Here is a 115,343-nt window from a genome sequence, read left to right on the forward strand (position 1 = left end):
AAGACTTTCACTGTCTTTTAAGATGGGCGGTTCCTATAATACGAACAACCTGTTCAACCCCGATGCAGATTATTATACGAACCGCCCGAACATCAGCGCTTTTAACCCCGATGGCACCTTTGCCCTGTACGATTCTGTAACCGGCTACCGTTTTTTTAACAAGCTGGCGGAGGCTGCGCAGAATGATTATATCCAGCACACGTTTGCCGTAAACGGTAACGTGTCGGCCACCCTGCAACTGTTCGAAGGGTTACAATTCAATAGCACCAACGGACTGGATTTTTATAACATCCGCGAAGATGAGTACCAGTCAAGGAAGAACTGGTCGGGTATCGACCTCGATGGCACACCGAAAGGTTACGCCCGTCGCGCACAAACGAACTACCTGCGCTGGATTTCTATCAACCGGTTAAATTACACGAAGGCATTCGGGCAACATTTGATAGAAGCCCTGGCGGGTACCGAGGCGATGGACGGTCGGCGCAATTCCCTGTGGGCATCCGGCTCCAACTTTGCGAACGACGATATCCGCGAGGTGTCTGCCGCGCCGGAGGAAACACAACGGGCAGGAAGCAGTGTGGAAGAAGAAAGTGCCCTGTCCTTTTTTGGCAGGGTGAACTACACCTTCGACAAAAGATTTTCTGCGCAGGTGAACTTTCGCCGCGATGGCAACTCCCGGTTCGGCAAGGATGTGGCCTGGGGTAACTTCGGGTCTGTAGGCGCCGCCTGGACCGTAAGCAACGAAGCCTGGTGGCGCAGCGGCGTTATCGACTTTGCCAAACTGAAAGCCAGCTACGGCACCAATGGTAATTCCCGGGTAGGCAACTATGCTTCCAAAGGCCTGTACACGTTCGACGAGCAGTATTCGTATAACGGGCAGCCCGGTGCCGTGATGATCACCGGGGCCAATCCCACCTTCAGCTGGGAAATATCCCGTATGCTCAGCACCGGTGTCAACCTGAGCTTGTGGAAACGCATTTCGGTGGAACTGGAAGGTTACCGCAACACCACCTCGCGATTGATCGATAACGTAGACGTGTCGCGCACGACCGGCGAAACCAAGATCTTCCAGAACATGGGCCGCGTGCGCAATACCGGGGTAGAGTTAACCGTGATCAGCACTAACGTGGCCAACAAAAATTTCCACTGGGTCACCAACTTTAATATCACGCATAACAGGAACCGCATCATATCATTATACAACAACAACGATAAAGTATTAGGAACGGAAACCATCAGGCGTGTTGGCGAAGATGCCAACACGCTCTATCTTGTGCGTTGGGCGGGGGTGGATCCGAGAGATGGCGCGCCTATGTGGTACGACCTCCGGGGAAATATCACGAAGGTATTCGACCTGGATAACCGCGTCGCTATCGGATCTACCAACCCTGACTTTTTTGGCGGAATAACCAATAACTTTACGTACCGCCAGTTTACGCTTTCGGCACTGCTGTATTATTCGGTTGGAGGCCACGGGTTTAGCGGCCTGCGGCGTAATTCTGAAAGCGACGGACTTTATATCCTGGACAAGAATCAATCGCGCAACCAGCTGGATCGCTGGCAGGAGGAGGGCGACCTGGCACTTACGCCGAGGTTGCTTTATGGCATCAGCACCTCTTCCAGCCGCACCTCCACCAGGTTCGTGCATAAGAAGACCAACCTTCGGTTACAGAACGTGAGCCTGAACTACCGGCTGCCCGATAAAACAGCCGGCAAGTTACACCTGCAGAACTTTAGCGCATACCTGCAGGCCGACAACGTAGGGTTTTGGACGCCTTACCAGTCGCGAAAAGACAGGAATACGTACAAAAATTCATTTTCACCCTATCCTATGGAAAGGGTGATTTCTTTTGGACTGGTGGCCGGAATTTGAACTTAAAAGACCTATGACTAAGAGATATATGCAGCACCTTTATCAATCTATGCTACTGGCAGCGCTTTGCTGCCTGTTGGGTGGCTGCACCAAAGGTTTCCTGGAAAAAGAGCCGGTCGGCAGGATCAGTAAGGACCAGGTATTCAGGGAAATGGACGGCGTACGGGCGGCTATGAACGGAACGTATAACCGCATGGCGTTTTACTATACCGGCGAATTTATGATGTACCCCGACATTGCCGGGGATGACGTGCACCTGAATACGACGGGCGGCTCCAGCGATATTGGTCTGGCGCTGTTCGACGAACATAACTTTCAAAGTTTGCCCGAAAGCGAAGAATTGGCCGTGGGGCACATCTGGCTGCACATCTTCGCCGCCATGAACAATGCGAACAACATCATCAACAGTATTGCCGGTTTAAAAACCATGTACCCCGACCGCCGGGGTGAGCTGGACTCCCTGCACGGCCAGTCCCTCGTACTGCGTGCTTTATGCCACTTCGACCTTAGCCGTGCTTACGCGCAGCATTACACTTACACCGCCGATGCCTCGCACTGGGGAGTACCGGTGCTGCTGAAAACACCAGGCCCGGGGGAGCAGGTGCCACGTAAAACCATGCGGCAAACCTACGACCAGGTGATCAAAGACCTGGAAGATGCGGTCGCATTACTGAAACAACATACGTCCCGCAGTGCTTTTGCGGCCAATCATATTGCAGCGTGGGGATTGCTTTCCAGGGTGTATCTTTATAAAGAAGATTGGGATAAGGCCATTTTGTGTGCCGATAGTGTGATCAGGTTGGGCGGTTATGCGCTGACGCCTGCTTCATCTTATGGCGACATGTACATGTCCGGTACGCCAGGCCGGGAAGTGATTTTCCAGTTGTATGCCCGCAAAGGCGCGGCGCAGAGTATTGCGGGATCACTTTCGGCGATTTATTCGAGCAACGCTTTCCAGGCTTATGCAGCCAGCCAGCTGTATAACCTGTACGATGCCGGCGACGTGCGTAAAACCATGTTCCGCAACAGCGGTGGCAAACAGTATACACTGAAGTATGCCCGCCGCGACGGCGCTAACCTCGACTGGCCGATGGACCCGAAGATCTGTCGCCTTTCGGAAGTATACCTGAACCGCGCCGAAGCCTTGTGGCGGAAAGGCCGGTACGCCGAAGCCGCGTTGGACCTGCAGGAAATCGCGCAAAGAGCGCACCCAGAAAGTACGATCACGATCGTGTACAACGATGCCGCCGACCTGTTAGGGCAGATCGAAGCGGAAAGAAGAAGAGAACTGTGTTTTGAAGGCCATCGGTTGTTCGATATTTCCCGCCGCAAGCAAAGTGTGCAGCGTGGCGGCGATTGTACGGCTGTGAAGTGTGGGCTGAGTTATCCTAATCCAAGATTTATTTTACCTATTCCGTCGAAAGAACTGGATGCAAACAAAGCGATGCAGCCCAACCCGATAATTAACTAATGAAGATACTTGCGAGGATATTTTTGCCGGTCGCGCTGCTGATCACAGCCGCCTGCAGTAAAGATGAAACAAAGCCGTACGATCACCCGTTCTTCCACATTCATGTGTCGAATGAGGATACCGTGTTCGTAAGGTTTAACCGGAAAGACACCGTAAACTACAACGTGTATTACAGCGGAAAACTACAGTTCGAACCGATGGATGTAAAGTATGAAGTAGTGGCTGGTAATGGCTTGCAGCAGGGACGCGACTACCAGCTGATCAACACCAGCGATACCCTTCGTTTCGTACAGGGCATGTTCGAACGGCCCGTGCGCATCGCCTGGAAGGAAAGTCCGCTGGACCCGTCGAAGAACAACAGCCTAACGATCAGGATACTACGAAATTCAAAGAACTATACCATCGGATTACCGGGGCCCGATAAGTTGCAGAGCAGCCTCGTGATCATCAAGAACTAACCGGCGTTATGCAGCGCGCCTGTGAAAGCCAGTAAATAAACGTCAAAAACCAAAGGGATTAATGAAGCCTGTACTACTGGTTATAATGCTAATCGTACTATTCCTTGCCACACTAATGATAGGGTGCAGGGACCATAATACGCTTACGTATACCAAAGACTTTAAATCCTTCTATTTATCCGCCGCCCGTAATAATGGTCTTACACAAGACGTGCAGGGCGAGATCAACGATACCATGATCATTCTTCGTGTACCTAACATGGTAGACGTATCTAAACTGATTCCCGCATTCGACCTGGTAAATCCGCGTACCATCATTAAAGTAAATGGTGTGGTACAGGAGAGCGGCGTAACCGTAGTCGATTTTACCGAACCCGTGATATACAGCGTGAAGGCAGAAGACCGCACGGTGAAAACCTGGAAAGTGAAAGTGGAAAAAAGTGCTGCCATCACCAAATTCGGCTTCTATGAAAATGATAACCCCGGCGTGATTTTCAAGGACTATGTGGCGGTGATCACAGGCGTAAACATCAATGTATATGTGCCCAGGGAAACCGACCTTACAAACCTGGCGCCGCGCTTCGAGTTCAGCAGTGGCGCTACGGTGAAGGTGAACGGCGTGTTGCAGGAGAGCCGCAGGAACCAGCATAACTTTACGAACCCCGTAGCGTACGAAGTGCTGGAAGCCGGCGCGGTAACGGGCGATCAGTTTATCGTGAAAGTAAATTACCTCACCGATCCACTTTGGGTAAAGATTGGCGAAAACATAATCGGCCCGCGTACAGACGGGTTAGTGATGGGTATTAACCCCGTCACCGATAAACCTTTACTGGCCTACCAGCGCGATGGCTCAGAAAACGGGGTGGCAATAGATGGAGCAGAAGAAAAGGTAGCGGTGATTGCCTATACCGGCACGGGCTGGGAATATTACGGCGGTGCTGCTGGTTTTTCGGAAGATAAGGCAGAAGATTTTGCCCTGGCATTTGATGATGCCGGTACGCCATTTGTGAGCTTCAAAGACTTTAAGAACAGCGAGCAGCGGGCTACTGTGATGAAATACGTCAACAACAACTGGAGTACCGTTGGCGTAGCGCGTTTCTCCGTGCCGCGACCTGATTATTTAAGTATGACAATAGGAGCGGGTAATGTACCGTTTATAAGCATGAGTGCCCGTGGAGGCACGGTCGTAGCAGAACGCGGCCTGTATCCCATGAGCTTCGACGGCGCCGCCTGGAACGCTGCCAATCCACCGGCAGGCATCACCTGCGGCACCACGCACATGACTACCCGAAACGGTAAAGTGTACATGGGCATATTGGAACGCACCGGCGGTGCCAGCAAACCTTCGGTATATACCTGGGACAATGGTACCTGGCGCAACATTGGCAATCCGCAGTTCAGCGCTAACGGCAACAACGGCTTCCTGAAAGTAGAACTGGCGGTCGATCCCGCGGGAGAAGTATATGCAGCCTACCAGGAACCCGCCACCGTAGGCCGGTTGAACCATGTGATGCATTACACCGGGTCTGCCTGGGAACTGCTTGGTACCTCGGTGAACGTAGCGGGTGAGCGTGATAACTTCAACATAGCGGTGCATCCCAACGGAAAGTTGTACCTGGCTTATTCTGATGGGAATGCGTTATTCGTAAAAACGTTCAATAAACAAATCAATAACTGGGACCCGGCCGTACGGGTGATCAATACAAGGGTAAGTGAATTTGATATGCAAGTGGCCAACGATGGCGTCGTGTACCTGGCAGCAGCCCTTTATGCAACAGAAAAAACGGAAGTCTGGAAACTCGATATTCCATAAATAAAGCGAAGATGGTAGTGGCGGCATTACTGCCTGCACCGCTATTCTAACACGCCGGCCCGGCCGGATGGCAGGAAGAGGTACATTGTATAACTGGAGAACGGACATGTATATGCATCTCTATGCGTAATACCAATTACCACAGTAGTGAATGTTGGTGAATGCACCTATGTTACTGTTAGCAGGGTAGTATATATCCTGTACTGCAGTCTAACCTTGATCACCCTTTCTGGTTTAAAAACTCAATGCCGGCGTAACTGCCGGCATTTGCCATTTAATGCCTACTTTTAGGCCCCAAAAGCGTGTGCATGTTGAACGACATCCTGGCCTTCCTGAAGCTGCATTGGGAAGCGATAGGCCTTACTATCCTTTACTTTTTTACCGCCATGGCCGCCTATAAGGCGCTGATGGAAACCCGCTCCTCCGGCAAAACGCTGGCTTACCTTCTGCTCCTTTTCTTCCTGCCTGGCCTGGGTTTGATCGTATACATGACCGTAGGGGTGAATCGCCGCATTAATCGCATTTACAGCCGCAAGTGGGTGAGCAATATACGTTTGTCGCAACGTTTACAGGAGTACCTGCAGCAGGAGTCGCGGGCCGTGTTGCTCGAACATGCCGACCTGGTTGCCAATAAAAACAGTATCGCACACCTGTTATTTAAAGACACTCTGTCGCCCGTTACCGATAACAATTACGCTGAATTACTGCTCAACGGGGAACAGAAGTTCCCGCTGATGTTACAGGTGTTAAGGTCAGCCGAGCATCACATCCACCTGGAGTATTACATCTTTGAAGAAGATACTATCGGCCGCGAGATTATGGAGGTGTTGAAGGATAAGGCGCGTAACGGGGTGAATGTCCGCTTTATCTATGATGACTTTGGCAGCAGCGACATCAACCGCCGCTTTCTCAAGGAGATGCGTGAAGCAGGGGTGGAGGTGTTTCCTTTTTACCGCGTGCGCATCCTGGCAAATCGTCTCAATTACCGCAATCACCGTAAAATAGTGGTGGTAGACGGGCATACCGGTTTTATCGGCGGTATTAATGTGGCCGATAAATACATCAACGACCCGCGTTACAATCCCACGAAAAAGACGGCCATGTACTGGCGCGATACGCACCTCATGATAAAAGGCCATGCCGTGCATTCGCTGCAATTCATCTTTATGTCGGACTGGAATTTTTGTGCGGAAGCCAACCTGCCAATTACGCACCAGTTTTTCCCGGATTGCGCACAACCTGGCGATTCGCTCGTGCAAATAGCCTCCAGTGGTCCGGATTCGAATCGTTCGGCGATTATGCTGTCGTACCTGGCTGCTATTAACCAGGCGGAACGGGCGGTGTACATTACCACGCCGTACTTCATTCCCAACGATTCGATTTTCGACGCCCTTCGACAGGCCGCGCTTTCCGGTAAAGACGTGCGGCTGCTGTTGCCGGGCGATAAAACGGATAGCCGCCTGGTCGCCATGGCGAGTGAGTCCTACTTCGAAGACCTGCTCAGCTGCGGCGTACGCATCTTCCGTTACCAGAAAGGCTTTGTGCATGCCAAAACGATGGTGGTAGACGAAAACTTGTCTGTCGTAGGAACCGCCAACATGGACATTCGCAGTTTCGATTTCAACTTCGAGGTGAACGCCTTTGTGTATAGTCGGGAAGTAAACCACGAATTAACTCAGTCTTTTTTGTTCGACCAGGTGAACAGCGTGGAGGTGGAGCTGCAAGCATGGCTGTTACGGAGTAAGTGGCGGAAGGTATTCGAGGCGTTGGTAAGGCTGGTGTCCCCACTGCTGTAAGGGTTAACATCGGATCAACTACCAATTAACTATGAATTACGATCGAATTACAGGTATTTAAACGACAAAAACGCCAATTGGTTTTGCCAGTAAAGGGGAAGCGTTTAACTTTCAAACAAAAGGCATCTTAATGTTTATCAGCAACAGTTACGCGGGTCGCTGCCGTTGCGTTGCACACTTCTACTTTATCCATCTATCGGCTAAAAAATATTTGCACATTTCCCAAATCTGTCCTTTCTTTGCATCATTAACCAAATGGTTAAAACTATTAGTTAACATATGGAGTCCGTCAGCAATACCGAACAGCAAATCATTGCCGCCGCTAAGAAGATCTTCTTCCAGCGCGGGATGAGCGGTGCGCGTATGCAGGATATTGCGGACGAGGCAGGGATCAATAAGGCTTTGCTGCATTACTATTTCCGCAGTAAAGACAAGTTGTTCGATATGGTTTTTGAAGATGCGATTGGCGAGATGTTCAGCAACATCAAAGCCAGTCAGCAGCAGGACCTGCCCCTGGACCAAAAGATAGCGGTGCTGGTAAACAGTTACATCAACGTGATCAGTAAAAATCCCTATCTGCCCCAGTTTATTCTGCATGAAGTGAACCAGCAGCCCGAGCGGATGGTGAAGCGGATGACGGGCGGCCCCAATTTCCCCGAAATCAAATCGTTTTTTAAAGATATTCAGGCAGGTGCGAAGAAAGGCTTTATCAGGAAAGTAGATCCCTTGCAACTGGTGATCAGTGTTTTGTCTATGTGTATATTCCCCTTTGTGGCCCGGCCCATGATACAGGGTATATTCGAGATGGACAATAAACAGTTTAACAGGTTTATAGAAGAAAGGCGTACGTTTATCGTCGATTTTGTGAAAGCGGCATTACGGCCGTAGTTTTTTTTGCCCCTGAATTAACCATTTAGTTAAATCAATCAGTTAAAAATGAAAAAGATGTTGAGTCTGTTCGTACTGTTGTACGCGCATACCCTGTGTGCGCAGGATACGGTACTCACCCTGGCCACCTGCCAGCAGCGGGCGCGTGATCATTATCCCTTACTACGCCAGCAGCAATTGTTGCAGGACATTGCCACGCTACAGGTCAAAAATGATCGCACGGCCTGGTTACCGCAGGCGGAGCTGAACGCGCAGGCTACCTATCAGTCAGAAGTAACGAAGGTGCCTATTTCGTTACCCAACATCAAACTGCCACAGGTGGCGAAGGATCAGTACCGGGCTACACTGGATATTAAGCAGCAGCTATACGACGGTGGTGCCACAGCGGCCAAACAACAACTACATGGTGCGCAGCAGCAGGCAGAAACGCAAAAGGTGGAAGTGGAGTTGTACAAATTGAAACAACAGGTAACACAGGTATACTTCAATGCCCTCATCTGGGAAGAACGGGCGAATGCCACCGCGGTCATGATCAGCGACCTGCAACAGCGGCTCGCCCGTATAAAAGCCGGCATCGCCAATGGTACCACACTCGCCTCACAAGCTGATATGCTGGGTGCGGAAATCCTGAAGGCCGAGCAACAGTTATTCGAAGCGCAAAACGGTAAGGACGCCGCCATGCAGGTGATGTCGCTGCTCACGGGTACACAGTTAGCCGCCAACGTACAACTACAGCTGCCCCCCGCCGGCAAAGGCCAGGGCCTGGATGTGCAACTGCGGCCCGAGGTGGCAATGTATCGTTTGCAGACGGATGTGCTGAAACAACAATCAAGGCTTACCGGCATTGGCAACCAACCGAAGGTGAGCGCCTTTGCACAGGGCGGTTACGGCCGTCCCGGTTTAAATATGCTGGCGACCGACTTCGATTTCTATTACATGGCAGGCATCAGGTTCAACTGGAATATCTGGAACTGGCGCTACCATAAAACAGAACAGCAAACCATTTCCCTGCAACAGCAATCGCTCGCCAAACAATCGGAGGCCTTCGTGATGGGTACACAAACGCAGCTGCTGCAACAGGCCGCCGACATCCGTAACCTGGAAAGTGCGGTGGAGAAAGATGTACGCATCGTAGCGCTTCGCCGTAAAGTACGGGAAGTGTCCGGCGCGCAGGTAGATAATGGAGTGCTCACGGTACACGACTACCTCAGCGACCTGAATGCCGAAACGCAGGCCGTAATCAGCCGGAAAACGCATGAAATACAATTGGTGTACGCGATCATCAACTATAACATCACTAAAGGAAACTAATTATGAAATCGATCATCAACACCATAGTCGCATTGGTACTACTCAGCGCCTGCGGTAATAACGAACGGGAGGCCGATGCTTATGGCAACTTCGAAGCCACCGAAGTAATTGTGTCCGCAGAGGGAACGGGCAAGCTCACCACATTCAACATAGAAGAGGGCAACACGCTGGCGGCCAATGCGCTTGTCGGCAGCATCGACTCCACGCAACTGCATCTGAAACAACAACAGTTGGGCGCCAATATTAAAGCGGTATTAAGCAAACAGCCGGACATAACACCGCAGCTGGAGGTCATCCGCCAGCAGATCGCCACGCAGGAAAAGGAGAAACGCCGGGTAGAAAACCTTTTAAAAGCCAATGCCGCCACGCCCAAACAGCTGGACGATATCAATGCACAGATCGCCGTGTTGCAGAAACAAATGACTTCGATGTCGTCGTCGCTGCAAACGCAGATCGGCGGCCTGCGCAGCGAAACACGCCCCCTGGAATTACAGATTGATCAGTTGCGCGATCAGCTGGACCAAACAAGGATACTGAACCCGGTGAACGGAACGGTGCTTACTAAATACGTGGAGCAGGGCGAGGTGGTGACTTACGGCAAACCGCTGTACCGCATTGCCGATCTGTCGGAGATGACGTTGCGGGTGTATGTAGGCGCTAACCAATTGTCCGCCGTAAAAATAGGTCAGGCGGTGAAAGTGCGTACCGATGCGGCGGACGGGCAGTACCGCTACTGGACGGGCAACGTGTCGTGGATAGCTGCTGAAGCGGAGTTTACGCCGAAAATCATCCAGACGAAAGAAGAACGTACGCAGCTCGTATACGCGGTGAAAGTGCGCGTAAAGAACGACGGCGCGCTGAAGATTGGCATGCCGGGCGAAATTTTACTTAACAACTAACAGCCATGGAAGCGATTGTCATCCATCATATTATCAAACAATTCGGTGATGTAACGGCGCTGAATGATGTATCATTCACCGTCAATGAAGGCGAGTTATTCGGACTTATCGGCCCGGATGGGGCGGGAAAGTCTACGCTGTTTCGCATCCTCACCACCCTGCTCGTGGCAGACAAAGGCAGCGCCAGCGTGATGGGTCTCGATATAGTCAAAGATTACAAAACCATCCGCCGCTCAGTGGGCTACATGCCCGGCCGCTTCTCGCTTTACCCGGACCTGAGCACCGAAGAGAACTTACGGTTCTTCGCCACGATCTTCAATACCACCGTGGAAGCTAATTACGACCTCATCCGCGATATCTATGTACAAATAGAGCCGTTTAAAAAACGGCCCGCGGGTAAATTATCAGGCGGGATGAAGCAGAAGCTCGCACTTTGCTGCGCCCTTATCCACAAACCCGCCGTGCTGTTTCTCGATGAACCTACCACCGGCGTGGATCCCGTATCCCGTAAGGAGTTTTGGGAAATGTTGCAGCGGTTAAAAGAACGTGGCATCGCCATACTCGTTTCTACTCCTTACATGGATGAAGCGGTGCTGTGCAACCGGGTGGCGCTTATGCAAAAAGGGCGACTGATGGATATTGATACGCCCCAGGATATTGTCGATCGTTTTCAGCAGCCGCTCTGGGCAGTAAGCGCCGCCGACCGGTACGCCTTAATGGAGCAACTGCGCCAGTACGACGACGTCGCCAGCAGTTATGCCTTCGGCGAACACCTGCACGTTACCTTAAAAAGTGGCGAAGCAGGAGAGGAGCGGCTGCGCGGGCGATTGTCGGGGTTTAATGACCTGCAACTGTTTCGCACCCGCGCAGGTATTGAAGATTGTTTCATGTTCCTCATGCAGGAGCAACATCAATAATATGGACAAAGTAATTGAAACAGAGGCGCTCACCAAGCGGTTCGGCGACTTTATCGCCACGAACGCCATTACATTCGAAGTGGGGCAGGGTGAGATATTCGGCTTCCTTGGGGCTAATGGTGCCGGCAAAACGACGGCGATGCGCATGTTGTGTGGCCTGCTGAAGCCAACGTCCGGCAGCGCAAAGGTGGCGGGGTACGATGTGGCCAGCCAGACGGAGCTCGTGAAAAAGAACATCGGGTACATGAGCCAGAAGTTTTCATTGTACGAAGACCTCACCGTGAAAGAGAACATCCGCTTCTATGGGGGCATTTATGGTCTTAGCCGGCCACGCATCCGGGAGAAGACCGTGCAGCTGCTGGAAAAACTGCAGATCACGAAAGAAGCCGATCAGCTGGTAAGTTCGTTACCGCTCGGCTGGAAGCAAAAGCTGGCCTTTTCTATCGCGATCCTGCATGATCCGTCAATCGTATTCCTGGATGAACCCACGGGTGGTGTGGATCCCATCACGCGGCGCCAGTTCTGGGACCTGATTTACGACGCCGCGCATCAGCAAACCACCGTATTTGTGACCACCCATTACATGGATGAAGCCGAGTACTGCGACCGCATTTCAATGATGGTGGATGGCCGCATCAAAGCGCTGGACACACCGCGCAGGCTCAAAGCACAATTTGGGGCAGATAATATGAACGACGTGTTCCTGCAACTGGCCCGCCAACAACCTTCAAACGAATAATATGCTACAGTTCCTGGCATTTGTAAAAAAGGAGTTTTACCACATCTTCCGCGACCGGCGCACCTTGCTGATCCTGTTCGGCATGCCCGTGGTACAGATTATCCTGTTCGGTTACGCTATTACCAACGAAATTCGTAATGCAGATATCGCCGTGCTGGACCAGGCCAATGATTATTACAGTCAGCGACTGGTTAATAAGATTTCCGCTTCGGGTTACTTCCGCATCAGCCGCACGTTGACGAACGAAAAGGAGATGGAGTCGGCCTTTAAGGATGGGCAGATTAGAATGGCGATCGTTGTTCCCCGCCACTTCGGGTACGACTTTTTCCATCACCGGCGGGCGGCGTTGCAAGTACTTACAGATGCATCTGACCCCAATTCGGCTACTACGTTATTGAACTATGCCAATGCGATCATCAACAATTACCAGCAGGAATTGCTCGGGCAGCAGTCGTTGCCGCTTACGATCAACGTGCAACCCCGCATGTTGTACAACCCGGCCTTAAAAGGCGTGTTCATGTTTGTTCCGGGCGTAATGACACTGATCCTGATGCTCGTATCCGCCATGATGACGTCCATCACCATCACCCGGGAAAAGGAAACGGGTACAATGGAAATCTTATTAGTATCGCCGCTTGCACCAGGTATGATCATCGTGGGCAAAGTGGTGCCATACATCCTGCTGTCGTTCATTAACGCACTGGTCATACTGGCCCTGGGCGTGTGGTTATTCGGCATGCCGGTAAAGGGCGGACTACTGCTATTGTTGCTGGAATGCGGCCTGTTCGTACTCACCGCGTTGTCACTCGGCATCCTCATTTCGACGATTACCGCCTCTCAACAGGCGGCGATGATGATTTCGATGGTCGGGCTGCTGATGCCTACGATTTTACTGTCTGGGTTTGTGTTTCCGCTGGAAAGTATGCCATATGCGCTGCAGCTGGTAGCCAACATTTTCCCGGCCAAGTGGTTCATTATCATATTAAAAGATGTGATGCTCAAAGGCGCTGGTCTGCTCGCCGTGTGGAAACCCACGCTGGTACTATGCGGCATGACGCTTTTATTCATCACCCTCAGTGTAAAAAACTTCAAAACCCGCCTTGCCTGATGCGTACCATACTCGTTATCCTCCGTAAAGAATTTCTGCAGGTGTTCCGTAACAAGGCCATGCTACCCATCATTTTCGTGATGCCGGTCATACAGCTGCTGGTATTGTCGTTCGCGGCCAATTACGAAGTGCGCAACCTGCGTATCGATATTGTTGACCAGGACCGGTCGGCGTGGTCGCAGCGGCTGCGTAGTAAAATGCTGGCATCGGGCTACTTTCAGCTGAACGGTGCACCAGCACATGTGAAGGCCGCTTACGAAAACCTGGAGCGCGACCGGGCAGATGTGGTGCTCGTGATTCCTCCTCATTTCGAACGTAACCTGGTAAGGCATAACGAAGCCGGCCTGCAGTTATTGGTCAACGCTATTAATGGTAGCAAGGCGGGTTTGGCCAATGGTTATGCCACCAGCATTATCCGCAGTTTTAACCAGGACATACGGCTGGAGTGGCTGGCGTTGGACCAGCGCAACGGGCCCTCACGGATTGACGTGAGCTGGTCCAACTGGTTTAACCCTGGGATGAATTACAAGTACTTTATGGTGCCGGGCATCCTGGTAGTGCTGGTTACCATGATCGGGGCATTCCTCAGCGGTATGAACATCGTGAAGGAAAAAGAAATCGGTACCATCGAGCAGCTGAATGTAACGCCCATCCGCAAACATCATTTCATTATCGGCAAACTGCTGCCGTTCTGGATCATCGCCCTGTTCGAGCTGGCCCTGGGGCTGGGGTTAGGGAAACTGATTTTTCACCTGCCGATGGAGGGTAGCCTGTTGTGGATATTCCTGTTCGCCGCCGTGTATCTCCTCGTGATGCTGGGTATGGGCCTACTCATTTCCACCTTTACCGACACGCAGCAGCAGGCGATGTTTATCACCTGGTTCTTTATTATCATTTTTGTGCTGATGAGTGGCCTGTTTACTCCCATAGAAAGTATGCCGGGGTGGGCGCAGCGTATCACCTGGTTCAACCCCATCACGTATTTCGTAAAAGTAATTCGCATGGTGATGCTGAAGGGCAGCGGCTGGCTAAACATATGGCCGTCACTGTTGGTGATGGGGGCTTTTGCCGTAGTGCTTAATGCCGTAGCCGTGTGGAACTATCGTAAAACAGTATAAGTAACAGTTGTAGGAAAACTAACGCCGGGGTAATCTTGCCCCGGCATTTTTTTTTTGAGATGAAGTTATCAGGAAGAAAAATATTGGGCATACATGATGAAGTTTTGTATTTTGGCGCCGTTGAGGATCCCTGCCATGTGTGTTCGTTAACCAGGAAGAGAATGCAGGCCTCCTATAAAAGCATATCCCGGAAAACCTTTTTCTGTTAACGCAGGTATATAAAATAAAGATACCCGCATTGTTCCCACGGAGAAAGCATACCAAGTATTGAAAACTTAAACATATCCTAACAGCTTAACCACCCCTTTATGGCATTAAGAAAAGTTTTACCCGCGTTTGATAACCTGGACAAACTTAAATCCTTCATTGATAACAAGTCCGGAGGCGCCTTTAACACCAGCATACAAATTGACCAGTGGGTTGACTACATCGTGGACGCTAATAAGCGCTGCCTTGTTATTAAACGCTCCGCCTCCGCCGGGGCTAAGGTGGTGTTTGTAGAACCAAACGTGGTAGATATACAGCCCATTGCACCCGGTCAATTCTTCAGCAGCTTCCGCCGCGGTATTCCGGCGTTCGTGGTACACCTGTTTATCAGTGGCGGCCAGTGGAAAGTGGCGCACCAGGTAGAAGAGTGGATACTCGACATTCAGCAGTAATTTTTTAACCAATCCAATACTATGAAACAAAAATTCAATTACAGGGAGAAGTTCTCCTGGAGTTTCCTTTTCCTCGCAGCCGTAGGCATCGCCGGCATTGTTTACGCTTTTGTGGGCGAACCTTTTAATCTTCGCTACCGCCGCCTTACGCTGCTGGAGTACCCGAACAGCAAATACGCACTCATCGTGGTGGGAATTTTATTTATTGCCTACACGATACACAAATATCTGAAGGTGAAAGCCATTAGCCAGGGTGAACCGATCGTAGTAGACGGCAACAGCATGCAATTCAGCGCAATTAGCTCCTACAAACCGGTTTCTACCACCGTTCACTTCGATAAAGTGAATGAATTATGGAACAAAGAAGATAAAGATGATGGGGAGTCGATGATCATTTATTCAGAGAATAGTAAAAATCGTTACGAATTTTTTGCTGATAATTTTGAAAGCATGTCGGAGTTTACTAACTTTAAAAGAATATTGGAAGCGAAGTGTGTTAATATTACTAACCGCGAGGCTGTTCAATAACGCGAAATACTTACTAACCCATTTATAACAAAGGCCGTTCTGGTACATCCAGAGCGGCTTTTGTCTTTTAAAACAGTGTGTACTGCGCACAAAGTTAGCTCCTCTTCGCCGGTAACACCATCTCGTTCCCGTCATCATCTGTTCGCACGCCTCAGCCCTAATTCGCTCCTTCCGCTTCTTTCAACATACTCGTTACCAATTTACCTACGGTCTTCAACCCATCGTCGATCTTTTTACTCCACGGCATAGCGTAACTGATGCGTAGGCAGTTTGCGTACCGCTCCTGCAAAGTGAAGATGCGGCCCGGTGCAATGCTGATCTTACGTTTAAGTGCCAGTTCGTACAACTCGAACGTATTCACACGCGGGTTCAGTTCCAGCCACAGTACGAAGCCGCCTTGCGGCCTGGTTACACAGGTATCTTCAGGAAAGTATTCGGTGATGGCCTGCGTGTAACGAAGGCATTGCATGTGTAACGCCTTGCGCATTTTACGCAGGTGATGCTCGTACCGCCCATTCTCCAGGAAGTGCGCTACTGCCGCCTGCGGAAGGGTGGCAGAAGAAATAGAGTGATTCAGCTTAAGACGCAGTACTTTCTCTTTGAACCGGCCGGGCACTGTCCATCCCACGCGATAACCGGGGGCCAGTGATTTAGAGAAAGAGTTACAGAGTAACACGTTACCCCGGGTGTCGTATGTCTTACAGGTTGTAGGACGTTGTTTGCCAAAGTAGAGGTCCCCGTAAATATCGTCTTCTATCAGTGCGATATCATATTTATTAATGATGCGCACCAACTCCCGTTTATTCTCATCGGGCATGAGCGACCCTAACGGGTTGTTGAAGTTTGTGACGAACAGGCAGGCTTTGATCTTAAATCGGGGAATGGCCTGTTCAAGGTATTTGAGGTCTACACCGCAAACCGGGTTTGTCGGTACTTCCAATACTTTTAAGCCAAGACTTTCCGCTAATTGGAACGCGCCGCAGTAAGCCGGACTTTCCAGCGCAATCACATCGCCGGGCGAAGTAACCGCAGACAGGCACAACGTAAGCGCATCCATGCAGCCGGTAGTGGTCACTACATCGTCTTCCGACAGGGTGCCGCCCCAGTGAATGCTCGTACGCGCGATCTGCCTGCGCAAATCGATGTTGCCCTGCAGACTTTCGTAATTAAGTCCGGCTGCGGGTAGTGTGCGGATGGCGTGTATCATCGCTTTGCTGAGCCTTGCGCCGGGCAGGATGCTATCCGGCGGTGCCGCCAGTGAAAACCGCAGGATGCGATCGTCGGGCATGTCGTAAAACACCTGGGTAATCATCTCACTCACACTTACATCTGCCACCTTTTTAACCGGTGCGCAAATCTTGGGCATGTCAGGTAATTTACGCGGTGAAAAGCGTGCGTAGTAACCCGATTTGGGACGGGGTTCTATCAGTCCTTTACGCTCCAGGTGATAATACGCCTGGAAGGCGGTACTCAGACTAATACCTTGTTCTTTGCTAAGGGTTCGTACGGATGGCAGCTTGTCGCCTATCTTGATAACTTCTTTTTCGATCAGCTGTTCGATGCGGTCTGCCACCTGCTGGTAAAGATGATCTGCCATAAAAGGAATGCTTTGAACGGAAGCATAAAAGTACACTAATTCTACTTTTATTTTGCGCAACCAGAAAATTGCGCTAATTTCATGCAACTTAAAAGTTGCTTAAATATGGATGAGTTGTTTAAAGGTATAGCAGACCCGGTACGCAGGCAAATGCTCGACCTGCTGGCTCGTCAGCCGCTGAATGTGAACCAGATCAACGAGCACTTTTCCGACATCAGCCGGCAGGCAGTGAGTAAACACCTGAGTGTACTGGAAGACGCGGGATGGATAAAGATTTACCAGGCGGGCCGGGAACGGTACGGTTATCTCAATAAAACAGCTTTTTATGAGCTGAAAGACTGGTTGCAGGAATACCTCGATATGGACCGCGCCTCGCTGCGCAACGATCATGGGGTGTTTCTTGAAAAAACAGGCTACAAAAAAGGTGATCCGCTTACGTACCCCGTGATGTTACAGGCGATGTTGAGCAAAGACCGGGAATTTGACGGCCTGTTTTACAATGCGGTAAAAACGACGGGCATCTTCTGCAAGCCTTCCTGCTCCGCCAACCCGCGGCCGGATAACGTCATTTTTTACCTGCAGCGCGACGATGCGGAAAAGAACGGATTTCGTGCCTGTAAAAGATGTAAGCCATGATCAACATAGCTGTTAACGACGCAGGCAATTTCAACTTCGATGAATGCTTGTTGTTCCTGAACCGCTCGCCCCGGGAATGTATGCACCGCGTGGCAGACGGCCGCCTGTACAAACTGTTTTCCGATGGCGGTGAGCCGGTGTTGCTGACGATCAGTTACAACGCGGAGCAGTCATGCATCCAGGTAAATACATCTGCCCCGGCGAATGAAGCTGCTGTTATCGATCTGGTTACGCGCTGGCTGCATCCCGACGGCGATATGAACGGGTTTTACCGCTTTGCCAGTAAAGACAAGGTATTAAAACCGCTTACCCAACAATATAGAGGTCTTCGTTTGATCGGCATCCCCGATCTGTTCGAAAGCCTTACCTGGACGATCACCGGTCAGCAGATCAACCTGGCCTTTGCTTATACGTTGAAACAGCGGCTGGTACAGGCGTTTGGGTATGAAACGGAAATAGGCGGGATACCTTACTATTTGTACCCGCCACCTGAAGTACTGGCTGCTGTACCGACGGAAAAGCTACTTGAAATGCAGTTTTCAAAAGGTAAAGCGGCATACATCAAACATGTAGCAGAAGAAATGGCGGAAGGCAGATTATCTGCGGATATATTACTGGAGCTTGATTACGAAGCTGCGCTCCAAAAGTTGGTCTGCCTGAAAGGCATCGGCAATTGGTCGGCCAACTATGTATTAATGAAGTACGCCCGCTTTCCGCAGGCGTTACCATTGGAAGATGCGGGGCTGCACAACGCGCTCAAAACGCAACTGCAACTGCCGGTAAAACCTGGCATCCCCGAAGTGAAACAATTTACAAATCACTGGAAAAAACATGCTGCTTATGCAACCTTCTATCTCTGGCGCTCCCTTTACAGAAGCTGAGTGCCTGCTTTATATCGATACGCCGCTTGGCCCGCTGGAAATAAAAGGAAACGGTCAGTTTATCAGCGGGGTTAACTTCCGTGAACAGGCGGGCGTTTCAAGCGAAGATGTGCCGCCGTTGTTACGGGAATGTGCGCGGCAGTTGAGGGAATACTTTGCGGGCGAACGGCTCGACTTCGATTTGCCGCTTTCGCAGAAGGGCACTGACTTCCAGCTGGGCGTGTGGCAGAAGTTATGCGATATTCCATATGCTAATACTATCAGTTACCAGCAATTGGCCAACCGGATCAATAATCCTAAAAGCATCAGGGCGGTAGGTACGACGAACGGACGTAACCAGATCAGCATTATTGTGCCCTGCCACCGGGTTATCGGTAGCAATGGAACGCTTACAGGCTATGCTGGTGGCCTCTGGCGGAAGAAGTGGCTGCTGGAACATGAGAACAAAGTGAAGCACGGGTCGCAAACCCTTTTTTAATCTGATATGGTCAAAGTTTTCAAAACTGAATCTGTTTTAATACTGTTTTTTGTTGGAATTTTGACCTTGTAATCGAACGGTAGTCACATTAGGCCGTTGGCTGATTACAGGTTAAAAAAGATATTAGGTTGATGAAGCCAGGGCGATGGGTCTCCACCCATTGCGCTTTTTTAGAAGCTGGCAAGTGACCCTTTAAAATTCGCTGTTGTTAAGATGAAACAAAGATCTAATGCCACCGCCTATCTCGCGTTGGTACTCGTAAGTGTATTTTGGGGAACAACGTACCTGGCCGCCCGTATCGGCGTACAACACATGCACGGCATATCCCTGGCCGGCATCCGGCAAACCGCAGCGGGACTGCTGCTCACCTGCTTCTTCCTGTTACGCGGTTATAAAATACCGGATAGGTCTACGCTTAACAAACTGTTCGTCATCGGTACGTTAATGCTTTGCGGCAGTAATGGTTTGATGACCTGGGCCATGCGTTATGTGCCCAGCGGACTCGGAGCGATCATCGGCGCCACGGTACCTATCTGGATCACGATCTTCAGTTTTTACCTGGTGGCGCGTAATAAGTTCTCATTGAAGCTGATCCTCGGTATACTACTCGGTTTTGTAGGCGTGGCGGGCATCTTTTACGATTACCTGGCCGAGCTGATGAAGCCGGAGTTCCGGTTCGGTATCATACTGATCATGGTGGCCTGCGTATTCTGGGCGTTAGGTTCGGTGCTCACGGCCAAGTGGGCGCTGGATATCAATCCTTTGTTCGGCGCAGGCTTCCAGATGGTGTTTAGTGGTATTGAAATGTTATTGATCTCTTTGATGATGGGCGAACACTTTGCCGCGGCCAGCTTTACGGCGGAATTGTGGGGAAGCCTGTTGTACCTCATCTTCTTTGGATCGATCATCGGCTATTCGTCGTACATATTTGCATTGAACCGCCTGCCGCCATCACAGGTGTCGGTATACGCATACATTAACCCAGTAGTGGCCCTGCTGCTCGGCTGGGTATGGTTCCGCGAGCGGTTAAACTGGAATATGGCGATCTTCAGCCTGGTGATATTAGTAGGCGTTTACCTGGTCAACAGTTCATTTAATAAAGTTAAATCCCAAAAATTATGAGCGTAAATGATATCCGCGTTCTTTCCTGGCACCCGCAGTACAAATCGTACTTCGAGTCCATCAATCGTCAGTGGATAGAGGAGAATTTTAAAATGGAAGCGGGCGACATCGCCGTTTTACAACACCCTGAAGAACACATTCTTGCCAAAGGTGGCGACATCATCTTTGTAGCAGTAGGCGATAAGATTGCCGGAACAGTAGCATTAAGAAAGCAGAATGACACGACTGTAGAAATGACCAAACTCGGTGTCGATCCCAATTTTCGTGGCCTCGGACTGGGCCGCCTGCTCATGCTCGAAATCGTGGAGCGCGCTCGCCGCCAGGGTTATACGAAGATGGTATTATACTCGAACACTAAACAGGCTGTAGCGATACAGATGTACCGTAACTATGGATTTATCGAAGTGCCGGTAGATCCGGGCGTGTACGAAAGATGTAACATCCAGATGGAAATACCGTTGGCGCCGCCTGCCCTGAAACAGGTGGCCGCGGGTATTCGCGAAGCAGTAGGCGCAGCGGCCGAAAAGATGAAGCGGTACAACGAAAAGGAAGTGACGGAAAAACGTGCACCCGATAAATGGAGCCGTAAAGAAATACTGGGTCATCTGATCGACTCCGGCTTTAATAATCACGCCCGTTTCATCCGTGCGCAACAGGCGAAGGAATTGGAAACGCCTGGCTATCAGCAGGACTTTTGGGTATCGGTGCAACATTACCAGGATGCCGACTGGAGCGTGTTGATCGGTTTGTGGCAGGGCATCAATAATAATATCGCGCGGGTGCTGGAGTTAATTCCGGACGAGCCGCTGGCGCATGTAGTAAGTGTGGGCAGTTACGCCCCGGTAACGTTACAGTTCCTGGCCGAGGATTACCTCGCGCACCTGCAACATCACCTGGAACAGATAACAGTTTAACCAATATAGATTTTGGATGCAAAAAAGAAAGGGCGCTTATTCAGGCGCCTTCCTTTTTTCTTATTTTCGCCGTTCAAACAGTTGATAAGCTAATGGAACCGACGCAAAACCCATGGACCATCCTCTCGCAGGAGTTGAAGTACGACAATAAATGGATCAGTGTAACAGAACACCAGGTGCTGAATCCAGCCGGCGGTCCGGGTATTTACGGGGTAGTGAGCTTTAAGAACCTCGCCATTGGCGTTATTGCCCTCGATGATGACATGAACACCTACCTGGTAGGACAATATCGTTTTCCCCTGGAAGCCTATAGCTGGGAAATTCCCGAAGGCGGCGGGCCCTACGAAGAAGATCCCCTCATCTCCGCCAAACGCGAACTGCTGGAAGAAACCGGCCTCGTCGCCCACAGCTGGAAGCCTATCATCCAAATGCACCTCTCCAATTCCGTAAGTGATGAAGTGGCGCTGGTATTTCTCGCCCGTAACCTGGAGCAGCACAAGGCCACACCAGAAGACACAGAGGACATTACTGTGCGTAAGCTGCCTTTCGAAGAAGCTTACCAGATGGTAAAGGAATACAAAATCACCGACAGCATTTCTGTAGCGGCCATCCAGAAGATACGGCTGATGATGCTGGAAGGGGAGTTGTAGTCCCCATTCCCGCCCGTTTCCCTATCTTTGCGGCAATGAACCAACGAAATTTTAAGCCTTTTAAGGGCGGAAAGAGGGAAGGTGGCGGATTTGCGCGTAAGCCGCATGCGCCCAAGCCAAAACAGTCATCGCTGATTATCGGCCGCCAGCCCGTAATTGAGGCACTTAATGCCGGTACGGCCATCGAACGCATCTTTATGCTGCGCAACGCCGGCGGCGAAATCATGCTCCAGATCCGCAACGAGGCTATGGCAAAGCAGGTGCCTATCAACATGGTGCCCGCCGAAAAGCTGGACAGCCTCACCCAGGCTACCCACCAGGGCGTAATTGCCATTACTGCCAAAGTAAGTTATCTCGATTTACAGGATGTGATCTCTCACGTGATGGAAAGTGGTGAAACGCCCCTGTTCCTCATTTTAGATGGGATTACCGACGTACGTAATATTGGTGCCATCGCCCGCAGCGCAGTGTGTTGCGGTGCCCAGGCCATCATCATTCCCGATAAAGGCATTGCCGCGCTGAACGAAGAAGCGGTAAAATCATCCGCCGGTGCGCTGGAACGTATATCGGTGTGCCGGGTAAACAGCCTGCTGAAGGCCGTTGACACCCTGCACCTGAACGGTATTAAAGTAGTAGCCAGCGAAATGACCGCCGAAACGAAGCTGTACGATATGGAATGGAAAGAGCCACTGGCCATCATCATGGGGTCGGAGGACAAAGGGGTGTATCCCGCGCTGTTGAAGGCGGCGGACGGCATCTTCAACATCCCGATGGCGGGCGGCTTCGAATCGTTTAACGTATCGGTAGCGGCCGGCATTATTATGTACGAGGCCATGAAGCAGCGGTTACTGGCTGCAGAGTAGACAGGATTAGGTTCATCATCAAAAGGTTTTATATCATGACGCAACAGGCTGTAAAACTAATTGAATGCCCCCGCGACGCGATGCAGGGCTGGCATCACCAGGTACCTACGGAACAAAAGATCGCTTACATCAACGCACTGTTGAAGGTAGGCTTCGATACCATCGACTTCGGCAGCTTCGTGTCGCCAAAAGCCATTCCTCAAATGGCCGATACGCGTGAAGTGCTCGAAGGACTGGACCTTTCCTCTACCCAAAGCAACTTGCTGGCCATCGTAGCTAACTTGCGCGGGGCGGAAGATGCGGTGGCGGTGAGTAAGGATCGCATCCGGTACCTGGGATTTCCTTTTTCTATCTCCGAAACGTTTCAACTCCGCAACACCAATAAAACCATCGCCGAGTCGCTGGACGAGGTGCAGGCCATACAGGAATTGTGTATCAAAAATGATATGCAGCTGGTGGTCTATATTTCCATGGGCTTCGGCAATCCGTACGGCGATGCCTATAACCCCGAAGTCGCGCTGCGCTGGGTAGACGAGCTGGCAGGTATGGACATTCAAACGATTTCGCTGGCCGATACCGTAGGCGTGGCGGAGCCGGATACGATCAAATACCTCTTTTCTACCCTGATACCAGCCTACCCTTCGGTCGACTTCGGCGCCCATTTTCATTCTGCTCCGCATAATTGGGAGGAGAAGATCAGTGCTGCCTTTAACCAGGGGTGCCGGCGGTTCGACAGTACCATAAAAGGCATCGGCGGTTGTCCCATGGCGAAAGATGAACTGGTGGGCAATATCGCGACCGAAAACCTGCTGCAATTTTTATCTTTTAAGGTGGATACGGATGCCTTACGCGAGGCGCAACAGTTAGCCAACGCCGTATTCATCTAAAATATCCATTATGGACTTTCACCTGCAATTCCCGGTAATGCCGTTGCCGCAGCCTATACAATACGACCAGAAAATACTCATGGCCGGTTCCTGCTTTGCAGAAGAAGTAGGGGCCATGTTGCAATCTGGCCGGTTCGATGTGATGCTCAATCCCAACGGCATCCTGTTTAACCCACTTAGTATAGTCAAGTCCGTTAACCAATACCTCGACCAGCGTACCTACACCGAAGCTGATTTGTTCCAGCACAACGGTGCCTGGCATAGTTACGATCATCACAGCCGTTTTTCAGGAACAGATAAAGAGGCCGTACTTGCACAGATCAACGCCTCACAGGCCGCTGCAGCGAAACAGTTGAAAGAGGCCGACTGGCTCATCATCACGTTGGGAAGCGCATTTGGTTATACGTTAAAAGAAGGCGGCCAGCTGGTTGGGAATTGCCACAAAATGCCCCAGCAACAGTTTAATAAAAAGCTGCATTCTGCCGAAGAGATCATCACGGCGATCGATAATATGATGCACCGCTTGTTTTTCGCCAACCGCAAAGTGAAGATCATCTTTACCGTAAGCCCTGTGCGTTATGTACGCGATGGGGTAGTGGAGAATAACCTGAGTAAGGCCATCCTGCTACAGGCCGTGCATCACCTGGTGAATAAATTCGACCGGTTATATTATTTCCCCGCTTATGAACTGGTGATTGACGACTTACGCGATTACAGGTTTTATAAGGAAGATATGGTGCATCCTAACGCACAGGCCGTGCAGTATGTGTGGGAGAAGTTTGCCGGGGCGTGTCTGCACCAGCAGGCGCAAGCCACCTTAAAGCTGGTGGAGGACGTGAGCCGGGCCCGCCGGCACCGCCCGATCATCGAAGATTCGGAGCAGCACCGGCAGTTCCTGGCCGGGTATGCACAAAAGGTGCGCACGTTAATGGAGCAGCATCCCTACCTCGATCTGAAGGAGGAGTTGCAATATTTTAGTCGTGGGTAAGATCTTCTACCTTTCTCTCTTTCAAAAAGAACGTACCGACAATTAAACAGATCACAGCAATGGCGATCGGGTAAATCAATCCCGCAAAGTGATTGCCTGTTTGCGCCACCATGATGGCTGCGATCGTGGGCATTAGTCCGCCGAATATACCGTTACCAATGTGGTAAGGCAGCGACATCGACGTGTAACGGATGCGTGTCGGGAACAGTTCTACCAGGAAGGCCGCGATAGGCGCATACGCCATGGTCACGAAAAATACCTGGATAAACACCATCAACACCAGCAGGAACACGTTAAACATACTCACCTTCACCTGTATGTCTTTTATCGGCTTGCCGCTTACGTCGGCCAGTACCACGCCGTCTTTAGCAGTAGTTGTTTCACGTACCTCTGTGCTGTCTGAATACAGGTGAATGCGGGTGGTTTTTTCCACCAGCTGACCTTTATCGTTTTTACTGCTGTGGCTTTCGATATGGAACTTGTTCATCAGTTCCTCTTTTTGCGATACATCTACCGTATGGTCCATTACGCGGTAAATCGGGTAATAGGCCAGCGCGGCCAGCAACATGCCCATCATCATGATCTTTTTACGCCCGATGCGATCGCTGAGTCGGCCGAAGTAAATGAAGAACGGGGTAGCAGCTAAAAGCGCCATGGCGATAATTACGTTCGATTGCACGAACTCCACGTGCATCGTGGTTTGAAGGAAAGAAAGCGCATAAAACTGCCCGGTGTACCATACTACGCCTTGTCCCATCGTAGCGCCGAACAGTGCGAGCAGAACAATACGCAGGTTTTCTTTCTTACCGAAGCTTTCTTTCAGTGGATTCTTGGATGTTTTACCTTCCGCCTTCATCTGCGCGAACAGCGGCGATTCCTCCAGTTTCGTGCGGATATAGTAAGACATGATGACCAGCAATACCGATAACAGGAACGGGATACGCCAGCCCCAATCCTCGAACTGCTCTGCGTTCAGGAGGGTACGCGTGGTGAGGATCACGCCGAGTGAGAGGAATAAACCCAGTGTAGCCGTGGTTTGAATAAAGCTGGTAAAGTAACCGCGCTGGTCCGACGGGGAGTGTTCTGCCACATACGTAGCGGCGCCACCGTATTCGCCGCCGAGGGCCAGGCCCTGTACCAAACGAAGTATCAAGACCACGATCGGTGCAATCACGCCAATACTTTCATAAGAGGGCACCAGGCCGATGGCGAATGTAGAGCCGCCCATGAGCAGCAGGGTAAGGAGGAAAGTGTATTTACGCCCCACCACATCGCCCAGGCGGCCAAATACAATGGCACCAAAGGGCCTCACGATAAAACCTACTGCGAAAGTCGCGAGTGTAGCGATGTATGCGAGCGTTGGATTAGATGCGGGAAAGAATTTTTCGGAGATGATCAGGGAAAGGCTCCCGAAAATGTAAAAATCGTACCATTCTATAAGTGTACCTGCCGATGATGCCAGGATTACCTGCCAGATGTTTTTCGTACCGTGGGTCTTTTGCATGTTGTTTTCTCAGTTATCTCGAAAAGATAGAAAATAACTTTAATAAATTTCATAGGGGAGAAGCAATTTGCGCCGCGTCTTATATTAAACCATTAACTTTATCGGGTAAGCAATATGCGACAGATTTGGCTGATATGGATTTATGTGATTGCGTTACTCCCTATGTCGGCTGATGCACAACAGGTTGTGCAGGAAAATAGTGGTGCAGGGATGAGCGGTACGGGCGCCAGGCGGCCCCGTATAGGCCTCGCACTGAGTGGAGGCGGCGCTAAAGGCCTCGCACATATCGGCATCCTCGAAGCGATTGACAGCGCCGGCCTCAAAATAGATTACATCGCCGGTACCAGTATGGGCAGCATCGTAGGCTCTCTCTACGCGATCGGCTACCCGGCAGATTCCATCGAGGCCATGGCACGCCGTATCGACTGGACCGCCCTCTTCGCCAATCAACCCCCACTCACCGATATCAGTTTTGAGGAAAAAGACGAGTTTAACCGCTACCTGATAGAGGTGCCTTTCGAACATGGCAAGCCGAAACTTACTTCGGGCATGATCACGGGCGAACAACTCTGGCTGGAACTCGCCAAGCTGTACTATCCCGTTAAAGACATCAAAGACTTTTCCTGCTTCAATATTCCTTTTAAATGTATTGCTACCGATGTGGCCACCGGGGAGATGGTGACACTCGACAGTGGCGAACTTGTATCTGCCGTTCGCGCCAGCATTGCCATTCCTTCTGTATTTACAGCCGTGAAGATCGGCGACCGTAAACTGGTGGATGGGGGCGTGGTGCGCAATTTTCCTACGATTACCGCGCAGGATATGGGGGCGGAGTACATCATTGGCTCCAACGTAAGTTCAGGCCTGCGCCCGGCGGAGGAACTCATAACGCCGTTGGATATACTCTATCAGCTGGGTTTTTACAAAGCGGCCGAGGACTTTGGCAAGGCACGTAAGATCACCGACCTGTACATCGATCACCCAGGCAAAAAATTTACGGCTGCCAGCTTCAACAATGCCGAAGCGATCATCGAAGAAGGGAAACGCCGTGGGCGTGAGTACTATCCCGTGTTTAAACGACTGGCAGATTCGCTTAACGCGATCCAGGAAGCGCCGCCCGTCACCGGTCCGCGTTTGCCATATGCGCACGACATAGAGCTCACCACCATCAGTGTAAAGGGTTTGAAGCACTCCGACGAAAACTTCTTCATGGGTCGCCTGGGCCTGGAGAGCGGGGGGTGTTACCGGTCCGAGGACTTGCGTGAAGCGGTGATGAACGTGTTTGGTACCCGCTTTTACAAACAAATTACGTACGACCTGGTACCCGAAGGCATGGGCCGTTACCGTATGCTGATGACGGTGGAGGAAACGCCACTCACTTACGTAAAGGGCTCGCTGCACTATAATACTTACAGCGATATCGCCGCCAATATCAACTTTACCCGCCGCAACTTCCTCATTCCGAACTCAAGGTCGTTCCTCACGATAGGCATCAGTGAAAGTCCACGGTTTAAGGCGGAGTACTTCAAGTACCTGGGCAACAAGCGAAACGTAGGTTTTGGGCTGAACATGCACTACGAAGATAACCCGCTCAACATCTACAGCAACTTCGACCGCGAACAGGTATATCGTAATAAATACTTTGGTGCTGGCGCACTGATGCAGGTAATGCCTACACGAAATATGTCGCTGGGCGGCGGCGTACGCATCGAAAACCTGCGCCTGAAGCCCAAAATCGCGAACTACATACAGATGCGGGGAGATGTGTGGCAGTATAACGCTCATTTTAATTTCGGCGTTAACACCCTCAATCGTAAGATGTACCCCACCAGCGGTATGGACGTACAGCTCGAAACCGGTTATATCTTTGGGCACCGCCCCGACTTTGCCGCCTACGAAGACGGCCGCGAACTGCCGGTGGATACGTTGGAACTGAGCTTTTCGAACTACCAGCGGATAGTGGCGAAGATGAACTATTACATTCCCCTCGGCTACCGCGGCGCCTTGCAGCTCAGTGTAAACGGCGGCGTTAACTTCGATTATAACCAGTCACTGGTGAACGCTTATCTTTTAGGAGGATTAAATCCCTTTACCCGCAACAACGTGCCGTTTGTGGGCATCTATGAAGGAGAGGTGATTTCACCGAGTGTGGTAGCTACGCAGATGGGTGTTCAGTATGAAGTATATAAGAACCTTTTTTTAACCCCCGTGCGGCGGTGGCCTTGTACGACTTCACCTATGGTGCCGAAGCTACCCGTTATCATTATTTAAGTGGATACGGTATGTCTGTCGGTTATTCCTCCCGCTTGGGTCCACTCGACGCCTCCCTCATGTACAGCGACCAATCACGGAAGTTACGCGTGTACGTGAACCTGGGTTTCAACTTCTGATCGCCGCCCGTCCTTATTACACTTTCTGTAACGTAATCTTTGGTTATTTTAGCCACTATGACTACTCTCAAGACTATTCTCCGGACTACTTTCGTAGCCGCGGGCCTGTTATGCAGTGCAACCACGTTTGCCCAGCAGCCCGCCATCTTCCTTGCTGATCCTACCATTTTTACGGACAAGGGCACCTATTACCTTTACGGCACCAGCAGTGAACGCGGCTTCCTGGTGTACACCTCTGCCGATCTTAAAACCTGGAAACAACCGGCCGACAGCGCCCGCCGTTTCGCCTTGAAGCGCGGCGAATCGTTCGGGAAGGGCGGTTTCTGGGCGCCGCAGGTGTTTAAACACAAAGGTGCTTACTACATGGCTTACACGGCGGACGAGCAGCTGGCGATCGCCAAAAGCGCCAGTCCCGCGGGCCCTTTTAAGCAAGATAAACTGATCGCCCTGAGCGGCATTGGACGGCAAATAGATCCATTCGTGTTTTTCGATAATGGCAAAGCGTACCTGTACCATGTTAAGTTGCAAAAAGGCAACCGCATCTTTGTAACAGAAATGAAACCCGATTTATCGGACATCATACCGGGCACGGAGAAAGAGTGCATATCCGCCTCCGAACCCTGGGAGGATACAGAGAAAGTCGAGTGGACGGTGACTGAAGGCCCGACCGTGTTAAAACGTAAAGGCATATACTATCTCGTTTACTCTGCCAACGACTTCCGTAATAAAGATTACGCCGTAGGTTACGCTACTTCCACCTCGCCGGCCGGGCCGTGGAAGAAGTATGCAGGCAACCCGATTATCAGCCGGCACAATGTGCAGCAGAACGGTTCGGGCCATGGGGATGTGTTTACCGATAAGAAAGGTGACATGTTTTATGTGCTGCATACCCACCGTACAGATAGTAGAGTATCGCCGAGAGCGACGGCGGTAGTGGGTTTGCAGTTTAAACAGGAGAAGGGTGGGGAAGAAGTGCTGGAGATGAAACCGGCGACGTTTAAATGGCTGCAATTGGGGAAGTAGGATCAATGCATCCTGTCCCCACGCACGGCCAGATTTTCTATAATATCCGCTTCGATCTTTAGCCACTCCTGCCAGCGGGTGCGTACCACTTCTTCGTCCATATACTCGTTGGCGAGGTCGATGAACAGGCGGTAGTGGCCAGCTTCGGATACCATGAACTTGTAATAAAAATCACGTAAATACGCATCGTCGAGGCCCTCGCTGAGCAGGCGGAAACGCTCGCAGCTGCGGGCTTCGATGAGGGCGAAAATGAGCAGGCGATCGAGGAACTGGAGGTCGGCGTGGCCTCCTTTACGTTCGTGTTTACGCAGTTCGTTCACGTACTCGTCTTTCCGCTGGCGGCCCAGTTTAAAACCCCTCTTCTTCATTTCAGCCAGCACCTGGCGGAAGTGTCCCCATTCTTCCGTAACGATCGGAGCCAGTTCAAATACCAGCTTTTCCCGCTCGGGATAACGCTGGATGAGCGATATGCAGGAAGTAGCCGCCTTTTGCTCGCAGAATGCGTGGTCGGTAAGCACGTCCTCGAGGGAGATAGCCGCGAGGTTCACCCAACGGGGATCGGTGGGCAATTTGAGACCGAGAATGGATACTTTGCTGCTGCTCATGGATATTTGTTTAGAGGGCACAAAGTTACATAGAAGATGGTTAGATTTGATACATGCTTCAAGAGGATTTTCTTTCCCAGGCACTATCGCGGCGGCTGGCCGATGAATCGCTGAGGCGGTTGCAGTTGCCGCCGGCCAGGGTCGACTTTTGTTCTAACGACTACCTTGGGCTGGCGCGCAGCGAGGCTTTGGGAGATGCGGCGCAGGCCATTCTTACCCACGTGCCGCCCTTACACGGCAGCGGCGGTTCGCGCCTGCTGGCCGGCAATTATCCGTTGATCGAAGAAGCCGAGCAACGGATAGCAGCACTGCACGATGCGGGGGCTGGTTTGCTTTTTAATTCCGGGTATGATGCAAATGTCGGACTTTTCGCCAGCGTGCCGCAAAAGGGCGATTTCGTGATCCATGATCAGTTGATACATGCGTCGATATTGGACGGCATCCGGTTGTCGGATGCGCAGCGGCTTTCGTTCCGGCATAACGACCTGGCGCACCTGGAGCAGAAATTGTTTTTTGCAAAGGAGAAAGGTCGCAATGTATTCGTGGCAGTAGAGTCGGTGTATTCAATGGATGGCGATGCGGCGCCCCTGACGCAGATCGCTGCATTGTGTGCGAGAGAAGGCGCGTACCTCATCGTAGATGAAGCCCATGCCACCGGCGTTTGCGGTCCGCGGGGCATGGGCCTTGTGCAGGCGTACGGTTTGGAGCAACAGTGTTTTGCCCGCGTACATACCTTCGGTAAAGCAGTGGGTTGCAATGGGGCGATTGTACTGGGTTCGCCGGTGTTGAAGGAATACCTGGTGAATTTTGCCCGTTCTTTTATTTATACGACTGCCCTGCCGCCGATGGCGATTGCCACTATATTGGCCAGTTACCTTTTGTTTCCTGGTATGGACGGGCAGCGGGCACATTTGCAGTTGCTCATACATCGTTTTCGGGAAGCCTTGCCGGTACGCCTGCTGCTGGCGAGCGATACAGCCATACAAATCGTAAAAACACCCGGCAATCAACGCGCACGCGCACTTGCACATCGGCTGCAACAGGCAGGGTTGGATGTACGGGCGATCTTACATCCGACGGTGGCGAGAGGAGCGGAGCGGTTAAGAGTCGTGTTACATGCGTTTAATACGGTGGAAGAAGTAGACCTGCTGACCAGTATTGTTGCAGATGAAGTGAGTGACACAACGGCGGCTGAGGAGAGAGCTGATGCCGGTAGCATAAATGATTGAAAATTGAAATTTATCATATAACTTTCAATTATGAGAACTATTGCCTTTGTATGCTCCTCCGTACTGACCCTTGTACTGATTTGGGCGCTTAATAAAAGCTGGGGATCGTTGCCTCCGCTGGGTAAGCTCTTAAGTCCGCAGCATGGCTTTTGGCAGAACGCCGAATCCGTGAACCGTGATTTCTCTGCGCAGATTATCCTGCCCGGCCTCGCGAAAAACGTGGAGGTGTGGGAAGATGAACGCCTCGTTCCTCATATTTTCGCGGAAACCGAAAACGACGCCGCTTACGTACTTGGCTACCTGCATGCCCGTGACCGCCTCTGGCAAATGGAAGTGCAGACCATGGCCTCTGCAGGCCGCCTTTGTGAGATACTTGGCCCCGGCCTGTTAGAACGCGATCGGCTGAAACGCAGGCAGGGTATGGTGTACGGCGCGCAAAACAGCCTGAAAGCGATTGAACGCGATCCCGTACAAAAGGCTTACCTCGACGCCTACACGCGCGGCGTAAATACCTACATCAATGGCTTACGCAGCCGCAGTTTGCCTTTAGAATACAAGTTGCTGAACTATCACCCCGAACCCTGGAGCAACCTGAAAACCGCGCTACTCATCAAATACATGGCCGATGATCTGGCCGGCGCCGCTAACGACCTTGAATACACGAATGCGCGCCGTTACTTCTCCGAGCAGGATGTGGAGCAGATGTTCCCCGACTTTACTGATACCCTCGATCCGATCATTCCCGCAGGCACCCCGTATCCTGCGCCCACCAAACGTGCCGTGCGCCCGGCAGATAGCGTGTTGTACCGCGACCAGGAAAACCTGCGCTTCAGGATACAGAAACCCGATCCCGATAACGGCAGTAACAACTGGGCCGTGGCTGGCAGCCGCACCCGCAGCGGCGCGCCGATATTGAGCAATGATCCACACCTGGGACTGAACCTGCCTTCGTTATGGTATGAAGTGCAGTTGCAAACCCCCACCATGAACGTGTATGGCGTGTCGTTACCCGGTGCGCCCGGTGTGCTGATCGGCTTTAACGACGATATTGCCTGGGGCATCACCAATGGTTCTGAAGATGTGAAAGACTATTACCGCATGCAGTTCCGCAACGGTAAGTCGCAATACCTGTTTAATGGTACCTATCGCAACGCTGAATTGCGCGTGGAGGAGATCAAGATCAAAGGGCAGGCTTCTTATTTTGATACCGTGGCCTATACCGTTTGGGGACCCGTAATGTTCGACAACACCTTCCCCGATACGACGACCGGCTCCGGCTTCCTGGCCGTTCGCTGGAAGGCCCATGATGGCACTAATGAACTGGCCACCTTCTACCACCTCAACAGAGCCCGTAATTACGACGAATACCTGGCCGCCCTGCAATACTTTACCTGTCCGGCCCAAAACTTCTTATTTGCCTCTAAAACAGGCGATATTGCCCTTTGGCATAACGGGGAGTACCCGCTGCGCTGGAAAGACCAGGGCAAGTATATTATGCCCGGCTGGGACAGTACCTACGCCTGGCAGGGCTACATTCCGCGTGGCGAAGTGCCGCACATCAGGAATCCCGAACGCGGCTACCTGAACTCAGCGAACCAACATCCGACAGACAGTACCTATCCGTACCACCTGTACGGCATATACGACCTGTACCGCGGCAAACGCATAAACGAAGCCCTGGCGCCAATGCGCGGCATTACCCCCGAACACATGATGGCTTTGCAGAACGATAATAAAAACCTGTTCGCCGCCACCGCTTTGCCCTTCCTGCTGAACAACCTGAATGAATCGTCGCTGCGCCCGAACCTGCGCGAGTGGTACGACACCCTTAGGCGTTGGGATTACGTGCAAAGCCCGGCGAGCAATGCGGCCACTGTATTCAATTTGTGGTGGGAGGAGTTTGAGAAAGAAATATGGAAAGATGATTTCGCGAATAAAGACGGTGCTGTATTAGAACTGCCGCAATCAAAGACCACCCTGTTATGGTTGCTGCGTGATAGCGCTATGCACTTCGTGGACGATCGCACCACGCCGCAAGTAGAAACCCTGCCCGACATTGTGTTGCGCAGCTTCTCCCGCATGGCTATTCCTGCCCGTAAAGCCCTGCGCGAAGGTAAACTTGCTTTCGGTAAGTTTCGCGGAACGAACATCAATCACCTCGCCGGTTTACCTGCATTTAGCCGTGCCGGTTTATACACCGGCGGCGGCACCCATATCGTGAATGCCACGAAACTGCGGCATGGTCCGTCGTGGAAGATGGTGGTGCAATTAGGACAGCGGACCGAGGCATATGGCATCTATCCGGGAGGGCAGAGTGGCAATCCCGGAAGTAAATATTACGACAACAGTGTTGATGACTGGACTGCCGGGAAATACTATCCCATCAAGGTTTTTAGCCGATCAGACAAAGGGAAGTACAAAATTATTTTCCGGAATAGTTAAGAAATATTTGGACTGAATTTAGATTTTCATATCTTTGCAATCCCAAATCAAACGGGGATGATTTCGTAGCTCAGTTGGTAGAGCAATACACTTTTAATGTATGGGCCCTGGGTTCGAGTCCCAGCGAAATCACTGGAAAGGCTTCACAGCAATGTGGAGCCTTTTTTTATGTGCCCTTCTTTTTCAAATTCCTGCATTTGCTCGGAGCGTATCTGTTAACCTTGTAGAGGATATTCAAATTACTTGACAGAGGTTGCCTGGTTTTTCCGGTGATTACCCTATTTGATGGCATGGTCGAAATGGGCTTTTATTGGAGTTACATTGGACTTCCATTGGAGTTACATTGGACTTGTATTGGAGTTGCATTGGACTTCCCCTCTACAACTTTTGGCGAGAAACGACAGTTCGCGACAAAAAACGACAAAAGACGACAAAAAGCGACAATTGCGATATTTTGCGACAATTGCGACACTTTGCGACAATCGCCTTGGTGGCGGATTTTCAAGGTCCTATCTTCGCAACATCGGTTCCGGAAATCCGAAGAAAGGTGAATGGGATGTACCTGGAAAAGCAGCCCGGTTTTAATCATATCCAAAGTAAAAATCATGAAAAACCTAAGAAAACGACATAAGATTGAACAATCTCTCGGTGGCCAAACGCTTCATCGCGTGGCGGACGGCTTTAAGATCAGGCGAAAGACTGGGGTAGATGGCGATCGCATTAAAACAGATCCTAAATTCGGCAACACGCTGCTCAGTACCTACGATTTTACCACAGCGGCCATTGCCGGCAGAGTATTGCGGGAAGCATTAAGTTTCGTTATTGGCAACGCCCGTGATTCGAGGATGACGATCAGGCTTACCACACAGATGCGCCATGTGCTGAAGCGCGATGCGCAGCATGCACGCGGGCAGCGACAGGTACAGAATGGCGATCTTTCGCTGTTGCATGGTTTCCAGTTTAATGCAGACTGTCCTCTTCCGAATTTGTTACTGGCACCTTATACAACAACCGTCGATCGTGAAACCGGGTTGGCGCAGGTTATTATGGACGGCTACAAGCCACGAAAAGTCATCAATAGCCCTAAAAACGCCACCCATTATGTATTGCATATGGCGGCTACTGCGGTTGACTTTGTAACAGGCAAAGCTCAAACAGCGGTGGTTGAAACGCTGCCGCAACCGCTGGACGAGCATCAGGCCCCCGGAATAACGCTATCTGCGCAGCTGGAGGCAAATAGTGATAAGCCTTTATTTGTAGTGTTGGGGATGCATTTCCTGTCGATAGAGAACGGGATCCGTTACGCGGTGGGGGGCAGCGGGTTTAGTGGATTGGCGATAGTAGGAGTGGAATGAAAAAAAGCGTAACCATGCTATTGGTTACGCTTTAATATCTACAACTTTTAATCTTAATATTTTTGAACGCCACTCCTTTGTTCCAGTCCTGTAGCGCAATTTTTCCACTGGTATACTTACCAAATTCCGGGAAGCCTTTGAATCCAGTATTGGCGACGGTATCCCGCCATTGCTGGGTGGTGAAGTCTTCGCGGGCGGTAATTTTACCATTCAGGTAAAATTCGACTTTGCCGTTTTGCTGTTTAATAACGCCGTTATTCCATTGGTCGGGTGGCACTACATCCACTGGTGTAAGTTGGGGTTGAAAGCCGTACAGGCATCCTGCACGTTTCAACTCTTTATCATAATCATGGTGCGCAGCGCCCAGTAACTGGTACTCGGGGCCGGATGCCCAGGCGGTTGGGATATCGGCGCGTTCGAGTACATTCAGGAACACGCCGCTATTGCCATCGGCAGCCATCTTCCAATCGAATTTAAGTTCGAAGTTTTCGAAGCTTTTATCAGTGGCCAGGTCGCCACGCTCCACACCTGGGCGGGGACTGCATACAAGGGCACCATCTTCAACGATCCACACCATGGGTGCCTGCTTAGTGCCGTTATACAGGTGCCATCCATTGGTCGTTTTGCCGTCAAAAAGAAGTTGCCATCCATCCTCTTTTTCTTTCGCGCTAAGAGCGTTGTCGCCCGTTTGCTGGTCGCAGGAAATAAGGGTGATGGTGAGTATCAGCATGAATACGAGGGAGAGGTACTTTATTAGCATCGTGGTCATTTTAGTTACAAAAGTAGGGACTTAGCCTAATGGATGCTTGTTGGATATTTTTAATTCTTGTCTGATATTACTATTTTTGGTTCAAGTGATCTATTTCTGGCGAGAAATATGAAATATTATCCAGGGCTATATCATAACTGGTTTTTTAGGAAGTGGAAGGGGATGACGCCTTCGGGGTATAAGTCGGGAGACATGGGCGCGATGTAGGTCTGGGTTTTGTACTATATTTAGCGTATTATGAGGATGGAATTGCAGATCATACCTACAGGTTTATTGGCAGACTTCAAAGCGGAGGTGGATGAACGAGCATCAACAACAGCGTTTAACGCGCTGGAGGATGCGGAGTTGTCAACCGCCGGATTCAGCTTTTACACTTCTGTCGCATCTGTTTATTCCAGCAAGATAGAAGGGGCTGAAATAGAACTGGATTCCTATATCAAGCATAAACGCTTCGGCATTCAGTTTCAGCCAGATTATACGCGCAAGACAGATGACCTGTATACCGCCTATCAGTATGCGCAGTCCGCCCCATTCGACCGTACAACATTAGTTGAAGCACACAAGCTATTAACCCGGCATATTCTTCCTGTAGCGTCGCAGGGCAAGTTTCGTAATCAGAACATGTACGTGACTACCAACGACGGACGTATCGAATATGTAGCCGCTTCCCCGTTCTCCGTGACGATGGAAATGGAAAAGTTGTACGCAGACATTACTACTTTGCAGGCTATTGATCTTTCAATAGCTGAAGTCTTCTATTTCGCGAGCATGATCCATCTCGTTTTTGTAAAGATCCATCCCTGGGCGGACGGTAACGGACGTAGTGCGAGGTTGCTCGAGAAATGGTTCCTCGCCGTAAAGTTAGGGGAGAAGGCGTGGTTCGTGCAATCAGAGAAGTATTACTACGAGCGTCACCGGTCGTATTATGACAACATTCAGGCGTTGCGTTTGGAGTATGATGAGTTAGACTACGCAAATGCCGGTGCATTTTTACGGATGTTAGTGGCGGCTGTCTTCTAATTAAACGCCTGCCTGAACTCCAACGGCGACATCTCCGTTTTCTTTTTAAACAATTTGCTGAACGACTGCGGATGTTCAAATCCTAACTCGTAGGCAATCTCGCTCACCGATAAATTCGTCGTGCTCAAACGCTCCTTTGCATAATCCACCAGTTTGTTCTGGATGTGTTGCTGTGTGTTCTGTTCTGTATGCATGCGCAGCAATGTACCGAGGTAATTGGGGGAGATGTTCAGTTGTGCGGCAATATCCGTAACCGTCGGGATGCCTTTGGCCAGCAATGTGCCGCTTTCAAAATAATCTGCAAGTATCTTTTCAAATCGTTCCAAGAGTTCGAAGCTCGATTTCTTCCGGGTGAGGAACTGGCGTTCGTAAAAACGTTCCGAATACGTGAAAAGCGTTTGCAATTGGGAGATGATCAGCTTCTGGCTAAACTTATCGATGTTGGCCTGGTATTCTTTCTGTATCTGTTGCAGAATGTCCTCGATCACTTTTTCCTCCTTATCTGACAGGAAGAGGGCCTCATTGGCAGCATATTGGAAGAACTCATAGGTTTTGATTTCCTTCGCCAATGGCGTGTTCCATAGAAAGTCGGGGTGAATGAGTAACAGGTAGCCTGTCGGCTCGATGACGGCGTTCGGGTTGGTTTCGATCTTCAGCAACTGTTGCGGTGCGATGAAGCTCAGTACTCCCGAATCAAAATCATATTGCGTTTGGCCATAATTGAATTTGGCATTAACGTTCCGCTTCAACCCGATGGAGTAAAAGTTTTGGAGCCAGCGGAATTCATTGTCTTCTACCGGATAGGCCACCTTGCTGTAATCTATCAGGCTGATCAACGGGTGTTCAGGCTTGTCCAGGTTACAGAAGTGATGAAACTCAGCGATCGAGTTAAAGCGGAACGTCTTTTCCATGATTCTAATTTACAGCTTAAAAACTTTTTTGCGCAGTAGGACGTACTACAATCTCATTTACATCCACATCAGATGGTTGGGCTACCGCAAACGCTACCGCCCTGGCAATGGCTTCTGCAGGCAACAGGTCCGTCCTGAATTTTTCGATCGCCAACTTCTTTAATTCCGGGTCAGAGATCGTTTCTGCCAGTTCCGATTCTGTAGGTCCGGGGGCCACGAGTGTTACCCTGATATTGGCGCTTACTTCCTGGCGCAAACCTTCTGAAATAGCACGTACGGCAAATTTAGTGGCGCTGTAGACAGTAGATGTTGGTCCCACCCAACGATCGGCTATCGAAGTAACGTTAACGAACTGGCCACTGTCTTTCCCCTCAAAAATGGGCAATGCCGCCGCGATGCCATGTAATACGCCTTTAATGTTCACGTCGATCATCCGGTGCCATTCATCTACCTTGTAGCTGTTGATCATCGAAAGTGGCATCAGTCCTGCGTTGTTCACAAATACATCCAGCGTTCCGTACTGCGCTACGGCAAAGTTGGCGAAGTCGGCCACATCCTGCGTATCGGTTACGTCGAGTTTTTTGAAGGCTGCCGTTCCGCCGGCTGCGGTGATAGCAGCTACGATTGTTTCCAGGTTCTCTGTGCGGCGTGCACCCAATACTACTTTCGCGCCCTGTGCGGCTAAGTGACGGGCGATGGCTTCCCCGATGCCGCTGCTGGCGCCGGTAATGGCTATTACTTTTCCTTTGATGTTTTCCATTGTTTTAACATTTGTGGTTTTGAATGATAACACAAAGGTGGCGCGTTGCGGGTGGACGGATGTAGCTGGATCAACGAATGGTGTAGTCGAATCGTGGGTGGGGCTATTGGGGGGATATAGTTGATAACACTCCAACAACTGAAGAGACTTATTGGTCCTGTTGCTACTAATAACCGCACCGTCTGCAATCGTTTATAGGATTAGGTGATCGCATCTACAAGAAAATAAACCGCCGCCAGTTATATATTTGGTTTTTACATCCCGAAGTGCTATTTTACATAAACGATCGGGAAGTTTTATCGCCCCTTCACACTCCTCTTAGTTAAGCACAAACTTTACGATTCGAACCGATCGACGTCAGATATTAATCTGCCGGTGATGTATTGTGCAAATGCAAGTTTAACCGTTAGCTTGTTTTCTCAGAACTTGCCATTCAAAAGATGTAGTTGACATGGATGATTCTACCTTACTATCGGCACTACAGGCCAAAGACGCTGGTGCCTATGAGTATTTTTTCAAAAAGTATTATCGTTTCCTCGTTCTCTATGCCCTTCAATTCCTGGAAGAAGATGCTGCAAAAGATATTGTGCAGGAGATTTTTATTGATTTTTGGGAACGAAAATTATATAAAAGGGTAGATGGAGATACGCTTCGCGGTTACATAGTTAGGATGACCCGTAACAGGTGTCTTAATTCCCTCAGAAATAAAAGATCAAGGGCGCAGAAAGAAGCGAAATTCATTGATACTGTTTCCGGTAAGGGGGCCGAAAGTGCCCCCGTTTATTGGCATCATACAGAACATCCTTTCCTGGCAGTACTCCCACAATTAGTTCAACAGCTTCCTCAGCGACAGTTGGAAGTGGTTTATCACATGTATTATGATGAGCTAAGCCGTACTCAGACGGCTAACAAGTTGAATATAGCCGCTACTACTGTCGCTTCGCATGCGAAGAATGCGCTTAAACTTCTTAGGAGCAGCCTGAAGTTAAACCCATCGGCGGAACGAAACACCCATAAGGATTTATGCCAGTTGATAGTTCAAGACTAAGAGAGCTGATTATTCTGCAGCTTTCCGATGGCACCCTGAGTGAGGATGAGTGCCTTGAGCTCGAACAGTTGCTGCAATCTCCGGAAGCAAGAATATTGAGGGCTCAGATTTACGAACGGCATCAACAAGTGGCCGCCGCCGTCGATCGCATAGACGTCGACTCTTCCTACCAGTTGTATGAATATGAGCGGCATGACAGGAGGAGCAGACGCCAGAGGGCAGTACTGATGGCGGCTGCGGGGATCAGTTTGCTGATAGCGATCGGTGCTTATCTCTGGTCGGAACGACCAACAAATGCAGCGCCACCAATCCAAGGAATGGGTATTACATTAGCTGATGGCCGGCAGATCCCTATTGTAGGAGACACTAACCTTGTTATTTCTTCCGATCTTTCATTACCCGTATCAAAAAGACAGTTACGATTCGATCTTGTTAAGGAATCGCAAATGCCGGAGGGCTTAAATAGCTTTACCACCCCCGTAGCCATGGACTACCAGGTGTTGCTACATGATGGAACTCAAGTATGGCTCAATTCCTCCACAACCATCCGTTTTCCTTTTGTTTTTAAAGGAGATGTAAGAGAGATTTATGTGGACGGGGAAGCCTACATCAAAGTTGCCAAAAACGCAACGATGCCTTTTGTCGTGCACATGCCCGAGGGAAGTGTGCAGGTTTTAGGTACTACCTTCAACGTGAATTGTTATAAGCACGATAGGCCCGCCGTTGCCTTGGTTGAAGGGAAGGTAAGACTCCAGGTACAAGGCTTATCAACGGATTTGCAACCTGGTGAGCGCGCAGTCGTTAATGCCGGGATCATTAATGTTGATCAGTTTGATCCGGGCGAGTTATCCTGGATAAACGGAGTTTATGTGTTCGAAAATGCTAACCTGGAAGACGTACTAGAAGTGCTGCCGCACTGGTACGGTGTAACCGTAACGCTGGATAGCCCTGCGATCGCTAAAAAGAAGTTCTCCGGCGCGATTTACAAAGATCGTTCAGTTGAGGAGTTCCTCGATCTGATCGAGGCAACAGCAGAGGCTGAGTATTATTATCGTGGAACGGAGGTTCATCTTCGATAGGCAAGTGGGTATTAATCGATTGTTAACCGATTGTTAATGGAAGCAGTTGTATCCTCCAACTCTTTCCCTTTTTGTGTTCCCTAGTAGCTTAAGGCATGCAAATGTTATCAACCAATCCACATTATTTATGAAAGTAAGATTTGAACATTGCACCATTGCCTTGCTGCTATGCTTGTTATTGTACCCGTTTCATCAACTGTTTTCACAAAGTCAGACAGGTGAACGCATTACCTATGAAGCAAGTAACATCAAGGTGAAGACGCTCTTCGCGGAAATCACGCGGCAAACGGGCGTGCGTATCAGTTATGCTAACAGTCAGATCAATGCAGATGAGCGAGTGACTATCAAGGTAGCGAATGCAACCATCCAGGAAGTGCTGAAGCAAGCCTATCCTAACAGGCGTATAGAAATGACCAGGACGGGGCCCAAAGTACTAGTATTAAAGGAAATAAAGCAACCGGTAAAATCCGATGCCTCCATCGTGACTTCGTCCCAGTCAAAAATCACCGGTTCTATTTCTTCCCACGAAGGTGAACCCTTAATTGGCGCTTCAGTAATAGTGAAAGGCAGCTCCAAAGGCACCGTCACCGACGACAAAGGAACGTTTTCATTAGCAGGCGTTGCAGAAGGTGCGCAACTGATCGCCAGCTACACCGGTTTCATGCCGGAAGAATTTGTTGCCAATTCACAGAACCCTGCTACTATTACACTTAAAAGAGGCCAAAACCGCCTGGACGAGACCATTGTTATCGGCTATGGTTCTACCTCCAAACGCTATAACACTGGTTCTGTATCAAAAATAGGCAGCGAGGACATTGCCCGTCAGCCAGTATCCAACCCGCTTGCGGCCATACAGGGTCGGGCGTCCGGTGTGTTTGTGGCTACACAGAACGGCATGCCCGGAGGTAATATCAAAGTGCAGATCAGGGGGCAGGGTTCGATAGCAGCGGGTACTACGCCGTTGTATATTGTGGACGGGGTGCCGTTTAATAATACTTCGTTGAATACGTTTAACGGACAGCTTGTCAACGTTGCGGGGCCTATAAGCCCCTTAGCCATTATACCTACATCTGATATTGCATCGATAGAGATTTTAAAGGATGCCGATGCCACGGCGATTTATGGCAGTCGCGGGGCGAATGGCGTAGTGTTAATTACGACGAAACGCGCGGAGTCCGGAAAAATGTCTGTGGACGTTAATTTCTATACTGGAGTGAGTAGAGTAGCAAATTTCACGAACTACCTCGGTTTAAAAGAATATCTAACGTTACGCAGAGAGGGGTTTGCCAATGATCAAACGGTGCCGACCGAAGCTGATGCACCTGATCTGCTGGTTTGGGACACCACTAAGGAAACGGATTGGCAGGATTTTATGATTGGCGGTTCTGCCCCTGTCAGTAATATAAATGCTACCTTATCGGGGGGAATAAGAATACCAAATTTTACCTTGGCTTAAATCATCGTCATGAGGGTACCGTCTTTCCCACAGATATGGCTTATAAGCGCACAGGAGGCCGGCTGAATGTAGAACATACGGATAGTGATAACAAGTTTCATGTGAATATTGGTGTTGTTTACACGAAGGATGAGAATAATTTGATTACGGGTGTGGATGCGGTAAGCGTCGCCACGTTAGCCCCTAATTACCCTGCTTATAATCCGGACGGTAGTCTTAACTGGATATTGCCATCTAACCCATATGGCTGGTTAAAACAAAAGGCGCTCACAAAAACCAGTAATTTAAATCTTAATGGTGTTCTTCGTTATTCTATCGTGCCGGGCTTAAATGCCCGCGTAAACCTGGGATATTCGGAAGTGGGCATGGATATGCTGTCAACTATGCCAGCGTCTTCACAGTGGCCATTATTACAGCCCATGAGTTCTGCTACTTTTGGTGCGAATAAGGCTATCAATCAATTAGTGGAACCACAGATTGAATATTCAAATCAGTTTGGTCTCCACAATTTGAAGGTCCTTTTTGGGGGTACCTACCAGGTAAACAAACAAAATGGCCATTCCATAACCGGGATCAACTATCCTAATGAATCACTCCTCCAAACGCTTACTTATGCCGGCGCCATCGAAAGCAAACGTACAGAGTCTGCCGAGTACAAATATGCGTCTTTTTTTTCACGCGTTAATTACATAGCCGCTAACAGATACCTGCTAAGTGCCAACTATCGGCGCGATGGTTCAACAAAGTTCGGCCCTGGTAAGAGGTATGGGGATTTCTGGGCGGTTGCAGGCGGGTGGATACTGAGCGAGGAAAAGTTTTTCGCGCCCGTACTCAGAGCCATATCACACGCGAAGATACGGGCCAGTTACGGCGTAACGGGAAATGATCAGATACCAGACTACCTATACCTAGCCACCTACGCATCGGGGCAGGATTACAACAACTCCGTGTCATTGCAGCCATCCTTAATAGCAAATCCTGATTACAGCTGGGAGACGAATAAAAAACTGGAGATAGCGCTGGAATTGAGCCTTGTACAAAAACGGATCGATGCTACTATTGCGTGGTATAGAAACAGGAGTGGGAATCAGCTTGTTCAATATGCGATACCGTTTGTCAGCGGCTTTGGAAGTTACCAGGCGAACCTACCCGCAGTAATTGAAAATAAAGGGTTGGAGGTAGATGTATTCTCTACAAATATCAAGGGGAAATCATTTACGTGGACTAGCAGCTTCAACCTGAGCATACCGAGAAACAAGCTTGTTGAATATCCTGATATTGAGAAATCGTCTTATGCGAATACTTACATAGTGGGTAAGGACCTTAGCTCCATCAGACGTTTGCAGTACTTGGGAGTAGATCCGCAAACGGGCTTGTATAAATTTGAAGATCAGGACAGAGATGGTAAGCTTACTTTCCCTAACGACTATATCGTTGCAGGCCGTACGTCTCCTTACTATTTTGGAGGGCTTGCAAACATGCTGATCTGGCGCAACTGGCAATTAGATGTTCACTTCCATTACATCAAACAGTTTAGCCTCGATAACTTGTCAATAGGCGACGCAGCCCCCGACATCTATCTCAACAAGAGAGACAATGTTTTTGACAGGTGGACGACGCCCGGACAAACCGCAGCGTATCAAAAGCCTACAGCATCTCCCTTTAGCGATGCTGGTCGTTTAATTCCTACGCTGTCCATGTCGGACCGTCAGCTTATCAACTCGTCTTTTATCCGTCTCAAAAACGTGTCACTGAGTTATCGGTTGCCACAACGTTGGCTAACCAAAATGAAATTTACTAATGTGAGGTTGTTTATAGAGGGCCAAAACCTATGGACATATGCTACTACTAAGGGGGTTGATCCGGAGACTATCAACGGTTTTGCATCAACAGTACCGGTATTAAAAACATTCGCTGGCGGAATTAATGTATCACTTTAAAGACTTCACTCATGAAACGATATTTAATCGCAATACTACTTTGCTCATGTATGTTTTCTGCCTGCGATAAGCTTCTTGAGGTTGATCAGCCAGCAGAAAGATTAGTGAATGCCTCCGTATTCAGCAGCGACAATACGATGAATGCTGCCAGTCTCGGCCTGTATAGCCTGCTTCGAAACCTGGAGCCGCCGCATGTTGGTAACGCCTCAATGTATGCAGATGAATTTGTTTACAATGGTCCAAATGCAGATATGAGGCTTTTTGCGTCAAACTCACTTAATAGCAAAAGTAATTTTAATTATGTACTATGGAGGGCCTTGTACTTCGCCGTGTACCAGTCCAACCAGATACTGGAAGCCTTACCTAATTCAAAAAACGTGTCGGATGCGGTAAAACAAAGGGCAAGAGGCGAAGCGCTGTTCTTTCGGGCGTTTGCATATTTCCATCTTACAAATATCTGGGGCGACGTTCCGCTCGTAACGACCACCAGGGTAGCCACTACGTCAAAAGCAGTACGCGTTGACATGGACGAGGTGTTGGCACTTGCTGAAAAGGATCTGATAGAGGCTAAGAGTGTACTGTTAACTGATTATGAGGGAGACGAGCCCTACCGTGTAAACCGTCAGGGAGCAACAGCCATGCTGGCGAGACTTTATTTGTGTCAAAAGAAGTGGTCTGACGCTGAAAAAGAATCGACGGAGATAATTGATTCGAAACGCTACGCTTTACCGGCACCTGATTCGGTATTTCTCGGCGGCAGCAAGGAGGTCATACTGGCGGCCTGGAACCAAACCGGTTTTCCTGCTATTGGAAGTGTGTACATTCCTACCAATTTTACGGCGGCGCCAGCCTATCAATTATCACCTAACCTGGTTGGCTCATTTTCGCAAGACGATAAACGTTATGCCAGCTGGACTAAATCGTATGTCGCTAATGGCGTTACATACAGTTATCTGACAAAATATAAGACAAGGACTGCAGCATCAGGTGCGGCATCTGAATACGCTGTAATACTAAGGCTGGGCGAGCAGTTTTTAATACGGAGTGAAGCCCGTGCCAATCTTAACCATTTTGCCGGTGCTTATAAGGACCTGGATACGCTTCGCAGGCGAGCTGGTATCGCATTATTACCTATAGGTTTAAATAAAGAGCAGTTGCTTCAGCAAATAGAGACGGCACGTTGGCAAGAGCTTTTTGTGGAAGGGTTTCATCGCTTCTTTGACCTGAAACGAACTGGCCGGATAGATGTTGTGCTGGATCCCGTAAAGGCTGGATGGGAAAGTGTTTGGGCCGTGTGGCCCATCCCGTTTGATGAAATTTCGCGTAATCCGCTTATCATCCAGAATGAAGATTATCAATAAACGAGAAACGGATATGAAGTGTAAAATATTTATCGGGTTAACCATTCTGACGTTGTTCGGCTTGCAGGTTTTAGGACAGTCCGCACAACTGAAGTTGGGCGATATTGTGCCAGATTTGGTACTCAACCATCGTTTAACTGACAAAACAGTTGAAAAACTATCTCAGACAAGGGGAAAGATACTGTTGATCGATTTTTGGGCTACCTGGTGCAGCCCATGTATTGATGCGATGCCGAAGATGATTAAATTGGTAGAGGTCCACTCAAACGATTTGGATGTTATCATGGTAACGAACCAATCTCCGGAGGTCGTCGAGGCTTTTCGGAAACGCCGGCCAGATCTGGACTTTTCCAAAGTGCAGTTAGTAGCCGGAGACAGCGTTTTAAACCGGTGGTTCCCCAGCCATGGCATTCCTCATGTCGCCTGGATCGGCCGGGATGGTAAGTTGTTGGCTACTACGGGGTCTGATCAGGTGATGTCGCCCTTCGTAGAAGACGCAATTGCCGGACGCCGGCTGACGCTGAAGCAAACCAGGTATCGTGCAGACTATAATGTTCACTTTCCGCTACCGATTGATACGGGAGACGTAAAAGTCAGGTCGACTTTGTTGAAAGGATTCTACGGTCGGCCTTCTACTGGCTACTCTTTTCCTATTTCGCTCGCATTCGATTTGTATACCCCCGTGCAGAGGATAGCGGCAATAAATTTTCCCGTAGTTCCACTTTTCATAATTGCTGCGAATGGTTGGCGAGTGGTGCCAACAAATTTGAACTGGGCAGTGTTAGAGATGAAAAATAAAGCTTCATATGTAGACGAAATGAAGGCAGGTGCCGATATGAAAACAGGAGGTCAGGTAGCGCTGTCCACTTCGTTAGTGGAACGTTACGAAAACCGCATATTTGGGTATGAGTTGGTTTTGCCCGAACAGGTAAGCCAGGAAGTGGGGTATGGATACATGTTGCAGGATCTGAACCGTGCATTTAATGTTTATGGAGTGGTGGAAAAGCGGAGCGTGCCTGCCTTTGTCATTAAGGTTATTAAACCGGAAAAAATAAAAAAGGGCCAGGGTGAAGGTAATCAGCCGGAGTTCCTGAATGCAAAAAAAGCTGGTAATTTTGGCACTATCCGAAATGTAAAAATGGATTACCTCGTCGCCTTTTTAAACCGGTTTAATACAGAAAAACCATTAGTAGATCAGACGGGTATTAATCAGGCATTAAGCATAGAATTGGAAATAAGTACCGACAGATTCTCAATAGCTGAATTGAAGAAAGCGCTTGAGTTACAGGGAATGACGATAGAAGAGAAGGAAGCAGTCATACCAATTGTTGTCATTAGGGACAAAGAAGGCCGAACAGGTGTCGGAAATTAATGGGAAGCTTATTTCTCACAACTACATTTGGAAATTAGAAATTAAGGGGGAGGAGTTTCCTCCCCCTTGATAAATATCAAACTATTGTTTGAAGATGTTTTCTGCTGGAACCGCAAAAGCAGCTTGGTTTGCGCGGCCAGCTACGTATGCACGGGCACAAAGAATAGACGCAGGTGTGCCGCATCCTGTTGCAGCCTGAGCAGTTGCTTCATCAGTGTTCGGAATGATAGTACCGTCAGAAACCAGCACGTAGTCATAATTAACCAGTGTAGATTTGGCTTCAGTGCTTACAAAAGATGCACCAACAGCAACCATAACAGCGAGGGCAGACATGCCAAATTTGATAGCTTTCATAAAATGTACTTTTTGATTTGGAGAAATGTTTAACTGTAGTTAAGGTCACAGATTTAACCTATTTGCGCGCGAATTTTTTTATCAATCCATTGAATTTATAAGCATTATTTATCTGTCATCCCATGTTTAGGGATGAATATACTTGGTCACAAGCGTTAAAATGATCGGGTAAGTGTATCGTACGCTATTGAATTGTTACCGATAGATATCTGATGCAGGTACTCTGTACTCGACCTTTCCTAAATACCCTGCTTTATATGCACGGGCATATGGCCTCAGGTGTGAATTGTTTGGTATTCCCGCAGCCTCATCGTCCTGATAGGTGTAATCATATTCAAGTTTGTTCGTCTTGTCATGGTTCCGGTTGTCCGGTGTTGCTACTGATGATATTGTTGTAGCGATCAATAAAGTCCAATACATGGTTTGTTTCTTTTTAGTTGTTGTTTTTGAGGATATCCATCGCCGGCACACGAAACGCAGCATGATTTGCGCGACCCTCCACATACGCCCTCGCGCACAAATGGACCTGGCCGTCGCATCCCAAAACCACCTTCGCACATTCCTCAGTTCCAGTATAAACAATATTTATCGTACCCGAATCCACTAATACATAATCAAATATCATCTCTTCACCATCCGGCTCACACGGCTCCTCTTGCCTCAACCCGGCAAGGGCTGCTGATAAGATTACATATATGTATTTAGTGGAAAAATTCATAACACTCAGTTGTTAAGTCAGTACGCTTGTCGCACTGGTGAAACGCTGTTGTCGCTTAAGCATGATGTAGACGGTAATGCCGATCAACAGGTAAATAATATTAAAGATCAGGTGCGTCGACCAGTTCATGTTTGATAGTACGCCTCCGCAACTACATGGTAAATCAAGGCCCGAAACAAGCATGGCAGCAATGTATATCGTGAAGGCCGACATCAGGCTTATGAATAGGACCGCTGCAATTTTCCTTGTTCGATTGAATAAAAACAGTGCGGCAATGATCAACTCAATAGAGGGTACGGCGACTGCGAAGAAGGTACTATATTGTCCCAATAATTTGAATGGAGATACCTGCAGTTGTAATGTGAATATTTTAAAAATAGTCAACTTGTTCAGCGCGGCATAAACCATTAACAAAATGATGAGCGCAATAAGAAACTCCAGAACAACAGGCCGTTTCAGGCTTATACGTGTCATATTTTACAAACGTTTTTGTGGAGCTGTCTAAGCTAATTGTGTTAATAATGCATTTCAAGGGGAGTGGGTTAAAAAGGATACATGGTTTGTTTCTCGGTTACAATTACAAAGCTAGTACATGCCACTGCGGAATAATTTCCAACGCTTAAATATTTTTTGTTTTTTTTCGACGACGACATTTTTTTGATCGATGAGATAGCGAAAAGTGAAACGATATTGTCGAAGAACTTCCACGGTCTATATCACAACCACCGCTTCACCGCTTCCCCCGTATTGTTCGGCAGCGAATTAAATATAATCTTCGACTCCGGCGCAAAAGTGTGAATCAGGTTGATCAGCTGCTCGAACAACAAAAAGTTGTATGCCAACCCGCGGATGCCATTGCCCACTACCACACCGCTGTATTGTCAGTCTTTTAACTGTTGCGCGAGGGCACTGAGGTCGGTGGTGTTGCTGTCTATAAAATAACCTTCCGCCTTGTAACCTATGGCGTTCAATTGTTCGAGTGTGGCCTTCGTGCCTTTTTCTACCACTTCGCGTGTAAGTCCTTTCGGTAACTCCGGACTGTTGTAATCGATGGTCGCTGGACTCATGCCGATGATTAAAACTGTTTCATTTTTTTAACTTGATAAATTTGCTGTGCTTTGTAGTGTGTGAATAATGATAGCACGATCAGCATGACTGCTGTTAGGGTCGCAGTAGCGGTTTGAGGAGCGTCATAACAACTGATTTTTGTTAAATAAATTATCTTTGGTTGACAAAGAAACTAATAAGGGTTGTAAGATGTTCTTTGTTACGTTTTGGTAGGCGCCGGTATTTAATGCCTTGTCGACGTGCGTAAGACGTATGTGCTGAATAAATAGCGCCGGGCATTCGATAGCGTGAAATGGGGCTGGTTTTTCCGCAAGTCAGCTGCTGCAGGTGTCGTTAATGGGTTAACAGTAATGCCAAACGCCGCAGATCCACATCGCCATCCATCTTAACAAAGTATAACACCTGCCACTCCTGCGATTTAACCGCTTGCCGGTTAGGCGCCGCGTCCCATGGAGGATACACCCTAAAGCCTCGTTTACCTTCACTGTCCTCATGGGTTATGATGCCCTTCTCTGCCAATATCTTTTTTGGAAAGATGAATTGCCCGAAGTGATCGTCTTTTCGTACGGCGATAATAAAAAAGTCGATCGCATCTTTACTATCAAAAGGAATGGTGATCCCGTTTTCGTCACGCTTCCAGGTGGTGACGAACTGGCCTGCTTTGGTAGGAGTGATCTTCGCTTCGCGGTATTGAACGTGCTGGCAATTGAGGGTGAAGCTACAGGCTGCATAGTCCTGGCTTTCGGTATGAAGCGATACTTCTTCCACACGCCATCCGGATGGATCATATGCACTTTTTATTGCGCGCTGAAGAGCATCAGAGAGGTGTTTTTCCTGCGCCGGCTTATGTTGATCAATTACCTCTAAATGGCTGTGGTCGCTCATAAAAGAAACTCTTAAGTTAGTCAAATACTTTAATTTGCAAACAATCGAAACGAGAGACGAACGGACGGAGACATGACGGAAATGTGAATGCCTTACTACTGCACTGTCGGCCATCATAAAAATTGATGGGCCATTTAACCAGAAAACCCCCTAACGGTATGCAAAAAATTTTAATCCTCGATGACAATCGCGATATTCTCGATGCTATGTCTGCTGTACTTGGCAGAAAACAGATGGAAGTCGTGACCCTGTGCGAACCGCGCAAGCTGAATGATTACCTCGCAACGTATAAGCCGGACATATTGTTGATGGACATTGCCCTTGGTACTTATGACGGTCGCGATCTGTGTAAGCGGATCAAAGAAGATGCGGCAACTGATCTTCCCGTTGTGCTGTTCACCGCACAAAATTACACGCCGGAATCTATTTACGAATGCCATGCGGATGCCGTGCTGGATAAGCCTTTTCCACTGCCGGCACTGTATGCCACATTGAAACGGTTTTTAGATTGATACTGATGGTTCTTCGCGATAGGGGATCGTCACATAAAACGCAGTGCCTTTGCCCTCTTCACTTTCCACATCGATTTTGCCACCATGCCGACGCACGATGCCAGCTGTAATATACAATCCGATCGAGGGCACTTCTGCATCTTCCGGTGACTGTACAATGGCCATTCCCCCGCGTTCCTTAATGGTCCACAGGCCAGCCGTACGATCGTCCAGCGCGCCGGTAAGCACGATACCGATCACGGCGGGGCCGTGGCTGTAGGCGGCAGAGCGAAATAATGGATCCACCGCTGGCCGGAAACGATGCTCCTTCGGGCCTTTTGTTACGCGCAAATGATGTCCGTCGATCAGCAGGTGATGGTCGGGGGGCGCGATGTAAATCCGCCCCGGAACAAAGGTTTCGCCATCTACAGCGTGGGCCGCATACAGCGCGCTGTTTGTTGAGCGCTTCGGGCAAAATGCCCCGGATATCCGGCGACATATGCCATACGATAAGCACGGCGGCGTCCAGTTCGGCCGGGAGGCCATTTACCAGCCGCTTCAGTGCTTCGAAACCGCCGGCGGAAGTCCCGATTACGATAATGTTTCTTTTTGCCATAACTGAGTATATCAACTATTATTCCGCTATGGCGGGGGCTTTGCTGGTGCGGATTGCAGATTAAAGCGAACGCGCAAGAAAGGAAACAGTTGGGGCTGTTGATAAGGGCTTTTATAACCAGGGGATTTGCTGTAACTTATCGAAAATACTTTCCATGGAAGCGCCTAAAAAGAGCAAGTTTGATATCTCCCTCGAAAATGGCCGGCACCGGGAGTTGGCAAAAATGACGGGTAATTGGAAGGGCATCGCCAAAACCTGGTTCGAACCCGATAAACTGGCAGATGAGTCGCCTGTTACGGCATCTATCGCGCCCGCATTAGGCGGCCGTTTCCTCTTGTATCAATACCAGGGAACAATGATGGGCAAACCGCTCGAAGGCCTTGCCATTATCGGTTATACTTTCGAAAAGAACAGCTACCAGGTAGCCTGGATCGATAGCTTCCATATGGGGACAGGCATCCTGTTCTCTGAATCGCAGCCGGGAGACGATCAGCTGTCCGTACTGGGCAGCTACGGCGGTCCCGACATCCCGGTGCCCTGGGGCTGGCGCACAGAAGTACTGTTAGTGAATGATGACGAGCTGGTGATGACGGCTTACAATATCACGCCGGAAGGCGAGGAAGCGAAAGCCACAGAGGTGGTGTATACGCGGATAAAGTAAATCAGAAAGGGGCTGTCTCAAAAGTAATTTATACCCGTTTTCATTCGGGTACCTGATGGAGCATTTTTCGTTTACGCGATCCTGATGACCATCAAACTACTTTTGAGACAGCCCCTTCGTTTATTGTTTAGTTTGAATTGCCAGGCTACCGTCGTCATTGGTGGCAGGCAGCGTTACCTGCAGCATCCCTTTTTCCATTTGTTTTACCTTGATCGGTTTGCCTTTAAACGTGGCTTTGTAGGTGAACGCAGGGTTCATCACCAGCAATATGGCGCGTTGATGTGCAGGCGTTGCCTTGTCGAACGAAAGGCTTGCTTTATATGCACTATGATCTGCGTTAAATGATTGCTGATTGATCCACGTTTCGAAGCCCGGTGTTACGGTGCCAACCCGGTAATACGCCGCAAACCAGGCTAAAACAGGGGTTGATAAACCCGAGAACTGGTGCCAGCCGGCACCTCTGCCGGACGCCGACAGAAAGTGTTCGAAGGTGTAATACGATGCATCGGTTTCCCTTTTGTAAACATCCAGTGCTTTCGATGCCAGCTGATGCGCAAGTGCCGTACTGTCCAGGTCCAGCATGGTTTTCCATACGAACCACTGATGCGGCATCCACACAGAGCCGTTCCAGTAACCGTCGGTGCGGTAGTAGGGGGCGGATTGGTCCACCACACCTATGCCGGACGGGCTCCACATATGTTCTGGAGAAAATATCTTGTTTACCAGTATTTGCTGTTGTGCCGGTGTACAGATGCCGGATACCAGTGGGTAGGCACCATCCAGCCCCATATTGAAATTAGCGCCGGATTTAGAGTGTTTGAAATGGCCTTTCGGTTGGCCGGCCTCGTCGTGTACAACGTAGGAGAAGTAACCACTTTCGGCGTCCCAGGCGTGTTGTTGCAGTGCTACGCTAAAATGTTTAATGTCGTTGTCGTATGTTTTAATATCGGCGGATTTGCTGAGGGCCTGCGCCGCCATACGTAATATCTTCGCGAAGCGGATCGCATGCGCCGTGGTGATTACGGGTGTTACCGTACTTTCCAAACGCTGCTCGTGCACGCCGGACTGTGGCGGATAGTCATCCCATCCACCGGAGTTGTAAAAGTAATCCCAGGTTTTTAATAGGGCGGATGATAAGGTGTTGGTGGCAGAACTGCCATATCGACCCACGAGGAAGCTGTAGTATTGCTTCAGCCTCGGGTAAAAATAAGCCAGCAATGCTTTGGACTGCGTTTGGTTCCACAGTTCCAGGAAGGCATACGCCTGTACCGGAACGGGAGAGCCATGATGCACAAAAGCGGATTGACTACCGGCCGGTGTCAGGTAAGCATTGATCGCATCAGCGGCCAGGTCCGGACTCACTTTCGTCAATCCCAGTGCAATGAAGCCAAGGTCCCAGGTGTACAGGCTGTTCCACCATTTGCCAGGTGTAAAGTGGCGGATGTATTGGTTTTGCGTGTACACAGGATACACCACGTTCGAGAGCAGGGTACTTTTTAACAGCTGCTGGCTGAACAGGTAAGGTTGCCCGCCTGATAGTATATCATCTTGCTGTGACTGCGTTTCGTGTACAGTAGGTGCAGCTTTTAGCGCTGCCAGTACTTTTTCCCGCGCCCCGTAACTCAATACCGCCGTATAGGTTTGCGATGAGTTGGGCGCCAGTTCCAGCGGGCGGATAAACACGTTCGCATAATCGCCCCGCATATTGCCATTGATGGTCTTCGCCACGTGATTATGCGTTTCATTCCGGAAGAAGATGTCGAGTTCATCGTTCTTCAGGCTGCGTATTTTAAAGGGTTCTTTATCCCAGGTGATGCCGTATTGCAAGGGCACGTCGGGGTACTTCAACAGCAGGGTGCGTGCTGCCAGATTTTCTTCGGTAGCAGGTGTTTTCTGCATTGGCACATTTACAACGGATAAGGGTGCAGCAGTAGTAGGGGAGATGGTAAGCCCGTTTAACAGGATATCACCGCCACCCAGTGTCGTAAGGGTTAAGGTGTTACTATTGTTTTCAATGGGTACTTCCAGCACTGTCAACGTATCTGCCTGATGAAAAATAACTTTTTTATTCACCATACCAGATAACTGCACGGCAGATGGTGTTCCGCTTTTCATCATGTATAAAAAGCGCAGCGTGCCTCGCTGTGGTCCTAACTTATACGTCAGCTGATCACCTGCGCGACGGCCAAACTCACGGCCAATGCCACGGCCGTTCACCAGGCTGGCGTTGCGTACTTCACCGCGCATCCATCCATCATATACCAGGTCGTTGTCGGGGCGCTTTACCGCGTAAGACAGCTGTTCGTAATCCACCGCATTCCGCCAGGTCGTGCCCGCATCCATCCGCAACTGTTTCTCCCCGTAGTGCTCAGGGTATTCTATCGACGCAATTAAATTCAGCGAAAGATTCTGCGGCAGTGTGGTATTGTTTACGCAATGCATCTTTACTAACACTGATGCTGTATCCAGCACGGTATAAGTCACGTCTGTATACACCTGGTCTTTCCACTCCAGCTCATAACGATAGGTAATCGTGCGCAGGTCGTTCGTTACCTTCCAGGGGAAGTAAGACGATTCGAAGCGAACGTTTGGTACCAGTAACTTGTTACGGTAATAGCCCGGCAGCACGGAGAAGTCGAACCGCATGCCACTTTGCATATCGGCGATGTGTGAAATGCCCGCGTACTTTTTGGAGTACGGCCCCCAGGCTTGCAGGCGCAGGTCGTGGCTGCCATCGAGTTTGGTGGTGTCGAAGTGTTTGCGCTGGGCCTGAACGTTCGTCGAGAGTAATAAAACCAGGCAATAACTGATCCGTGCTATGAGCTTCATAAAGTTGGGTTGAAAGGAAGCCTGCCTTTTCGTGGCAGGCTTCCTGTTTATTTAGTTTGACCCCTCGTTCGGAGTGATCTTCGTCCTGTTAATATCCACCTGACTTTGCGGTATCGGGAACACCAGGTTCTGCGGCGTTACCGGGTTTACCAGGTTGATCTGGGCAGCCTTACCATTGATTACCGGGATAGCACGATCGGTGCGTACCAGGTCGTACCAGCGGAGGTTCTCGAAAGCAAATTCTACGCGTCTTTCTTTTTCCATCGCTAACCTGAACGCTTCCTGGCTGGGTACTTCCACCGAAGTAAGCGGTCCCAGGTCGGCACGGTCACGTATCTCATTCAGGTAGTCAAATGCGTCGCCGTCTGGCACATAAGCGGCTTCGTTCAGGCACTCGGCGTACATCAGTAACACATCTGCATAACGAATGATGGGAATGTTGTTCGCATTGTCGTTGGCCAGTGCAGGCACGTCATGGTACTTTTTTACAAAGTTGCCCGGAATGGTGGTGCCGCCGGCATTTACATAAGAGGTGGCCACTGTGGCTGCTTTGCGCAGATCGCCAGGTTCGTAGGCATTCACCAGGTCGTCGCTGGGCGTATTATTACCGCCGCCACCAAACATGATTACCGCGTTACCGGAGTTCTGTGGCGCGAATGAATTAGGCCATCCGTTGCCTTGCCCAACCCCGCCGCTTTTGTACTGCACGTCAAAGATAGCTTCTACATTGTTTTTATTTTTCACTTTGAAGAAATCGGCATACACCGGTACGAGGTCGTACTTATTCAGGTCGATCACTGCTTTCAGTTGCACGGCTGCTGGTGCAAATTTCTTCTGAGTGAGTAACACGCGCCCTAATATCGCTCTTGCTGCACCTTCTGTCGCGCGGCCGATATCCGCAGTGGCAGTGTAATTAACAGGTAATTCGTCTGCAGCTTCGGTCAGGTCTTTCTCAATCTGGGCATATACATCGGCCTTAGGCGCCCTGCCGTATTCATAGCCTTCGTCCGGGTTGGTGATTTCTTTTAACACCAGTGGCACATCACCGAAGGTGCGTACAAGATTAAAGTAGTACAACGCGCGCAGGAATTTGGCCTCCGCAGTATACCTGTCTTTCAAAGTCGCGTTCATAGTGATGCCGCCGATCCGGTCGAGGATGGCGTTGCAGCGGGCAATGGCCGAGTAGCTGTTGCTCCAGCGGGCATTGATGTACGGATTAGTGGTGCGGATGTAGAACCTGTCAAATTCATCCTGGTCGGTCACGGAACCGGATGACACGGGGATGGAATTATCCGACCGTACTTCGCCAAATACATAACTGTCGCCGCCATAATTGCCGCCACTGCGTAATGCTGCGTAAGCGCCGTTGATCGCATTCTTAAAATCTTCTTCCGTCTGGTAAAAGTTACCGGTGGTAATGGAAGAAATGGGCTTTAGGTCTACAAACCCTTTGCCGCAGGACGATAGCGCCATCATGATGAACGCTGCCTTGTATATCGTGAGATGATTGAATTTCATGTGCATCAATTTTAGAAACCAACGTTAATACCGAATGTTACTGTTTTGGCCAGCGGGTAGCTGCCATAGTCAACGCCACCTGTCAGCGGTCCTTCATAGTTACTCACCTCGGGGTTGAAGTTGAGGTATTTGCTCCAGGTGTGCAGGTTTTGCGCGGAGGCGTAAATCCTCACAGACTGCAGTTTCAGGCGGTTCACTACGGCTCCTGGCAGTTTGTAGCCCAGGCTGATGTTCTGGATGCGCAGGTAGGAGCCATCTTCTACCCAACGGGAGGAAACTGCGTTGTTATTACCAGTCGTGCGTGCATTGGCGCGCGGCACTTTACCGTTACCCGGATTTTCAGGCGAACGCCAGCGGTCTTTTACAATCGCCAGGTTGTTACCACCGCCCTCGAGGTTGTCGAAGAAACGACGGCTCAGGTTCAGTATCTGTCCGCCCTGCGTGCCCTGTATAGAGATCGCCAGGTCGATGCCTTTGTAGGAGAACGAGTTGTTTAATCCATAGATGAAATCGGGCTGGTTGTTGCCGATAATAGTCCTGTCTTTCGCATCGAGTATGCCATCGCCGGTTACGTCTTTGTATTTCACGTCGCCAGGGCGGGTGGTGTTGTCGTGTGGACTCGTATGCAGATCGGCTGCATCTTTGAAAATGCCTATTTGCTGGTAACCATAAAAACTACCGATCGGGTGACCAATCATAGTAATGTTGGTTTCACCTACACCACTGCCGTTCAGGATCGGGTCGCCGGTGGGGCCGAGGGCCAGTACTTTATTGCGGTTAAACGACAGGTTGGCACTGGTGTTCCAGGTAAAGTCGCCGGTAAAGTTGTAGCTGTTCACGCCAAATTCAAAACCCCTGTTGTTCATGCGGCCAATGTTCTTAAAGGCAGATCCAAAGCCGGTAAGGGATGGCACATTCACCGACAGCAGCAGGTCTTTGGTAATACGATCATAGTAATCGACAGTTAGCGTAATCCTGTTTTGCCACAACCCGAGATCGATACCCAGGTCCAGCTGCTGGTTACGTTCCCACTTAAGGCCCGAGTTGCCGAGCGAGTTGATCGACAGGCCGGTCACCAGGTTATCGTTGAACGCATAGTTCGTAGTACCGAGGCTACCTACATACGGATAGTAGTTGCTGAATGCGTTATTGCCCGAAAGACCATAACTCGCGCGCAGCTTCAATTCCGACAGAACAGGAATGTCTTTCATGAACGCTTCTTCAGTGGCCCTCCAGCCAACGGACGCTGCAGGGAAAGTACCAAACCTTTCATCCGGACCAAAAATCGAAGAGCCATCGCGGCGTATAGATAATTTAAGGAGATACTTCGCTTTATAGTTGTAGTCGATCCTTGCAAAGTAAGATACCGTAGCGTTTTCTGTGATCTGTGAACTTACAGAAGTAGGTTGCCCCGCGGCATTCAGCGTTTGTACGATGTCGTTAGCAAAGATGCCGCCGTTGCCGTTGGCACTTTGATATTGCAGTTTGTTGGATTCGGTACCGATCAGCACTTCCAGGTTGTGTACGTCGCGGAAAGAAGTGTTGTAGCTCAGGACCTGGTTTACCAGCCAGCTCAGTCCCTGTTCGGAGAACGATGAGCCCACTGCGGCGGTGGGCGGCAGCTGTTGGTTCAACGGCATTTTAGACGTTACGTACGAATTCCTGCGATTGGCGTACAGGTTAGCGTTACCGGACAGGCGGTACTTCAGGTTAGGCAGAAAGCTATACTCCGCCCAGGCGTTCGATAACAGGTTAATCTGGTGGAACTTGCTGTTATATTCTGTAATATTCGCCACCGGGTTCGTGATGCCAGGATAATTGTACGGTGCCGCCAGCGCGGTTTGCGAAGAATAGCCGCCGGCTTCGTTATAGATCGGCGCCATAGGCATGGCGGTGAGGGCAGCGTTGATAATGCTGCCATCGGCCCAGTGACCGTCAGAACGCACTTCGTCTGTAATTTTATAAGAAGGGTTGATGTTTACCCCTAAAGACAGTTTGTTAGTCGGCCGTATATCGATGTTCGCGCGAAGCGTATAGCGGTCCATGGCCGATTTTTTAATAATGCCATCCTGTGACAAGTAACCTGCACTCACGGCGTACTGCACCTTTTCAGATCCTCCCATGGCTGAAAACTGGTAGTTGCTGATGGGGGCAGTGCGGAAGATCAGGTCCTGGTAACGGTGATCGGGTAATGCGGCCACTTTAGCCGGATCATCGTAGTTAAGCCAGTCGAATACCTCGCCACGCGGGTAGCGGTAGCGCAGGTAGTTAGATGGTCTTGCGCTGTTCGGGTCTGTAATCTGCGCGCCTGCCACGTTATCGAGGTAAGCATTGTTCGCAGCTTCTTTCGCAAACTCGGCAAACTCCTGCGAGTTCAGTACCTCCAGCTTTTCTGTAACTTGTTGAAAACCGGTGTATACATTCAGGTTCATACGTGCTTTACCGGCAACGCCTTTTTTGGTGGTCACCAGCACAACGCCGTTGGCACCGCGCGAGCCATAGATCGCTGCGGAAGAGGCGTCTTTCAACACATCTATTTTATCAATTTCTTCTGCATCGAACAAGCCGAAGGTAGCTGAGGATACGATGTTGCCATCCACTACGATCAGCGGACTGGTGCCGGCGGAGATAGAGCCGAAGCCACGCACCTTAATAGCTGGCGTTCTACCCGGGCTGCCTGAGTTCTGCTGCACCACCACTCCCGCAATTTTACCTTGCAGGGCCGTTGCCACGTTGGATACCGGCATGTCGCGGATTTCCTGCATGGATACAGAGGCGATGGCGCCGGTTACGTTTTGTTTCTTTTGCGTACCATAACCTACCACCACCATTTCATTCAGGTTGCTGGAAGATGCGACCAGTGTAATGTTCAGCGTAGACCGGCCCGCCAGTGACAGCGTTTGCGAAGTGAAGCCTATGAACGTAAACGTCAGCGTATCCTGGGTGGATCGGGCATTGAGGGTATAACGGCCTTGGCCATCGGTAACGGTACCAATGGAAGTGCCCTTTACATTTACGGTTACGCCCGGGAGGGGTTGGCCCTTATCGTCGGATACCTGTCCGCTCACCGGTACCTGCGCCTGGAGTGGTTCTTCGGCGCCGGCGGAAATAACGATCATGTTATTGCCCATGTCGCGGTAGCGCAGGCCGGAGTTTTCAAACAATTTGTCGAGCGCATCTGCCAGGCTCGCGTTGGTTACCGTAAAGTTCACTTTCCGGGTGAGCAGGCTGAGGTCGTAGTTGTAGATGAACCTCACTTTCGCCTTTTTTTCGATCGTGTTTAACACCGCACGCATTTCCGCCTTTTCGAAGCTGGCGGTAATGGTTTGGCCTAACACCTTCGCGGCGCTCACCTGGGTAAAGGTAAAAAGGATAATTAACACGGAAAGCTTCATACAAAGAAGGAATTTAAGCAGACGTAGCGTCATCACTCCCCGGGCGGGAGGTGCGTTTTTTTTCATAACTTTGGATTTACGGTTTAAGAAGATAGAAACCCATGATTTTGCCGATCGGGAGGTTTCTGAACATTAGACTTTCCGGGAAATGTTTGCCGCATTTCCCGATTCTTTTTGGTTGCTACTTGTAGATATTTACTTCATTGTGATTGATTTTAAAAGTGAATGGTGACGAGAGCTGCATAGCTGATAATACTTCTGTAATCGTTTCATTTTCAAACTTCGCGTGAAAGCGGTATCTGGCCACAGACGGGTCATGGATCGTAATTGTTACATTGTACCAGCGTTCCATCTCCGCGGTAATCTCCCCGAAATCTTCTCCATCGAACACCAGTTTATTGTACACCCAGGCCGTTTCAACCAGCGAGGTATCTGCAATACTTTTCTTCAGGTGCTGCACGATCAAACGTTGCGTCTCCTGTTTGCTTTCGGTTACATCCTCGTTACTGCTGATGATCACTTTTTCGTGCGGATGCAGCAATACCGGGGCTTCCTGGCTGCCCGCCCGCGACACCTGTACCATGCCGCTGATGAGTGTTGCTTCTGTTTTATGATCGCCCGGGTAACATTTTACATTGAAAGCGGTGCCCAGTACCTGCAGTTGCATATCGCGGGTGCGCACAATGAACGGGCGTTTCGGGTCTTTGGTCACTTCGAAGTAAGCCTCGCCTTCTATTTCCACTTCGCGGCTCGTATCCGAGAAGCTGGAAGGGTAACTGATCCTGCTGCCCGAGTTGAGCCATATAACGGTGCCATCGGGCAGTAACAGCCTTGACTTGGCGCCCGGTTTAGCCACGGTTTCGATCAGCGCGGCACTGGCAGTATCGGGTGGCTGGGAGGAATAACGTGTGTAGAGCCAGCCACCGGCGAGCAGTCCGGTTACGGCGGCCGCAATAGCGATCGCCCGCCGCAGATACCTTACGCGGGGTTGTGGTGCTTCCTCATCGGCACCGGCCATTTCCAGCAGATGCGAAAAACGGGCTTCTGCATCGTCCGCAGCAGGCGGCGGTGTGCGCATAGTCCAGTAGTCGTCCAGGATGGAGAGGAAATACGCATCCTCCGGGTGCGCCCGCAAATGGGCGTCCAGCTCCTGTATTTCCGTGGGAGATGCCTCCCCGGACAGCTTTCTGGCGATTAATCGGGAAATCCTTTCTTTATCCATTGAACCTTGGTTACTGATAAAGACAGGGAAATGAAAGGATGACCTTAAAGGAAATGAAAATTTATTTTTTCACCTCTCTCCGGGGGAAGGCGGAGAAGTGTGATTGCACCTTCTCAGAGATGCGTTTGACGGCGATCACCATCTGGGCATCTACCGTATTGACGGTGAGATTGAGTATCTCGGCCACGTCTTTGTAACGCAGTCCATCTTCCCGTACCAGCTTAAAGATCATTTTACAACGGGGTGGGAGGGATTCCACCGCAGCGGTAATCTTTGCCTGTAATTCGGCGCTGATCATCTGCTGGTCTGGCGACTGGTCAGTAGACAGCTCTACGTCAAAGTGACCGAAAGGCTCGGTAAACTGGCGTTGCGCTTTGGCCGACAGGTAGTTGAGCGAGCCATTTTTGACTGCTACGTAAAGGTATACACGAATATTGCCGATAGCGGCGGCCTTTTCACGTTGCTTCCAAAGGCGGATAAATACATCATCCACGATTTCGGCACTGGCTTCTTTTGTTTTTACGATGGAAAAGGCAAACTGGTTAAGGCGCGGACTGTAAAACAGGAACAACCGGCGAAAAGCCTGCTCGTCGCCGTTCGCGATCTGCTGAAGATTGATGGTCAGCTCTTCAATTGTATGACGTGTGTTGTTTGACAAACCGTCGGGCCTTTTAAGTTGCGATGATTACGTGAAATTTTTCGAGCCGGGGAAAGCCGGGTTACTGGTTGCTTATCTGCGGGTAAAGTACATAAATTTTTGAAATGGGGCGGGGGAAAATAGCAAGAGGGACCGGGCGTCCCTCTTCTTTTATTCGTCTTTGTATTCTAAAATATCGGCCGGCTGGCACTCCAGCACTTTACAGATGGCTTCCAGCGTACTGAATCGGATCGCCTTCGCTTTTCCTGTTTTAAGGATGGAAAGGTTGGACAAGGTGAGCCCGACTTTGTCGGACAGCTCATTCAGCGACATCTTTCGTTTGGCCATCATCACGTCGAGGTTTACAATAATCGGCATTGTGCTATATAGTTAATTCGTTTTCAGTTTGAATTTCAATCCCTCTCTTAAATATCTGTGCGATGATAAATAGCACCACGGCCATGAACAACCAGATGTCTGCACCGCTGAACCTTGCATATTGCAGGTGTGGCAGGGCGATGCCTTTCGTGATCAGCCAGCCGGTATACTTCGCGCCATAGTGAGAAAATGCGGCGATGGCAACCGTGATGTAGGATAACGACAGTATAAACCGCCTGAGGCGTTCACTAAAGGGTTGCGTTAAATCCAGGTCTTTACGCTGCAGGGTGAAAATGATCATATAAAAAAGCGTTGCCTTTAAGCAGGCCACAATGCTCAATATCAGGTGCACCACGAAATAGTTGCCGGGGTCGTGCTCCAGCAGGGGTAAGATGTCTTCCTGTTGCCAAAGATGCGGTACAACGGAAGGGTTGGCGAGCGAAAAAATGGCATGCGTGATGAAGCTACCTGCTTCGATCGACAAGCCGATGAATATGATCCAGGAAAGGACTAACAAAATGATCAGCATATGCCTGAATGTTATCTTTATTTCCATGTTACGTGGGTTTGAATACGCTGTAAAAGTAATAAATATTTATTGATAAACAATAAAAATAAATTGAGGTTTGATAAAATGCAGACAGCAGCGCCCTTCGGTGCTGCTGTCTGCAAATTTGGGTAAGCCTTAAAATTATCCCTGGGAGTGTAAACCTAATTTATTACCCTCGCTGTCGATAAACATTGCGAAATAGCCCATTTCGGGACTGATAGGCGTTTTAGGAACGAGCAGCTGTCCGCCCGACGGTTCGATCTTATCAAGAATGGTCTGCAGGTCATCGCCCGCATCCAGGTAAAGCACGCTGCCTGACGTAGTCGGTTCATAGTCTGGCCCCTGTGCCAGCACCACATTAACCGTTCCTTCCGAAGCCGGGAATACGCCCATCTTTACATCGCCCATCTGTGCTTCTTCGATGTCGACCGCCAGGATGGTCTTATAAAAACGGATAGCTCTTTGCAGGTCCGCTGCCGGTATCTCTATAATCGATACAAAGTTTCGCATATTGTTTCCTGTTAAGTGTGAGACAAAGTAACAGCAAAAGGGCTGCCGTTCATTGTAAAAATGCGACAGTTACTTTTTATGGTAGAGTAGGGAAGATAGGGCCATTTCGTCGGCCGTCAGGAACTCGCCGGGTGTTACGCCGGTAAATTCTTTAAAGTCTTTAATAAAATGCGCCTGGTCGAAATACTCATTTTCGTAAGCGACCGACGTGAAAGAGGCCGTCCGTTGGTCTAGCAGCATTTGCAGCGTGGCTTGCAGCCGTATCACTTTACACAGTTGTTTTGGGCTGATGCCGATGTGTTTCCTGAAATGCCGTTCGAGCTGCCGGCGTTTCGCTTTGTCGTCGTTCATCAATTCGCGTATCGGGGTGCTACCGCCTGATTGTATGATTTTTTCCACCGTACTGGCGACGATCTTGTCTACGGTTGTTTGCTGCTGTAACAAGGCTAGCAGAAAGGTTTCGATGGCGGTAATGCGCGCCTGTGTATCTGTTGCCTGGCTGATTGCCTGAGTGATAGTGTTTGCAGCTGCTTCCCCAAACACGTCCTGCAATGGCGTTTCTGTATTTGCCAGTTCACTGATTGGTTTTTTTATAAAGTTGGCAAAACCGTAGGGATAAAAGCGGATAGCGAAAGTGTGGACCGCGCCCGTAGGTGCGATGTAAAAAGGTTGTGTGATCTGCCCCAGTACCATTTGCCTTGGTTGCAGGAGATAATCGTCCCCGTTTGTGAACCTTTTAATATCATCACCCAGGATGAAAAACATTTCGATGCAGCCATCGGGCAGCACGAGTTGCCTGCCAGCATCCGGCTGCGCTGGTACTTCGAGCGTCCAGTAACATTTAACGATGGATGCCAGATCTGGGTGGGTATTGTATTCCTGGTAGTGCATGCTACCGAAAGATATAACATATCGGCATAAAAAACAGCGCGCCACGGCCGGCGCGGCGCGCTGTATGCTGTTTAAGCTTATATAGTAGGCATACCACCCGTTACGGCAACGGTAGCACCAGACATATAACTTGATTCCTTCGACGCAAGCAGCACATATATAGGTGCCAGCTCTGCCGGCTGGCCTGCGCGCTTCATCGGCGTCTGCGATCCGAATTCGGCGGTTTTATCAGGCGTAAAACTACCGGGAATGAGGGGCGTCCAGATGGGGCCGGGCGCCACGCAGTTTACACGGATGCCTTTCTCGCCCCACAGCTGGGCGAGCGTGGAAGTAAAGTTTTGTATCGCGGCTTTTGTTGCGGTGTAAGGCGCCAGTGTCGGTTTCGGCGTGTAGGCGTTTACCGAAGTGGTATTGATCACTGAGCTGCCCGGCTTCAGATGCGGCTCGGCAGCTTTACAGAGGTAAAACATCGCATAGATGTTTGTTTTAAACGTGTAATCCCATTCTTCGCTGGTCACTTCCTGTAACGAACTATGGTCCATCTGGTAGGCCGCGTTGTTAACGAGTATATCTATCCGCCCAAATTCCTGCACCGCTTTTTCTATAATTTGCTGACAATGCTTTTCGTCGCAGATGTCGCCGGGTAACAAGATGGCTTTTCTGCCCGCCTCTTCCACATACTTTGCTGCTTCCTTTGCATCTTCATGTTCATTCAGATAAGAGATGATCACATTCGCGCCTTCCCGCGCAAAGGCGATCGCCACTGCTTTACCAATACCGGAGTCGCCACCGGTGATGATCGCCGTGCAGCCTTCGAGTTTGCCGGTGCCTTTGTAGGTGGTTTCTCCATGATCGGGTTTAGGATTCATGGCTTGTTCCGTTCCCGGCATCTCCTGCGACTGCTCCGGGTAAGGAGGCTGCGGATATTGAGTGACGGGGTTCTCAGCAGTAGTAGTTGCTCCAAGGTTTTGTGTGTCCATAACATCAACTTTTATAAGTGATCGATATGGCTTGGGGCACCATTATTATGCCATCGGGTTGATGCGAACGCTGCGCTGGCGGAGCTCATCCGCGGGTAGTGGCGGTGTGTGTAAGAAGCGTGGTGTAATGCAGAGGAAGGCACTGCGAATGCAAAGCATCTTTATCGTTATACAAGTGCGGAAATTGTGCCCGCTTTATCGCCTGAACCTGGGGCATATCGTTTGCCGGCGTTCGCTTTGTCGCAGGTTTAATGCGCCGCGCCAGGATAACGTGAGTTCCAGTCCGCCACGATATTGCGACGCAACGGAAAGTTTATTGATGTTAACGTCATAACTTACCCCCATCACAAACTGTCCCATTTCCCATTGCACCACGGGCATAATCGCATCGTTCATCCGGTATACGATGCCGCCTGTCAGCACCTGCGACCCGTCCGCAAAGAAATCGCGGCTCAGCATCGCACCGGCCTGTATAGCGTGAATGCCTACGGGATTAAAGCGATCACCCAACTGCTGGAAGTAGTCACCGTAAAAAACAAACCTATCGTATTCACTTAATGGCGTCGATAGCCCCGTATTGAACGCGAACTTACGGTTGAGTGTGATCACATTGCCATCGAAAAATCCAACCTGCGGACGACGAATATGAAACAATGCAACGCCCACGAAATAATCAGTTCCCTCGCGAATAGCGCCGTTGTAAGTAAGTCCTGTCGACAGATCAAAATAATTCACACTGGTGTTGTTAAACACCTGCTGTGATGCCGGGGCTATGCTGAAAGTACCATTGCTGCCCGCAACAAACTGGTCGTTGAATTGCAGTTTCGTCGGATCGAAACGTTGCTGCATCAATCCACCCATGAAAGCGAGTGACAGGTAGGAGTTCTTTTCGCTGCTCAGCGGCAGACTGTAATTGATAGCCGGTAGTATTTGCGTAGTGCTGTACTCGGAAGTGCCCGCCACATCACGCATTAGTTGCAGACCGATGGTAAAATTGTCGTCCGCAGTAATATTGGCCGGCAGTTTTACTTCCGAGCTGAGCGCGAACGTGCGATAAGGCACCGTTACACTTTGCCATTGATTGCGGTAAGATGCCGTAAAGCGTAAGTCTCCTTCGAAGATGCCTGCCAGCGCTGGGTTACGCAGTAACGGCTGATCATAGAATTGCGAGAACGCTACATCCTGCGCAAAGCCAGTGTTTGCACAAAGACAAGCAACAAGGTAAATAACGGCTTTATAAAAACGTTGCATAATTACTTGTTTAGAATAGTGTAACATTACCCTTGTACGAATATGGTACACCGTTTTCGCATACCACTTCTACCGTATACACATACACACCTACATCCGCTTTGCGACCCTTGATCATGCCGTCCCAGCCAAATTGTGCGCTGTTGGGCGGGAAGTTCGTTCGCTCGTACATCAGTTGTCCCCAGCGGTTAAATACGCGGAACGATTTGATGGCGTTGATACCTGATGCCCGCACCATCAGCACCCGGTTCTCTGGTACATTGCCGTTAGGCGCAAAGGCGTTCGGTATAAACACCTGCGAATTATCACAGAACGTTCTGATGCAGATATCGTCGCTGGCGCTACAGCCGTATACGTTCGTGACCTGTACGTTATAGCACACATTGTTTTTCACCACTGCCACCGGCATAGCGCAAACGGCGTCATTACATTCGAGGTCCTGCATCGGCGTCCATTTGTATTGCGCAATGGGCAACACACCCGGAGCGGCACCATTGGTGATCTGCGGCTCCAGTTGCAGGCGATAACCGGTTGGCAATGTGAGTGTATCCTGCGCAAAAGCCACTACCGGGTAGTCGCCTATCCTGATCGTTGTATCGGTGGAGGTGCTGCAACCCGTTTGTGGCGACGTGACCGTAATCGTATAAATACCTGCATCCTGCAAAGTAACACGGTTGATCACCGCATTGGCCGCCCGCACCGGAAAGCCCGTCGCAGGTCCGCGCCATTCGTACGTGAGCGCCAGGTTACCGGGAATAGAACTGAACGCCTGTAAGGTAAGCGCCTCGCCCACACACAATGGCGATCTGGTTACCACTACCGGTTTAGCAGGCGCCTGGTTAACCGCTACCTGGAAGTTTGCCGGTAAGGAGATGCAGTTGTTCTGCATCGCATATACCACGTAAGTACCGGCATGTGCCAGGGTGGCTTCCGGGAAGATGACGACGGAGTTCCGTACCGTATCGGCATAAGGCCCGAATGCTGGTCCGGCCCACACGTATTCGATAGGCCCTGCCTGTTCGCTGGTAGCGGTAAGCGCGGTTAAACGTAACGGCGCGCCGCTGCACACGGGTGGATTGTAACCCGCTACCGGCGCAGCTGGGGGAGATGGATCGCGTAGGATGAACACATCGGGCAATGGCCGAGAGATACAGCCGCCACTTGTCTCTACCCTAAAGTTGCTGTAAGTGCCGGCGGTAAGAGGGATCACGATCATGCCGGCAGCGTTGGTCGTACCGCTGTAGGAGTATGGCAGCCCGAACTTGTTGTAATGTACGGTCACCGGCAGGTTAGGCGTTAAGTTGTTGCTCAGATCGCGCACATCCAGTGTAATCGTTCCCGATGGTACGCCGCAGGAAGTTGGATTTACATATGCCGAGCCAATGATGTTCAGGGTTGGATGTACTACTGCGTCGATGCGGCTCCTCGCACTTTCACAATTATCGGCGGTCAGATGGCTTACATAGAAAGTACTGGTGCCTGAAATGGCCGTGTTAATTACAGGTGCAGCGGCGAGCGGCGCCTGGTTGCGATCGAACCAGCGTATGTTCATACCTGGTAGCGGCGTTACCTGCAAGGTTTGCGGCGGCACGTCCATACAATAGCTGGCGTTGGTTGTAACCGGTGCGGGTACTACTGGCCGTACGAGCAACGTAATATTAACTGGAGCACCGTTACAGGCGATGGGGGACGGGTTCGTTGGTGTAACCCTTATGGTGATCGTCTGGTTCGCGGTGCCTGTATTCGTGAATGTTAAAGTAGCGGAAGATGTGTTGGCTGTTGCGGCGATCGTTCCGTTCACACCGGCAGGCAATGGTGCCGCCAGCGTCCAGGTGTAAGTGGTGCCGGGCACGGTAGATGTTGGCGTATAAGTCGCGCTGCCGCCTGAACAAATGGCCTGGTCCGGTGACGGGAAGCTGATAACCGGACTTTCCACGATCTGCACAGTAGCCGCTGTTGTAAAGCCAGGACAGGGGGCACTGGCGGCAATATTGTATGTAACGGTGTAAGTGCCCGGTGTACTGGCCGCCGGATTAATTGCGCCGGTAGCCGGATTGATAGATAATCCCGGTGCCGCGGAATAGACTCCGCCCGTTGTGCCCGTAATTGTCACCGCCTGCGGCATAGTAATATTCCCGCAATAAGGTGAACCCGCGTAGTTGATCGTAGCGGTGGGCGCACCGGTAACGGTTACCGTTGCGGTAGCTATATAATTAGCACAACCACCTGTACCTGGCGCCGTATAACGGATCGTGTACGTGCCGGGCGTTGCGCCTGCCGGATTGATCTCTCCGCTGACGGCGTTCACCGGCAGTCCGGTCGCAGGTACCACATCGAAAGTGCCGCCCGGCGTGCCGGTGCGGTTGACGGGTACGGGGGCATTAGGTGTTGCGGGTGTATTGGCCACATTACACAAGGTGGCAGGTGTATAACTAATCGTAGCTGTAGGTGCGGTGGTGATGTTAACTGTCGTTGTGGTCGTTAAACCCGGACAAGGGCCCGCCGCCGCAATATCGTAGGTAACGGTGTAAGTACCCGCAGCACTTGCCGCAGGGTTAATAGCACCGGTAGTAGCATTGATGGATATGCCAGGTGTTGCGCTGAACGTGCCGCCGGCACTGCCTGTCAGCACAACAGGCGTAAGCGGATCATTCGAACAGATGGCCGGATAACTGATCGTAGCCGCAGGCGCGCCGTTCACAGTGATATTGGTCGTGGCCACAACAGGTGCACAGGCCCCGCTGCCGGGAGCCGTGTAACTGATCGTATACACTCCGGCTGTCGCACCTGCAGGTGTAATCTGTCCTGTAGTTGCATCTACTGTAAGACCGGTAGCGGGTGTAACGGAATAGATACCGCCGCCTGTACCGGATTGTGTAACTGCTACCGGCGCACCGCCTGCATTACAAAGTTGGTTCGCGGGATAACTGATCGTCGCAGTCGGCGCGGCCGTAACGGTTAATGTTGCCGTAGCCGTGTAACCAGGACACGGGGCCGCAGCCGCAATATCGTAAGTAACAGTGTACGTGCCCGGCGTACTGCTCGCAGGTGTAATCACACCGGTGACTGCGTTAATGGTAAGTCCAACAGGAGATGCACTAAACGTTCCGCCACCAGACCCTGTACGTGTTACAGCGGTAGGCGTGCCGGATGTGCAAAGGTCAGGATAGCTGATCGTAGCAGTAGGCGTTCCGTTAACCGTAACGGTCGCTGAAGTATTATATACCGGGCAGCCACCTCCCGCAGGTATGCTGTAAGTGATCGTATATGTGCCGGGTGTCGCATTTGCCGGGGTAATTGAACCGGCGGCGGTAATCGCCATACCCCCCGGACTAATACTGAACACGCCGCCGGTAGTGCCGTTGAATGTTACAGGTACAGGCGGATTGGTGCCAGCCGGACTATTATCAACATTACAAAGCAGGTTAGGGGTATAAGCAATACTTGCATTCGGCGCCGGGTTCACTACAACGTCGATGGCCGCACGCGGACTCTCCCCGCAGCCTGTCGCCTGGCTTACATACCAGGTAGTAGTGCCCGGTGTAGCGGTAGAAGGTGTTGGCGCAGTCGTACTACCCGTGCCGCCGACAGCAGTCGTATACCATAGTAAGCCTGCACCCGGCGCGGTTAGGGGCACCGCCGGAGCGAACTGGCAGTAAATAATGGGCGACGTTACCACCGGTGCTACCGGTAAAGGACTAACCGTTACCGTAATCATCCTCCTGGGCCCTTCGCAGCCGTTAACGGTCTGACTAACCCAGTAGTTAGTGCTGCCTGTCGCCGCAGTTGACGGTGTAGGAGCGGTGGCGCTTCCCGTACCACCATTAGCAACATCATACCAGAGCAGGTTGCTTCCCGTCGCTGTTAATGGCGTGGCCGCCTGGTTTAAGCAAAGTAAAACCGGCGTTGTAACGGTAGGCGCCGGAGGCAAAGGATTGACTGTTACGGTTAGTGGTACCCGTACGCTTTCGCATTGATTAGGTAGTGTTTGCGTAACGTAGTAGGTACTGGTGCCTGCAGTATTCGTCCCGGGCGTTGGTGCTACAACGCTGCCTGTACCGCCGCTGGATGAAGTGTACCAACGAAGGTTAATGCCCGTCGCCGTTAGTTGTGCCGGCGTCGCGCCCTGGCAATAAACTAACGGCGTAACGGTTGGCGGTGGTGATTGGGGCAAGACAACGATCTGCCTTGTGATCGCATCAGTACCACAACCCGTATTGCCTGCTGTTAAGGTGACGTTATAAGTACCGGCGGCCGCATAGGTGTGGCAGGGCGGATTCAAAGCATTAGAGGTGGTACCGTCACCAAAATCCCAGGTGTAGGTGGTGGTGCTGTTACAGTTGTTGCCCATGTATCCGGCAACGGTTGTATTGTTGAAACATACCTGGTTCGTGACGCAAGGCTGTGCAGGTGTAAAGGTGAAATTCGCCACCGGTTTCCTGCGTATGATAATTTGGTTTAGCGTATAGGTCGTCGTAAAACACCCGTTGATCGCCCGTAGCGTAGCGGTAAAATCCGCCGCACCCGGACAAGAGGTGGTATTATAAATGTGCGAGAAAATATAGTCCGTATTGGTAGCATTTAACGGATGGTTCAGTACCAGGCGCGGGGTGTTATCTCCAAAGTCGATTTCATACCGCGTACCGGGCGAGTTCAACGTCCAGTTGCCAATTTTGAACTCCACCGGTGCCGGCGCACAAAGACCAGTCGTAGAAGCTGTGGTCGTAAAGCTGGCCAGCGGGTTAGAACCGTTGTAGAACTGAATGTTCCTCGTTACGGTACACCCATTCGCCGGCGTAATGGTCACCCGGATGTTAAAGTACCCCTGCGCATTATAAGTATGCGATTGCTGCGCCCCCGATGCCCAGTCTGTCGCTGTAAACGCCGCCGTACCGTCGCCCCAGTCAATCGTATACTGGTTGCCTGTGCCGGTTACCTGCGACGCGTTGGATACCTGTAATGTATAAGTAGCCGTGCCCGTACAGCTGGAGAAGCCCTGGCCGCTGTTGTCGTTAAGGTTTGGTTTAGGACTGGGAATCACGGTTAGCTGCGTTCCGCTTACCACCGTACCTTGATTCGTGACGATTCTTATCGGACCAGACGTCGCGTTCTCGTTCACCGTAGCCACGATCTCCCCGGCATTGGTTACAGAAAAGCCTGCAGGCAAACCGTTCACTTCCACGCCCGTTACGTTCGTGAAATCAGTTCCGGTAATAGTAACATTCCTTCCCTGGCAAACGGTAGTCGGGGAAAATGAGGTGATGGTTGGAGCCTGGGCAAGGCCTGTAACAGGTGTCAGCCATAAACTGATGATCGACAGCACAACAACAAATCCAGGCAGCCACGGGGAAGCGCTCTTTTGCAAAGACGGCATATGTTATTCGGTTAGGGAATGGAGTTACGACGGGTACAATGATACGATAAATATCGGTAAGGAGTATGCGGGGCGGCGTTAAGGGATGGTTATGTGGGGTGAATCAGTATGCAGGGCCGGCCACAACCAGCCCTGCTCTTAAAAAAACATATTATTTCCTCGCCGGTGCCGCCTGTGCCTTGGTAGTAGGTCCTTCCACAACCAGCTTCCCGTCTTTCTGAATCTTCATACGATCGATAAATACCACACGCTCGTCGCCGGTCGCGGTAGTACGTGCATGGTACACACAAAACATTTCCTTCCCGTTAGGGGAGTAGGTAATGCTGTTATGGCCAGTGCCGGTTACCACGCCGCCCTGCTCTACGTTCTTCTGCAAAACAGGGTTGTTGCTCGCTTTGGTAAAAGGCCCCAGCGGACTCTTGGCAGTTGCATAACCCACCGCATAGTTCTTACCACCAAAGTAGTTGGCGGAATACATCATGTAATAGGTGTTGCCTTTTTTGAAGGCGACAGAACCTTCCGTCCACCTGCGGTTCACTTCTTTCGAGGTAACGGAACGGCTTTCCCATTCGGCTTGTTTGTCATCCATTTTAACGGGCGGACGAAGCAACATCACGGGTTCGCTGATTACGCCGCTAAAGTCGGGTTTCAGTTCTACGCCATATACCCAGCTCTCTTCGATCTTATCGTACCAGCCTTTCTGTTTTGCCCAGGTGGCCACTTCGCTTTCTACGGCATGTTTGTAGCAGCAGCGTGAATAGTAGAGGTAGATCTTGCCGTTGGTGTCAAAAAACACGTTCGCGTCAATGATCGGGTAGCCGGGATCAAAAACGGGACGGGTATACAGGTCGATGAACGGGCCGGTTGGTTTGTCGGCAACAGCCACGCCTACACGGAAATTTTCGAGCTCTTTGGTCGGGTTGTTTTTCCACTGCGCGCTGTAAAACATATAGAATTTGCCTTTATAGGCGTATACTTCCGGTGCCCAGTAAGCGCCGTCCCAGGCAGCGGTGGAATCGCTCCAGCCGTTTTTGTTGGCGGCGTAAAATACCTGGCCTTCGTTTTTCCAGTTGATCATGTCAGTGGAAGAGTAGGCGGAAAAGCCATTTTTGGCGCCGCCGCCGGTGCCGTACATGTAATACTTATCGCCCTTTACATGCATCACATAAGGATCCCCGAACTGTACTTTCAGTGGGTTCTGATAGGTGGCCTGTTGCCCGAATGCATACGTGGAACCGAGGGTCAACATCAAGAGTAGTGTACTTAAACGTTTCATTTGTTACTTCGTTTTGTTCGTGATCTTAAATTCATTAAACACAGCCTGCTGTTTACCATCGCCCTGGTAATGAAGGCCCGGGCGCGGACTGCGATCCCACTGGGGCAGGAAGCCGATGTTTTGTTTATCGCCTACCTGCTGCCAGCTGCCGTTTGCCTGGCGGTAAAAGGCTTCGCCATGATGGTCGTCATACGTGGTTAATTTCAGTTGGATGGGTAAGCCCGCTTTGATGTTCGCAGTGGCCAGTACAGAACGTTTGTTGTCTTTCACCAGCCAGTATTCAATCTTATCATTCACCACACCCACACCAATGGCTGCATTCACATCGCCATAAAAAGCGAGTCCCTTCAAGGCTGCATTGGTATTTGCAACAGTGGTGGTAACATCGAAGTTTGTGCTGACGGGGCGCACTGTCAGTACAAGCCCTGTTTTATTACCTTCCTTCACGCTGCCTGTAAGGTACAGGCTTCCGTTCTTTTGCGTAAACACGGGCTGTGAGTTGCGGAAGTCCCATTGCCAGTAGCCGGCAGGTTTCTTTTCGGCAAAGGAAGTAGTAAGGTCGACCGGTTTGCTTTCGGTATGACGGCTTACGAAAGAAGGCCAGCTGTTGTCTGCCGGCCATACCAGCTCCGCCATCAGGCCTTCGCGGCCGGTAAACACGTTATTGGCTTCGTTATAAGCATGATAGATGTACATGTACTTACCTTCCTTTGTTTGTGCAAAGGTGCCGTGTCCCGGGCATTTCCAGGCTTCATGGGTTTGCAGGATGGGGTTTTGGCTGTACTCTTCATACGGGCCGGCGAATGTAGCCGACCTCGCCACGCGCACGTGGTAGCTGCAACCATTGCCGCAGCAGTTGCCGGCGGAGTAGAACAGGTAATAGTAATTGCCTTTCTTCAAAATACTCTGACCTTCCATACCAATGCCAGGCGTGTCTTTCAGCATGGAAAATGGTTCTCCTTCCAACTTCAGACCGTCGGCGGATAACTTGCTGCCGAGTATTTCGATGGGGCGTTTATCAAGACCATAAGCCTTGAAGGTGATATATAGCTGACCATTATCGTTGTAAATGAAAGCATCGATGGCTTCCTTGCCGAAATCCACCAGCACACCATGATCTTTAAAGCCCTTGTCGGGGTATTTAGAAGTGGCTACGCCGATGCAGGATACGTTGTCGGACTTGCGACGGGCGGTATAATAAAGATAATAGGTGTTGTTGTGGAAGTAATATTCCGGTGCCCAGAATGAGCCGGATGTCCATTCCGGTGCCTTGTCGAACACATAACCTACCTGCTTCCAGGTTTGCAGGTCCTGCGAGCTGTAAATAGGGTAGTGCGGCGCCCATTCGGACGAGGTGGCGGTCGCAAAATAGCCTTGGGGTGTTTTAATGATAGATGGGTCTGCAAAGTCGCCCGCAATCACGGGGCCCGTTTGTGCCTTAGCGGCCGTAAAGGGCATGGCCAGGCAGCCAAGAAGTAAAATCCGGTTCACATTGAGTTTCATATCCGTAGTCAAAAGTTAGTTCATAAACGGCCTGCCGGGCAGGCAAAGCCGTAAACTACAAACGAAATCCGAAGTAAAAAACAAGAAAGATGAGTGGCGGTAATAATAATTTCGCGTGTCTATCATAGCAACCGGTCATCAATAAGTATAGGAGGATTGCCCGGCTATGTATATATTACCATGAAACAGCCAAATCACGTCATTATATTTTTTATTCTAACATGAAACTATTCAGATACCTGGCGCCCGCCATGCTGATAACCGCTTTCCACGTAGCAAAAGCCCAGGATGCCTCCAAACCGGATGAGAACCGTTTTACCAAGGTGGTACTGCAACCCAAACTGGAAGAACCCATGCAGTTCCAGGTGCTGGAAGATGGCAAGGTGCTGTATGCCGAACGCAAAGGTAAAATCAAGTTATACAATCCTGCCACGGCCAAAATGCAGGTGATCGCGGAATTTAATGTAAGCCGCGAATATGTGAGCAAAAAGGGCGAACGCTCCGAGGGCGAGGACGGCCTGCAAGGCGTAATCCTCGACCCGAACTACGCAAAGAACCATTGGATATACGTTTACTATTCTCCCAAAGCGGTGTCAGTCAACCGCCTGTCCCGCTTCACCTGGCTCGGTGGCAAGCTGAATATGGCTACCGAAAAGGTGATACTGGACGTACCGGTGCAGCGTGAGGAGTGCTGCCACGTAGGCGGCGGTATGGTGTTCGACAAAGCCGCTAACCTATACCTGAGCACGGGTGATAATACGTTTTCCCGCTCTTCCGACGGTTTTACGCCGATCGACGAGCGTCCTGGCGAGGGCCCCAGGGATGCACAGAAGTCGTCCAGCAATACGAATGACCTGCGCGGAAAGATTCTGCGCATCCACCCGGAACCAGATGGCAGCTACACGATCCCGGAAGATAACCTGTTCCCGAAGGGCACGGATAAAACGCGTCCTGAGATTTATACCATGGGCAACCGCAACCCATGGCGCCTCACGATCGACAGCAAAACGGGCTGGCTGTTCTGGGGTGAAGTGGGGCCGGACGGTTCAAACCCTTCTGACCTGCGCGGACCACGTTCGTACGATGAGTTTAACATGGCCAAACGGGCAGGTAACTATGGCTGGCCGTACTTTAATGGCAAAGAAGCTTACCGCGATTATGATTTCGCGACGAAACAATCCGGCGAATGGTGGGATGCAAAACAACCCGTGAACAACTCTCCGAATAACACAGGACTGATCAACTTACCACCTGCCGAAAATCCGCTGATCTGGTACCCGTATGCGGCCAGTGAAGAGTTTCCGGACATGGGCAGTGGCGGACGCAGTGCCGTGGGCGGACCAATCTTCTACCGCTCCGATTTTAAGAAGGATGCTAAAAACCTGTTCCCCGCTTATTATGAAGGCAAATGGCTGATTACCGACTGGGTACGCGGCTGGCTGATGGCCGTTACGCTCGACGACGACGGCAAACTGGTTTCCATGGAACGTTTCCTGCCTAACCTTGTACTGCGCGGCCCCATCGACATGAAGTTTGGTCCGGATGGCGCGTTGTACATCCTCGAATACGGTAACGGTTACTTCAAAGACAATCCGGAAGCAGAACTTATCAAAATAGAATATAATGGCGGCAACCGCAAACCCGCGGTGCAGGTGGCTGCGAACATAACTGCCGGTGCTCTGCCATTGAAAATACAGTTATCATCCAACGGTACTACCGACGCCGATGGCGACAGCCTCCGTTACGACTGGAAAATCACGAAGAACGGCGTGGTCGTTCAGTCTTTCAAAACACCCAACCCGGAATTGTCGCTGACAGCCGGCGGTGTATATAAAGCAAATTTGACCGTGACCGATCCTGCTGGTGCCAAAAACAGTAAGTCGGTGGAAATTGCCGCCGGTAACGCATTGCCGCAGGTCGATATCAAACTGACGCAAGGGAATAGCAGCTTCTTTTTCCCGGGCAATATCGTGAAGTACGCAGTAAGTGTGTCCGACAAAGAAGACGGCAGCCTGGTGAATAAACGCATTTTGCCCGCACAGGTATCGGTATCTATTAATTATCTTTCTGAAGGATACGATATGACGGTAGTTGCCCAAAACCAGCAACGGTTCGATGCTTCGGCCGAACATGCTGCCGCAAAGGCAATGCTGAAGAAGACTGACTGTAACGCCTGTCACGCCCTGAACGCCGTTTCCCTCGGCCCCTCTTTCATGCAGATCTCGCAAAAGTATAAAGCAGATAAAGCAGCCGTGGCGAAGCTGACGAAGAAGGTCATCAACGGCGGATCCGGTGTGTGGGGCGATGCGATGATGCCTGCGCACTCTACGATGAGTACCGAACAGGTGAACACACTCGTGAAATACATCCTGAGTGTAAGTGATAAAAAACCGGTACAGAAAAACCTGCCGGTAACAGGCAGTTATACAACTACCGAGAAACCTGGTCAAACGAATAAGGGGTCTTACATTTTCAGGGCTGCTTATAAGGACAGGGGCGCTAACCTCGCTCCGGCGCAATGGGGCGAAAGCATCCTGGTGTTAAGGCACCCGAACCGCCCGGTAGCAGAGGCCGACAGCACCCGTGGACTGGAATACGCGCGTAACAAAACGGTCGCCATCGTAAAAGAGGCTGCTTCCTGGATACTCTTAAAACAGACAGACATCACCGACCTGAAAAGCATTACTGTAAATGGCACCGATTATGCCGGTCCGGGTGCTTTCGAGATCAGGCTTGGGTCGCCGGACGGTAAAGTGATCGGGAACGGGGCAGATGGGGCGAATAATGTAACGGCCACGCTCGAACCGACTACCGGTAAACACGATGTGTACCTGGTGTTCGGGAAACGTGATGCGCGAATTACATCGGTCACCGTCAATAACAAATAAACGTTTTCCTGGCTCAATCCTGGTGCGGCTTACGTTACCGTCAATAACAAATAAACGCTTTACAGAGGGCTGGCCACATCACGGTCAGCCTTCTTTCTTAAAAAATATCCCCGGCCAGTGGCGGTAGGCGGCCGGTTGCGTGTCATTAGGGTATTGTCCATACTAACGCGATCGTACACGTCATGAAGCAGCAACTGATTATCGCCTTATTGCTGGCCGCTTTGCCAGCCTTTGCCCAACAGAAAGACCTCGTAGCCTATGCCAACACACTACAAGGCACCAACTCCGAATACGCCCTGAGTAACGGGAACACGTATCCCACCACTTCACTTCCTTTCGGTATGCATGCCTGGTCGCCACAAACCGGTAAAAACGGCGATGGATGGAAGTACCAGTACAAAGCCACCACGATCCGTGGTTTTCAACAGGCACACCAATGCAGTCCCTGGGTAGGCGATTATGCCGTATTTACACTGATGCCGGTGGCCGGTGAACTTAAAACGCATGAAGATGAACGTGCGGCGGCCTTTAGCCACGACCGCGAAACTGCCCGTCCCGATTACTACAAAGTGACGTTCGATAATCATACGACCACCGAGCTTACTACTACCGAACGAGGTGCACACCTGCGTTTCTCTTTTCCCGCCAGGGTGCCGGCGCATGTTGTGCTCGACGGTTACAATGCGCTCAGCGGCGTGCGTATCTATCCGTCAGAAAGAAAAATTACAGGTTATGTGACCAACGGCCGTTTCATCCCGAAAAACTTTCGCAATTACTTCGTGATCGTTTTCGATCAACCGTTTGAATCGTTCGGTACCTGGGAGAATGTGCATAATCGCCAGCTGAAAGGCAACGACACGCTGGAGGCAGTGGGTGCGGGTGCTTATATTACTTTCCGGCCGGGCTCAAAGGTGTCGGCTAAAGTCGCTTCTTCCTACATCAGTGCTGAACAGGCGGAGACTACACTGCAACAGGAGTTAGGCCGCTACCGCAGTTTCACCGATACCCGTTCTGCCTCTCAGAAAATATGGAATACGCTGTTCCGCAATGTGCTGGTAGAAGGCGGCACGCAGGAAGAATTGGCTACGTTTTACTCCTGCCTGTTCCGCGCGAATCTCTTCTCGCATCAATTCTTCGAATACGATCAAAACGGGAAGCCATATTACTTTAGTCCGTACGATGGTAAGGTGCATAACGGTTACATGTATACGGACAATGGCTTTTGGGACACCTTCCGCGCGCAGTTCCCGCTCAACACGATATTACATCCAACGATGACGGGCCGCTACATGCAGGCTTTGCTTGATGCGCAGCAACAATGCGGCTGGCTGCCTGCCTGGTCGTTCCCCGGTGAAACAGGCGGGATGCTCGGCAACCACGCGATCTCGCTATTGACGGATGCCTGGGTGAAAGGCATCCGCACGTTCGATCCGAAACAGGCACTGGACGCCTACTTTCATGAGGCCATGAACAAAGGTCCCTGGGGCGGCGCCAACGGTCGCGCAGGGTGGAAGGAGTATTACCAGCTCGGCTATGTAGCCTTCCCTGAATCGCACGGCAGTACGTCGCAAACGCTGGAATATGCCTACGATGACTTCTGCGGTTACCAGCTGGCGAAGCTGACCGGACAAACGTTCTACGCACAACTCTTCGCCCGCACGATGTTGAATTACAAAAACCAGTACGATAGCACCACCGGTTTCATGCGCGGCCGAAAACTCAATGGCGACTGGCTGGAAAACTTCGATCCGTACGAATGGGGCGGGCCATATACCGAGGGTAATGCCTGGCACTGGCAATGGTCGGTGTTTCATGATGTACGCGGACTGATCAACCTGATGGGAGGCGAGCAACCTTTTCTGAATAAACTCGACTCCTTATTCACCGCACCGCCAACCGTAAACGTAGGCTACTACAAACAAATGATCCACGAGATGACTGAAATGGTGAATGCGAAGATGGGCCAGTATGCACACGGAAATCAGCCCGTTCAGCATGCCATCTATCTCTATAACTATACTTCCCAACCCTGGAAGGCCCAGGCACTGGCACGCAAGGTAATGGCAAATCAGTACAACGCAGGGGAGAATGGTTTTCCGGGTGATGAAGACCAGGGGCAGATGTCGTCATGGTACGTAATGAGCGCATTAGGTTTTTACAGCGTGTGCCCCGGCACCGATGAATATGTGATCGGCAGCCCGGTGTTCGGAAAGGCTACCATCAAACTGGAAAACGGCAACACCTTCCTGGTGGAGGCGAGAAACAACAATGCACAAAACGTATACATTCAATCGGCTACGCTGAATGGCAAGCCATATACCCATCATTGGATCAGACACAGCGATATCATGGCAGGAGGTACGCTGGTGCTGGAGATGGGAGATAAACCGGCGACAGGCCGCGGACTGGCAGATGCCGATCAGCCTTTTTCACTCAGCCGCCCATAACCGCCAGGTGCCGCCTGCCACGCACCTCGACTCGCTACCGATAAAATTGCGGCCGCGTTTAGGAAATCATGCACAAACGATTAATTTTAGCGGAAGTTTTCAGATTTCCGTAATGCAAAAAGCACTTTCCACGTACGTTGATGAAGCATTGTTCCAGCTGGTAAAGCAGGGCGATAAAGCGGCGTTTGATGAGATTTACAAACGATACTGGCAGGAGTTGCTCGATGCGGCCTATAAACGGGTGAAAGAGCCGGAAACCGCGATGGAGCTGGTGCAGGAACTGTTAGTGCATCTCTACCTGAAACGGGAAACGATCGAACTCACCACCAATTTGCGCGGATACCTGCATACAGCACTTAAAAACCGGGTACTCAATTCGGTGCGTGCACAGTTGGTGCGAAACACTTACCAGCAACATCTTTCCAGGGATGGTAATACTTTTCAGCCGGATGCTGCCAGTACTTTACAACTCAAAGAACTGCAACGCCAGATAGACGTGTCCTGCGCCAGTATGCCCGAGAAATGCCGCGAGGTATTTTTTCTCAGCCGCCGCGAACATCTTTCGTATCAGCACATCGCCGACCGGCTGGGCATATCGGTAAACACAGTAGAAAAACATATGGTGAAGGCGCTTAAAATTCTGCGCACGCATCTCAAAGAATATCATTTCTCGATTTTATGGTGCCTGATCTGGATAGGCCGCTGGCTGCATGGCCGCGGTATTTTTTAGCATGCAATGGCGGTAGCCTTGCATTCAGGTGTCAACCAATAAGAGGGATTCAACAATGGATAATACCCGGTTAAAAGAATTATTAAGCAAATACCAGGAAGGTACCGCGACTGCCGCCGAAATGCGGGAGATCGACGAATGGTACCAGTCCCTGGATGCGCAACCTGCACTCACATCGCAATTAGACGGCGAAGAACGTGTGGCGCTGGAACAACTGTTATTGCTCCGCATCACCCGCAACATTGAAGCGGCTGAGCCGATGCGTGTAGTAAAACGCCCGGCACGTTACTGGTGGGCGGCGGCTGTTGTGTTATTGCTCGGTGCCGGCGGCTGGTGGATGACGCGGGATAAAACTACGTCGCCAACACCCGTACTCGCTACCCTGGAGGCAGGCAAAAACAGTATTAAAAAGATCGTACTGCCTGACAGCACGGCTGTATGGCTCAACTTCGATAGTAAGATTACCTATTCCGCTACCGGCCGTGAAGTATGGCTGGAAGGGGAAGGCTACTTTGATGTAGCATCCGCAAAAGCACAGCCTTTCCTGGTGCATGCGGGCGGCCTCGAGGTGAAGGTGCTGGGCACCAGTTTTAATATCGATGCCTACACGCCGTCAGACAAAGTAACCGTAACAGTCGCTAATGGTAAGGTAGCGATCGGGAATGATAACGTTACTGCCACTGCACTCACTGCCGGCCAACAGGCGATCTACCTGCCGAAAAACGCAAGCCTGGTTACCGTGCTGGTCGATGCAGCAGACTTTGCTGCCTGGCGGCAGGGCCAGCTGGTATTCAGAGAAATGAAATTCCGTGATATCGCGCTTAGACTGGAACGACGCTACGATGCTCACATCCGGTTTGAGGATAATGAAGTGTCGGAAGCTTTGCTAACGGGCAGCTTCGACGATAAGGTGAGCTTATCGAAAGTGATGGACATGTTATGCGACATACACGGTTACAAATACCGCAAAACGCCCGGGAAAAACGAGTACCTGGTGTTCCGCGAACGTAAGAAATAAACCACGGGAACTGATGGTGTGAAATTGCCGGAAATGAAAGATACATTGGCAGAATGGCTGCATGCAACAACCTGGCGGGTTACCTGCCTGGTATTGGTATGTTGTTGCCTGCACTTTCTGCCGGCCTATTCGCAACAAGGTCCGGAAACACCGCTCTGGCACACGATGGTGGACATCCGCATATCTGACGAAACGTTCGAAAAGGTATTCGACCAGGTAGAGGCTGCCACGCCCTTCCGGTTCGTGTACAATCCGAATGAGATCAACGGCAGTGGCCGGGTGACGATCCGCAAACGCCTGTCCGTAGCAGCAGCCTTACAGTTATTACCGCCTGGACTTCAATATGAACTACGTGGCCGTAATATACTCATCACGCGAAAAGAAGATGTCAATACCAGGCAACTGCTCACCGGGCGTGTGGCCGACATCCAGAACAAACCGTTACCGGGTGTAAGTGTGCAGATGAAAGGTGCGCAGCATGGGGTGATCACCGACGAATCCGGGCGATTCAGCCTCGAAGGCGGGGCGGGTGATACATTGCGTTTTGGTTTGATCGGCTACTACGAACAGGAAGTAGCAGTGGGCACCACCGGCTTATTGTACGTAAGGATGTTGCCGAAACAGGCGGCCTTACGCGAAGTGGTAGTGATCGGCTATGGCACATCGAGCAAAGAAAACCTGACCACCACCATTGGCAACGTAAAAGGAGAGGACCTGAAAGAGCGGCCTTCCAACATGAATGTGATGCAAGGTTTGGCCGGCCGGGTGGCAGGCGTAAGTGTGATGATCAACTCCGGTAAACCGGGCGGCAACCCGATCGTGAAGATCCGTGGTACGGGTTCTATCAACGCCTACAACGCACCGTTGTACGTGATCGATGGCATCGTGGGAGCCGATCCGATGATCATCGATCCCAATATTGTGGCGGCTGTGGATGTGTTGAAAGATGCCGCCGCTTCGGCGATTTACGGGGCACGCGGTGCAAATGGTGTCATCGTCATCACCACCAAGAAAGGGAAGAAGAGTAGTCCGGGTTTAACGTTCCGCAATACACTAAGCGTCGGTACCAGGGCGCGAAAGATCAACCTGATGAATGCGGAGGAAGCGCTGGATATGTTCCGCCGGCAATACGAATACCTGCCTGGTCGCACCGCGCCACACCTGGATGCTGCCAACGATTTTCCGCGTAAGCAGGAATTGTTTAATGCAGACGGCACGCCCAGGTATCATACCGATTGGCAGAACGAAGCCAGCAGGGTAGCGGTATCGCACGAACATGCATTGTCTTTTTCTGCCGGGAAAGATGGGATTACGGCGCTCGTAAACTTGTCGTATAACGAGCAGCAGGGCATCTTACTGAACAGTTACTCGCGGCAGGTGAATGGCTTCGTGAACGTAGGCTGGGACGTGAACCGCTGGTTACATGTACAGGCCGTGTTGAACAGTGGCGCCTTCAAACAAAATAATGTGGATATCAATACGCTTGGACTAAATGCCGTACGTCAGATATATGAGTTCTTACCTTTTTTGCCGGTGCGTTATGCAGATGGCAGTCACTCGAGGAAGGGTGATTATCCCGGTGCGGAAGAATCTGAAAACCCCGTTCGGCTAATGAACGAGGTGCAATCCGTGGCAGGCCGCTCGTACACCATGGGCAATCTGCAAGCCACGATGCGGCTCACCAGCCGCCTGCAATTTACCGCAGGCATCAGCGGACAAACGGGCGCTAACTACAGCCTGTACTACGCCGGCCGCGATCTGCGTGGTTTCTCGGATGTACAGCAGGGCGTAGCGACGCGAGGCCATGGCAACTCCGCTTCGTGGACGTCGGAAGACTATCTCACCTGGAATGGCGAAACCGGTAAACACAAGCTGACCGCAGTATTAGGGGCCAGCTGGTATTACTTCGCCACCATGAACACACAGGCGGGAGCAGAAGGCTTCTTCGACGACTTCTTTGCGTACAATAGTCTGCAAACCGGATTGGTGCCGCAAAGGCCTGTATCTGGTTCTGGTCGCAGTACGATGAATGCGTATTATACGCGGGTCAACTATAACTACGATCACCGTTACCTGCTGGGTTTTTCTTTCAGGATGGATGGGGCCTCCCGTTTCGGCGCACGTAACGTGTACGGTTACTTTCCGAGCTTTTCCGGTGCCTGGCGCGTTTCTTCGGAACCTTTCTTCCAGGATGTGCAGTTGGTATCTGACCTGAAGCTGCGGGGCAGTTATGGCATCGTAGGCAATGCGGATATTGCAGACTACGTAACGCAGGATCGCCTGAACAGCAGTCAGGTGGTGTTTAACGGGCAGCTTGCACCGTCAGTTACACTCGCAGCGCTTGGTAACAAAAACCTGAAATGGGAAAAGGCGCATCAGCTGAACGTAGGTATCGATGCATCGCTGCTCGAAGGGCGCATACAGTTTACAGGCGATGTGTACAACCGCGTTACGAAGGATTTGCTGTACTACAAGTTATTGCCGGCTACTACAGGTTACGTAGGCGCGTACGATAACATCGGCGCGATCCGTAACAGGGGCATAGAGATTTCTGTGACAGGGGGACTGATCCGCCACCGCGATTTTTCCTGGAACACTTCTCTGATCTACGCCATGAACCGCTCGCGTGTACTATCGCTAAACGGGGATATTATTTATCCATGGGGCGGACGTATTATGGCAGGTCGGCCGCTGAATGAATTTTACGGCTATAAACGCCTGGGCACCTGGGGTACACACGAAGCGGCAGAAGCTGCGGTGTACGGTAAAAAGCCCGGTGACGTGAAGTATGCCGATCTGAATAACAACAAGGCCAAAGATGCGAATGACCGCACGGTGTTAGGTAATGGCATGCCAAAGTTTGATGCCGCGTTATCGCAGATGCTGACGTATAAAAACATTTCCCTCGGGATTGATCTGCAGGTGATTTACGGTCACAGTCTGGCCAACCTGACGCGACTGATCATGGAAACCGCCGCCCCGGCCACGAACAGCTACAAAGAAGTGCTGAATGCCTGGACGCCGGATCGACAACAAACCATGCAGCCCGCGTTTCGTTTGCCTGCGGATGGATATGACAGTGAGATCGATAGTTACAATATAGAAAGAGGTACTTTCCTGCGGTTGCGGAATGTGGTACTCTACTATCGGCTGTCTGACGCATGGCTGAAACGCGTCCGCATGCAGGCAGCTACGATCACGCTCAGTGCGGAAAACTTTTTCTTACTGACGAATTATAAAGGCTACGATCCGGAGGCCTCGTCGTTCGACGGCGACTTTAACCAGGGTGTAGACTTGTACCAATACCCGAAACCGAAAACATTATCGCTTTCATTAAACATTGCATTTTGAACCGATTGGTGCTGATCATATTACTGCTGACAGGTGTTGCCTGTAATAAGTTCCTGGAGGAAACGCCGACTGGCGCGCTAAATCCGGGCAACTATTACAAGACGCCCGAGCAGGTGCTGGCCGCCGTAAACGGTACATATGACGGTCTGGCAAGGCCTTTCGAAATTAATATCGGTATCGCCGTAAGTCCTGTGTATGCACTGGAATACATCACCGGTTACAGCCGCAGGCCAAGGCCCTCCGGCGCGGAAGACGATCAGTTCCTGCAACTGCAACGGCTCGATCCGGCTAATTCACGGTTGCAAAACTGGTGGAACGCTACGTACTACCCGGTAGAGAACTGTAACAGTGTCATCGAAAACATCCTCACAACTAAAGTGGTGGATTCGGTTATCCGTCAACGTTACCTGGGCGAAGTGTACTTCCTGCGTGCGTGGTACTACTTCCAGGCGGTGCGGTTGTTCGGCGACGTGCCTCTGAAACTTACTTCCACCAAAGATTTTAACAATGTAAAGATCAGGCGTTCGCCCACGGCGGCGGTGTATGACCAGATCGTGAAAGATTTGCAGGCGGCGGAACAAAGTGGCCTGCCGTGGACAGATATTTCGGGCCGCGTTACGCAGGGCGCGGTGAAGTCACTACTGTCAAAAGTATATATCACGATGGCGGGTTATCCTTTGCAGAAGGGAGCCCCGTACTACCAGCTGGCTTATGAAAAGTCGGCGGAAGTGATCAACAGTAAAAGTTTTACACTATTTACGAATTACACCGATCTGCGCAATGTGGCGAATCAGAATAAGGCAGAACATATCCTGATGTTGCAGCGGCATACCACCGCTGCTCCGAGTAACATACACGGTGCGTACCTGCCATACCCGGTATTGGCCATCTCGATTCAACCAGGCTATGGCGGCGCGATGGCACCAGTAACGGCTTTTTACAATAGTTATGCAGATACCGATGCCCGTAAGCAGGAGCGTGCCTTTTTTTACACCCGTTACCCGCGCTACGGCAAACCGACCGATACCATCGTTTTCCCGTCGCCGTACGTGTACAAGTTCTGGGACGATGCAGCGGAAGTATCCGGTCGCTCGGGGGCAAATTTTCCCTTGCTGCGTTATGCGGATGTGCTGCTTATTTGCGCGGAGGCTAAAGCCCGTGCAGATGGCGGTGTGACGAACGATGCGGTTGCGGTGGATGCTTATTACGCAGTGCGCCACCGGGCATTTCCGGCGGAGGCGCGTCCGGCCACAGTATCGGCGGAGGCAGCATTGAAGGAGCGGTATTGGGAGCTTTGTTTCGAGTTTCAGACCTGGTACGATATGCTGCGTACCCGGCAGGCGTTCGATGTAACGAATGGTGCGTTCGTGCCGCTGAAAGGATACAAGGCGCCTAATCATTTGAGAGCATTTGAAGACGCAGATCTTCTATTTCCATTACCATTAGCAGAAGTTCAGAAAAACCCGGACTTAGCACTATAACGACGATATGAAACGTGTGACTTTTTGGCTGGCGGTGTTAAGCACCCTGCTGGCCGGGGCTTCCCATGCCCAGCAACATTACTTTGTAGATGGTTATCATGGAGGGATCTATGGTCACTACCCACCGGGCTACACGCAGTTCATGGTGCGGCAGTTGCAGGAACATCCCGACTGGAAGATCGCTTTGGAAATTGAACCGGAAACCTGGGATACCGTGCGCCTTCGCGAACCGGCGGCATACGAGGCTTTCAGGAAACTTTTCGCCGATCAGTCAGCGAAGGGGCGTATTGAGTATGTGAACCCCGCGTATGGACAAGCCTACATGTTCAACATTTCCGGCGAAAGTATGATCCGGCAACTGAGCTACGGGATGAAGAAACTGGAAACCCATTTTCCGGGAATACGGTTTGATACTTATTCCTCGGAGGAGCCTTGCTTTACGAGCGGCCTGCCGCAGGTGTTACTCTCCTTCGGATTCCGTTATGCCTCGCTCAAAAATCCTAATACCTGTTGGGGCGGATACACCCGCGCGTTCGGCGGTGAACTTGTGCATTGGCAGGGGCCGGATGGCAGCCGTATACTTACCGTTCCGCGATACGCAACCGAAGGGCTGGTAAACAATTCAACCTGGCAGACTACTGCCTGGAATAATAGTCCCGCTTATATCACCTCCGCAAAGGCCGCAGGTATTACCAACCCCGTTGGCATGTGTTTGCAGGATGCCGGCTGGCGTAATGGTCCCTGGTTACAGCAGCGCGCCAACTACGTTACCTGGCGCGAATACATGGGCATCGCCAACCGGAAGAAGGCGACTGTTTGGCCATTGTCACAGGAAGATATACAGGTAAGTCTCGTATGGGGCGCACAGGTGCTGCAACGTCTCGCCCAACAAGTGCGCCGGGCGGAGAATAACATCGTTTCGGCCGAAAAATATGCCGCTTTGCAATACCTGTTGGAAGGTACGCCCTGGCCGCAGCAGGCGCTCGATACCGCCTGGACGGCCCTGTTACTCGCCCAACACCACGATTGCTGGATTGTTCCCTACAACCACGTCGCCCGCAAAGCCACGTGGGCGGAGAAAGTAGCACAGTGGACTGGTTTAACAGACAGCGTGGCCAATAGCATCACGGCCGGTACGCCAAAACCTTTCCTGCGTGTCGTGAATACCGCCGCATTCCCCCGTAACGAATGGGTGCCCTTCGTAACACGGAAGCCCGTGCGCATAAAAGACGCTAATGGCCAGGAAGTGCAGACTTCGCGCGGCGCGTGCGGTACACTTTGGTTTAGGGCCGCCGTGCCTGCGATGGGCTTTCAGACTTATCACCTGGAAGATGCGCCGGCTAAACAGCTATCAACCGCCACACGATATAAAGTACGCACCGATCTGTATGAATTGGAAGTCGATCCGAAACGCGGCGGGGTCATCACCAGTTTGATTGTCCGCGAAAGGCAACTGGTCGATACGCGCAATGCGCGAGGCTTCAATGAACTGCGTGGGTTCGATTACGAACGCGGAATGTGGTGTTCGAGCATGGATTCCACCGCTACCGTAAAAGTGGAAGAGGACGGCGGTCGCATCAGCCTGGAAATAAAAGGTCATTTCGCGCAGCATCCTTTTACGCAGCGGATCACCCTCGCCAACGGAGAGCCGCGCATCGATATGCAGGTAGACATTGATTCGCAGGGCCAACCGCGTATCGGCGCTTATTCGCAGGAAACGAACTATGTAGCAGAAGAACGTAATAAGGCGTTCTATAATGATAGCTTCAAACTGCAGGTGCTGTTCCCGTTACAACTGGAAGGTCAGCAGGTAACGAAAGATGCACCCTTCGATGTGACGAAAAGCCGCCTGTCCGGCACGTTCTTCAACCGCTGGGACAGTATCAAAAATAATATCATCCTGCACTGGATAGATATCACCGATGCTGGGAGCAAAGCCGGCATGGCGATTTTCAGCGATCATACCACCAGTTATGTGCACGGTCAGCACTATCCGCCCGGACTCACCCTGCAATATGCCGGCCGCGCCTTGTGGGGCAGGGATTATAAGGTAGAGGGTGCGACGTCGGTGAAGTACGCGCTGGTGCCGCATACGGGCAACTGGCGAATGGCGGGCATCTCGAACGAGGAAGTGCGCTGGTGCGAACCGCTGAAAGTAATTCCTGCTGCGGATGCAGAAGCCTTCAGCCTGCTATCGCTTAAACAACCAGGCTGGCAGGTGACCACGATGCTGATCGATGGCAACGATCTGCTCATCCGCTTATACAATACATCCGCCGGAAAAGATCAGCAGCTCAGCTTCAATGGCTCGATGAGCGCCGCCATGCTGGAAGAACTCGACGGCAAAAGACAACAACCACTGAACGTAACAAAACGCAATGGACTAAGCTCCATCCGTTTCTCCGCGCCACCATTTGGTATTCGCACGCTTCGGCTAAAAAACGTAAAGGTTAAACCATAAATACCACGACATGAAAAAATGGATCTGTTCCCTTAGCCTGTGCGTAGCAGCGTTGCAATCGCAGGCGCAGGTGAAGCCCTTTCAACAAAACGACCGTGTCATCTTTGTCGGCAACAGCATCACCGAAGCCGGCGCTTACGTGTCGTACATCTACCTCTATTACATGACGCACTTCCCCGGCCAGCGCCTGGTGATCATGAATGGTGGCATTGGCGGCGATAAGGCCTCGGATATTTACCGCCGGCTCGACTACGACATCCTCGCCAAAAAGCCCAATGTGATGGTGCTTACGTTTGGTATGAATGATACGGGTTACTTCGAGTTTAACGAAGACAACGCCGCCGAACGCGCCAAACAGCGTATCGCCGCTTCCGAAGCCAGTTACAAACTGGTAGAACAGCGATTGTTGCAGATGCCGGCTTTGCGAAAGATATTAATGTCGTCGCCACCCTACGACGAAACGGCGAAAATCGGTGGTGCGGTGTTCCGTGGTAAACAGGCCGCCCTGGCGGAAGTGGTGAAGTTCCAGGAAGCCGCCGCCCGCAAAAACGGTTGGGATTTCGCTGATCTCTACCGCCCGATGACCGCCCTCAACGTGAAGCTGCAACAGCAAGACTCCACTTTCACACTGATCGGTGGCGATCGCATTCATCCCGGCAATGCAGGCCACCTCGTGATGGCAGCTGAATTTCTAAAGTCGCAGGGACTGGCGGGCAAACCGGTGGCGGTAGTCGCGATCGATGCCAAAAAGAAATCGAGCCGTACGGAAAACTGTAGCGTGCAAGGGTTACAGGCCACACCCACAAACATCCGCCTGCAATACCTCGCGCAGTCACTGCCTTATCCCATCGATACCGTTGCACGTATATGGGGCAATCCGCAGCGGCAGGCAGATGCACTGCAATGGATTCCTTTCACCGAAGACTTTAACCGCGAGATCCTGCGGGTAGCGGGTCTGGAGAAAGGTAATTATGCTTTGAAGATCGATGGTCGCCAGTTGGGCGTATGGCCGGCGGCGGAATGGGAGCAGGGCATCAACCTGGCTTTACTGGAAACGCCGCAGCGCAACCAGGCGATGTCGGTAATGCAGCTGAACCTGCGCAGGGCAGAAGTGGAAGCGCGCCTTCGCCGGTATTTCTGGGTGCAGGGTAATTATTTCGATAAAAAGAAGATGCGCCAGCAGGATGATGCAGCCGCGCTGGACAGTGTACGCCTCGCCGCTAAAACTGACGGGATGTTGCGCTACCACGAAGAAAATTATGAAACGGCGATGTACAAAGAACTGCGCGCCCTCTGGGAGCAGGAGATAGCGACCATCACTGATCTTATCTACAAAGTCAACAAGCCGGTTGCTCACCAACTGGAAATCGTAAAAATATAGTACGTGAAAAAAACATACCTCCTTACCATGGCGGCCGCGCTTTCCGTTGCCCCGGCCGTAGCGCAGGACCCTGCCGGTTATGTAAACCCGTTCATTGGTGCCAGCACCAGCGAAGGTGCGGCCGGCATCTATCACGGTCTTGGTAAAACGTTTCCGGGAGCAGCCACGCCGTTCGGCATGGTGCAGTTAAGTCCGAACACAATTACCGGCGGCGATAATGGCTCGGGTTACAGCTACGAACATACCAGCATTGAAGGATTTGCCTTTACGCAAATGAGCGGCATCGGCTGGTTCGGCGACCTGGGTAATTTCCTGGTGATGCCTTCCGCTGGTCCGCTGCAAACGCATGCCGGCAGCGCTAAACATCCGGAGCAGGGCTACCGCTCCAACTACGATAAGGCGTCCGAAAAAGCATCCGCTGGTTATTACCGGGTAAAGCTTACAGAACATAACATCCTGGGCGAAATGACCGCCGCCCCGCATAGCGGCATCATGCGCTTCACGTTCCCTGCCGGGCAGCAGTCACGTATTCAGATCGACCTGGCCCGCAGGGTAGGAGGCACATCTGTCTGGCAGGAAATAAAGGTACTGGACGATCGCACCATTGCAGGCTACATGAAGTGTACGCCTGATGGCGGCGGCTGGGGCAACGGGGATGGAAAGGCCAACTTTACGGTCTACTTCTACGCTCAATTCAGCAAGCCGTTTACCAAACATGGCGTATGGAGCGCCGATATTCCAGCTGACTGGACGCGCAAACGCGATGAGGTGCAAAGTGATCGCTACCAGCAAAGAGTGGCGTCTGCAAAAGTAATACCCGGCGTAAAAGCTTTCGAAGGTAAACACCTGGGCTTTTACACAGATTTCGCGACCACCGAAAATGAGGCCGTGCTGTTAAAAGCAGGCATCTCATTCGTAAGCATCGACGGCGCCAAAGCCAACCTGGAAAAGGAAATCGCCGACTGGGCATTCGAGCGGGTGAAACAGGAAGCACATACCTCCTGGAACAAAGCCCTGGCGAAAGTGAATATCGAAGGCGGCTCGGAAGAAGAAAAGACGGTCTTCTACACCGCACTCTATCACACCATGATCGATCCCCGCCAGTTTTCGGATATTGATGGCCGTTACATCGGTGGTGATGGCAAAGTGCATCAGCCCACTAACTTTAACAAACGCACGATCTTCAGCGGGTGGGATGTATTCCGCAGCCAGATGCCGTTACAAACAATCATTAATCCTGGACTGGTCAATGATATGATCAATTCACTGGTAACACTGGCGGATGAAACGGGCAACCAATACCTCGAACGCTGGGAGCTGCTAAACGCCTATAGTGGCTGTATGATCGGTAATCCCGCCGTATCGGTAATCGCAGATGCGTACGTAAAAGGGATCCGCAAGTTCGATATAGCCAAAGCATACACGTATGCGAAGAATACGGTGGAGAAATTCGGCAACGGCACAAAAGGTTATACATCCGGCGGACTGAGTGTTTCGCTCACGCTCGAATACGCCTATTTCGACTGGTGTATGGGACAGCTGTCGAAAGCCTTGGGAAAAAGTGCAGATGCAAAGTTATATACCGCCCGCAGTGCCAATTACCGCAACGTGTTCGATGCAGAGAAAGGCTGGTTCCGCCCGCGGGAGGACGATGGCAGCTGGATGGCCTGGCCGGCAGAAGGCCGCATGCGCCAGGGATATGGTACGATTGAAAGTAGTCCTTACCAGCAGGGCTGGTTCGTGCCGCACGATGTGCCGGGCATGACGAAGCTGATCGGCGGTAAGGATAAAGTGTTGCAGGAGCTGACAACCTTCTTCGATAAAACGCCGGAAAATATGATGTGGAACGACTATTACAACCACGCCAATGAACCGGTGCACCATGTGCCGTTCCTGTTCAACCGCCTCGGCGCACCCTGGCTTACGCAGCGTTACACCCGTGAGATCTGCGCCCGGGCCTACCGTAATGCCGTGGAAGGACTGGTAGGCAACGAGGACGTTGGGCAAATGTCTGCCTGGTACGTACTGGCCGCCAGCGGACTGCACCCGGTATGCCCCGGTAGCCCGCGGTACGAAATTACCAGCCCGGTGTTTAACAGCATCACCTTCGGCCTGGATCCTGCCTATGCAAAGGGCAGTCAGTTTACGGTACGCACCCGCCACAACAGCCGCGTAAACGTGTATATACAGCGCGCCTGGCTGAACGGCAAACCGTATGCACACAGTTACATCGACCATGCTGCGATCGCGGCCGGTGGCGAGCTGGAACTGGAAATGGGGCCAACGCCGAATAAGTCCTGGGGAATTAAATAAAAAATCTTTTCCGGCGGATGGCGGTAGCCACTTTTACAGGTGTCATAGCTTATAAGGGTCCGTAAACTGGTCCGCCGGTAAAACAGTTCATTTTATCACCAAAGCGAAAAATTCACCACGTTAATGATATGAAAGTCAGATCCACGGTCGCTATTCCTATATGCCTGTGCGTTGGTATGCTCTTTCTGCATGCCTGCGACAAAAAAAGTTTCCTGGATGAAACGGAAACTACCAACCTGAATGAGAGAACCGTATTCTCCGATAGTGCGCGTACGGTCGCTTTTCTCACCCAGATTTATGTTGATGTCGGTTTTGCAGAACATCCTACCCGTTTCGGGAATGGTGGGCTCGACGCTGCCAGCGACGAAGCAGAAGCACAACGGGCAGCTAACATTACCACCTCTGTGCAGTTCGCCACCGGTACGGTAAACCCGGCGATCATCAGTGCCGATGCCTGGAATACACCGTATTTCAACATCCGGCGGGTAAACCTGCTGCTGAAAAATCTGCATGGCGCCCCCATCCCGACGCACATCCGTAACGTGATGACGGCGGAGGCGCGTTTTCTGCGTGCCTGGTATTATGCCATATTGCTGAAACACTATGGTGGCGTGCCGTTAATCGGCGATGCCATTTTTGACCTGAAAGGTAAGGTCCCCGGGGTACGTAACACCTATGCGGAATGTGTGGATTACATCGTATCGGAGTGTGACGCGGTGGCAGCAGCCTTACCGCTTACGCGTTTGCGCGAGGAGTATGGTCGCGCGAGCGGCGGTGCAGCATTGGCGCTTAAAGCGCGGGTGTTGCTGTACGCAGCCAGCCAGCAGTTTAATGGTGGTAACGTGGAACAGGGCAATCCGCTTACGGGTTACACCGACGCCTCCAACGAACGCTGGAAATTGGCGAAGGATGCGGCTTTTGCGGTGATGGACAGCAAGGCCTATAAGCTGCATGAAAATAATACGACCGCTCCGGGTTACGGCTTTTACGAGTTGTTTACGCTTCGTGTGAACGAAGAGTACATTTTCGCCCGTATGCAGGCCCGTAATATCGAACTGGAAAAAGCCTGGCAGCCACCTTCAAGAGATGGCGCCGAGGGCGGATTTCCTTACCAGGAATTCGTAGATGCGTTCGTAATGGCAAACGGTTTGCCGATCACGGATGCAGCATCAGGATATAACCCTTCGCAACCTTATACGAACCGCGATCCCAGGCTGGCACATTCGGTGATCCGCGATCAGTCGCTGCTCATCCAGAACAACGGTCTGCGCGAACCGGTAAATATTTATCTCGGGCCTGATGGCAGGGGTGTAAGCCAGGATGCTGTTCGCGCCGGTACGCCTACGGGTTACTACACCCGTAAAATGCTCGACGATAACATCTCCGCTAACAATATTCACGGTTCCGACCGTTGCTTTCCGCTGATGCGTTATGCTGAAGTGCTGCTGAACTACGCAGAGGCCACCAACGAATATGATGGCCCTGTTTCAGAAGTATATGCTGCCATGGCGCTGATCAGGAAACGTGCGGGCTTATTTCCATACGAGCTGCCTGCCAATCTCACAAAACCGCAAATGAGGGCCGCCATTCAGGCCGAAAGGAGAGTGGAACTGGCTTTCGAAGGCCACCGCTTCTGGGACGTTAGGCGCTGGAAAATTGCAGACCAGACCGAAAACCGGCAGATGACGGGCATGGAGGTAAAACGTAACGGCGCAACGGTGACTTACACAACGTTCCCGGTACGTAAGCATAATTTCCGCCCGGCCATGTATTTCTGGGCCATCCCGCAAAGCGAAACTGCTAAATCTCCCGAACTGAAACAAAATCCATCCTGGTAAATCTATACGTTATGATCTTTCCTCTACAGAAAGTTGTCCGGACCTGTGCACTATTCCTGGTGCTGCTGATTACCGCCTGCGAACAGCAGGACATACAGGTGCAGGAGTCTGTTAAAGACATTGCCGGTGCCTGGCGCATCACCAAAGCGGTGCGCAATGGCGTCGATATCACTGCCTATGCCGACTTTACGCAATTCAGGATCAATTTCGGCACTAACCAGCAATATACGATCGAGCATCCTATGCCTTTCGTCGTGACGAAAAACGGCGGCTATGAACTGAATGATCCGAAGTACCCGTTCCGCATCCGCTTTAGCGAAAATGGCGCAGCACAGCCGCTCAGCTCCAGCTTTACCTATCCCGTAGTGAACGGTAAAAGGAACCTGGTGTTCACGTTCAGCCCGGGCTGCCAGTCTAACACCTACGTGTATACGCTCGAAAAGGTACATCCCTAACACTACAACCGCATTTACGTTATGAAAAGATATGCTTACGCGCTGCTGCTCTTACTGGCCCTCATGGCCGGTTGCGTGTTCCTGGAGGGGGTAGATGAACCCACCGGGGCACAGGCGGGAACTGACCTTACTTTCACGATGCGCACCCGCATCGACGTGGCCGACGGCGGTCGCTCGAATGTGCGGCTCATCATCGGTTTCCTGGCCCCTAAAAGTTGGGAAGCTACTGCTAATTCAACAATTACTTACACGACTACTTCTTTCGGCAGCGGGAAAATGGTGCCTGTACCTGCATCTGTCATCGCAGACAAAGGCCAGCCCTGGCCAGCCGCGTTAAAAGCGCGCTTCGGCATGGGCGGCAACTACATGGTGGATGATCTGGAGTGGGTGGTGTTCTGGACGGAACAAACTTACAATGTAGCGCAGGGCGTGAAACAGAATATTGATGTGAAGATCGTGACCAAAGCTGGTGCAGATGGCACGCGCTTTAAAACCGGTTACTTCCTCGGTACCAGCTCCGAAAACCTGAGCGATGTATTTGGTACCAACAACGTATACAAATGCCAGTTCAAAAGCTGCTTCGAGGTAAGTGGTCCGGGTGATATCATCGACTTCTGTAACCCGCAGATCGGCGCGGCTATACCAGGACAGGCGACGGATAATGACCTCATCACACTTAGTTTCGATCCGCAGGTGGTACAAACGCCACTGGATGCGGTGTCTGAAATTTACTGTTGTGCGAAAGCCTATACCACCGACGGACAAGTGCTGGACGCCTGTACCGCCAATCCTGCCTCTTTGCTCAGGCCTTTCACCGGCAAACGGTCGGCGGTAACGATCTGGCCACGCGCGTTCTTCAGCGTGCCGGACGGTAAAACGCTCAGCAAAATCGAATACTTCTTTACAGATGCAACGGGTAGCATTAGGGTGGGTTACGCCAATACGGCCAGTCCGTTCGTGTTCACATTCAAATGCCAGTAATTCCCTCGTTATAAAAATTGATACGATGTTTAATCACTACATCAAACGATATATTTTTTCCCTTGCCATCGCCCTGCCCGCGCTATCGGCCTATGCACAGCAACCGGGTGCCTTAACCGGGCGGGTGACCGACCAGTTTGGTCAGCCTGTTACCGGTGCGCAGGTTTACCTTAAAGGCCAGCCTGACACGACGCGGGTAGATGCGGCCGGTGAGTTTAAACTTGCCGCAACGGCCGGCACGGTGGTGGTTATCGCCAAGGGTTACCAAACGATCGAACGCCCTATCCGAGATCAACAGCCATTGCTGCTGCGTATGGAGGATGCGTTTATTCCCGCGCCGGCTACTATCCCGGTGTTGTATGGCGAAGCGGCGACTAAAAGTTTGACGGGTGCCGTTGGTACGGTATACACCAATCAGCTGTCGACCACACCGGCCACGTTATATGCCTACGCACTACCAGGCCGCCTGGCTGGACTTTACACCCAGCAAACCAGCGGCTTTCGCTCGCCGGGTACTGCCGATAATTTCGATATCGACATCTTTGTCGGCAACATTCCCAAATCCGGCGCCGGTGAGCCGAGCGATAATACGGAGATGGGGCTGAGCCTGCGCGGACAAACGCCTGTAGTTATCGTCGACGGCGTACAGCGCGATGTGTTCTCTATCGATCCTGAAAATATCGAATCGATATCGGTGTTAAAGGATGCATTATCTACCGTATTACTCGGCCAGCGCAGCTCCCGTGGCGTGTTGCTGGTAACCACGAAACGCGCCAAAGCAGGCAAACCAAGATTGTCGCTTACGGCGCAAACCGGCATACAGGAATCGCTGAAAATGCCGAAGCCGTTGCCTTCCTGGCAGTATGCTTACTTGCTGAACGAAGCGTTGATGAACGACGGCAAGGAACCGCTTTACAAAGAAGCCGACTTCCTCGCTTTCCGCGATAAAACCAGTCCGTATACGCACCCCGATGTAAACTGGTACGATGAAATCCTGCGCAGCAGCGCGCCTTTATCCCGCTATAACCTCAACATCAATGGTGGTGGTAATGTAGCCCGCTACTCTGTTTCGCTGAACTACACCGACCAGGAAGGTATGTTCCGTTCCTCGCCAGGTGCCAGCTACAACACGAACGCTCGGTTGAAACGTTACCTGATCAACGCCGACCTGGACGTGGATGTGACAGAGAACCTGGGCATCGGCATGCAATTGTTCGGCCGGTTGCAGGAAGGTACACAGCCTGGCGCAGGCATGTCCAATATCCTAAACACCTTACTCACATTGCCTAACAACGCTTACCCGGTCCGTAATATCAACGGCAGCTTGGGCGGTACGAGCAACCTGGATAACAACCTCTTGTCGCAAACGATTAACAGTGGCTATATACAGGATAACAGTAAAGACGTGATGGCGAACATCTCGCTTCGTTATAACCTCGGTAGCTGGATCAAAGGCCTGTCGCTGAAGGGTAGCGGCAACATTGCGATACAGTCGGCCAATGCGATCGATCGTAGTAAACGCGAGCTGGTGTACCGCATGGTGGTAACGCAGGGCGATACGCTGTATGGCAGGGCCGGACAAGCGGTATCGCAACGTAACAATTTCATCTCTGTATTTAATGCACAATACCTGTTTGGCCAGTTGTCGCTCAATTACGACCGGCAGTTTGGTGATCATGGAATTAATGCCATGGTGCTGGCCGATCAGCGTCAAACGATTTACAATTATGACTTGCCTGGCCGATCTACCAATATCTCCGGTAAAGCCGCCTATAACTATGGTGGCCGTTACTTCCTCGAAGGTGCGTTGAACAGGAGCGGGTACAATCGCTACCGCCCTGATCGCCAATGGGGTACTTTCTTTGCGGCCGGCGCTGGTTGGGATATTGCCGCCGAACAATTCATGAAAGGGGCATCCGGCTGGCTGCAGCAGTTGAAATTGAGGGGTACCTACGGTCATACCGGCAATGGTATCGACAACTCCGGATATTACATCTGGCGCCAGGACTTCAGCGAAGACAATGGCGTTGGTGGCGGCATTTACGAACAGGGAACGGTACGTTCACCTGCACCCGGCTTCCGCGAAAATGCGTTGGCGAACCCTAACATCTCCTGGGAGAACGCCCGCAAACTGGACGTGGGGGTAGATGCATCGCTGTTTGGTGGCCGCCTGCAAATTACCGCCGACTATTACCACGACCGCTACGAGGACCTGTTGCAGATCCGTGGCAAGAGCATCGCCTTATCCGGCGCGGCTTATCCCCCTGAAAATATCGGAACCAATTTATATGAAGGCGGAGAGTTAACGCTCACCTACCAGGGACGCATCAACGATTTTAATTACTTCATCACGGCAAACGGTAGCCTGGAGCGCACAGAAGCGATTTATATGGACGAGCAGCGCCGCGATTATGAATGGAACAAACGCACCGGTCAGCCCGTTGGCATGTGGTTCGGTTACATAGCGGACGGATTTTTTCAATCCGCCGAAGAAGCGCGCGGTAGCGCTGTTATCGCAGGTTACAAACCATTACCCGGCGATATCCGCTACAAGGATTTGAACGGCGACGGTGTGATCGATCAGTTTGATGAAGCGCCGATCGGTACCAATAAACCACGTTTTTATTATGGCGCTACGCTCGGCTTTTCCTGGAAGGGTTTAGAAGCCAGCATGCTGTTGCAGGGCGTGGAGAACAGGATGAACTATGTGGCCAACTTCGCTACCGAAGCCGGTTTCCAATTTGTGAACTTCACTTACGGACAGGCCTACGAGCAGATCACCGGTCGCTGGACGCCTGAAACCGCTGCTACAGCCACTTATCCGCGACTTACGGCAGATGCGAATTACAATTATAACAAGGCGATGTCTTCCTTCTGGGTGCGTGACGGCAGCTACTTCCGTCTTAAAAACCTGCACGTGGCTTACAATCTTCCTTACCGGTGGATGCAACGCCTGCACCTCGGCAGCGTGAAAGTATTTGCCAACGCGCAAAACCTGTTTACACACGCCGGGTACGACTTTATTGATCCGGAAGTGGGCATCGGGGCCTATCCGATCCAACGGGTGATCAACACTGGTATTAATCTGAAATTTTAGTCAGCCTTTAAATAACACATCATGAAGAAAATCTCCATATTGATATTATTGGCTGTTACGCTGGCAATGGCCTGTAATAAAGATTATGAAGCAGTTCCCCTGGAAGAAGTAACGATCGAATACGTGTTCGATAAAGACGATTCCCTGGGTACTTATGCGAATAAATTCCTGAACAGCGTCTATCAAAAACTACCTGCGGGTTATAACCGCATCAGCGGCGACCTGCTCGACGCGGCGTCTGACGACGCGGTGTCCGGACTTACAGGCACCTCCGTCGCCAGTCAGCTGGCATCGGGCGCATATACCTCTGCAGCATTGATAGCAGATGAATCGCCCTGGAACAATGCTTACGCAGCCATCCGTGCCGCAAGCCTGTTCGTGTCGAACATCGATGTGTCGCCGGTGAAGGAAACATTGGCCAATGGCAAATCGATCCGTTACGCCTGGAAGGCAGAAGCCCGGTTTATCCGCGCGCTGTTTTACTTCGAACTGTTAAAACGTTACGGCGGCATTCCGCTTATGGGCGACAAAGTGCGGGCCCTGGGTGAGGATGTGGAAGTGCCGCGTGGTACTTTCGAAGCCTGTGTGAACTATATCGTGGCCGAATGTGATGCGATCAAAGACAGTTTGCGTACCAACCCGGTGATGATGCCGGAAGTGCATAGTCACCGTGCTACTCGTGGCGCAGCACAGGCGCTGAAAGCAAGGGTGCTGTTGTATGCGGCAAGCCCACTCTTTAACGGGGAGAATATTGAGCCATCAAATAATCTTACCGGTTACACGACTTTCGATAAAGCGCGCTGGAAACTTGCAGCCGATGCGGCCAGGGAGATTATGACCGAAGGTAAGTTTGGACTTGTATCGAATTTTAAGAACGTATTCATCACCCAGAACAACGGCGAAGTGATCTTCTTCCGCCAGGGTGGCGATAATACCAATATCGAAACCGCTAACAGTCCGATCGGTTTGCCCGTTCTTTCCCGCGGCCGTACTAATCCTACGCAGGAACTGGTTGATGCATTTCCTATGGCGAACGGACTGCCGATTACGGATGCGGCTTCGGGGTACAATGCGAATAATCCCTATACAGGACGGGATCCACGGTTGACAATGAGCATCTTTTACAACGGCGCCCGCTGGCTCAATACTGATATTCAAACCTATGAAGGCGGTGGCAGTAAGCCGGGCGGTGCAGAGCCGGGTAGTAAAACTTCTTACTACATGCGTAAGTTCATGGGCAATTTTGAAAATGCTTCCCAATACGCCAATACCAGCCATGACTGGGTGATGTTCCGTTATGCGGAAGTGCTGCTCAACTTTGCAGAGGCCGAAAACGAGTATAACGGCGCTACCGCGGATGTGTACAAGGCGATACGTGATGTCAGGGCCAGGGCAGGCATCGCCGCCGGGGCCGACGGTTCCTACGGCTTGAGGGCGAATATGAGTCCTGCCGAGATGCGCGCCGTGATCCGGAACGAAAGGCGTATCGAACTGGCGTTTGAAGAACATCGCTATTGGGACATCCGCCGCTGGAAGATCGCGCAAAGCGTATTTCAGCAACCACTGACCGGCATGAGTATCCTGCTCGACGGCATGGGGCTCACTTATACGCGGGTGCCTGTTTCCCGCGTGACTTTCGCAGCACCGAGGATGTACCTGTATCCCATTCCATACGGCGAGGTAGTGAAGAATGACAATATGCGCCAGAACCCAGGCTGGTAATCTTAATGCTATCAATCTTTTTGAGATGAAACATTTTATATTATTTGTATTGCTGCTCACTGGTTTTACCATCGCAACGCAGGCGCAGCAAAAAACGATCAGCGGTACGGTGAAAGACCTGAATGGTGCACTGCCCGGAGCCTCTGTGGCCGAAAAGGGGGTGCCGACCAACGGTGTGATCGCTGATCCGAACGGTCGCTTCAAACTCACGCTAAAAGGGCAGGGGCATACGATCGTCGTAAAACTGATCGGCTTCACGGCGCAGGAAATAGACGTAACGGGCAAAACTTCCGTTGATGTCGTATTACAACCCTCCACGCAGGGCTTGGACGAAGTGGTGGTAGTGGGTTTTAACTCCACCAAACGTATCACCAACACCGGTGCGGTAAGTGCGGTGAGTGGCGCGGAGATCCGTAATGTGCCTACTGCCAATGTGCAGAATGCGCTGATGGGTAAACTGCCCGGCTTCGTATCGCAACAACGTTCCGGTCAGCCAGGGCGCGATGCTTCGGACTTCTTCATCCGTGGCGTCAGCTCGCTGAACTCAGAAGGTAACAAGCCGCTGATCATCGTGGACGATATCGAATATTCGTACGACCAGTTGCAGCAGATCAACGTGAACGAAATCGAAAGTATCTCTATCCTGAAAGATGCTTCTACGACGGCTATCTACGGTATTAAAGGTGCTAACGGTGTACTGGTGGTTACTACCCGGCGCGGTAAAAGTGGTCGCCCACAAGTAAACCTGCGGGTTGAGTCTGGGCAACAGTCTCCGGTGCGTACCCCAAAGTTCCTCGACTCGTACGAAACAGCGATGCTGGTAAACGAGGCTTACCGGAACGACGGATTACAGCCGCAGTTTACGGACGAGGACCTGCGCCTTTTTAAAGATGGCAGCGATCCGTACGGGCATCCGAACGTAAACTGGTATGATGCGGTGTTCAAAAAACATTCCTACCAGGCGAATACGAACGTAGACGTGTCCGGTGGTACAGAGGCGGTGAGGTATTTTATGTCGGGTGGTTTCCTCGCGCAGAACGGTTTGGTGAAAGACTTTTCCGATCCACGCAACGAGGTGAATACGAACTATTTCTTCCGACGTTATAACTTCCGTTCCAACTTAGATATGCGTGTGTCGAAGTCGCTAACGCTTCGACTGGATGTGACGACGCGTTTCGGTAATATCAACCAGCCGCGTTCTGCAAATGTCGTATCAGAGGTATATAATTTTGAAAAGATACACCCGTATTCCGCGCCGTTTATCAACCCGAATGGTTCTTATTCTTTTGCGCGTGATACGAAAGATGCATTGCCTACGATCAACGCCCGTCTTGCGAACGGTGGCTACAGCCGCAGCAATCGTGCAGACTTCAACGTTTTGTTCGGTGGTACGCAGGACCTGAGCTTCCTTACGAAAGGGCTTACACTGACAGGCCGGGTGGCGTATGCAGGCATCGAACAATATTCCCGTAACCTGTTTCGCCCGGAGGAGCCACCGTCCTTTTATTACAACCCGGTCGATAACTCATACCTGCTCGACCCGCGCGGCAACTATCGTTTGCAGGCATACCGCGTTACGGGCAATACGGATAGTTACAGCCGCAACGTGAACGTGCAGGCTTTCCTGAGCTACGATCGCGCGTTCGGTGATCATAACCTGAATGGATTGCTGCTGTTTAACAGGCAGAGTTATTCTTTCAAGTCTGATATCCCTGCCAACTTCCGTGGTTTCTCGTTTAAAGCCGGCTATAATTACCAGCAGAAGTACCTGGTCGATTTCAACGGTGCTTACAACGGTTCCGACAGGTTTAAAGCGAAGGAAAGGAACGGTTTCTTTCCCGCGGTGGGATTGGGTTGGGCCATTTCGCAGGAACCTTTCCTGAAGGAGTCGTCTTTCATCAGATTATTGAAGATCAGGGCGTCTTATGGTGTGGTAGGATCGGATGTAACTGATGGTAATCGTTACCTGTTCCGCCAGGAATACTTTGAAGGTGGCGGCTATTCCTTTGGTGAGAATCATACGAATAATGGCACCATCCTCGAAGGCGACCTGGGTACGCCGGACGTTACCTGGGAAAAGGCACGGAAGGCCGATGTAGGGCTGGATGTGAACCTGTTTAACGACCAGCTTTCCTTTACCTTCGATTATTTCTACGACGTACGTTTCGATCAGCTGGTGCGGAAAGGATCAGTGCCTACGATGATCGGGATCGGATATAGTCCGGCGAACGTAGCGAAGACGAGCAATAAAGGTTTTGACGGGCAGATCAACTACCGTGGCAGTATACGCCGCTTCAACTTTAACACGGGACTCGTGTTCCAGTATTTCAAAAACAAAGTATTGTTCCGCGACGAAGCGCAACCCGCTTATCCCTGGTTACGTGAAACCGGCAGACCGATCGATCAGCCTTTCGGTTATACTTTTGTCGGCTACTACACACCGGACGATATCCAGAAGATACAATCAAACGCCCACGACAAACCTGCTACGCCGTTAAGTGAATACCCAATACAGGCAGGCGATCTGAAATACAAAGACATCAACGGCGATGGCGTGATCGATAACAACGACCGCGGCCCGATCGGCAGGCCTAACCTGGCCAATACGGTATTGGGACTTACCGTTGGCGCCAACTACAAAGGTTTTAGCGCAAACCTGTTATTCCAGGGGGCTTTTGGTTACAGCTTCAGCGTGGTAGGTACTGGCATCGAAACCTTCCAGAGCCAGTTCCAGCCGATACACCAGGAACGTTGGACGCCGGAGAATGCTGCGAATGCGCAGTTCCCGAGACTGACGAGCAACCCGACTACGGTTAACAGTGCACGTACTTATATGTCCGACTTCTGGCTGATCAACGCCCGGTATGTACGATTGAAAACCGTGGACCTGGGCTACCAGATGCCGAGCAACTGGCTGCCGCAGCGTATTAACAATGCCAGGTTATACCTGAGCGCTTATAATCTTTTCACCTGGACCAATTACGACAAGTACCAGCAGGACCCTGAGGTGTCGAGCAATTCTGCCGGCGACGCTTACATCAATCAGCGTGTAATCAACCTTGGTATCCAGATTGGTTTTAAATAACCGCATATGAACAGTATGATGAATTTAGTGCTGGCTGCGCTCGTTTTTTCGTCGTGCAGTGAAAATCCGCTTGATGGCTACCAGAGCCGCGAAAGAGCGATCTTGTCGTTCCGCCTGGCGGAAGGGCAGATTGGGGAAGATACGGTGACTAATCACGTCGATTCCGCCACCGTAACCCTCTGGGCAGCAGAGGACCTCGACCTTAGCGCCATCAGTCCGAAAGTGATGGTATCAAAAGGTGCGAAGGTAATACCTGCACCTGGTGTAAAGGTAGACTTTGCGGCCAACGGCGGACGATACACCTATACCGTTACTTCCGAATCGGGCATCGCGAAAAACTGGTACGTACGCATTCTCAAAAAGAGTGCAGCAGAAGCTGGTCCGCGCCTGCAGCTGCTGCGCAATACCGGTTTGTGGGACGCACGTGTAACAGTATACAGCGACCTGGATTATAACGATTACCTTACCCGTTACCAGCATTGGAACGGCGGCGATGGTTGTTACTCTGTATTACTGCCCGACGGTCGGCTCTTCTGGTCGTTCCAGGACAGCTTTTTCGGGCAGGTAAGTGCAGACCGGAACCGGGCGAACAACGTGATGCTGCGTAACGCCGCTAATGTGCAGTTGAACAAATCGTTGCAGAGCTTTGTGCAACTGAACCCGGGAAGCGGCAATCAAAGCCAGACCTGGATCAAGTACGGCAATGCGCCTGAAGACCAGGACTGGTATTGGCCCGGCGCGGCGCAGGTACACAACGGCGAATTGCAGGTGTTACTCAGCCACGTACGCAAAACCGGCAGCGGTACCTGGGACTTTGTGCACGTAAGCACCGACCTGGCGATATACGAACTGCCTTCGTTAAGACTGAAGGAACTCATCAAGGATAAAGATTTGCTCGCGAATTACAGTGCCGGCAGCATGAAAGGTAATGATGGATATACCTACATGTATGCGACAGAAGGTGGATTTCTCACCTCTTACCTGCACGTGGCCCGCGTGGCCGGCCACGACCTGAAGGGGCAGTGGGAGTACTATGGCGCCAACGGCTGGTCAGCCACCCCGCAGAAGCGCAGCGTGGCAGAAGAAGTTACGCAGCCAAACGTATTCTATGAAGGCGGGAAGTATTACCTCGTATGGCAGCAGCAAATCTTCGGCCGCGATATCTATATCGCTGAAAGCAGCTCACCCGTAGGTCCGTGGACCAACAAACGCACCCTGTACCAGATACCCGAAAAGTATTCGGGCGATATCATCACTTACAATGCGTTTGTGCATCATGCGCTCAGCAGGCAGGGAGAACTCGTAATTTCGTATAACATCAATCCGACAGATTTCAATACTAACTTCAATAAGCCTGGTAGTGCAGACCGATACCGCCCGTTTTTCGTGCGTGTATTCAACTGGAAATAACGTAGCATATCCAACGAGAGCCTATAGCAAAAAAAAGGGCCGTCTCAATTGAAAGAGACGGCCCTTTTTATCTATTTAGCCAGCTGCCATTCGGGGCGAATGAAGTGGCAGGTATATCCGTGAGGATGTTTTTGCAGGTAATCCTGGTGTTCTTCTTCCGCATCCCAGAAGTCGGAGGCAGGCACTACTTCCGTTACGATCGGGTTTTTCCAGATGCCTGCAGCGGACAATTCCTCTATCAGTCCGATCGCCGTGCTACGCTGCTCGTCGTCCAGGTAAAAGATCGCGGAGCGGTAAGAGGTACCAATGTCATTACCCTGCCTGTTACGCGTGGTAGGATCATGTATCTGGAAGAAAAATTCCAGCAGCTTGCGATAGGAGAGTACATCGGAATCGAACGTGATCTTAATGCCCTCTGCATGCGTACCGTGATTGCGGTAAGTAGCATTGGGAACGTTGCCACCGGTATAACCCACACGGGTAGCTGTTACACCGGGCAGCGCGCGAATCAGTTCTTCCACCCCCAGAAGCAGCCGCCGGCAAGTATTGCAGTTTGTATTGACATATGCTTTGATTTATCTGCAGGAATAGCCGCACGTTTTGTGCCAGATGTGGATCGCGACTTATTAGCAGTTAGTTTGACAGAATGGCCTCCTGTATCCGAATTTTACTGCTGTTTTAGCATGTATACCGACCGCCGTGGCGCTGCACCCGCGAAAATACCTGGATAGGGTATGGTCCCCGCGGAGTACTTTTGTCGTTATAGCAATAGAAGACCAGTTTTAGCTTAAGACAAATACCCACAGTCCATAACAAAAAGGCCAGTAGCATTGACAGCGAGTTTTCCTAAATCCCCAATTATGCACAGGCGAAAATTTTTGCAGGATATTTCACTCGGCAGCATCTGCATAGCTACCACATCCGGTTGGCTGCTGCAGGCCTGCGCCGACGATCATACGAACATGACCATTAACCGGTCCGGGTTTATGTCCTTTTCCGGCGATGCCCGTCAGTTCCTGATCATCCGTTCTTATCGTTATGTGAAGGATGATACGCTTGCCCAGCGATTTAAGAGCCGACAGGCGGTAGAGCTGGACGTAGTCGCCAGTTGCAGCAAACTACCCGCGCGGCCGTTGTCCGAAGTCCTGGCGGCTTATCCGCCTACCCACCTGGTTCCGAACATCCATTATCATTATGATGATAAGCGCTTCCATTTCAACTTTTACAATGTGCATGTATACAACCGCACCGTCAGGTTCCCGGTATTTAATACATCGGTTTCGGGAGAACGGCGCCCGCAAACGCCTGTGGTGATGTTGCTCGACCAGGCAAGAAAACATTTCCGCCAGCCATTGTTCGATAACATGTTGTTAACTTAAAACCTACGGAGATGGGCCTCATTCCTCAATACTACGATGCCGGCAAAGCCGTGTTTAAAGTGACCCAGACAGGTCGTATAATGACCGTCGACAGCATTGAATGCATTGTTTGCGGTGAATGCGAGTATACCTGTCCGTACGGGGCCATCAACCTCGTTTCTTCCGGTGTAACGGGAACGGATAATGTTTTTTATGTCACGAACGAAACCCTTTTCTTCTACGCCAATGCCTGCGTAGGCTGCGAATTATGTACTGCACCCGTTTGCCCCACCAATGCCATCTACTTCGAAGATGAAGACCCGCAAGGACCGGGCGGCGATTCATTTCCCGGTTTCCCCGAAATTATAGATGGTGTGCCGGAGGATGAGTGTACCAAACCGGGCGTCTTGAAGGCGCTCACGTTAAGCGAATACACGGTAGGGGCTTTATACAGCCTGTACCAGGAAGTGATCGGGGAACTGGAGGATGTGACGATTACGGTTATAGTGGCGCCGCTGCCGGGCAACCTGGCGGGTAATACCGTGGTGCAAACCACTGGCCCGACAGGGCACACGACCATCACCATCACCATTAGCCCTATACTGGCTTGTTCTTCCCAGGAAGATATCGCATCGACCGTGCTGCATGAATTACTGCATGCCATCTTCCGGATGAAAGATATTTTGGGTGAGCCCGGTTTTCCGACCAATCAGCACCATGAATTGATGGCATCTACCTATTTCGATACCCTTAAAAACGCGTTGATGAATATATTTCCAACCCTGCCGTCGTCCGCCGCGGAGGCGCTCACATGGGAAGGATTGTCTGCGTCCACTTTATGGCAGCAGAAGACCTACCAGGAGCAGCAGGCAATTTTAAGCTTAGGCGATAATTATCAGATGGGCGGTAGCCTCGGTCAACGTTGTCCCACACCGCCAGCTAATTGTTTGTAGATTTTCAACTACCATATCCATGATCAGGACTTACTTATTCTTGCTATGTTTTTTGCTGCCGGTTGCAGCCATGGCACAAGCAAGCCGCTTTACAACCGTACCGCCAGGCCAACGCCCACTGTCGAATGTTATATTTGATGCCCTCACTAAAGATCAGGGGCAGGATACTGCCACCTACCTTTTTTCTGTACGTTTCAGCCTCGATTCGGCAGGGAAGGTGGAGGCGATTACCTTGTCAGAGAACGCACCCATCTCCGGTAAGAAGCTGACAGATAAGGCGCTTTATGCAAAACTCAACTGGCAACGTATACTCGTGCGCGATAAGGTCGGTTCCGAAGTGGTGATCGTACCAATATCTATCTTTAACCCGGAGGCACCGGGGCATACGGTGGAGATGGAGTTGTCTCACAACATCTTCAATTACGAAAAGCCGGCGGCCGTTCGATGTACCGTTTTAACGATGATCACGATCGGGCGGTATCCGCCGGCGCATAAGGTGTCCGCGGTCAGCAAATAAAGCTCATCCGCCAATCCAACGGATTTGTCGTAAATTGCGCCTCTACGACCTATACCGATGCTCAAAAGACTTCTTTTTGTTTTTACCCTCCTTGTATGGTTGAGCCATCATGTGAATGCGCAAGTGCCCCAGGCGGGGTTTACTATGCCTGACACGATCTGTATTAATAACGATCTGCAAATCACTAATACCAGTACGGGCGCCACTAATTATTTCTGGAACTTTTGCGTGGCCGATCTTATCACCACGCCGCTCGCTCAAAATATAGGCAACCCGGGCAATACGTTAAGTTGGCCGGTGTTCATGGACTATACAGAGGTAAACGGCAACTATTACGGCTTTGTCACCAACTACCTCCCCGGCGGGCTGGTACGTCTCGATTTCGGGAACAGCCTCCTGAACAACCCTACCGCTACTTATCTTGGCAATTTCGGCGGCCTGCTGCCTGCACGTTCTTCCACGGAGGGTATACAGCTGGTCTTTAATGAAGGCCGCTGGTACGCTATTATCGTGGCGGGCAACATCAATGAGGGCAGCACGCCCAGGGTCATGAAGATCGATTTCGGGGCCGACATTACGAATAATACGCCGGTCGCTACCAGCTGGGGCGATATCGGCAACATGGCGCAGCCGCTCGACCTGCATGTGTTTAAAGAAGGGAATAACTGGTATGGCCTTACGGTAAACGGGGAGAATAATACCATCACCCGTTTCGATTTTACAAATAGCTTCAACAATACGCCCATTGCACAAAACCTTGGTAACATTGGCGGACTCAGTTATCCGACAGGTATTTTTGCCATTACGGATAACGGCAGCTGGAAAGTGTTTATCACGAATGGGGGCGATAATACGCGCGTCGGTAATAACTCTTCCATTACCCGGCTGGATTTTGGCAGTTCCCTGTTAAACATCCCCACCGGTGTAAATCTTGGTAACCCTGGTGGTGCCTTACGCCATCCGCGCGATTTGACGATCACGCGATCGTGTGGACAAATAGTTGGCTTCGCGGTAAACGGGGAACTGGGCCGGCCGCAGTTGCTGAATATCAACTTTAATAATGATCTGAATGCCGGACCGGTAATACAGCAGTTGGGAAATGTAGGCAACTTTGCCTTCCCGGTATCGATCTCCAAAGTGTTCAGGGTGCGCGATAACTTGTATGCGTTCGTTTGTAACGTCGAGAATAACACCATCAGCCGCCTGCAATTTGCAGGCTGTACGAATGCCAGCCAGGCCAGTTCCACCGATCAAACACCACCGGCTATACGGTACAATACGCCGGGTACTTATAATATCAATCTTACGATAGATGAGGGGCTGGGTTCGCAACAAGCCATCTGTAAACCGGTAACAGTAGTCGCCCCGCCGGTGAAAAGGCCTACGCGGACATTGTCCCTTTGCGTGGGTGGTAACCTGCTATTATCTACGCCCACGCCTAATGCGATCAATACCTGGAATACCGGTGCTACAACGGAATCTATTACCGTCACCACACCGGGTGTGTATTGGGTCGATAAGGAACGTTTCGGCTGCCTGACGCGCGACAGCTTCGTCGTGCAATCGCATGCAGCAGACTTTAGTTTTGAGCAGGATCTCTGTAGTCCGTTCCGTGTGAGATTGACCGACCTCACTACGGACGTTGTGAGCCGCACGTGGGATTTCGGTAATGGTTCAACCGGCAATGCGGGCGTGGCCAACGCGGTTTATCCCGGCAACGGCACCTATACGGTAACCTTAAATGTGCGTACGCAGAACGGCTGTGCTCTACAGGTCATCAAGCCGGTGCCCGTGCAGCAGATCATCGCTAACGTTATAGGGAATGGTGATACGGTTGTTTGTGCAGGTGCGGATGTGACGCTACTTGCCACCGGCGCGGGCGTTGGCTCTTGCTGGTTCCCTGCTGTGGGACTGACGTCCGTCAACCCAGATCGTCTTAACCTGACGATGGGCAACACTACCCGCATTTACTACCGTCATACCCGCTTACCGGGTGTTGGTATACTGCGCGACAGTGTGATCATACGTGTAGATATACCAGCGGTAAGTGCGGGGAATGACGTAATGGTGTGTACAGGCGCTTCGACGATGTTGCAGGCATCCGGCGCGCAAACTTATGCCTGGCAGCCTGATGCCGATTTGAGTGCGGTCGATATTGCGAACCCTTCTGCTAGCCCCACGGTGGGAAAGGAATATGTGGTGACCGGCACGAGTGTGTATGGCTGTACGGCAAACGATACGGTGCTGATTAACTTGTATCCCGTGGCGGCGATCACGTTACAGGGAGATACGGCTATTTGCCCCGGTACACGTGTGGTGTTACCGGTTAGCGGCGGCGCCTCGTATAGCTGGAGCCCTGCGAACACCTTGGATGATGCATCGGGCAATCGCCCTATTGCCGGCCCTACGGAGCAAACGCGTTATGATGTGCTGATAACCGATGCAAATAATTGCCAGTACCAGGAACATGTAACGGTCAGTTTCCGTACCCGTCCGGCGTTCGCTATATCTGATGCGCAGCAGGTTTGCGCAGGTGATGCCGTCACGCTGGAGGCCAGCGGCGGCGATCAATACAACTGGATGCCGGCAGCGTCGCTCAGCGATGCGTCTTCCGGCATGACCGAGGCAAGTCCGGAAGCGAATACGACTTACTTTGTTTCCGCCCGCGAAAGCGTGTGCGGCTTCGATACAACGATGCAGGTAGAGGTGCAGGTGAATCCCATTCCCGAGATACACGCTACTAAATCGAATGATATTGATTGTGCGGCGCATACGGCGCAGTTATCTGCCACCGGCGCACTCGCATTTACCTGGCAGCCCATCACCGGCTTAGATCAGCCGCATAGCCGTCAAACGCGGGTAAGTATCGATACCACGACCACCTACACGGTGTGGGGCAGTAATAGCTACGGCTGCTCGTCCACCGACGTGGTAACGGTATACGTAGTCTCCGCCGGCAAAGTCACTTTCGTGGTGCCGAACGCTTTCTCCCCGAACCACGATGGCCGTAATGATTGCTTCAGTGTAAGACAGTGGGGTGGTGTACAGTTAAAGAACTTATCTGTTTACGACCGCTGGGGCAAACGGGTGTTCTATACAACAAATCCTAATTTCTGCTGGGATGGCACTGTAAACGGTGTGCCGCAGGAAGTAGGCACTTATGTATATTTCATCGAGGCCAGCACGATTTGCGGCGATATCAAACGGAATGGAAGTTTGACGTTGGTGCGTTAACAGGCTCCTTTTTATAAAACAAACATCCCGGGCCAACATGCTGGCACGGGATGTTTGTTTGGTAGTCGACTATTATTTTTTCTGATGCGGATCGGTTCCCCAACCGTCGAACAGGCTATTGTACCGGACGGCCATATCACGCATGCGGGCAGACCACGACATAACAATACTATCCTGCATGAGCATGGGGCTCGTCCAACCGGTTACCACGATTTCTGATGAATTATCGGCGGCTCTACGGTAAGAGGCGGTGTAACCGAGTTGCTTTAGTGAGTCGGTCAGCTGCGCGGCGCTGGATGCACTGCTGGTGTAAAAGAAGTATTCCAGTTTGAGGCTGTCTTCAGGCGTCACACCTAATTTTCTTAACTCTGCGACCAGTAGTTTGTCCGTCTGGTCACTGTCAGTAATAGCCATTCTTTCCACTTCAGCCTTTGGTGAGGCCTGGTCTGATTTTCTGCGCTGTTCTATAAAATAGAATATGCCTACAGCCAAAAATACAGTGCAGAAAAGGAGAAATAGCCGGTTGGGTTTGCTCATATTCAACTTTTATCGTTTAACAAGTAACACCTTATTTTGCAAATCGAACGTCACGGATTGTCCAAGCCAGTTGATCCAGATGATGCCATCATAGATCAATCCCTCTACGAATTGCACCGGGAAGTTGCGCGTATCGACGGAAGGCGCGTTGGTCGAGGCCAGCTTGTCTAACTTCGTCACGTAAATATGGGAGATGTGGTTCTGATCAATCTCGCTGCGTTTCTCGATCTTTCGAACGCGGGTGGTGTCGTTCACATTTACGCCCAGTGCACTTGTAAATCTGGAGCTGAGGCGGAATACGTCTTTACCCGCGCCGCTGTCCAGCGACAATTGCAGGTTAAGGGTATCGTTCACTTTAAAATAAGAAAACAGCGTAAGCGATTTGTCGCGCGATTGTTCCAGCTGTACCGGGATCACTTTCGCAGTTTTACGGATGCCTGCGAGTGCTGCCGGCGATTCTATACGTAATACTTTCTTCGTATAGTCGATCGTAAAAGGCCCGCTTTCCAGTGCTTTGAGGGAAATGATGCCATCGATGCCACCGAGGTTCGCATCTAAATAACTGATTTCTTCTACGGCTTTGCGAATCGGGCCGAAGTGAAAATCACGCACCTTATACAGGTCAATGTCCAGCCGCTCGCCGGTGGCGCGGAAGCCGGTGTAACCGCCATCTTCCTTTATCACATCAGGTAATTTATCAAAATAAGTTTTGACAAATACCGTAAGGCCGGCACCTGTATCAAAAATGAATTTACCTTCTACGCCCGCTACAGAAGCAGATACCAGGAGATGGCCGGAAGGCAGTAATTGGAAGGGGATCTCATTTTTTGCAGTGGGTTGTGCGTATGCTGGCAGCTGGAAGATCACCACCAGGGATAACAACAATAATTGTCTCATTTCCTTTTTTTGCAGGCCAAAATAGGTAATTTTTGAATACAGATGCCAGGCTACCCCGTCTGCTTTAAATGTTTTTAGCTAAATTTGATGCGAATGCAATTAGCTGGCCAACAATGCCATTTTGATCAATCAGCAGCTTTATAACGATCCGGATATCATCACACGCTTCGCCAGGGGTGACGAGCTGGCCTTCAGAACTATCTTCAATGAACAGTTAAGGCCACTCTGCTACTTTGCGCATAAACTTCTCGGCCAAAAGGAGGAAGCCGAAGATGTGGCCAGTACCGCTTTTGCCGCGTTATGGGAGCGGCGGGCGCAGTTTACGAGCTTCGGCGCTATTAAATCATATTTATATATTACCGTCCGTAATGCCTGTTACGATTTACTCAAACACCGGCAGGTAGTGAACAATGCCGAAGATACCATTACAGGAATAGTGAACCAGCCGGACATTTCCGTGGATGCCCGCATATTACAGGCAGAACTGCTGCAACTGATCGTTTCCGAATTAAACAGTCTGCCCGAACGCTCGCGCCAGATACTCGAATGGAGTTTCCTGGAGGAAAAGAAAACTTCCGAGATCGCCTCGTTGCTCGCCCTTTCCGAAGCACATGTGCGCATGGAGAAGTCGCGGGCACTGGTACAGCTCCGGAAACTGCTCTCGAAAAAGCAGCTGCTCGAAGTGGTTTTGCTCCTCCTGGCTATGCTGAAAAAATAATTCTTCTTTTTCTGTTGCACTTTGGCAACTGGGTCGTTTTAGTATTATATGCAGCCAAATTCTGACATCTCTCCTTTATTGATCCGCGTTTTATACAAATCCTGGGCGGGCCTGGACCTGGACGCTTCCGAGCAGCAGGCGCTGAACGATTGGCTGAACGTGCATGCCCGTAACCAGGAAGTATTTAAAGAAATAGTGGCCGGCAACTGGCCGCAGCAGGACTTAAAGGATTATCAACATATATCATTTGACGATAACTGGGCACGTGTGCAACAGAAGATCCAGGCACGTGAGGTACCCGTACGCCGTATGCGTTACCGCTGGGTAGCCGCTGCTGCCGTAGTGGCTTTGCTGGCAGGTGGTACCTGGTACTGGCAGGCGCAACAGGCTCCATTAACCTCCGTTACGCCGCAGCTGGCAGACATTACACCTGCTAAACCAGGCGCCATTCTCACCCTGGCTGATGGCAGCACCGTGGTGCTGGACAGCCTCGGAAACGGAGAAATAGCCAACCAGCAGGGCGTAAAAACCGTACTTAAAAATGGACAACTGGCCTATGAAGGCATGGGAGCGGCCAATAGTTTTAACAGTATTGCCACGCCCAAGGGCCGGCAGTTTAACGTGATATTGCCCGATGGCTCCAAAGTGTGGCTGAACGCAGAGAGCTCCCTGCGTTACCCGACTGCATTCACTGGTAAGGAAAGGCGGGTACAGGTAACCGGGGAAGCTTACTTTGAGATCGGTAAAAATGAGCAGGCGCCGTTTTTTGTAGAGGTGCCGGGCAGGGCAGAGGTAGCGGTATTAGGTACGAGGTTTAACATCAACGCTTATGCAGATGAAGCCGCACTCAATACCACTTTGCTGGAAGGCGCCGTAAAGGTGACGGGGCCTAACCAAAGCACGCTGCTGAAGCCGGGCAACACGGCCGAACTAACGGGCAACCTGCGCGTAGTACTGGCAGATATAGATAAGGTAATGGCCTGGAAAAACGGCGTATTTAACTTCGAAGGCGCTACACTGCCGGAAGTGATGCGGCAATTGTCCAGGTGGTACGATATAGAAGTGGAATATGAACCGGGTTTGGCTAACATCGTATTCGGCGGTAAAATGAGCCGTGATGTAAGTCTTGCCGGGTTACTAAGAGGGTTAGAAGCAACCGGCGTTCACTTCCGGCTGGAGGCGGGCAGGAAGCTGGTCGTACATAAATAAGCAAAACCAAAATCGATATATAATGAATAGGAACAACCAATGATCTGAACTTTAGAGAAACGGCCATAAAAAACAAAACCGGCAGTGCTGCTACACTCCCGGTCGCGCCTGGCCCGTAAAAATTCGCTTTGAACTCCTTTTTAACAACCAAACGATGCAATTTATGCAAAAAACTGCTAATTGGTCGGGGCTTCTCATGTCCCTGCCACAACGACCGCAGCAAAGAACGGCTATCCAACCAAATCTACTTCGGGTAATGAAATTAACAGTGATCCTCTTAACAGCAGTGCTGCTGCAAGTGCAGGCAACCGGGTTCTCGCAAAGCGTGACCATCTCCGGGAAAGATGTGCCGTTAAAGAAAATATTTGATTCCGTAGAAAAGCAAACCGGCTACGTGGTGTTCTATAAACGGGAAGTGTTGCAGGACATTAAACCGGTATCGGTATCGGTACGGGACATGTCGCTGGCACCTTTCCTCGACCTGGTACTGGCCGACGCGCCGCTTAGTTATCTTATAGAAGGAAAAACGATCTATCTCTCCGAAAAGAAACGCGTTGCTTCGTCCATCCTGGATGCTGCCATACCGCCACCAATGGTCGACGTAAGGGGAGTAGTAAAAAATAAGGCCGGCGAATTGCTCGCAGGGGCGACGGTTCGCGTGATTGGCTTAGGTGGTACCACTACCAGCACGCAGGGCACTTTTGAAGTACTCGCCATGCGCGAAGGCATGATCATGCAGGTATCTGTACTAGGCTACAGCCCGATGGAGCTGAAAGTGGTGAAGGCAGGCGAAGGACTGGCGCTGGTTCCCATGAATGCTTCGCAGGCGAAAGGCGTTACGATGTCGCGTGAGGGCAATGCCTACCGCGTAAACATCGTGCTGGAAATTGCGATAAGCAGCCTGGGCGAAGTCGTGGTCAATAAAGGATATTATACGGAATCGCAGCGCCTCTCTACAGGCAGCGTGGCGAGTGTAGATGCTAAAGCCATCGAAAAGCAGCCAATTACGAACGTGCTGCAGGCCTTACAGGGCCGCATGCCGGGGCTTAGCATTGTGCAGGCGAATGGTTTCCCGGGTTCGGCGTTTGCGGTACAGGTGCGTGGTGTAAACTCCATGGCGCGTGCTTCGCTTCCTTTATATGTGATTGATGGAGTGCCATTCCTGTCGGAGGCGATCAATGCACAAACAGGTACAGAGATTATCGGGGCCAATGGTTCTACCAACCCGTTGAACAGCATCAGCCCTTCAGATATAGAAAAGATAGAAGTATTGAAAGATGGCGACGCCACGGCGATC

At 51.0% G+C, this 115,343-nt stretch carries 89 protein-coding genes, 1 tRNA gene and 1 pseudogene (2 of these 91 only partly in view); 62 read left to right on the forward strand and 29 right to left on the reverse strand.

Annotated elements, in window-relative coordinates; genetic code table 11:
- The 14 genes from MKQ68_RS04605 to MKQ68_RS04670 all read left to right on the forward strand — a co-directional run.
- Positions 1–1,873, forward strand: partial view of a SusC/RagA family TonB-linked outer membrane protein gene (locus MKQ68_RS04605; RefSeq protein WP_264282273.1) — the 3' portion only. 1,355 nt of this gene lie to the left of the window's left edge; only the last 1,873 of its 3,228 coding nucleotides appear in the window; its start codon lies beyond the left edge, outside the window; the stop codon is at positions 1,871–1,873.
- Positions 1,874–1,886: 13 nt separating this feature from the next.
- Positions 1,887–3,344: a RagB/SusD family nutrient uptake outer membrane protein gene (locus MKQ68_RS04610; protein ID WP_264282274.1), complete on the forward strand. Its 1,458-nt coding sequence runs from the start codon at positions 1,887–1,889 to the stop codon at positions 3,342–3,344.
- Positions 3,344–3,802 (forward strand): hypothetical protein, encoded by a 459-nt coding sequence (locus MKQ68_RS04615; RefSeq protein ID WP_244841360.1) that lies wholly within the window; start codon positions 3,344–3,346, stop codon positions 3,800–3,802. Before MKQ68_RS04610 ends, MKQ68_RS04615 begins: the two co-directional genes overlap by 1 nt.
- A 61-nt stretch (positions 3,803–3,863) precedes the next feature.
- Positions 3,864–5,615: an SGBP N-terminal domain-containing protein gene (locus MKQ68_RS04620; protein WP_264282275.1), complete on the forward strand. Its 1,752-nt coding sequence runs from the start codon at positions 3,864–3,866 to the stop codon at positions 5,613–5,615.
- Between the two features lie 308 nt (positions 5,616–5,923).
- Positions 5,924–7,411, forward strand: a complete 1,488-nt coding sequence (cls, locus tag MKQ68_RS04625; RefSeq protein WP_264282276.1) for a cardiolipin synthase — start codon at positions 5,924–5,926, stop codon at positions 7,409–7,411.
- 279 nt (positions 7,412–7,690) lie between these two features.
- Entirely contained in the window at positions 7,691–8,299 is a 609-nt protein-coding gene (locus MKQ68_RS04630) for a TetR/AcrR family transcriptional regulator (protein WP_264282277.1), read from the forward strand.
- Positions 8,300–8,347: 48 nt separating this feature from the next.
- A complete protein-coding gene (locus MKQ68_RS04635) occupies positions 8,348–9,610 on the forward strand; it encodes a TolC family protein (protein WP_264282278.1) in 1,263 nt (420 codons plus the stop codon).
- 2 nt (positions 9,611–9,612) lie between these two features.
- Entirely contained in the window at positions 9,613–10,509 is an 897-nt protein-coding gene (locus MKQ68_RS04640; RefSeq protein WP_264282279.1) for an HlyD family secretion protein, read from the forward strand.
- Between the two features lie 5 nt (positions 10,510–10,514).
- On the forward strand, positions 10,515–11,426 hold the full coding sequence (locus MKQ68_RS04645) for an ABC transporter ATP-binding protein (protein ID WP_244841349.1): 912 nt from the start codon (positions 10,515–10,517) through the stop codon (positions 11,424–11,426).
- A 1-nt stretch (position 11,427) separates the two neighbouring features.
- Positions 11,428–12,165: an ABC transporter ATP-binding protein gene (locus MKQ68_RS04650; protein ID WP_264282280.1), complete on the forward strand. Its 738-nt coding sequence runs from the start codon at positions 11,428–11,430 to the stop codon at positions 12,163–12,165.
- 1 nt (position 12,166) lies between these two features.
- On the forward strand, positions 12,167–13,273 hold the full coding sequence (locus MKQ68_RS04655) for an ABC transporter permease (protein ID WP_264282281.1): 1,107 nt from the start codon (positions 12,167–12,169) through the stop codon (positions 13,271–13,273).
- On the forward strand, positions 13,273–14,391 hold the full coding sequence (locus MKQ68_RS04660) for an ABC transporter permease (protein WP_264282282.1): 1,119 nt from the start codon (positions 13,273–13,275) through the stop codon (positions 14,389–14,391). Before MKQ68_RS04655 ends, MKQ68_RS04660 begins: the two co-directional genes overlap by 1 nt.
- A gap of 308 nt (positions 14,392–14,699) precedes the next feature.
- A complete protein-coding gene (locus tag MKQ68_RS04665) occupies positions 14,700–15,050 on the forward strand; it encodes a hypothetical protein (protein WP_244841343.1) in 351 nt (116 codons plus the stop codon).
- A 21-nt stretch (positions 15,051–15,071) separates the two neighbouring features.
- Positions 15,072–15,578, forward strand: coding sequence for a hypothetical protein (locus MKQ68_RS04670; RefSeq protein WP_244841342.1), 507 nt, complete (start codon positions 15,072–15,074; stop codon positions 15,576–15,578).
- A 157-nt stretch (positions 15,579–15,735) separates the two neighbouring features.
- Here the strand turns inward: MKQ68_RS04670 and MKQ68_RS04675 are convergent, their stop codons facing one another.
- Positions 15,736–17,175 carry an aminotransferase-like domain-containing protein gene (locus MKQ68_RS04675; protein WP_255861186.1) on the reverse strand — a complete coding sequence of 480 codons (1,440 nt, stop codon included), beginning with the start codon at positions 17,173–17,175 and terminating at the stop codon, positions 15,736–15,738.
- 105 nt (positions 17,176–17,280) lie between these two features.
- Here MKQ68_RS04675 and MKQ68_RS04680 point away from each other — a divergent pair, with 105 nt between their 5' ends.
- The 9 genes from MKQ68_RS04680 to MKQ68_RS04720 all read left to right on the forward strand — a co-directional run bounded on the left by MKQ68_RS04680 (position 17,281) and on the right by MKQ68_RS04720 (position 24,594).
- A complete protein-coding gene (locus tag MKQ68_RS04680; protein ID WP_244841340.1) occupies positions 17,281–17,811 on the forward strand; it encodes an ArsR/SmtB family transcription factor in 531 nt (176 codons plus the stop codon).
- Complete coding sequence (locus MKQ68_RS04685; protein ID WP_264282283.1) at positions 17,808–18,692, forward strand: DNA-3-methyladenine glycosylase family protein; 885 nt, start codon at positions 17,808–17,810, stop codon at positions 18,690–18,692. The genes MKQ68_RS04680 and MKQ68_RS04685 overlap by 4 nt, the downstream gene beginning before the upstream one ends.
- Positions 18,652–19,170, forward strand: coding sequence for a methylated-DNA--[protein]-cysteine S-methyltransferase (locus tag MKQ68_RS04690; protein ID WP_264282284.1), 519 nt, complete (start codon positions 18,652–18,654; stop codon positions 19,168–19,170). The genes MKQ68_RS04685 and MKQ68_RS04690 overlap by 41 nt, the downstream gene beginning before the upstream one ends.
- 213 nt (positions 19,171–19,383) lie before the next feature.
- The gene (locus MKQ68_RS04695; RefSeq protein ID WP_244841338.1) at positions 19,384–20,292 is read left to right on the forward strand and encodes an EamA family transporter; all 909 of its coding nucleotides are present in this window, start codon (positions 19,384–19,386) and stop codon (positions 20,290–20,292) included.
- Positions 20,289–21,206 carry a DinB family protein gene (locus MKQ68_RS04700; protein ID WP_244841337.1) on the forward strand — a complete coding sequence of 306 codons (918 nt, stop codon included), beginning with the start codon at positions 20,289–20,291 and terminating at the stop codon, positions 21,204–21,206. The genes MKQ68_RS04695 and MKQ68_RS04700 overlap by 4 nt, the downstream gene beginning before the upstream one ends.
- A gap of 92 nt (positions 21,207–21,298) precedes the next feature.
- Positions 21,299–21,856 carry an NUDIX domain-containing protein gene (locus tag MKQ68_RS04705; RefSeq protein WP_264282285.1) on the forward strand — a complete coding sequence of 186 codons (558 nt, stop codon included), beginning with the start codon at positions 21,299–21,301 and terminating at the stop codon, positions 21,854–21,856.
- Positions 21,857–21,891: 35 nt separating this feature from the next.
- Positions 21,892–22,719 (forward strand): 23S rRNA (guanosine(2251)-2'-O)-methyltransferase RlmB, encoded by an 828-nt coding sequence (gene rlmB / locus MKQ68_RS04710; protein ID WP_264282286.1) that lies wholly within the window; start codon positions 21,892–21,894, stop codon positions 22,717–22,719.
- A 35-nt stretch (positions 22,720–22,754) separates the two neighbouring features.
- Positions 22,755–23,606, forward strand: a complete 852-nt coding sequence (locus tag MKQ68_RS04715) for a hydroxymethylglutaryl-CoA lyase (RefSeq protein WP_264282287.1) — start codon at positions 22,755–22,757, stop codon at positions 23,604–23,606.
- 10 nt (positions 23,607–23,616) lie between these two features.
- Complete coding sequence (locus MKQ68_RS04720) at positions 23,617–24,594, forward strand: GSCFA domain-containing protein (protein ID WP_244841332.1); 978 nt, start codon at positions 23,617–23,619, stop codon at positions 24,592–24,594.
- Here MKQ68_RS04720 and MKQ68_RS04725 read toward each other — a convergent pair.
- On the reverse strand, positions 24,581–26,098 hold the full coding sequence (locus MKQ68_RS04725) for an MFS transporter (RefSeq protein ID WP_264282288.1): 1,518 nt from the start codon (positions 26,096–26,098) through the stop codon (positions 24,581–24,583). The two genes, MKQ68_RS04720 and MKQ68_RS04725, sit on opposite strands and share 14 nt — an antisense overlap.
- Positions 26,099–26,212: 114 nt before the next feature.
- Here MKQ68_RS04725 and MKQ68_RS04730 point away from each other — a divergent pair, with 114 nt between their 5' ends.
- From MKQ68_RS04730 to MKQ68_RS04735, 3 genes are read left to right on the forward strand one after another with little or no spacing between them, the layout of a single operon-like run.
- The gene (locus tag MKQ68_RS04730; protein ID WP_264282289.1) at positions 26,213–28,369 is read left to right on the forward strand and encodes a patatin-like phospholipase family protein; all 2,157 of its coding nucleotides are present in this window, start codon (positions 26,213–26,215) and stop codon (positions 28,367–28,369) included.
- A gap of 11 nt (positions 28,370–28,380) precedes the next feature.
- Positions 28,381–28,488, forward strand: a complete 108-nt coding sequence (locus tag MKQ68_RS25865; RefSeq protein ID WP_432803733.1) for a hypothetical protein — start codon at positions 28,381–28,383, stop codon at positions 28,486–28,488.
- Positions 28,489–28,545: 57 nt separating this feature from the next.
- Positions 28,546–29,511 (forward strand): glycoside hydrolase family 43 protein, encoded by a 966-nt coding sequence (locus tag MKQ68_RS04735; protein WP_264282290.1) that lies wholly within the window; start codon positions 28,546–28,548, stop codon positions 29,509–29,511.
- A gap of 2 nt (positions 29,512–29,513) precedes the next feature.
- Here the strand turns inward: MKQ68_RS04735 and MKQ68_RS04740 are convergent, their stop codons facing one another.
- The gene (locus MKQ68_RS04740) at positions 29,514–30,116 is read right to left on the reverse strand and encodes a MiaE family protein (RefSeq protein ID WP_264282291.1); all 603 of its coding nucleotides are present in this window, start codon (positions 30,114–30,116) and stop codon (positions 29,514–29,516) included.
- Positions 30,117–30,169: 53 nt separating this feature from the next.
- Between MKQ68_RS04740 and MKQ68_RS04745 the strand changes: the two genes are divergently transcribed.
- The 4 genes from MKQ68_RS04745 to MKQ68_RS04760 all read left to right on the forward strand — a co-directional run bounded on the left by MKQ68_RS04745 (position 30,170) and on the right by MKQ68_RS04760 (position 35,142).
- On the forward strand, positions 30,170–31,345 hold the full coding sequence (locus MKQ68_RS04745; protein WP_264282292.1) for an aminotransferase class I/II-fold pyridoxal phosphate-dependent enzyme: 1,176 nt from the start codon (positions 30,170–30,172) through the stop codon (positions 31,343–31,345).
- 30 nt (positions 31,346–31,375) lie between these two features.
- Positions 31,376–33,787 carry a penicillin acylase family protein gene (locus MKQ68_RS04750; RefSeq protein WP_264282293.1) on the forward strand — a complete coding sequence of 804 codons (2,412 nt, stop codon included), beginning with the start codon at positions 31,376–31,378 and terminating at the stop codon, positions 33,785–33,787.
- A gap of 59 nt (positions 33,788–33,846) precedes the next feature.
- Positions 33,847–33,919 (forward strand) — tRNA-Lys (locus tag MKQ68_RS04755).
- Between the two features lie 473 nt (positions 33,920–34,392).
- Complete coding sequence (locus tag MKQ68_RS04760; protein WP_264282294.1) at positions 34,393–35,142, forward strand: hypothetical protein; 750 nt, start codon at positions 34,393–34,395, stop codon at positions 35,140–35,142.
- 31 nt (positions 35,143–35,173) lie between these two features.
- Here the strand turns inward: MKQ68_RS04760 and MKQ68_RS04765 are convergent, their stop codons facing one another.
- Positions 35,174–35,902 (reverse strand): 3-keto-disaccharide hydrolase, encoded by a 729-nt coding sequence (locus tag MKQ68_RS04765; RefSeq protein WP_244841322.1) that lies wholly within the window; start codon positions 35,900–35,902, stop codon positions 35,174–35,176.
- Positions 35,903–36,148: 246 nt separating this feature from the next.
- Here MKQ68_RS04765 and MKQ68_RS04770 point away from each other — a divergent pair, with 246 nt between their 5' ends.
- Positions 36,149–36,931: a Fic family protein gene (locus MKQ68_RS04770; RefSeq protein ID WP_244841321.1), complete on the forward strand. Its 783-nt coding sequence runs from the start codon at positions 36,149–36,151 to the stop codon at positions 36,929–36,931.
- Here the strand turns inward: MKQ68_RS04770 and MKQ68_RS04775 are convergent.
- Both MKQ68_RS04775 and MKQ68_RS04780 read right to left on the reverse strand, forming a co-directional pair.
- Entirely contained in the window at positions 36,928–37,842 is a 915-nt protein-coding gene (locus MKQ68_RS04775; protein ID WP_264282295.1) for a helix-turn-helix domain-containing protein, read from the reverse strand. The two genes, MKQ68_RS04770 and MKQ68_RS04775, sit on opposite strands and share 4 nt — an antisense overlap.
- A 16-nt stretch (positions 37,843–37,858) precedes the next feature.
- Positions 37,859–38,602 (reverse strand): SDR family oxidoreductase, encoded by a 744-nt coding sequence (locus MKQ68_RS04780; protein WP_264282296.1) that lies wholly within the window; start codon positions 38,600–38,602, stop codon positions 37,859–37,861.
- Positions 38,603–39,053: 451 nt separating this feature from the next.
- Between MKQ68_RS04780 and MKQ68_RS04785 the strand changes: the two genes are divergently transcribed.
- From MKQ68_RS04785 to MKQ68_RS04810, 6 genes are all read left to right on the forward strand, one after another.
- Positions 39,054–39,650, forward strand: coding sequence for an RNA polymerase sigma factor (locus tag MKQ68_RS04785; RefSeq protein ID WP_264282297.1), 597 nt, complete (start codon positions 39,054–39,056; stop codon positions 39,648–39,650).
- Positions 39,626–40,729: a FecR family protein gene (locus tag MKQ68_RS04790; protein WP_264282298.1), complete on the forward strand. Its 1,104-nt coding sequence runs from the start codon at positions 39,626–39,628 to the stop codon at positions 40,727–40,729. Before MKQ68_RS04785 ends, MKQ68_RS04790 begins: the two co-directional genes overlap by 25 nt.
- A gap of 127 nt (positions 40,730–40,856) precedes the next feature.
- Complete coding sequence (locus tag MKQ68_RS04795) at positions 40,857–42,185, forward strand: TonB-dependent receptor plug domain-containing protein (RefSeq protein WP_264282299.1); 1,329 nt, start codon at positions 40,857–40,859, stop codon at positions 42,183–42,185.
- Positions 42,146–44,125 carry a SusC/RagA family TonB-linked outer membrane protein gene (locus MKQ68_RS04800; RefSeq protein ID WP_264283634.1) on the forward strand — a complete coding sequence of 660 codons (1,980 nt, stop codon included), beginning with the start codon at positions 42,146–42,148 and terminating at the stop codon, positions 44,123–44,125. The genes MKQ68_RS04795 and MKQ68_RS04800 overlap by 40 nt, the downstream gene beginning before the upstream one ends.
- Positions 44,126–44,136: 11 nt before the next feature.
- A complete protein-coding gene (locus MKQ68_RS04805; protein ID WP_264282300.1) occupies positions 44,137–45,486 on the forward strand; it encodes a RagB/SusD family nutrient uptake outer membrane protein in 1,350 nt (449 codons plus the stop codon).
- On the forward strand, positions 45,470–46,858 hold the full coding sequence (locus MKQ68_RS04810) for a redoxin family protein (RefSeq protein ID WP_264282301.1): 1,389 nt from the start codon (positions 45,470–45,472) through the stop codon (positions 46,856–46,858). The genes MKQ68_RS04805 and MKQ68_RS04810 overlap by 17 nt, the downstream gene beginning before the upstream one ends.
- Positions 46,859–46,939: 81 nt before the next feature.
- On the opposite strand, the gene MKQ68_RS04815 is transcribed toward MKQ68_RS04810, so the two are convergent.
- The 4 genes from MKQ68_RS04815 to MKQ68_RS04830 form a co-directional block, all read right to left on the reverse strand.
- Positions 46,940–47,212 carry a DUF6520 family protein gene (locus MKQ68_RS04815; RefSeq protein ID WP_244841307.1) on the reverse strand — a complete coding sequence of 91 codons (273 nt, stop codon included), beginning with the start codon at positions 47,210–47,212 and terminating at the stop codon, positions 46,940–46,942.
- A 730-nt stretch (positions 47,213–47,942) separates the two neighbouring features.
- Positions 47,943–48,404 (reverse strand): MauE/DoxX family redox-associated membrane protein, encoded by a 462-nt coding sequence (locus tag MKQ68_RS04820; RefSeq protein WP_244841306.1) that lies wholly within the window; start codon positions 48,402–48,404, stop codon positions 47,943–47,945.
- 407 nt (positions 48,405–48,811) lie between these two features.
- Positions 48,812–48,997, reverse strand: coding sequence for a hypothetical protein (locus MKQ68_RS04825; RefSeq protein WP_244841304.1), 186 nt, complete (start codon positions 48,995–48,997; stop codon positions 48,812–48,814).
- Positions 48,998–49,331: 334 nt separating this feature from the next.
- A complete protein-coding gene (locus MKQ68_RS04830; protein WP_264282302.1) occupies positions 49,332–49,883 on the reverse strand; it encodes a MepB family protein in 552 nt (183 codons plus the stop codon).
- 158 nt (positions 49,884–50,041) lie between these two features.
- Here MKQ68_RS04830 and MKQ68_RS04835 point away from each other — a divergent pair, with 158 nt between their 5' ends.
- A complete protein-coding gene (locus tag MKQ68_RS04835; protein ID WP_264282303.1) occupies positions 50,042–50,395 on the forward strand; it encodes a response regulator in 354 nt (117 codons plus the stop codon).
- Here the strand turns inward: MKQ68_RS04835 and MKQ68_RS25870 are convergent.
- A complete protein-coding gene (locus MKQ68_RS25870) occupies positions 50,387–50,560 on the reverse strand; it encodes an ATP-binding protein (RefSeq protein WP_432803739.1) in 174 nt (57 codons plus the stop codon). The two genes, MKQ68_RS04835 and MKQ68_RS25870, sit on opposite strands and share 9 nt — an antisense overlap.
- An 18-nt stretch (positions 50,561–50,578) precedes the next feature.
- Positions 50,579–50,990: pseudogene (locus MKQ68_RS25875) on the reverse strand (chemotaxis protein CheB); the annotation flags it as partial.
- 154 nt (positions 50,991–51,144) lie between these two features.
- Here MKQ68_RS25875 and MKQ68_RS04845 point away from each other — a divergent pair.
- The gene (locus tag MKQ68_RS04845; protein WP_244841301.1) at positions 51,145–51,651 is read left to right on the forward strand and encodes a DUF1579 domain-containing protein; all 507 of its coding nucleotides are present in this window, start codon (positions 51,145–51,147) and stop codon (positions 51,649–51,651) included.
- 120 nt (positions 51,652–51,771) lie between these two features.
- Here the strand turns inward: MKQ68_RS04845 and MKQ68_RS04850 are convergent, their stop codons facing one another.
- The 14 genes from MKQ68_RS04850 to MKQ68_RS04915 form a co-directional block, all read right to left on the reverse strand.
- The gene (locus MKQ68_RS04850) at positions 51,772–54,480 is read right to left on the reverse strand and encodes an MGH1-like glycoside hydrolase domain-containing protein (RefSeq protein ID WP_264282305.1); all 2,709 of its coding nucleotides are present in this window, start codon (positions 54,478–54,480) and stop codon (positions 51,772–51,774) included.
- 51 nt (positions 54,481–54,531) lie between these two features.
- Positions 54,532–55,998: a RagB/SusD family nutrient uptake outer membrane protein gene (locus MKQ68_RS04855; RefSeq protein ID WP_264282306.1), complete on the reverse strand. Its 1,467-nt coding sequence runs from the start codon at positions 55,996–55,998 to the stop codon at positions 54,532–54,534.
- Positions 55,999–56,009: 11 nt separating this feature from the next.
- Positions 56,010–59,393 (reverse strand): TonB-dependent receptor, encoded by a 3,384-nt coding sequence (locus MKQ68_RS04860; protein WP_264282307.1) that lies wholly within the window; start codon positions 59,391–59,393, stop codon positions 56,010–56,012.
- A gap of 181 nt (positions 59,394–59,574) precedes the next feature.
- A complete protein-coding gene (locus MKQ68_RS04865; RefSeq protein ID WP_264282308.1) occupies positions 59,575–60,615 on the reverse strand; it encodes a FecR family protein in 1,041 nt (346 codons plus the stop codon).
- Positions 60,616–60,676: 61 nt separating this feature from the next.
- Positions 60,677–61,273 (reverse strand): RNA polymerase sigma-70 factor, encoded by a 597-nt coding sequence (locus tag MKQ68_RS04870; RefSeq protein ID WP_264282309.1) that lies wholly within the window; start codon positions 61,271–61,273, stop codon positions 60,677–60,679.
- Between the two features lie 150 nt (positions 61,274–61,423).
- Positions 61,424–61,630, reverse strand: a complete 207-nt coding sequence (locus tag MKQ68_RS04875) for a helix-turn-helix domain-containing protein (RefSeq protein WP_244841295.1) — start codon at positions 61,628–61,630, stop codon at positions 61,424–61,426.
- 4 nt (positions 61,631–61,634) lie between these two features.
- A complete protein-coding gene (locus tag MKQ68_RS04880; protein WP_264282310.1) occupies positions 61,635–62,186 on the reverse strand; it encodes a DUF2975 domain-containing protein in 552 nt (183 codons plus the stop codon).
- Between the two features lie 135 nt (positions 62,187–62,321).
- Positions 62,322–62,690, reverse strand: a complete 369-nt coding sequence (locus MKQ68_RS04885) for a VOC family protein (RefSeq protein WP_264282311.1) — start codon at positions 62,688–62,690, stop codon at positions 62,322–62,324.
- Positions 62,691–62,759: 69 nt separating this feature from the next.
- Positions 62,760–63,581 carry an AraC family transcriptional regulator gene (locus MKQ68_RS04890; RefSeq protein ID WP_264282312.1) on the reverse strand — a complete coding sequence of 274 codons (822 nt, stop codon included), beginning with the start codon at positions 63,579–63,581 and terminating at the stop codon, positions 62,760–62,762.
- Positions 63,582–63,658: 77 nt separating this feature from the next.
- The gene (locus tag MKQ68_RS04895) at positions 63,659–64,561 is read right to left on the reverse strand and encodes an SDR family oxidoreductase (RefSeq protein ID WP_244841289.1); all 903 of its coding nucleotides are present in this window, start codon (positions 64,559–64,561) and stop codon (positions 63,659–63,661) included.
- Positions 64,562–64,756: 195 nt separating this feature from the next.
- On the reverse strand, positions 64,757–65,812 hold the full coding sequence (locus tag MKQ68_RS04900) for a PorP/SprF family type IX secretion system membrane protein (RefSeq protein WP_244841288.1): 1,056 nt from the start codon (positions 65,810–65,812) through the stop codon (positions 64,757–64,759).
- A gap of 10 nt (positions 65,813–65,822) precedes the next feature.
- On the reverse strand, positions 65,823–71,186 hold the full coding sequence (locus MKQ68_RS04905; RefSeq protein ID WP_264282313.1) for an Ig-like domain-containing protein: 5,364 nt from the start codon (positions 71,184–71,186) through the stop codon (positions 65,823–65,825).
- Positions 71,187–71,337: 151 nt separating this feature from the next.
- On the reverse strand, positions 71,338–72,462 hold the full coding sequence (locus MKQ68_RS04910; RefSeq protein ID WP_264282314.1) for a glycoside hydrolase family 43 protein: 1,125 nt from the start codon (positions 72,460–72,462) through the stop codon (positions 71,338–71,340).
- A 3-nt stretch (positions 72,463–72,465) separates the two neighbouring features.
- Positions 72,466–73,965, reverse strand: coding sequence for a glycoside hydrolase family 43 protein (locus MKQ68_RS04915; protein ID WP_244841282.1), 1,500 nt, complete (start codon positions 73,963–73,965; stop codon positions 72,466–72,468).
- 221 nt (positions 73,966–74,186) lie between these two features.
- Between MKQ68_RS04915 and MKQ68_RS04920 the strand changes: the two genes are divergently transcribed.
- The 16 genes from MKQ68_RS04920 (at position 74,187) to MKQ68_RS04995 (ending at position 104,623) form a co-directional block, all read left to right on the forward strand.
- Complete coding sequence (locus MKQ68_RS04920) at positions 74,187–76,853, forward strand: PQQ-dependent sugar dehydrogenase (protein WP_264282315.1); 2,667 nt, start codon at positions 74,187–74,189, stop codon at positions 76,851–76,853.
- Between the two features lie 182 nt (positions 76,854–77,035).
- A complete protein-coding gene (locus MKQ68_RS04925) occupies positions 77,036–79,300 on the forward strand; it encodes a GH92 family glycosyl hydrolase (RefSeq protein ID WP_264282316.1) in 2,265 nt (754 codons plus the stop codon).
- 112 nt (positions 79,301–79,412) lie between these two features.
- Entirely contained in the window at positions 79,413–80,030 is a 618-nt protein-coding gene (locus MKQ68_RS04930) for an RNA polymerase sigma-70 factor (protein ID WP_264282317.1), read from the forward strand.
- A 55-nt stretch (positions 80,031–80,085) separates the two neighbouring features.
- Positions 80,086–81,048, forward strand: coding sequence for a FecR family protein (locus tag MKQ68_RS04935; RefSeq protein WP_264282318.1), 963 nt, complete (start codon positions 80,086–80,088; stop codon positions 81,046–81,048).
- A gap of 33 nt (positions 81,049–81,081) precedes the next feature.
- A complete protein-coding gene (locus MKQ68_RS04940; RefSeq protein WP_264282319.1) occupies positions 81,082–84,399 on the forward strand; it encodes a TonB-dependent receptor in 3,318 nt (1,105 codons plus the stop codon).
- Positions 84,396–85,880 (forward strand): RagB/SusD family nutrient uptake outer membrane protein, encoded by a 1,485-nt coding sequence (locus MKQ68_RS04945; RefSeq protein WP_264282320.1) that lies wholly within the window; start codon positions 84,396–84,398, stop codon positions 85,878–85,880. Before MKQ68_RS04940 ends, MKQ68_RS04945 begins: the two co-directional genes overlap by 4 nt.
- A 7-nt stretch (positions 85,881–85,887) precedes the next feature.
- A complete protein-coding gene (locus MKQ68_RS04950) occupies positions 85,888–88,341 on the forward strand; it encodes a glycoside hydrolase family 38 C-terminal domain-containing protein (RefSeq protein ID WP_264282321.1) in 2,454 nt (817 codons plus the stop codon).
- A gap of 10 nt (positions 88,342–88,351) precedes the next feature.
- The gene (locus tag MKQ68_RS04955; RefSeq protein ID WP_264282322.1) at positions 88,352–89,722 is read left to right on the forward strand and encodes an SGNH/GDSL hydrolase family protein; all 1,371 of its coding nucleotides are present in this window, start codon (positions 88,352–88,354) and stop codon (positions 89,720–89,722) included.
- A 3-nt stretch (positions 89,723–89,725) separates the two neighbouring features.
- On the forward strand, positions 89,726–92,035 hold the full coding sequence (locus MKQ68_RS04960) for a GH92 family glycosyl hydrolase (protein ID WP_264282323.1): 2,310 nt from the start codon (positions 89,726–89,728) through the stop codon (positions 92,033–92,035).
- 128 nt (positions 92,036–92,163) lie between these two features.
- Positions 92,164–93,873 carry a RagB/SusD family nutrient uptake outer membrane protein gene (locus tag MKQ68_RS04965; RefSeq protein ID WP_264282324.1) on the forward strand — a complete coding sequence of 570 codons (1,710 nt, stop codon included), beginning with the start codon at positions 92,164–92,166 and terminating at the stop codon, positions 93,871–93,873.
- A gap of 11 nt (positions 93,874–93,884) precedes the next feature.
- Positions 93,885–94,328, forward strand: a complete 444-nt coding sequence (locus tag MKQ68_RS04970; RefSeq protein WP_264282325.1) for a DUF5004 domain-containing protein — start codon at positions 93,885–93,887, stop codon at positions 94,326–94,328.
- Positions 94,329–94,349: 21 nt separating this feature from the next.
- Positions 94,350–95,309: a DUF4961 domain-containing protein gene (locus MKQ68_RS04975; protein ID WP_244841263.1), complete on the forward strand. Its 960-nt coding sequence runs from the start codon at positions 94,350–94,352 to the stop codon at positions 95,307–95,309.
- A gap of 25 nt (positions 95,310–95,334) precedes the next feature.
- Positions 95,335–98,406, forward strand: coding sequence for a SusC/RagA family TonB-linked outer membrane protein (locus MKQ68_RS04980; RefSeq protein ID WP_264282326.1), 3,072 nt, complete (start codon positions 95,335–95,337; stop codon positions 98,404–98,406).
- A gap of 21 nt (positions 98,407–98,427) precedes the next feature.
- Positions 98,428–100,128 (forward strand): RagB/SusD family nutrient uptake outer membrane protein, encoded by a 1,701-nt coding sequence (locus MKQ68_RS04985; protein ID WP_264282327.1) that lies wholly within the window; start codon positions 98,428–98,430, stop codon positions 100,126–100,128.
- 25 nt (positions 100,129–100,153) lie between these two features.
- On the forward strand, positions 100,154–103,213 hold the full coding sequence (locus MKQ68_RS04990; RefSeq protein ID WP_264282328.1) for a SusC/RagA family TonB-linked outer membrane protein: 3,060 nt from the start codon (positions 100,154–100,156) through the stop codon (positions 103,211–103,213).
- A gap of 15 nt (positions 103,214–103,228) precedes the next feature.
- On the forward strand, positions 103,229–104,623 hold the full coding sequence (locus tag MKQ68_RS04995; RefSeq protein WP_264282329.1) for a DUF5005 domain-containing protein: 1,395 nt from the start codon (positions 103,229–103,231) through the stop codon (positions 104,621–104,623).
- Between the two features lie 71 nt (positions 104,624–104,694).
- On the opposite strand, the gene msrA is transcribed toward MKQ68_RS04995, so the two are convergent.
- Positions 104,695–105,144: a peptide-methionine (S)-S-oxide reductase MsrA gene (msrA, locus tag MKQ68_RS05000; protein WP_264282330.1), complete on the reverse strand. Its 450-nt coding sequence runs from the start codon at positions 105,142–105,144 to the stop codon at positions 104,695–104,697.
- Between the two features lie 339 nt (positions 105,145–105,483).
- Here msrA and MKQ68_RS05005 point away from each other — a divergent pair, with 339 nt between their 5' ends.
- The 4 genes from MKQ68_RS05005 to MKQ68_RS05020 all read left to right on the forward strand — a co-directional run bounded on the left by MKQ68_RS05005 (position 105,484) and on the right by MKQ68_RS05020 (position 110,685).
- Positions 105,484–106,002, forward strand: coding sequence for a hypothetical protein (locus tag MKQ68_RS05005; RefSeq protein WP_264282331.1), 519 nt, complete (start codon positions 105,484–105,486; stop codon positions 106,000–106,002).
- Between the two features lie 11 nt (positions 106,003–106,013).
- Entirely contained in the window at positions 106,014–106,934 is a 921-nt protein-coding gene (locus MKQ68_RS05010) for a 4Fe-4S dicluster domain-containing protein (RefSeq protein ID WP_264282332.1), read from the forward strand.
- Positions 106,935–106,953: 19 nt separating this feature from the next.
- Positions 106,954–107,451: a hypothetical protein gene (locus MKQ68_RS05015; protein WP_264282333.1), complete on the forward strand. Its 498-nt coding sequence runs from the start codon at positions 106,954–106,956 to the stop codon at positions 107,449–107,451.
- Between the two features lie 144 nt (positions 107,452–107,595).
- The gene (locus tag MKQ68_RS05020) at positions 107,596–110,685 is read left to right on the forward strand and encodes a T9SS type B sorting domain-containing protein (RefSeq protein ID WP_264282334.1); all 3,090 of its coding nucleotides are present in this window, start codon (positions 107,596–107,598) and stop codon (positions 110,683–110,685) included.
- Positions 110,686–110,757: 72 nt separating this feature from the next.
- Here the strand turns inward: MKQ68_RS05020 and MKQ68_RS05025 are convergent, their stop codons facing one another.
- Complete coding sequence (locus tag MKQ68_RS05025) at positions 110,758–111,222, reverse strand: ribonuclease E inhibitor RraB (RefSeq protein WP_264282335.1); 465 nt, start codon at positions 111,220–111,222, stop codon at positions 110,758–110,760.
- Positions 111,223–111,231: 9 nt separating this feature from the next.
- On the reverse strand, positions 111,232–112,119 hold the full coding sequence (locus MKQ68_RS05030; protein WP_244845806.1) for a pepsin/retropepsin-like aspartic protease family protein: 888 nt from the start codon (positions 112,117–112,119) through the stop codon (positions 111,232–111,234).
- Between the two features lie 121 nt (positions 112,120–112,240).
- On the opposite strand from MKQ68_RS05030, the gene MKQ68_RS05035 reads away from it, so the two are divergent.
- From MKQ68_RS05035 to MKQ68_RS05045, 3 genes are all read left to right on the forward strand, one after another.
- The gene (locus MKQ68_RS05035) at positions 112,241–112,837 is read left to right on the forward strand and encodes an RNA polymerase sigma factor (RefSeq protein WP_264282336.1); all 597 of its coding nucleotides are present in this window, start codon (positions 112,241–112,243) and stop codon (positions 112,835–112,837) included.
- Between the two features lie 48 nt (positions 112,838–112,885).
- Positions 112,886–114,046 carry a FecR family protein gene (locus tag MKQ68_RS05040; RefSeq protein WP_264282337.1) on the forward strand — a complete coding sequence of 387 codons (1,161 nt, stop codon included), beginning with the start codon at positions 112,886–112,888 and terminating at the stop codon, positions 114,044–114,046.
- A 256-nt stretch (positions 114,047–114,302) separates the two neighbouring features.
- Positions 114,303–115,343, forward strand: the start of a protein-coding gene (locus tag MKQ68_RS05045; RefSeq protein ID WP_264282338.1) for a SusC/RagA family TonB-linked outer membrane protein. It continues 2,277 nt past the right edge of the window; only the first 1,041 of its 3,318 coding nucleotides appear in the window; the start codon lies at positions 114,303–114,305; its stop codon lies beyond the right edge, outside the window.

The sequence above is a fragment of the Chitinophaga horti genome (genome assembly GCF_022867795.2).
Lineage (GTDB): Bacteria > Bacteroidota > Bacteroidia > Chitinophagales > Chitinophagaceae > Chitinophaga > Chitinophaga horti.

Bases quoted from the DNA above. Each gene is read 5' to 3' on its own strand.
- MKQ68_RS04610 (WP_264282274.1), top strand. From the start codon at position 1,887: ATGACTAAGAGATATATGCAGCACCTTTATCAATCTATGCTACTGGCA.
- MKQ68_RS04615 (WP_244841360.1), top strand. From the start codon at position 3,344: ATGAAGATACTTGCGAGGATATTTTTGCCGGTCGCGCTGCTGATCACA.
- MKQ68_RS04620 (WP_264282275.1), top strand. From the start codon at position 3,864: ATGAAGCCTGTACTACTGGTTATAATGCTAATCGTACTATTCCTTGCC.
- cls (WP_264282276.1), top strand. From the start codon at position 5,924: ATGTTGAACGACATCCTGGCCTTCCTGAAGCTGCATTGGGAAGCGATA.
- MKQ68_RS04630 (WP_264282277.1), top strand. From the start codon at position 7,691: ATGGAGTCCGTCAGCAATACCGAACAGCAAATCATTGCCGCCGCTAAG.
- MKQ68_RS04635 (WP_264282278.1), top strand. From the start codon at position 8,348: ATGAAAAAGATGTTGAGTCTGTTCGTACTGTTGTACGCGCATACCCTG.
- MKQ68_RS04640 (WP_264282279.1), top strand. From the start codon at position 9,613: ATGAAATCGATCATCAACACCATAGTCGCATTGGTACTACTCAGCGCC.
- MKQ68_RS04645 (WP_244841349.1), top strand. From the start codon at position 10,515: ATGGAAGCGATTGTCATCCATCATATTATCAAACAATTCGGTGATGTA.
- MKQ68_RS04650 (WP_264282280.1), top strand. From the start codon at position 11,428: ATGGACAAAGTAATTGAAACAGAGGCGCTCACCAAGCGGTTCGGCGAC.
- MKQ68_RS04655 (WP_264282281.1), top strand. From the start codon at position 12,167: ATGCTACAGTTCCTGGCATTTGTAAAAAAGGAGTTTTACCACATCTTC.
- MKQ68_RS04660 (WP_264282282.1), top strand. From the start codon at position 13,273: ATGCGTACCATACTCGTTATCCTCCGTAAAGAATTTCTGCAGGTGTTC.
- MKQ68_RS04665 (WP_244841343.1), top strand. From the start codon at position 14,700: ATGGCATTAAGAAAAGTTTTACCCGCGTTTGATAACCTGGACAAACTT.
- MKQ68_RS04670 (WP_244841342.1), top strand. From the start codon at position 15,072: ATGAAACAAAAATTCAATTACAGGGAGAAGTTCTCCTGGAGTTTCCTT.
- MKQ68_RS04675 (WP_255861186.1), bottom strand. From the start codon at position 17,175: ATGGCAGATCATCTTTACCAGCAGGTGGCAGACCGCATCGAACAGCTG.
- MKQ68_RS04680 (WP_244841340.1), top strand. From the start codon at position 17,281: ATGGATGAGTTGTTTAAAGGTATAGCAGACCCGGTACGCAGGCAAATG.
- MKQ68_RS04685 (WP_264282283.1), top strand. From the start codon at position 17,808: ATGATCAACATAGCTGTTAACGACGCAGGCAATTTCAACTTCGATGAA.
- MKQ68_RS04690 (WP_264282284.1), top strand. From the start codon at position 18,652: ATGCAACCTTCTATCTCTGGCGCTCCCTTTACAGAAGCTGAGTGCCTG.
- MKQ68_RS04695 (WP_244841338.1), top strand. From the start codon at position 19,384: ATGAAACAAAGATCTAATGCCACCGCCTATCTCGCGTTGGTACTCGTA.
- MKQ68_RS04700 (WP_244841337.1), top strand. From the start codon at position 20,289: ATGAGCGTAAATGATATCCGCGTTCTTTCCTGGCACCCGCAGTACAAA.
- MKQ68_RS04705 (WP_264282285.1), top strand. From the start codon at position 21,299: ATGGAACCGACGCAAAACCCATGGACCATCCTCTCGCAGGAGTTGAAG.
- rlmB (WP_264282286.1), top strand. From the start codon at position 21,892: ATGAACCAACGAAATTTTAAGCCTTTTAAGGGCGGAAAGAGGGAAGGT.
- MKQ68_RS04715 (WP_264282287.1), top strand. From the start codon at position 22,755: ATGACGCAACAGGCTGTAAAACTAATTGAATGCCCCCGCGACGCGATG.
- MKQ68_RS04720 (WP_244841332.1), top strand. From the start codon at position 23,617: ATGGACTTTCACCTGCAATTCCCGGTAATGCCGTTGCCGCAGCCTATA.
- MKQ68_RS04725 (WP_264282288.1), bottom strand. From the start codon at position 26,098: ATGCAAAAGACCCACGGTACGAAAAACATCTGGCAGGTAATCCTGGCA.
- MKQ68_RS04730 (WP_264282289.1), top strand. From the start codon at position 26,213: ATGCGACAGATTTGGCTGATATGGATTTATGTGATTGCGTTACTCCCT.
- MKQ68_RS25865 (WP_432803733.1), top strand. From the start codon at position 28,381: ATGTCTGTCGGTTATTCCTCCCGCTTGGGTCCACTCGACGCCTCCCTC.
- MKQ68_RS04735 (WP_264282290.1), top strand. From the start codon at position 28,546: ATGACTACTCTCAAGACTATTCTCCGGACTACTTTCGTAGCCGCGGGC.
- MKQ68_RS04740 (WP_264282291.1), bottom strand. From the start codon at position 30,116: ATGAGCAGCAGCAAAGTATCCATTCTCGGTCTCAAATTGCCCACCGAT.
- MKQ68_RS04745 (WP_264282292.1), top strand. From the start codon at position 30,170: ATGCTTCAAGAGGATTTTCTTTCCCAGGCACTATCGCGGCGGCTGGCC.
- MKQ68_RS04750 (WP_264282293.1), top strand. From the start codon at position 31,376: ATGAGAACTATTGCCTTTGTATGCTCCTCCGTACTGACCCTTGTACTG.
- MKQ68_RS04760 (WP_264282294.1), top strand. From the start codon at position 34,393: ATGAAAAACCTAAGAAAACGACATAAGATTGAACAATCTCTCGGTGGC.
- MKQ68_RS04765 (WP_244841322.1), bottom strand. From the start codon at position 35,902: ATGCTAATAAAGTACCTCTCCCTCGTATTCATGCTGATACTCACCATC.
- MKQ68_RS04770 (WP_244841321.1), top strand. From the start codon at position 36,149: ATGAGGATGGAATTGCAGATCATACCTACAGGTTTATTGGCAGACTTC.
- MKQ68_RS04775 (WP_264282295.1), bottom strand. From the start codon at position 37,842: ATGGAAAAGACGTTCCGCTTTAACTCGATCGCTGAGTTTCATCACTTC.
- MKQ68_RS04780 (WP_264282296.1), bottom strand. From the start codon at position 38,602: ATGGAAAACATCAAAGGAAAAGTAATAGCCATTACCGGCGCCAGCAGC.
- MKQ68_RS04785 (WP_264282297.1), top strand. From the start codon at position 39,054: ATGGATGATTCTACCTTACTATCGGCACTACAGGCCAAAGACGCTGGT.
- MKQ68_RS04790 (WP_264282298.1), top strand. From the start codon at position 39,626: ATGCCAGTTGATAGTTCAAGACTAAGAGAGCTGATTATTCTGCAGCTT.
- MKQ68_RS04795 (WP_264282299.1), top strand. From the start codon at position 40,857: ATGAAAGTAAGATTTGAACATTGCACCATTGCCTTGCTGCTATGCTTG.
- MKQ68_RS04805 (WP_264282300.1), top strand. From the start codon at position 44,137: ATGAAACGATATTTAATCGCAATACTACTTTGCTCATGTATGTTTTCT.
- MKQ68_RS04810 (WP_264282301.1), top strand. From the start codon at position 45,470: ATGAAGATTATCAATAAACGAGAAACGGATATGAAGTGTAAAATATTT.
- MKQ68_RS04815 (WP_244841307.1), bottom strand. From the start codon at position 47,212: ATGAAAGCTATCAAATTTGGCATGTCTGCCCTCGCTGTTATGGTTGCT.
- MKQ68_RS04820 (WP_244841306.1), bottom strand. From the start codon at position 48,404: ATGACACGTATAAGCCTGAAACGGCCTGTTGTTCTGGAGTTTCTTATT.
- MKQ68_RS04825 (WP_244841304.1), bottom strand. From the start codon at position 48,997: ATGAGTCCAGCGACCATCGATTACAACAGTCCGGAGTTACCGAAAGGA.
- MKQ68_RS04830 (WP_264282302.1), bottom strand. From the start codon at position 49,883: ATGAGCGACCACAGCCATTTAGAGGTAATTGATCAACATAAGCCGGCG.
- MKQ68_RS04835 (WP_264282303.1), top strand. From the start codon at position 50,042: ATGCAAAAAATTTTAATCCTCGATGACAATCGCGATATTCTCGATGCT.
- MKQ68_RS25870 (WP_432803739.1), bottom strand. From the start codon at position 50,560: ATGGCCATTGTACAGTCACCGGAAGATGCAGAAGTGCCCTCGATCGGA.
- MKQ68_RS04845 (WP_244841301.1), top strand. From the start codon at position 51,145: ATGGAAGCGCCTAAAAAGAGCAAGTTTGATATCTCCCTCGAAAATGGC.
- MKQ68_RS04850 (WP_264282305.1), bottom strand. From the start codon at position 54,480: ATGAAGCTCATAGCACGGATCAGTTATTGCCTGGTTTTATTACTCTCG.
- MKQ68_RS04855 (WP_264282306.1), bottom strand. From the start codon at position 55,998: ATGAAATTCAATCATCTCACGATATACAAGGCAGCGTTCATCATGATG.
- MKQ68_RS04860 (WP_264282307.1), bottom strand. From the start codon at position 59,393: ATGAAGCTTTCCGTGTTAATTATCCTTTTTACCTTTACCCAGGTGAGC.
- MKQ68_RS04865 (WP_264282308.1), bottom strand. From the start codon at position 60,615: ATGGATAAAGAAAGGATTTCCCGATTAATCGCCAGAAAGCTGTCCGGG.
- MKQ68_RS04875 (WP_244841295.1), bottom strand. From the start codon at position 61,630: ATGCCGATTATTGTAAACCTCGACGTGATGATGGCCAAACGAAAGATG.
- MKQ68_RS04880 (WP_264282310.1), bottom strand. From the start codon at position 62,186: ATGGAAATAAAGATAACATTCAGGCATATGCTGATCATTTTGTTAGTC.
- MKQ68_RS04885 (WP_264282311.1), bottom strand. From the start codon at position 62,690: ATGCGAAACTTTGTATCGATTATAGAGATACCGGCAGCGGACCTGCAA.
- MKQ68_RS04890 (WP_264282312.1), bottom strand. From the start codon at position 63,581: ATGCACTACCAGGAATACAATACCCACCCAGATCTGGCATCCATCGTT.
- MKQ68_RS04895 (WP_244841289.1), bottom strand. From the start codon at position 64,561: ATGGACACACAAAACCTTGGAGCAACTACTACTGCTGAGAACCCCGTC.
- MKQ68_RS04900 (WP_244841288.1), bottom strand. From the start codon at position 65,812: ATGCAACGTTTTTATAAAGCCGTTATTTACCTTGTTGCTTGTCTTTGT.
- MKQ68_RS04905 (WP_264282313.1), bottom strand. From the start codon at position 71,186: ATGCCGTCTTTGCAAAAGAGCGCTTCCCCGTGGCTGCCTGGATTTGTT.
- MKQ68_RS04910 (WP_264282314.1), bottom strand. From the start codon at position 72,462: ATGAAACGTTTAAGTACACTACTCTTGATGTTGACCCTCGGTTCCACG.
- MKQ68_RS04915 (WP_244841282.1), bottom strand. From the start codon at position 73,965: ATGAAACTCAATGTGAACCGGATTTTACTTCTTGGCTGCCTGGCCATG.
- MKQ68_RS04920 (WP_264282315.1), top strand. From the start codon at position 74,187: ATGAAACTATTCAGATACCTGGCGCCCGCCATGCTGATAACCGCTTTC.
- MKQ68_RS04925 (WP_264282316.1), top strand. From the start codon at position 77,036: ATGAAGCAGCAACTGATTATCGCCTTATTGCTGGCCGCTTTGCCAGCC.
- MKQ68_RS04930 (WP_264282317.1), top strand. From the start codon at position 79,413: ATGCAAAAAGCACTTTCCACGTACGTTGATGAAGCATTGTTCCAGCTG.
- MKQ68_RS04935 (WP_264282318.1), top strand. From the start codon at position 80,086: ATGGATAATACCCGGTTAAAAGAATTATTAAGCAAATACCAGGAAGGT.
- MKQ68_RS04940 (WP_264282319.1), top strand. From the start codon at position 81,082: ATGAAAGATACATTGGCAGAATGGCTGCATGCAACAACCTGGCGGGTT.
- MKQ68_RS04950 (WP_264282321.1), top strand. From the start codon at position 85,888: ATGAAACGTGTGACTTTTTGGCTGGCGGTGTTAAGCACCCTGCTGGCC.
- MKQ68_RS04955 (WP_264282322.1), top strand. From the start codon at position 88,352: ATGAAAAAATGGATCTGTTCCCTTAGCCTGTGCGTAGCAGCGTTGCAA.
- MKQ68_RS04965 (WP_264282324.1), top strand. From the start codon at position 92,164: ATGAAAGTCAGATCCACGGTCGCTATTCCTATATGCCTGTGCGTTGGT.
- MKQ68_RS04970 (WP_264282325.1), top strand. From the start codon at position 93,885: ATGATCTTTCCTCTACAGAAAGTTGTCCGGACCTGTGCACTATTCCTG.
- MKQ68_RS04975 (WP_244841263.1), top strand. From the start codon at position 94,350: ATGAAAAGATATGCTTACGCGCTGCTGCTCTTACTGGCCCTCATGGCC.
- MKQ68_RS04980 (WP_264282326.1), top strand. From the start codon at position 95,335: ATGTTTAATCACTACATCAAACGATATATTTTTTCCCTTGCCATCGCC.
- MKQ68_RS04985 (WP_264282327.1), top strand. From the start codon at position 98,428: ATGAAGAAAATCTCCATATTGATATTATTGGCTGTTACGCTGGCAATG.
- MKQ68_RS04990 (WP_264282328.1), top strand. From the start codon at position 100,154: ATGAAACATTTTATATTATTTGTATTGCTGCTCACTGGTTTTACCATC.
- MKQ68_RS04995 (WP_264282329.1), top strand. From the start codon at position 103,229: ATGATGAATTTAGTGCTGGCTGCGCTCGTTTTTTCGTCGTGCAGTGAA.
- MKQ68_RS05005 (WP_264282331.1), top strand. From the start codon at position 105,484: ATGCACAGGCGAAAATTTTTGCAGGATATTTCACTCGGCAGCATCTGC.
- MKQ68_RS05010 (WP_264282332.1), top strand. From the start codon at position 106,014: ATGGGCCTCATTCCTCAATACTACGATGCCGGCAAAGCCGTGTTTAAA.
- MKQ68_RS05015 (WP_264282333.1), top strand. From the start codon at position 106,954: ATGATCAGGACTTACTTATTCTTGCTATGTTTTTTGCTGCCGGTTGCA.
- MKQ68_RS05020 (WP_264282334.1), top strand. From the start codon at position 107,596: ATGCCTGACACGATCTGTATTAATAACGATCTGCAAATCACTAATACC.
- MKQ68_RS05025 (WP_264282335.1), bottom strand. From the start codon at position 111,222: ATGAGCAAACCCAACCGGCTATTTCTCCTTTTCTGCACTGTATTTTTG.
- MKQ68_RS05030 (WP_244845806.1), bottom strand. From the start codon at position 112,119: ATGAGACAATTATTGTTGTTATCCCTGGTGGTGATCTTCCAGCTGCCA.
- MKQ68_RS05040 (WP_264282337.1), top strand. From the start codon at position 112,886: ATGCAGCCAAATTCTGACATCTCTCCTTTATTGATCCGCGTTTTATAC.